At 38.8% G+C, this 115,343-nt stretch carries 83 protein-coding genes (1 of these 83 cut by a window edge); 37 read left to right on the top strand and 46 right to left on the bottom strand.

The window, feature by feature from the left end:
• Positions 1-21 precede the first annotated feature (21 nt).
• Positions 22-1,911 carry an acyltransferase family protein gene (locus BTN98_RS12440; protein WP_060996897.1) on the bottom strand — a complete coding sequence of 630 codons (1,890 nt, stop codon included), beginning with the start codon at positions 1,909-1,911 and terminating at the stop codon, positions 22-24.
• 310 nt (positions 1,912-2,221) lie between these two features.
• Between BTN98_RS12440 and BTN98_RS12435 the strand changes: the two genes are divergently transcribed.
• From BTN98_RS12435 to BTN98_RS12390, 10 genes are all read left to right on the top strand, one after another.
• The gene (locus tag BTN98_RS12435) at positions 2,222-3,001 is read left to right on the top strand and encodes an AraC family transcriptional regulator (protein ID WP_060996896.1); all 780 of its coding nucleotides are present in this window, start codon (positions 2,222-2,224) and stop codon (positions 2,999-3,001) included.
• A 324-nt stretch (positions 3,002-3,325) separates the two neighbouring features.
• Complete coding sequence (locus BTN98_RS12430) at positions 3,326-4,384, top strand: PTS fructose transporter subunit EIIC (protein WP_060996895.1); 1,059 nt, start codon at positions 3,326-3,328, stop codon at positions 4,382-4,384.
• A 61-nt stretch (positions 4,385-4,445) separates the two neighbouring features.
• Positions 4,446-4,760: a PTS fructose-like transporter subunit IIB gene (locus BTN98_RS12425; protein ID WP_060996894.1), complete on the top strand. Its 315-nt coding sequence runs from the start codon at positions 4,446-4,448 to the stop codon at positions 4,758-4,760.
• Between the two features lie 281 nt (positions 4,761-5,041).
• Complete coding sequence (locus BTN98_RS12420; protein WP_060996893.1) at positions 5,042-5,884, top strand: helix-turn-helix transcriptional regulator; 843 nt, start codon at positions 5,042-5,044, stop codon at positions 5,882-5,884.
• A 255-nt stretch (positions 5,885-6,139) separates the two neighbouring features.
• On the top strand, positions 6,140-8,602 hold the full coding sequence (locus BTN98_RS12415) for a beta-mannosidase (RefSeq protein WP_060996892.1): 2,463 nt from the start codon (positions 6,140-6,142) through the stop codon (positions 8,600-8,602).
• A gap of 282 nt (positions 8,603-8,884) precedes the next feature.
• Complete coding sequence (locus tag BTN98_RS12410) at positions 8,885-10,549, top strand: ABC transporter substrate-binding protein (protein ID WP_060996891.1); 1,665 nt, start codon at positions 8,885-8,887, stop codon at positions 10,547-10,549.
• A gap of 140 nt (positions 10,550-10,689) precedes the next feature.
• Entirely contained in the window at positions 10,690-11,676 is a 987-nt protein-coding gene (locus tag BTN98_RS12405) for an ABC transporter permease (RefSeq protein WP_060996890.1), read from the top strand.
• A 1-nt stretch (position 11,677) separates the two neighbouring features.
• Entirely contained in the window at positions 11,678-12,700 is a 1,023-nt protein-coding gene (locus BTN98_RS12400) for an ABC transporter permease (RefSeq protein ID WP_060996889.1), read from the top strand.
• A complete protein-coding gene (locus tag BTN98_RS12395) occupies positions 12,700-14,094 on the top strand; it encodes a M17 family metallopeptidase (RefSeq protein WP_060996888.1) in 1,395 nt (464 codons plus the stop codon). Before BTN98_RS12400 ends, BTN98_RS12395 begins: the two co-directional genes overlap by 1 nt.
• A gap of 14 nt (positions 14,095-14,108) precedes the next feature.
• Positions 14,109-15,035, top strand: coding sequence for a glycosylasparaginase (locus tag BTN98_RS12390; RefSeq protein WP_060996887.1), 927 nt, complete (start codon positions 14,109-14,111; stop codon positions 15,033-15,035).
• Positions 15,036-15,118: 83 nt separating this feature from the next.
• On the opposite strand, the gene BTN98_RS12385 is transcribed toward BTN98_RS12390, so the two are convergent.
• Positions 15,119-15,391: a hypothetical protein gene (locus BTN98_RS12385; RefSeq protein ID WP_060996886.1), complete on the bottom strand. Its 273-nt coding sequence runs from the start codon at positions 15,389-15,391 to the stop codon at positions 15,119-15,121.
• 257 nt (positions 15,392-15,648) lie between these two features.
• Between BTN98_RS12385 and BTN98_RS12380 the strand changes: the two genes are divergently transcribed.
• The gene (locus tag BTN98_RS12380; protein ID WP_060996885.1) at positions 15,649-16,521 is read left to right on the top strand and encodes a hypothetical protein; all 873 of its coding nucleotides are present in this window, start codon (positions 15,649-15,651) and stop codon (positions 16,519-16,521) included.
• A gap of 58 nt (positions 16,522-16,579) precedes the next feature.
• Here BTN98_RS12380 and BTN98_RS12375 read toward each other — a convergent pair whose 3' ends face one another.
• The 4 genes from BTN98_RS12375 to BTN98_RS12360 form a co-directional block, all read right to left on the bottom strand.
• Positions 16,580-19,045, bottom strand: a complete 2,466-nt coding sequence (locus tag BTN98_RS12375) for a GH92 family glycosyl hydrolase (protein ID WP_060996884.1) — start codon at positions 19,043-19,045, stop codon at positions 16,580-16,582.
• Between the two features lie 248 nt (positions 19,046-19,293).
• The gene (locus tag BTN98_RS12370) at positions 19,294-21,786 is read right to left on the bottom strand and encodes a GH92 family glycosyl hydrolase (protein ID WP_231730618.1); all 2,493 of its coding nucleotides are present in this window, start codon (positions 21,784-21,786) and stop codon (positions 19,294-19,296) included.
• 282 nt (positions 21,787-22,068) lie between these two features.
• Positions 22,069-23,436, bottom strand: coding sequence for an amidohydrolase family protein (locus tag BTN98_RS12365; RefSeq protein WP_060996883.1), 1,368 nt, complete (start codon positions 23,434-23,436; stop codon positions 22,069-22,071).
• A complete protein-coding gene (locus BTN98_RS12360; protein WP_060996882.1) occupies positions 23,433-24,767 on the bottom strand; it encodes a solute carrier family 23 protein in 1,335 nt (444 codons plus the stop codon). Before BTN98_RS12360 ends, BTN98_RS12365 begins: the two co-directional genes overlap by 4 nt.
• A 681-nt stretch (positions 24,768-25,448) precedes the next feature.
• On the opposite strand from BTN98_RS12360, the gene BTN98_RS12355 reads away from it, so the two are divergent.
• The 4 genes from BTN98_RS12355 (at position 25,449) to adhP (ending at position 30,040) form a co-directional block, all read left to right on the top strand.
• On the top strand, positions 25,449-26,471 hold the full coding sequence (locus tag BTN98_RS12355; protein ID WP_060996881.1) for a HoxN/HupN/NixA family nickel/cobalt transporter: 1,023 nt from the start codon (positions 25,449-25,451) through the stop codon (positions 26,469-26,471).
• 273 nt (positions 26,472-26,744) lie between these two features.
• Positions 26,745-26,987, top strand: coding sequence for a hypothetical protein (locus BTN98_RS12350; protein ID WP_060996880.1), 243 nt, complete (start codon positions 26,745-26,747; stop codon positions 26,985-26,987).
• Positions 26,988-27,240: 253 nt separating this feature from the next.
• Positions 27,241-28,392, top strand: coding sequence for an iron-containing alcohol dehydrogenase (locus BTN98_RS12345; RefSeq protein ID WP_060996879.1), 1,152 nt, complete (start codon positions 27,241-27,243; stop codon positions 28,390-28,392).
• 631 nt (positions 28,393-29,023) lie between these two features.
• A complete protein-coding gene (gene adhP / locus BTN98_RS12340) occupies positions 29,024-30,040 on the top strand; it encodes an alcohol dehydrogenase AdhP (protein ID WP_060996878.1) in 1,017 nt (338 codons plus the stop codon).
• Positions 30,041-30,392: 352 nt separating this feature from the next.
• Here adhP and BTN98_RS12335 read toward each other — a convergent pair whose 3' ends face one another.
• The 10 genes from BTN98_RS12335 to BTN98_RS12295 all read right to left on the bottom strand — a co-directional run bounded on the left by BTN98_RS12335 (position 30,393) and on the right by BTN98_RS12295 (position 41,493).
• The gene (locus BTN98_RS12335) at positions 30,393-31,772 is read right to left on the bottom strand and encodes a D-alanyl-D-alanine carboxypeptidase family protein (protein ID WP_060996877.1); all 1,380 of its coding nucleotides are present in this window, start codon (positions 31,770-31,772) and stop codon (positions 30,393-30,395) included.
• 632 nt (positions 31,773-32,404) lie between these two features.
• Positions 32,405-33,877: a group II intron reverse transcriptase/maturase gene (gene ltrA, locus BTN98_RS12330; protein ID WP_060996876.1), complete on the bottom strand. Its 1,473-nt coding sequence runs from the start codon at positions 33,875-33,877 to the stop codon at positions 32,405-32,407.
• 675 nt (positions 33,878-34,552) lie between these two features.
• Positions 34,553-35,464 carry a hypothetical protein gene (locus BTN98_RS12325; protein WP_146107017.1) on the bottom strand — a complete coding sequence of 304 codons (912 nt, stop codon included), beginning with the start codon at positions 35,462-35,464 and terminating at the stop codon, positions 34,553-34,555.
• A gap of 106 nt (positions 35,465-35,570) precedes the next feature.
• Positions 35,571-36,692, bottom strand: coding sequence for a Shedu immune nuclease family protein (locus BTN98_RS12320; protein WP_060996874.1), 1,122 nt, complete (start codon positions 36,690-36,692; stop codon positions 35,571-35,573).
• Between the two features lie 159 nt (positions 36,693-36,851).
• Positions 36,852-37,439 carry a hypothetical protein gene (locus BTN98_RS20635; protein ID WP_240616120.1) on the bottom strand — a complete coding sequence of 196 codons (588 nt, stop codon included), beginning with the start codon at positions 37,437-37,439 and terminating at the stop codon, positions 36,852-36,854.
• Between the two features lie 119 nt (positions 37,440-37,558).
• Entirely contained in the window at positions 37,559-38,011 is a 453-nt protein-coding gene (locus tag BTN98_RS20630; RefSeq protein ID WP_240616119.1) for a hypothetical protein, read from the bottom strand.
• A gap of 255 nt (positions 38,012-38,266) precedes the next feature.
• The gene (locus tag BTN98_RS12310; RefSeq protein WP_060996872.1) at positions 38,267-39,547 is read right to left on the bottom strand and encodes a Y-family DNA polymerase; all 1,281 of its coding nucleotides are present in this window, start codon (positions 39,545-39,547) and stop codon (positions 38,267-38,269) included.
• On the bottom strand, positions 39,544-40,251 hold the full coding sequence (locus BTN98_RS12305; protein ID WP_060996871.1) for a S24 family peptidase: 708 nt from the start codon (positions 40,249-40,251) through the stop codon (positions 39,544-39,546). Before BTN98_RS12305 ends, BTN98_RS12310 begins: the two co-directional genes overlap by 4 nt.
• Positions 40,252-40,405: 154 nt before the next feature.
• Positions 40,406-40,936, bottom strand: coding sequence for a redoxin domain-containing protein (locus BTN98_RS12300; protein ID WP_060996870.1), 531 nt, complete (start codon positions 40,934-40,936; stop codon positions 40,406-40,408).
• A 14-nt stretch (positions 40,937-40,950) separates the two neighbouring features.
• On the bottom strand, positions 40,951-41,493 hold the full coding sequence (locus BTN98_RS12295; RefSeq protein WP_231730617.1) for a nuclear transport factor 2 family protein: 543 nt from the start codon (positions 41,491-41,493) through the stop codon (positions 40,951-40,953).
• Positions 41,494-41,595: 102 nt separating this feature from the next.
• Here BTN98_RS12295 and BTN98_RS12290 point away from each other — a divergent pair, with 102 nt between their 5' ends.
• A complete protein-coding gene (locus BTN98_RS12290; RefSeq protein WP_060996869.1) occupies positions 41,596-42,480 on the top strand; it encodes a LysR family transcriptional regulator in 885 nt (294 codons plus the stop codon).
• Positions 42,481-42,571: 91 nt separating this feature from the next.
• Here the strand turns inward: BTN98_RS12290 and BTN98_RS12285 are convergent, their stop codons facing one another.
• The 3 genes from BTN98_RS12285 to BTN98_RS12275 are packed head-to-tail and all read right to left on the bottom strand — an operon-like array spanning position 42,572 to position 46,665.
• A complete protein-coding gene (locus BTN98_RS12285; RefSeq protein ID WP_060996868.1) occupies positions 42,572-44,059 on the bottom strand; it encodes a DHA2 family efflux MFS transporter permease subunit in 1,488 nt (495 codons plus the stop codon).
• Between the two features lie 8 nt (positions 44,060-44,067).
• Positions 44,068-45,216, bottom strand: coding sequence for an HlyD/EmrA/EmrK family protein (locus tag BTN98_RS12280; protein WP_060996867.1), 1,149 nt, complete (start codon positions 45,214-45,216; stop codon positions 44,068-44,070).
• A 45-nt stretch (positions 45,217-45,261) separates the two neighbouring features.
• Positions 45,262-46,665 carry an efflux transporter outer membrane subunit gene (locus BTN98_RS12275; protein ID WP_060996866.1) on the bottom strand — a complete coding sequence of 468 codons (1,404 nt, stop codon included), beginning with the start codon at positions 46,663-46,665 and terminating at the stop codon, positions 45,262-45,264.
• Positions 46,666-46,715: 50 nt separating this feature from the next.
• Between BTN98_RS12275 and BTN98_RS12270 the strand changes: the two genes are divergently transcribed.
• The 3 genes from BTN98_RS12270 (at position 46,716) to BTN98_RS12260 (ending at position 48,736) form a co-directional block, all read left to right on the top strand.
• A complete protein-coding gene (locus BTN98_RS12270) occupies positions 46,716-47,666 on the top strand; it encodes a LysR family transcriptional regulator (protein WP_328585765.1) in 951 nt (316 codons plus the stop codon).
• 423 nt (positions 47,667-48,089) lie between these two features.
• The gene (locus BTN98_RS12265; RefSeq protein WP_060996864.1) at positions 48,090-48,332 is read left to right on the top strand and encodes a hypothetical protein; all 243 of its coding nucleotides are present in this window, start codon (positions 48,090-48,092) and stop codon (positions 48,330-48,332) included.
• A 143-nt stretch (positions 48,333-48,475) separates the two neighbouring features.
• Positions 48,476-48,736: a hypothetical protein gene (locus tag BTN98_RS12260; protein WP_060996863.1), complete on the top strand. Its 261-nt coding sequence runs from the start codon at positions 48,476-48,478 to the stop codon at positions 48,734-48,736.
• 104 nt (positions 48,737-48,840) lie between these two features.
• Here BTN98_RS12260 and BTN98_RS12255 read toward each other — a convergent pair whose 3' ends face one another.
• Positions 48,841-49,752, bottom strand: a complete 912-nt coding sequence (locus BTN98_RS12255) for a LysR family transcriptional regulator (protein ID WP_060996862.1) — start codon at positions 49,750-49,752, stop codon at positions 48,841-48,843.
• Between the two features lie 128 nt (positions 49,753-49,880).
• Between BTN98_RS12255 and BTN98_RS12250 the strand changes: the two genes are divergently transcribed.
• Positions 49,881-51,593, top strand: coding sequence for an amidohydrolase (locus BTN98_RS12250; protein ID WP_412779393.1), 1,713 nt, complete (start codon positions 49,881-49,883; stop codon positions 51,591-51,593).
• Positions 51,594-52,032: 439 nt separating this feature from the next.
• Here the strand turns inward: BTN98_RS12250 and BTN98_RS12245 are convergent, their stop codons facing one another.
• The 3 genes from BTN98_RS12245 to BTN98_RS12235 all read right to left on the bottom strand — a co-directional run bounded on the left by BTN98_RS12245 (position 52,033) and on the right by BTN98_RS12235 (position 60,936).
• A complete protein-coding gene (locus BTN98_RS12245; protein ID WP_060996860.1) occupies positions 52,033-54,558 on the bottom strand; it encodes a GH92 family glycosyl hydrolase in 2,526 nt (841 codons plus the stop codon).
• A 426-nt stretch (positions 54,559-54,984) separates the two neighbouring features.
• Positions 54,985-57,660, bottom strand: coding sequence for a molybdopterin-dependent oxidoreductase (locus BTN98_RS12240; RefSeq protein ID WP_060996942.1), 2,676 nt, complete (start codon positions 57,658-57,660; stop codon positions 54,985-54,987).
• A gap of 375 nt (positions 57,661-58,035) precedes the next feature.
• Complete coding sequence (locus tag BTN98_RS12235) at positions 58,036-60,936, bottom strand: GH92 family glycosyl hydrolase (RefSeq protein ID WP_060996859.1); 2,901 nt, start codon at positions 60,934-60,936, stop codon at positions 58,036-58,038.
• An 835-nt stretch (positions 60,937-61,771) separates the two neighbouring features.
• Between BTN98_RS12235 and BTN98_RS12230 the strand changes: the two genes are divergently transcribed.
• Together BTN98_RS12230 and ptsP are read left to right on the top strand one after the other, a co-directional pair.
• Positions 61,772-62,089 (top strand): PTS fructose transporter subunit IIB, encoded by a 318-nt coding sequence (locus tag BTN98_RS12230; protein WP_060996858.1) that lies wholly within the window; start codon positions 61,772-61,774, stop codon positions 62,087-62,089.
• Between the two features lie 28 nt (positions 62,090-62,117).
• Positions 62,118-64,613 carry a phosphoenolpyruvate--protein phosphotransferase gene (gene ptsP, locus BTN98_RS12225; protein WP_060996857.1) on the top strand — a complete coding sequence of 832 codons (2,496 nt, stop codon included), beginning with the start codon at positions 62,118-62,120 and terminating at the stop codon, positions 64,611-64,613.
• An 81-nt stretch (positions 64,614-64,694) separates the two neighbouring features.
• Here ptsP and BTN98_RS12220 read toward each other — a convergent pair whose 3' ends face one another.
• The 3 genes from BTN98_RS12220 to BTN98_RS12210 form a co-directional block, all read right to left on the bottom strand.
• Positions 64,695-69,071 carry a M36 family metallopeptidase gene (locus BTN98_RS12220; RefSeq protein WP_060996856.1) on the bottom strand — a complete coding sequence of 1,459 codons (4,377 nt, stop codon included), beginning with the start codon at positions 69,069-69,071 and terminating at the stop codon, positions 64,695-64,697.
• 832 nt (positions 69,072-69,903) lie between these two features.
• A complete protein-coding gene (locus BTN98_RS12215; protein ID WP_060996855.1) occupies positions 69,904-72,174 on the bottom strand; it encodes a patatin-like phospholipase family protein in 2,271 nt (756 codons plus the stop codon).
• Positions 72,175-72,311: 137 nt separating this feature from the next.
• The gene (locus BTN98_RS12210; protein ID WP_060996854.1) at positions 72,312-74,312 is read right to left on the bottom strand and encodes a replication initiator protein RctB domain-containing protein; all 2,001 of its coding nucleotides are present in this window, start codon (positions 74,310-74,312) and stop codon (positions 72,312-72,314) included.
• A gap of 1,342 nt (positions 74,313-75,654) precedes the next feature.
• Between BTN98_RS12210 and BTN98_RS12205 the strand changes: the two genes are divergently transcribed.
• From BTN98_RS12205 to BTN98_RS12190, 4 genes are all read left to right on the top strand, one after another.
• Positions 75,655-76,869: an AAA family ATPase gene (locus BTN98_RS12205; RefSeq protein WP_060996853.1), complete on the top strand. Its 1,215-nt coding sequence runs from the start codon at positions 75,655-75,657 to the stop codon at positions 76,867-76,869.
• Positions 76,870-76,876: 7 nt separating this feature from the next.
• Positions 76,877-77,851 (top strand): ParB/RepB/Spo0J family partition protein, encoded by a 975-nt coding sequence (locus BTN98_RS12200; protein WP_060996852.1) that lies wholly within the window; start codon positions 76,877-76,879, stop codon positions 77,849-77,851.
• Between the two features lie 102 nt (positions 77,852-77,953).
• A complete protein-coding gene (locus tag BTN98_RS12195; RefSeq protein WP_060996851.1) occupies positions 77,954-80,083 on the top strand; it encodes a tRNA(Met) cytidine acetyltransferase TmcA in 2,130 nt (709 codons plus the stop codon).
• Positions 80,084-80,094: 11 nt separating this feature from the next.
• Positions 80,095-80,841, top strand: a complete 747-nt coding sequence (locus tag BTN98_RS12190) for a phosphatase (RefSeq protein WP_060996850.1) — start codon at positions 80,095-80,097, stop codon at positions 80,839-80,841.
• A 401-nt stretch (positions 80,842-81,242) separates the two neighbouring features.
• On the opposite strand, the gene BTN98_RS12185 is transcribed toward BTN98_RS12190, so the two are convergent.
• Complete coding sequence (locus tag BTN98_RS12185) at positions 81,243-83,186, bottom strand: bifunctional diguanylate cyclase/phosphodiesterase (protein ID WP_060996849.1); 1,944 nt, start codon at positions 83,184-83,186, stop codon at positions 81,243-81,245.
• A 266-nt stretch (positions 83,187-83,452) separates the two neighbouring features.
• On the opposite strand from BTN98_RS12185, the gene pdxH reads away from it, so the two are divergent.
• Entirely contained in the window at positions 83,453-84,091 is a 639-nt protein-coding gene (gene pdxH / locus BTN98_RS12180) for a pyridoxamine 5'-phosphate oxidase (protein WP_060996848.1), read from the top strand.
• Between the two features lie 39 nt (positions 84,092-84,130).
• Here the strand turns inward: pdxH and BTN98_RS12175 are convergent, their stop codons facing one another.
• Together BTN98_RS12175 and BTN98_RS12170 are read right to left on the bottom strand one after the other, a co-directional pair.
• The gene (locus BTN98_RS12175; protein WP_060996847.1) at positions 84,131-84,829 is read right to left on the bottom strand and encodes a helix-turn-helix transcriptional regulator; all 699 of its coding nucleotides are present in this window, start codon (positions 84,827-84,829) and stop codon (positions 84,131-84,133) included.
• 390 nt (positions 84,830-85,219) lie between these two features.
• On the bottom strand, positions 85,220-85,642 hold the full coding sequence (locus BTN98_RS12170) for a YhbP family protein (protein WP_060996846.1): 423 nt from the start codon (positions 85,640-85,642) through the stop codon (positions 85,220-85,222).
• Positions 85,643-86,186: 544 nt separating this feature from the next.
• Between BTN98_RS12170 and BTN98_RS12165 the strand changes: the two genes are divergently transcribed.
• A complete protein-coding gene (locus BTN98_RS12165; RefSeq protein WP_146107016.1) occupies positions 86,187-86,549 on the top strand; it encodes a DUF11 domain-containing protein in 363 nt (120 codons plus the stop codon).
• A gap of 298 nt (positions 86,550-86,847) precedes the next feature.
• On the opposite strand, the gene BTN98_RS12160 is transcribed toward BTN98_RS12165, so the two are convergent.
• A complete protein-coding gene (locus tag BTN98_RS12160; RefSeq protein ID WP_060996844.1) occupies positions 86,848-87,309 on the bottom strand; it encodes a hypothetical protein in 462 nt (153 codons plus the stop codon).
• A gap of 71 nt (positions 87,310-87,380) precedes the next feature.
• On the opposite strand from BTN98_RS12160, the gene BTN98_RS12155 reads away from it, so the two are divergent.
• The 5 genes from BTN98_RS12155 (at position 87,381) to BTN98_RS12145 (ending at position 90,911) form a co-directional block, all read left to right on the top strand.
• Positions 87,381-88,058, top strand: a complete 678-nt coding sequence (locus tag BTN98_RS12155; RefSeq protein WP_060996843.1) for a CatB-related O-acetyltransferase — start codon at positions 87,381-87,383, stop codon at positions 88,056-88,058.
• A gap of 489 nt (positions 88,059-88,547) precedes the next feature.
• Complete coding sequence (locus tag BTN98_RS12150) at positions 88,548-89,747, top strand: acetate/propionate family kinase (protein WP_060996842.1); 1,200 nt, start codon at positions 88,548-88,550, stop codon at positions 89,745-89,747.
• 410 nt (positions 89,748-90,157) lie between these two features.
• On the top strand, positions 90,158-90,286 hold the full coding sequence (locus tag BTN98_RS20625) for a C69 family dipeptidase (protein ID WP_231730621.1): 129 nt from the start codon (positions 90,158-90,160) through the stop codon (positions 90,284-90,286).
• A gap of 95 nt (positions 90,287-90,381) precedes the next feature.
• Complete coding sequence (locus tag BTN98_RS20620; protein ID WP_231730616.1) at positions 90,382-90,546, top strand: hypothetical protein; 165 nt, start codon at positions 90,382-90,384, stop codon at positions 90,544-90,546.
• Between the two features lie 176 nt (positions 90,547-90,722).
• Positions 90,723-90,911, top strand: coding sequence for a hypothetical protein (locus BTN98_RS12145; RefSeq protein ID WP_060996841.1), 189 nt, complete (start codon positions 90,723-90,725; stop codon positions 90,909-90,911).
• A 104-nt stretch (positions 90,912-91,015) separates the two neighbouring features.
• Here BTN98_RS12145 and BTN98_RS12140 read toward each other — a convergent pair whose 3' ends face one another.
• Both BTN98_RS12140 and feoB read right to left on the bottom strand, forming a co-directional pair.
• On the bottom strand, positions 91,016-91,267 hold the full coding sequence (locus tag BTN98_RS12140; protein WP_060996840.1) for a FeoC-like transcriptional regulator: 252 nt from the start codon (positions 91,265-91,267) through the stop codon (positions 91,016-91,018).
• The gene (feoB, locus tag BTN98_RS12135; RefSeq protein ID WP_060996839.1) at positions 91,268-93,598 is read right to left on the bottom strand and encodes a Fe(2+) transporter permease subunit FeoB; all 2,331 of its coding nucleotides are present in this window, start codon (positions 93,596-93,598) and stop codon (positions 91,268-91,270) included. It abuts the gene before it with no gap.
• 583 nt (positions 93,599-94,181) lie between these two features.
• On the opposite strand from feoB, the gene BTN98_RS12130 reads away from it, so the two are divergent.
• Positions 94,182-94,385: a hypothetical protein gene (locus tag BTN98_RS12130; protein ID WP_060996838.1), complete on the top strand. Its 204-nt coding sequence runs from the start codon at positions 94,182-94,184 to the stop codon at positions 94,383-94,385.
• Positions 94,386-94,521: 136 nt separating this feature from the next.
• Here the strand turns inward: BTN98_RS12130 and BTN98_RS12125 are convergent, their stop codons facing one another.
• From BTN98_RS12125 to BTN98_RS20335, 4 genes are all read right to left on the bottom strand, one after another.
• Positions 94,522-95,856: a DUF1501 domain-containing protein gene (locus tag BTN98_RS12125; protein WP_060996837.1), complete on the bottom strand. Its 1,335-nt coding sequence runs from the start codon at positions 95,854-95,856 to the stop codon at positions 94,522-94,524.
• Positions 95,857-95,862: 6 nt separating this feature from the next.
• Entirely contained in the window at positions 95,863-97,413 is a 1,551-nt protein-coding gene (locus BTN98_RS12120) for a DUF1800 domain-containing protein (protein WP_060996836.1), read from the bottom strand.
• Between the two features lie 357 nt (positions 97,414-97,770).
• On the bottom strand, positions 97,771-99,159 hold the full coding sequence (gene uhpT / locus BTN98_RS12115) for a hexose-6-phosphate:phosphate antiporter (protein ID WP_060996835.1): 1,389 nt from the start codon (positions 99,157-99,159) through the stop codon (positions 97,771-97,773).
• A gap of 706 nt (positions 99,160-99,865) precedes the next feature.
• Positions 99,866-100,009, bottom strand: coding sequence for a hypothetical protein (locus tag BTN98_RS20335; protein ID WP_155521666.1), 144 nt, complete (start codon positions 100,007-100,009; stop codon positions 99,866-99,868).
• A gap of 569 nt (positions 100,010-100,578) precedes the next feature.
• Here BTN98_RS20335 and putA point away from each other — a divergent pair.
• The 3 genes from putA to BTN98_RS12100 all read left to right on the top strand — a co-directional run bounded on the left by putA (position 100,579) and on the right by BTN98_RS12100 (position 104,963).
• Entirely contained in the window at positions 100,579-103,719 is a 3,141-nt protein-coding gene (putA, locus tag BTN98_RS12110; protein ID WP_060996834.1) for a bifunctional proline dehydrogenase/L-glutamate gamma-semialdehyde dehydrogenase PutA, read from the top strand.
• Positions 103,720-103,728: 9 nt separating this feature from the next.
• Positions 103,729-104,421, top strand: coding sequence for an aldehyde dehydrogenase family protein (locus BTN98_RS12105; RefSeq protein ID WP_060996833.1), 693 nt, complete (start codon positions 103,729-103,731; stop codon positions 104,419-104,421).
• Between the two features lie 176 nt (positions 104,422-104,597).
• Positions 104,598-104,963: a SpoIIAA family protein gene (locus BTN98_RS12100; protein WP_060996832.1), complete on the top strand. Its 366-nt coding sequence runs from the start codon at positions 104,598-104,600 to the stop codon at positions 104,961-104,963.
• Positions 104,964-105,022: 59 nt separating this feature from the next.
• On the opposite strand, the gene BTN98_RS12095 is transcribed toward BTN98_RS12100, so the two are convergent.
• The 10 genes from BTN98_RS12095 to BTN98_RS12050 form a co-directional block, all read right to left on the bottom strand.
• Positions 105,023-106,249, bottom strand: coding sequence for a beta-ketoacyl-ACP synthase (locus BTN98_RS12095; protein ID WP_060996831.1), 1,227 nt, complete (start codon positions 106,247-106,249; stop codon positions 105,023-105,025).
• Positions 106,246-106,971 carry a 3-ketoacyl-ACP reductase FabG2 gene (locus BTN98_RS12090; protein WP_060996830.1) on the bottom strand — a complete coding sequence of 242 codons (726 nt, stop codon included), beginning with the start codon at positions 106,969-106,971 and terminating at the stop codon, positions 106,246-106,248. Before BTN98_RS12090 ends, BTN98_RS12095 begins: the two co-directional genes overlap by 4 nt.
• A gap of 9 nt (positions 106,972-106,980) precedes the next feature.
• On the bottom strand, positions 106,981-107,442 hold the full coding sequence (locus BTN98_RS12085; protein WP_060996829.1) for a hotdog family protein: 462 nt from the start codon (positions 107,440-107,442) through the stop codon (positions 106,981-106,983).
• Positions 107,435-108,685 carry a beta-ketoacyl-[acyl-carrier-protein] synthase family protein gene (locus BTN98_RS12080; RefSeq protein WP_060996828.1) on the bottom strand — a complete coding sequence of 417 codons (1,251 nt, stop codon included), beginning with the start codon at positions 108,683-108,685 and terminating at the stop codon, positions 107,435-107,437. The genes BTN98_RS12085 and BTN98_RS12080 overlap by 8 nt, the downstream gene beginning before the upstream one ends.
• A 17-nt stretch (positions 108,686-108,702) precedes the next feature.
• Positions 108,703-109,314: a DUF3261 domain-containing protein gene (locus tag BTN98_RS12075; RefSeq protein ID WP_060996827.1), complete on the bottom strand. Its 612-nt coding sequence runs from the start codon at positions 109,312-109,314 to the stop codon at positions 108,703-108,705.
• A 1-nt stretch (position 109,315) separates the two neighbouring features.
• Entirely contained in the window at positions 109,316-111,688 is a 2,373-nt protein-coding gene (locus BTN98_RS12070) for an MMPL family transporter (protein WP_060996826.1), read from the bottom strand.
• Positions 111,672-112,349: a LolA family protein gene (locus BTN98_RS12065; RefSeq protein ID WP_060996825.1), complete on the bottom strand. Its 678-nt coding sequence runs from the start codon at positions 112,347-112,349 to the stop codon at positions 111,672-111,674. The genes BTN98_RS12070 and BTN98_RS12065 overlap by 17 nt, the downstream gene beginning before the upstream one ends.
• Positions 112,336-112,776 (bottom strand): acyl-CoA thioesterase, encoded by a 441-nt coding sequence (locus BTN98_RS12060; RefSeq protein WP_060996824.1) that lies wholly within the window; start codon positions 112,774-112,776, stop codon positions 112,336-112,338. Before BTN98_RS12060 ends, BTN98_RS12065 begins: the two co-directional genes overlap by 14 nt.
• A gap of 105 nt (positions 112,777-112,881) precedes the next feature.
• A complete protein-coding gene (locus BTN98_RS12055; RefSeq protein WP_060996823.1) occupies positions 112,882-114,438 on the bottom strand; it encodes an HAL/PAL/TAL family ammonia-lyase in 1,557 nt (518 codons plus the stop codon).
• On the bottom strand, positions 114,428-115,343 hold the 3' portion of the coding sequence (locus BTN98_RS12050; RefSeq protein ID WP_060996822.1) for a glycosyltransferase family 2 protein. Its footprint extends 773 nt past the window's final position; the window shows 916 of its 1,689 coding nt (coding positions 774-1,689); its start codon lies off the right edge, out of view; its stop codon occupies positions 114,428-114,430. The genes BTN98_RS12055 and BTN98_RS12050 overlap by 11 nt, the downstream gene beginning before the upstream one ends.

Raw genomic sequence — 115,343 nt, 5'->3', positions numbered from 1 at the left:
GCTCTTTTATAAACAACAAAACTAAATGACAATCTGCGACACAACTTTCTCAGCTCCTTGTTGCGAGGCGTGATGCGCATCATGATACAAAGGCTGTGAGTCTCGCACCGCATAGCAATAACGGTTATCGCAAAACGCTTGCTGGGTATTGATCAAATGAACATTCGCTGGATATTTAGCTTGCTTAAAATGACGTAAAATATCGTGATTGCGCTGGTTATAATAAGACTTAGACATTGAGACGATATTTTTAACAGGCTTACCTACCCAATAATGTTCATAAAATAACTTACTAATACTACGTCCCATTTCAGGTAAAGGCTCTATCACATAAACATTTTTTTTGGTTTTTGCTAATTGTAAAACCAACTTATCAAATGACGTTAGAATATCAGCATATTGCGCTGTCTTTTGATGTGATAACCGTGGATAAACACCTTCATTTTCACCATATAGCCCTGACGAATATCGATTAATCAACACCACATTTTGAATCTGTTTATCTTGCAGAATATAATTAGCCGCTTCGTTATACCATCGAGAGCAATGACTGAAATTATTCTTTTGACCATAAGATGGAATACAACCAGCAAAACTAAAATGTTTTAACCCTTGATCTGTTGCTTTTAAGCGATTAGCTAAAGCATAACTAATGCTGATCGCATGGCTATCGCCCAATACAGCCCAATCGATATTTTTACCATAATATTCACACGCTTTAGCAGGATCTTGATAATCATAAACATGGCAATTAATACGATTTGGTGTTGGCTTAATATCTTTGACGATATTATTAACACTCGCAGGAAATCTATCAACGGCAAAGCCATTATTTTTAAATACCACCGCAGCAAGCCCACCAACAACAATAATTAACCAAACAGGAAGTGAGGTTATTAATTGGCGAGGTATTGATGCCGATTGAGCAGCAATTTTACGATTTTCAATATAACGGTAACTTAAAGCCCCTAATAATACCGATAGCGGAATACCAATAAATTCAAAATATGGAATAGACAAGTAATAACCTATCACCACCAGCGGCCAATGCCATAAATAAATTGAATATGACCATAAGCCTATGCGCTGTAGAATAACGTTATTAAAAAAGCCTTGCTGTCGATTTGCTAAAATGATCAAAAATGCACCTTCAACAGGCATTAATGCTAAATACCCCGGCCACATGTCTTTTTCGCTCATGGTACTATAAGCGGCGATAATTAATAGAACACCAAGCCACTGACAATATTTTTTATTTTTTTCATTAAGTTGGACTGGATATAGATACACCAATCCACCTAACATCATTTCCCATCCACGAACAGGAAGCAGAAAATAAGCATAAGTTGGGTTTTGATGACTAACATAAATATTAAACAGAAAGCCACAGCCAGTAATCACTAACAGTATTTTTTTAATCGTTGTTAATTTGAAGATTTTATTAAGAATCACTAATACTATAGGGTAGATAATATAGAACTGCCATTCAACAGACAGCGACCATGTATGTAATAGCCATTTTTCATGTGATCCAGCATCAAAATAACCAGATTCTTTAAAATAAAAAATATTAGAGATAAAGCCACTACTACCCGCTATATGCTTACCTAAAATTCGATAATCGACAGGAGTTAAGTAAAACCAACCTAGAATTAATAATACACTGCACATTGCCATCAATGGCGGAATAATACGATTAGCACGAGCGATATAAAATTTAAGAATAGAGAATTTATTATTTGCTAATCCTCTAAATATAATACTGGTCATTAAAAAACCAGAGATAACAAAAAAAACATCCACCCCAGAAAAACCACCAGGAATACGAATCCAAACTGGATTAAAATGGAACAATACCACGGCAATAACAGCTACAGCACGTAAGCCATTAATATCAGTTCTAAATTTCATAACATTCCTATATAGATCACATCTTTAGGGGCAAATAAAAAACATTCGAAAATAAACGATAATCTCAGTACTTATGTCATAAAAAAACAATAATAGCATTTATTGACATTTAATTATTCGTGATAAGAATTATCTATAAATAGTTAATTTAATATTATTATTTATGATATTTATCATTTATTAAAATTAGATTGGTGTATTTAATTTATACTGGCGACAAAGGAAGAAATGCTTTAGCGAAATTGCTACTTTTATCCGGTTCTGAATGGCTGATATACTTATAAATTGGCTATAGTGTTTGGATCGAATAATGGCGACAATTTACAACCCAATTATTGATAATAATAATCCACCAAATGATATCTTTTTTGTTCATGAAGTGTTTGAGCCAGATACGAGTACTCTTAGCCATAACCATTACTGGGGACAATTACACCTAGTAAGCAATGGTATTATTGAATTGAGTACGCCAAATAAACGTTTTTTAGCTCCTCCACGTTACGCATTGTGGATGCCGCCAATGATGGAACATAAAAGCTATATTCGACGTAGTCTTAATTACTGTTCAATGAATATTTGCCCACCGCTATCCGATAAACTGCCTGTTTATCCTTGTTTATTAGAAGTAAGCGCAATTATGACCGCAATTATTGAAGATCTTCGTCAACGTCAAATCATGGTCGCGACGACCGAACAAGATAAGCATTTGGTGACGGTGTTATTTGATCAACTATTATTGTGCGAACAACATGACCAGTTTTTACCCACCAGCGAAGATAAATTACTACAGCCGATTTTAATTGAATTAGAACATAATCCAATTAACAACCTCTCATTAGCACAATGGGCCCAGCAGCTACATACCACAGAGCGTACCTTAGCTCGTCATTATAAAAATAAATTAGGCATCAGTTTTACTGAGTGGCGACAGCGGCGTAAGTTTATTTATTCATTACATCTATTACGCCAAGGCATGTCAGTTAACGAAACCGCATTAACATTAGGCTATCATCAGGCCTCACCGTTTATTACCTTATTTAAAAAATACGCAGGTGCTACTCCTGACCAATACCGTTTGCGGTTAGATTAGTCCACCTTCTCGACTAACGGTGATAGAAATCACACCGATATCTAACCGTATAATTCACTATTTTTATTGCTGCAATTAAAAATAAACACCATTAGCGCATGTTCTGTGCGCTAGATCTCTTTCTCACCACCTCAAACCTGAGAGTTAAATCACAACTCATTTGGCTGGTTACAAATGTCCAGCAAATGCACCCTTTATCCCATACCGATAATTGCTTTAGCCGCCCATAATGACTCCAACAAAACGGCTTTCCGCCATCTTAAACCTGTTATGTTGTTGTCCTTATCCGTGGCCAATGTTTCATAACGAAATGGAGTGATTCTTATGAAAAACCAATTGTCGCAATTAAAACGGCACCTTTTAACAGGTACCAGTCACATGTTACCGTTCGTTGTTGCTGGTGGTGTATTACTTGCCCTGTCAGTAATGCTAGGTGGTAAAGGTGCGGTCCCTCAAGGTGTTTTCCTTGAAGGTTTATGGGACATGGGCATTGCAGGTTTCACTCTATTCGTACCAGTGCTAGGTGGCTATATTGCTTACTCTATCGCTGACCGTCCAGCGCTTGCTCCGGGCATGATTGGCGCTTACCTTGCAAACCAAGTTAACGCCGGCTTCATTGGCGCTATCATAGTTGGTTTCATTGCAGGTTACGTGGTTCTACAACTAAAACGTATTCCGCTATCAAACAAACTCAAAGCCATCTCAACTTATTTCATTCTTCCTATTGGTGGTACGTTCATTGTTTCAGGTCTAGTTATCTGGGTTATCGGTGCACCGATTGCAATGGCAATGGAAGGCATGAACGCTTGGCTACAAGGCATGGCGGGTACATCTAAAGCATTCCTTGGTGTGATTCTTGGTGGTATGACAGCCTTTGATATGGGTGGTCCAATCAACAAAGTTGCTACTCTATTTGCTCAAACACAAGTCGGTACTCAACCATGGTTAATGGGTGGTGTCGGTGTTGCTATCTGTGTGCCACCTCTAGGTATGTTCCTTGCTACGCTTCTATCACCTAAGCGTTACTCTGATGAAGAGCGTGAAGCAGGTAAAGCGGCAGGTATCATGGGCTGTATTGGTATCACGGAAGGCGCAATCCCATTCGCAGCCGCAGATCCAGTACGTGTAATCCCTTCAATCGTAGTTGGTGGTATCGTTGGTAACGTAACAGCCTTCTTATTTGGTGTTCTAAACCATGCACCATGGGGCGGTCTGATTGTACTACCCGTTGTTGATGGCCGTATCTTCTATGTAGTGGCTATCATTGCAGGCTCAGTAACAACAGCCTTAATGGTTAACTTCCTTAAAAAGCCGATTGCAGATCGCCAAGAAGAACAAGCACCAACAGCAGCTTCTGACGACCTTGACCTAAGTTTTGATTAATAACATCGCATTCATTTATCAACCGCGTTAAACGCATTAAATAACAAATTTGGAGATTCACATGAAAGTATTAGCTATCACATCTTGCCCATCTGGTGTTGCACATACGTACATGGCAGCAGAAGCATTAGAAGTTGCTGCAAAAGCAAAAGGTTGGGATGTTAAAGTTGAGACCCAAGGTTCTATCGGTATTGAAAACGAAATCACCATGAGTGAAGTTGCTGACGCTGATATCGTGATTCTAACTAAAGATATCGCTATCAAAAATGAAGAGCGTTTTGCTGGTAAGAAGATTGTTCGAGTTGGTGTAGCTGACGCAGTAAAGAAAGCACCGCAAATCATGGATAAAATTGAAGCGCATCTAGCACAAGCTTAATCGCCCTAAAAGACACTGTTTAATCGCAGTGTCTTGATTTCCGCAACATAAAGCCACCTTAGATCACGTTATTTAAGGTGGCTTTTTCTATAACAGCTTAAAAATGCGCATAACCGCGTTCTCAACCAAATAAACTGGCATCAAGATAACAAATTCAAGAGCATTATATCGCGTTAACTGGCGTGATACGTGATAATACGCATATTCACACATAAGGTACGTTAGCTAGATTGATTGATTAGTCCACGTCCATGAAAAATAACAATAAGTAGACGCAAGAGATGCATAATATTTTTATCGATTTACTCGATAGTGCCATTACTGATTTTGAGTCTTTAAATGACATTTGGTTTGCAGGTGACTCATTACCACCACTAGAATCAAGCTATCAAGTTAACTTTCCTCGCTTAGAATTAGTCTTTAAAGGTCATTACACCAATACCTTTGATAGTCAGCAGCCTGATGCCACCAATGTTACTCTTGGGGTGGGTGAAGCATTATTTATTCCAGCCAATGCTTGGAACAAACCTGATTGGCAGCATGAATGCTCGGTACTCAGTTTATTATTTGGTAAAAGCCAACTTGGTTTTAGTCTTGTTAGTAAGCGAGCCAATGAAGATGGTTTTTATGATGTTCAAAAATACAGTGTGCCGCAGCGTAGCAGCCATGCGATTGATCATATTCTCAATGCGCTATCAAGCTTGACTCACGAAAAGAAAAAACAACCAGCCGATAAATTCTTGTTAATGGCGTTATTATGCTACTGCAAAGATATGCTTGAAATGCCAACCACAGATTGTACGCGCCGTAGTCAAGATTTATTTAAAGGCATTTGTATTTACGTTCAAGAAAATTTCCATCGCAACATCAACCGTAATACTGTTGCAGAACGATTTAATATTTCGCCAAATCACTTATCACGTTTATTTCGTCAAGAAGGTCATATGCGTTTTGCCGATTATATCGCTTGGGTACGATTAGAGCGGGCAAAGTTTATGTTAAAGCGCTACAACTTCCGTTTAGAAGAAGTGGCTAATCGCTGTGGTTATCATGATTCTAATTATTTTTGTCGTGTATTTAAACGCAAAACGGGTAAAACGCCCACCGAATACCGCGTTCATTAGGCCCCAAAAAAGCAGTCGTTTCGCTACTGCTTTTTTTATTTGCATTACCTCAATATCAAACCGTAATTATTGTTAATTGTAACACTAGCAACAGACGGCAAAAGTGATCTACGGCGGTCACAATTCATTCAAATTGATACAAAAGTCCAGTGATTGCATGCTTAATCCACTGCTAATTCAATTTATATCGTAATACACTCCTATTTCATTGTGTTTCGTCTCGTTTCATTTTCACACAATAATAAGGATTGTTACGTGTCTCATATTTCATTAGATGGTCAGTGGACGCTCACTTCACCTCAGCATTCTCATATTCATACTACGTGCACCTTACCTGGTGATATTCACTCCGCTCTTATTAACGCAGAGTTATTACCTCAGCCTTATTATGGCTGCAATGAAACCTTAATTCAGTGGGTAGGTGAAAGTGAATGGTTACTTACTCGCGAGTTTACGGCTGATAGCAATCTACTTGATGCCACTGCTGTAGATTTGAATTTATCGTTTGTCGATACCATGGCGAGTATCTACGTTAACGGTACCCAAGTATTAAGCTGCAGTAATATGTTTCGCTGCTATCAGGTCGATATTCTGCCCTACCTACAACAGGGCACTAATCACATCAGTATTGCATTGGCCCGTAATGATATTGAAGCCCAACGCCGCGCAGATAGATTACCTTTTGCTGTGCCATGGGCGGTCGGTAATAATCAGATCCCACACATGAATACTCTTCGTAAAACCCAATGTCATGCAGGTTGGGACTGGGGTATTTGTTTATTATCTACGGGGGTCTATAACTCACTAACACTTACTCCTGTTTATAGCACTCGTTTGCAACATGTACGCACCCAACAAACATGGTTAGCGAATGGTGATTGTGACGTCACATTAACGATTGATTGTGACATCTTAGCTGAACAAACCACGCAAATACTTGAAATTAACTTTGATAAGCAAATACACACTATTGCTATTGATGCCGCAGTTAAAGGACCTCAAACCATCACTATTACAGTTACGGTTACTGAACCACAGCGTTGGTGGCCAGCAGGTTATGGTGACCAACCGCTATACCCATTAACAGTCACCCTTAATAACCACACTATCACTAAGAAGCTCGGTCTACGTGAATTAACCTTAGATACCCAAGTCGATGCCATTGGTAGTGCAATGACATTTGTGGTTAACGGCAATCCAATTACTGCGAAAGGTGCCAATTGGATCCCTCTTGATGCCCTGCCTAGCCGCCAAACACCTGAACGTTACCGACAACTATTAGAAGATGCGGTCGCAGCCAACATGAATATGATCCGTGTTTGGGGCGGTGGCATGTATGAGCACGATATCTTTTATGAGTTGTGCGATGAGCTCGGGTTATTAGTGTGGCAAGATCTGATGTTTGCCTGCGCGTTATACCCATCGACACCGGAGTTTCTCGCAGATGTTGAATTAGAAATTGTTGACCAAGTTAAACGCTTAGCCGATCATCCCGCTCTCGCTTTGTGGTGTGGTGATAACGAGGTTATTGGCGCAATTGGCTGGTATGACGAATCTAAACACAACCGTGAAAAGTACGTGGTCAACTACGATCGGTTAAATCGTATGCTACAACAAGTGGTTGAACAGTACGATCCTAGCCGCCGTTTTTGGGCCAGCTCGCCGTGCAATGGTGAATTAGATTTTGGTGATGCATGGCACGATGACAACCGTGGCGATATGCATTTTTGGGATGTGTGGCACTCGGGTAAATCATTTGACGCTTATCACAGTGTAAAACCACGTTTTTGTTCAGAGTTTGGTTATCAATCATGGCCTTCTTTGCCAACGGTAAAAACCTTTGCTGACGATGAAGATTGGAACGTTACTTCACCAACGTTTGAACAACATCAAAAGAACGGTCGCGGTAATAGCATTATCACTGAAATGTTTACCCGCTATTTCCGCTTTCCGGTTGGTTTTGCCAATATGCTCTATTTAAGCCAAGTACAACAAGCAATAGCGATTAAAACCGCGTCTGAATTTTGGCGAGCACATAAACAACATTGTCGTGGCATTCTCTACTGGCAACTTAATGATTGTTGGCCGGTGAGTTCATGGTCAAGTATTGAATATACTGGGCGTTGGAAACAACTGCACCACCATGCAAAACGTTTCTTTGCGCCTGTGATGGCAACGTTTATTCAGCAACCCCAACAGCCATTATGCTTACATGTAGTTAATGACCATCATCAATCAATGCCAATTACCGGAAAGGTGATCAAGGTAGATTGGCAAGGCAATGTACTTGAAACTTGGGCTCTGGATACTCAGTTAGCCCCTGATAGTAGTGAAATTTTGTGGCAATCTGATCAACAATTAACAGCGATAGCAGCTAAACAGGTCTTTTACCACGTACGCTTAACCTGTGCCGATGGTAGCGTGACTGAAAATGACCATTACCCATGTTTATTTAAACACGCACAATTGCAACAGCCAGCAATCACTATTGAATGGCACCAAAATAACGATGCCATTTGGTTAGAGTTAGACTGCGACTATCCAGCATTATTTGTTGAACCACAACTTGAATGCCAAGGTCGCTTTAGTGATAGTAGCTTTACCTTATTACCAAGCCATATTAGTGGTTATAAACAGCGAATTTATTATAAAGGTGAATGTAACCTTGAGACATTAAAACAAAGTTTAACCTTATATCATCTTCGTGGCAGTTATTAATTTATAAATTAAGCTAACCACTATTTAAAATAATACTTATACGCATATTATTATATGCGTATCTTGTTACAGCTGTTATTTATTATTTTTATTCCCATTGGATCATTAAATATAAAAATGAGACCCATCTTTGATTAAATAAATAATAAAATTAAAAAATAACATTTGCGACAATGTTCAAGTTAATTATCGTAAAAAGAAATAATAGTACTTAATACAAACACTCCACTTTCATCATGCTTATACGGAATTGATACCCTACATTTATAATAAGGAATCTTCATGATCATAAATAAAGTGCATACGCTCGCGTTAGCAGTATTGGCGGCATTATGTGCCCCAACAACTTTTGCAGCTGAAAAAAATCAACTAACAATTGTGGCTGATTTTTATCCCACCATGATACGTAACTTTAACCCTTACCTCGCAACCAATTTACGTACCACAACTGACTTTATTTATGAGCCATTGGTTGTATTTAACCAAATGCATGGTAATAAACCAGTGATGCGATTAGCTAAGAATTACTACATGTCAGACGATCTAATGCAAGTTACGTTTGAGATTCGTGACGGTGTAAAATGGTCTGATGGCACTCCATTTACTGCTGATGATGTGGTGTATTCATTCCAATTAATTCATGACAAACCAGAGCTTGATCCGAAAAGTATGGATCGCTGGATCAAAAGCGTTCGCCAACAAGATAACAAGGTTATTTTCGAATTAACTGAAGCGAACTCAAACCTTCCTTTTGAAATATCTACCATTCCTATCGTGCCAAAACACATTTGGAAAGATATTGAAAAACCAGAACTATTTACCAATGAAAATCCTGTTGGCTCAGGCCCTTTCACTGAAATCGACACTTTTACTCCACAATTATACGTTCAGTGTCGTAACCCTAATTACTGGGATAACGATAATCTTGAAGTCGATTGTTTACGAGTGCCACAAATAGCCAATAACGATCAACTGTTAAACAAAATCATCAAGTCAGAGCTCGACTGGACTAGTGCTTTTATTCCTGACGTTGATGCACTGTATGCTGCACGTAATCCTAATCATAAATATTGGTACCCGGCTGCAAGTACACAAGCATTTATGATGAACTTTAAAACCCCGCATCCGGGTAATAACGAAGCGATTAATACCCTTGATTTCCGTCGTGCGCTATCGATGGCGATTGATCGTCAAAAAATCATTGATATCGCTTTTTACGGTAATGGCATCGTTAATGATTATGCATCAGGCTTAGGTAAAGGCTTAGAGTTCTGGGCAGATCAAGATATTTATAACCAATACAAAGGCTTTAATACTTTCAATATTGATAATGCCAAAGCATTACTTGCTAAAGCAGGCTTTAAAGATATCGATGGTGATGGTTATGTTGAAACACCAACCGGTAAAAAAATAGAAATTTCAATCCAATCGCCAACAGGTTGGACTGATTTTAATAATACCGTTCAGCTTGGAGTTGAACAGTTACAAATGGCCGGTATCGATGTTAAAGCCAAAACCTCTGACTTTGCGGTTTATAACCAAGCGATGACGAATGGTACTTATGATATGGCCTATACCAACTACTTTAACGGTGCTGATCCATACCGTTATTGGAACAGTGCTTATCATTCACGTTATCAAGAAGGTGCAAGCATGCCGCGCTTTGCAATGCACTTTTTTAAAAACGCAGAATTAGATCAATTACTGGATAATTTCTATAAAACAGCCAATCAAGATCAACAAAAAGTGATTGCGCATAAAATTCAAAAAATCATTGCTGAAAATCAAATCACTATTCCTGTGATGTCAGGGGTTGATGTCTACCAATTTAATGAAAGCCGTTTTACCGGTTGGTGGAGCACAGAAAACCCTAAAGGCCGTCCATTAGCATGGGCTGGTGTACCTGAGCGTTTATTACACGTCTTAGATTTAAAACCAAAAGCCTAATACCAAATAATGCCGTCATCTTTGTGATGACGGTATTTATTTAGTGGCGAGGAATACATGACTTTATTAATTCTGTTGTTATTTAACAGCAGTATTTTAATTGTTATGTCTCTAACAAATCTTAATTAGGAATAAATACGATGGGCTTTTTCTTTCGGCGATTATCATTTTATTTTATCGCACTAATATTTGCAGCAACATTAAACTTTATATTACCCAGAGCAATGCCGGGTGATCCTGTGACAATGATGTTTGCCAATGCAACCTCACATGTTAGCCCTGAACGTATTGAAGCAATGAAAAAATTGCTTGGTTTTGTTGACGGCCCATTATACGAGCAATATTTTTCTTATCTTGCCAATATATTTACCGGCCAATGGGGAACATCAATTAAATTCTATCCATTATCGGTAAATGATCTCCTCGGGAGCGCGATTGGCTGGTCATTATTTTTAACCGGAACAGCGGTCGTTTTATCATTTTGTATAGGTTCTGTGATGGGCATTTTTGCCGCTTGGCGTCGTGGCAGTTATTACGACACCTTTATTTCGCCAAGTACACTGGTGGTGCAATCTATTCCTTCGGTGGTGATTGCGATGCTAGTGATGTTCACCTTTGCGATTGGCTTAGAGTGGTTTCCGATTGGCAATGCGTATACCTCAGGCACCACCCCTGACTGGTCTAGTTGGGCATTTTATAAAGATGTGATGTATCACGCCGCATTGCCTTTGCTATGTGCCACTGTCAGCCAAATTGGCGGCTTTTTAATTAGCATGCGTAACAACATGATCAACCTGCTTAACGAAGACTTTATCACCATGGCGAAAGCCAAAGGATTAAGTGAGCATCGGGTTATTTTTAACTATGCCGCGCGTAATGCGATGCTACCAAGTGTCACGGCATTATCAATGGCTTTAGGTACTGCTATCAGTGGTCAGTTAATTGTTGAAATGATCTTTAATTATCCAGGTCTTGGAACGGTGTTGCTAAACGCGATTCATGCCCGTGACTACCAGGTACTGCAAGGACAATTATTACTGATGACCTTATTTATGTTGTTCTTTAACTTTATGGCCGATCTATTAATTGTGCTATTAGACCCCCGTCTACGTAAGGGAGATCGATAACATGAAAGGCATTATTCAATTATTAATTCGAAACCCTAAGTCATTAACAGGACTATGTATTTTAGTAGTGTTTGTATTAGCAGCTCTGTTTGCGCCAATGATCACTAACCATGCACCCGACAGAGGTACTGGCAACCCGCATGAATACCCAGCATTTGTGGTAAAAGCGGCTCAAAATAACCCTGATGGTTGGATTGCGAAAAACTTAGCCACCAATAAACGTACCCTACTGATGTCAAAAAAAGCCGACCATATTCTTGGCACAACCCGTATGGGACGTGATGTATGGTCACAATTAATCTACGGCGCACGCACATCGCTTGCGGTTGGTTTAGGTGCCGGGGTTTTAGTGTGTTTTCTGGCAACCTTAATTGGTGTTTCTGCTGGCTATTTTGGCGGCAAGGTCGATGAAATCCTGACCGCGGCAATGAACATCATGCTGGTGATCCCTCAATTACCGTTGCTGTTTATTATTGCAGCGTTTATTGGTCAAGCCGGACCATTTACGATAGCGATTGTTATCGCCATCACCTCATGGGCATGGGGGGCGCGAGTGGTACGATCTCAAACCTTATCCTTGCGTGAAAAAGAGTTTATTCGTGCGGCAGAAGTGTTAGGCGAGTCACCTTGGCGAATTATTGCGGTAGAGATCTTGCCTAACCTAATGTCGATTGTTGGTGCCAGCTTTATTGGCTGTGTACTGTTGGCAATCATGACCGAAGCCAGTTTATCGTTTCTTGGTCTAGGTGATCCGAACGCTATTAGTTGGGGGGTAATGCTATATAACGTTCAGACCTCTTCATCGATGCTAATTGGTGCATGGTGGGAAATTCTCGCTCCATGTTTGGCATTAATTTTTATTGCTATCGGTTTATCGTTATTAAACTTTGCCGTTGATGAAATCGCCAACCCACAATTACGTTCACACAAAGGCATGCGCCGCTGGCAGCAACGTAGTGATGAAACCCTGATAGCCACTCAAACTGAAATGCCTCACCCTGTTACTGATGGCGGAACAAGATAATGAATAGCAGCTTATTAACCCTTACTTTTGCTCGCACTCAACAATGCGATCAATTAACCCGTACCATTTACCTTACATCGAGGAATAATAAACAATTAACCCTCAACCAAGATGTAAGTAATTTTAATGCTGAGATCAGCAAAGCGGCATTTACCGTGGCGGATATTCAAGATATTGGCTATTTAATCGCAACCACATTTACTCAAGCAACAACGTTACAACTGTGCATTGATGACACTGTTGCAAACCAATATAGCCACCAGCAGTGGCTCAAATGGTTATCTTTTGGACTGGCATTATCTACCTATCGTTATCACCATAGCAATAGCCCAATTTTAGCTCCAACAATGGCAAATTTCACGTTACTTAACGCCACTATCGACGATAATAGTGCATTTGAAAACGGTAGAATTCTGGCGCAGAGCCAGCTTATCGCCCGTGAGTTAATCAACAAACCAGGCAATGTTATTTATCCACAATCCTTTGTCGAGGCTGTAGAAGCATTAGCGATCAACAATATTGAATTATCTTACCTTGATGATGCAATGATGCTTGAACAAGGCTTTGGTGGCTTAATGAGTATTGCTCAAGGTAGTGATCGCGAAGCACGGTTATTATGCCTTGATTATCATCCACAAAACCCTCAATTAACAGTGGCATTAGTCGGCAAAGGGGTCACGTTTGATTCTGGTGGTATTAGCATTAAACAACCGCGCTATATGAGTACCATGAAAGTGGATATGGGCGGCGCGGCAGCCGTTGTTGGCGCATTAAACGCTATCGCCCAACTTCAATTACCGATTCGTGTAATTGGATTGTGTGGCTTAGTGGAAAACATGCCATCAGGCACAGCGATTAAACCCGGTGATGTGGTCACCATGCTCAATAAAACCAGTGTAGAAATCATTAGCACTGATGCCGAAGGACGAATGGTATTAGCCGATGTGCTTCATTATGCTCAGCAACACTATCAACCTGACTATTTAATTGATATTGCAACCTTAACCGGTGGTACAGGGATTGCGCTTGGCAAAGCTTTTGCGTCATTAATGGGGAATAACGATGATTTGATTGCCCATGCAAAAGCAGCAGGTCAAGCGTGCTCAGAGCCATTATGGCCAATGCCTAGTGGTGACATGTTTAGCACAGCGTTAGACAGCGACTTTGCTGATCTTCGCCATGGTAGTGAAGAGCCTGATGGCAGTCCATGTGTGGCAGCGACCTTTTTATCGCACTTTATCGAGCCCAATCAAAAGTGGATCCATATTGATTCAGCAGCAATGTCATTTATGACTCACCGTAAAATTTACGCCAAAGCTACTACAGGCTACGGTACGCTGTTATTAACCGAACTCTGCCAACAGCTGATCTTGCAAGATCAGTTGCATAAATAACAAGGAAGTTAACCATGATCTTATTAGCAAATTCAGAAGCCTACCCTGGCATTGAAGCATCAGCACGTCGTCTACAAGCAGGTGAAGAAGGCTTACGCGCATTAGTTGAAGGTATTAAGTTGGTTGAGTTAGATCCACGCGTACGGACGGTTGGTTACGGTGGCTGGCCAAATGTACTCGGTGAAATGGAGCTCGACGCCTCAGTAATGGATGGTGATAGTTTACGTACAGGTGCCGTTGGCGCATTAAAAGGCTACATCCATCCGATTGAAGTCGCCTATAAAGTCATGACAGATCTCAATCATGAGATATTAGTCGGTGAAGGCGCGGCTATTTTTGCCAATGAAGTTAATGCGGTTGCAGGCAATAACCTTATCGAAGATTCAAAGCAAGTGTGGTGGGAAAAACTTGAGCAAGCGATGACACCAGAGCAACAAGCGGCATTTCCTAATGTGCCACTCGCCCCACTGTCTAACAATGCGACCGATCCCGAGCGTGTGCGTGATACGACGGTATTTTTAAGCAGTGATATTAACCGCAAAATTACCGCAGCAACCTCTACTTCTGGTTGGGCATGGAAATACCCTGGTCGGTTAGGTGACAGTCCAATTATTGGTGCCGGATCGTATGCTGATAGCCGTTATGGTGCGTGTGCTTGTACTCACACCGGAGAAATGAGTATCCGCTGTTCAACAGCCCATGCGGTCGTACTATACATGAAGATGGGAATGACGTTAGATGAAGCCGTCTATGAAGCGATTCGTGATCTCGATTATCTCAAAGATGGCTATACCGAAGGTGTTACTATTCATGCGATAGATTGCCACGGTAATCACAAAGTCGTGAGCTTAAATTGCCCAGGAAATATTACTTACTGGCTGTGGCAGACTGGAATGGATAAACCTGAAGAACGCCAAGCTGAAGTTATCATGACCAAATAATAATAGCGCTCTTCAAAATCAATAACACCCTGCGGGAACTCACTTGCAGGGTGTTGTTATATGGGTGATTAGTGTTATTATTTTCATTTATTAAGTAAAAATCCCCGCACTCTCTGCCACCAAAGAGCAAACAGATTATCCGCCATATAATCAGCGCGAAATGCTTGGCTATCATCCTCTGCAACACTCTTTACATATTGCTTATTATTAACGGTGATAATTTTCGTAAAACTATGCGTATACGGTGACACTTCGCGATCTAAAAAACGTAACGCCTGACGAGGATTTGTTGTCATCCGTTCTATATCCGGATGATGAGACAAGCCATGAGTAATAGTTAACGTAAACGTTGTCATTGTTGCTGTCCTTGAAACGATTGAAAACATCAACAACCGTGAAAATGGGAATCAAAAAAAAAGTGTTTAAATAAAATATACTCGCTCTGGTTTCTTTTAAATATCAGCAATATGTTTCAATTTGTATGAAAGATAAGAAGTTGTAACAAAGTGAGCCTTAAAACAATAATCGACAATAGATTCTTAAAAATAAGTCATAGATAACTGCCTAAATTGACTAATTTTTTATGTATTGTCACCATAATGTAGATTAGCTCATGCCTATATCCAATTACCTAATACCGACCTTATTATGCGTTAGTGCCTCCATCCTGATTGGCTGTAATAACGATAACACCAACAGCACAACCACCAATACTGATCCTGCTGTCGTTGACACACCAACCGCTGATACCGATACAGAACAAGATCCCCCCATATTAGCAGTCGCAGACGATGAATGTGATCTCGATAACGTACAATTACTGGATTTTACCCCGTGGCAACGAGAGAACGGTTACTGGGTCGGTGACTATACCTTACTTGGGGCGGATGGTACGCCTCAAGTTTCTAGTCGTTGGCCATATCAATATGATAATTACCAAGGATTTATTCATTTAGAAGTAATTGGAAACACTATCAAACAGCGCAATGTATTTTTATACCCACCTAAAAAGGCAGAGTTATGTGATGAGACAACCATGGCATTAGGCAATGGTATTTGTGGTATTAATGGTAATGAGAAAATCTTTAGTGCTGATCAAAAAGCCACCGATTGTGATGGTAATCTTTCTGGCCCATTTGAGTCTTTTGGCATGACGTTAGATACTAATACCACCTTGATTGGCGATGATACCGTACTTTACCAAGTACGAATGCCTGATGGCGGTATTATGCAAAATCAATTAACAACCCTACCACCCAACGATACTCGCGTCCGTACCGCCCAAGGTTTTTTCAATGGTAATCCAACTTATGCTAGTTATTATCGAGAACGAAAAGTCACTGAAGCCGAGTTTTTTCAATTACTCGCCGCAGCACGTGCTGAATACAACATTCTTGAAACCGACTACTGCGGTTACGATAATACTAACCAACCAAGCCAAACCACCTGTGATGATCACTTTGGATTAGATCTTTCAGCAGAATAATAAAAAAGCGTGCTCTTAGTAAGAGCACGCTTTAATTAATACATATTGTAGTGGCTAATTAAAATGTGGCCTGCAACGCTTGCTTTTTATCGCCTGTCATTACAAACCGTAGTTCACCACCTGCTTTAATATCGCTGTGTTTAAAGGTTAAGTTAGCACCTAATGGTTGACCATTAATAGTGACTGACTGGACGTATTTATTCACTGGGCTATTATTATCTGCAACAATGGTAAATTCTCCATCTTTGACATCAATTGACACCTTATCAAACAATGGACGACCAATTGAATAAGTAGGATCCGCTGGCGTTACTTGATAAAAGCCCAATGCACTCATGATGTACCATGCTGACATTTGTCCTACATCTTCATTACCAATTAAACCTGTTGGCTCAGTGGTATAAAACTGGTTCATGATCTGATCTAAATACTCTTGTGCTTTCCATGGCTCATCGGTCAAGTTGTATAGATATGGAATATGGTGCGAAGGCTCATTACCATGCATATATTGACCAATATAACCTGTTAAATCCGGCAACTCTTCACCTGTATTTGAAGAACGAGCCGTAAACAACTCATCTAAATCTTCACGGAATGATTTCTCTGGTGTCATATCAGGTTTATTTTTAGCCATATCTGCGGCGTAAATTTCTTGCTTTAAGCGCTCAAAATCATGCATAGGTTGGAACTTCCATTGCCATGCATTACCTTCAGTAAAGGCAAATTCATCAACAAAATATGGGTCAAATGGTAATAATGGGCATTGTTCCATCTCTTTACTACTACCATCATTTTGTACCACATCAACCATTACGCATTCACCTTTACGCGACTCATCAATAGGCTGATTAAATTGTGATGCGGGTTTATTCGGGCTAACACTTAATGGATGGTTCTTTGGACGTAAGAAGCTAGTTTCTTTATCCCAGTGGTGCAACCAATTATCAGCACGCACTAAAAATTCATTCTGCAGTTTGGTATCACCCGCCATACGAGCAATTTCCGATACCGCCCAATCGCCATAAGCAAACTCTAAAGTATAAGACGCTGAGTTCCAGTAACCATGATGAACAAAGCCATTTTCTTCATAGACTTTTACTTGAACCACGTTTGCGGCACCAATATTTTGATCTTTCGTCCAATCAGGAAATTCACTTTCTTCATGATAACGCGCGGTAAATTCAGCGGCTTCTAACGCATCTTGAGCATCAACATTTAAATCTTTTGCCATTGCATCGGCAATAATAGAAATAGCCGGGAAGCCAATCATCGTCCCCGTATAATGCCCTTGCAGTTCCCACTTAGGTAAAATACCACCGTCTTTATATTTACGAATTAAATCATTGGCATATTCTGTTGCGCGTTGCGGATTAATAATGGTTTGTAATGGATGGAATGCACGGAAAGTGTCCCACATTGAATACACTGAATAATTAGGCGTATTACCCGCGTCTTTTATTTCTTGAGTACGCATGGCGCGATATTTACCATCAACATCTTGGAAGATCATCGGAGCAATTGAAGCGTGGTACATCGCAGTATAGAAAATCTGCTTTTGATCTTCGGTGCCGCCTTCAACTTCAACCTTGGCTAACTCGTTATGCCATGCCTGTTGAGATTTCGCTAACACCTTATCAAAGCCCCAAGCAGGCACTTCTGTATTAAGGTTATTTTCTGCGCCATCAATACCCGTAGGAGAAAGACCTACTTTTAATTCTAGAGGCTGATCTGTTGGCGCAAATTCTAAATAAGCGATAGTTTTAACCGCTTCAATATTATCATTATTTAATTTAATGCTCGTTTCAACACCATCAATTAATGCCGTTGCTTTTACTATCGGCTGATTAAATTTCGCATAAAAATAAATATGTTGGTTATTTGCCCAACCATCAGAACTACGCTGGCCGCGAACAGTATATTCATCAATAATTTCAAGATTGCCAACCGTGGTACGGTTACCCCAACTCTTATTTAATGTATGGTCTAAATCAAATTTAATAAACGGTGTACTACCTTTAGCAAAAGTATATTTATGGTAGCCAACTCGCGCTGTGGTGGTCAGTTCAGCTTTAATCTCACCACGATTTAATTCAACTGCATAATAACCAGCTTCTGCAGTTTCATTGACTTTATCAAAGGTATTGTAAGTCGCATTGTTTTTTTCAGTAAACGGCAATACTAAAATATCACCTAGATCAGTAATACCTGTTCCACTTAAATGGGTATGAGAAAAACCATAGACTGGAATATCTTGTTGTTTTCCATGATCAAAATAACCCGCCGCAGATCCCCAACCATCCATTTCAGTATCAGGACTTAATTGCACCATTCCCGATGGGAACACCGCCCCAGGGAAAGTATGGCCATCAGCACCAGTACCGATAAAAGGATTTACATATTGTAAATATACGTCTGAAACTTGAGTTGCCTTATCTGTAGATACTGTTGAATTATCAGAATTACAGCCACTTAACCCCATTGCTAATGCAATAGAAAGTGCCACTGGGCTCAGTTTATTTATCATTATTATCGACCTATATTATTTATTATGGGGAAGCGACGAAAATAAATATTCCGTCAACTTGCTATTTATCGATAATAAAAATAAACCTCACATTTAAGTAGTAGCAAAATAATACATTCGCTGGACTTTTATCGCTAAATACTTTTTTAGTGACATTGCTTCAATCTCAATATTATTCTTTCTTTGTCTATCAAAAATAATCAAAACAATAAGGGAGCTATCAGCCCCCTTGTTATTTAACGCGTTAGCTAATTAATCAACGGTACTTGCATGGCTTGTGATTTATCACCTGTCATCACAAATTTTAGTTCACCACCGACTTTAAATTCAGCGTGATTAAAGAACAACCCGTTATCTAACGGTTTACCATTAATAGACACCGATTTAATGTACATATTATCATCAGCATTATTTAATGCTTTCACGGTAAAGAAACCATCTTTTACGGGTAAACGTACTTCATCAAATAACGGACGGCCAACAGTATAAATTGGCTCAGCGGCATTGACTTGATAGAAACCCATCGCCGACATTACATACCATGCTGACATTGAACCAACATCTTCATTACCAATAATGCCAGCAGGCTCTGCAAAGTACATTTCATCTAAAATATGATCGACCACTTCTTGGGTTTTCCAAGGTTCGGCAGTCCAATTATAAAGATATGGAATATGGTGCGAAGGCTCATTACCAAACGCAACCTGACCAATCATGCCTGACATATCTGCGGTTTCTGTACCTTTACTACCCGCGGTGAAGGTGGCATCCAAGTTTTTAGCAAACGCTGCTTGCCCACCCATTTGTTCTTGTAGTCCTTTGATATCGTGTGGCACAAACCATGTCCACTGCCATGCATTACCTTCAGCATAAGGGCCTGATTCATGCGCAGTATTATACGGATCAAACGGAGTAATAAAATCACCGTCAATGGTTAATGGCCGCATAAATCCAGTTACACCATGATCTGTATACTCGATTGAATTTTTATCAAAATAACGCTTAAATGCTTGTGAACGTGCTAAATATTGTTGCTCAAGCTCTGTATTACCTGCCGCTTTCGCTATTTGTGCAATCGCCCAATCATAAAACGCATTTTCTAAACCGTAAGACACCGATTCTTTAATATTTTCAGCATTTTCATTCGTAACAGGCACAAACCCATGTTGTTGAGAAAACTTTACCGCATCAGGTAACACACGTTTTAAAACATCGAGATCCCACTCTTGAGCTAATGTTGCATGCTGATCATAAGTAGACGATTCAACCGCAGCTTGTAGCGCTTGTTGTTTTTCTTGTAACGTAAATTCATTGGGGAATTTGGTGATCGCATCAGCAATCACCGCCACCGCAGGATAACCAATCATGGTGCCAGTCTCATCCCCTAAGTGTTCCCACTTCGGTAATAAGCCGCTCTCCTTCCATTTTTGAACCATATTCTTAGCATACTGTACCGCACGCTCTGGCTCGGTAATGGTTTTTAATGGATGTAACGCGCGGAAGGTATCCCACAGTGAATACACTGAAAAATTTGGCTGTTCAGGTGTTGCTTGCCCATAAGCAATCGAGTAATTACCTTCACCATTACGAATAGAGCCTTTACCCATACCTCTAAATTCACCAGTGACATCTTGGTGTACTTGCGGCGCTATTTTTGTATGGTAAAGCGCAGTATAAAAGATTTCTTTTTGCTCAGATGTGCCGCCTTTAACATCAAAATTTAGCGCTCGTTGCCATTTCTTCACCGCCGCCATTCGTGCTTCATCAAAAGATTGATGTCCTTCAGCGTCATGGTTAGCTTTTGCACCATCAGCACTTACAGCAGAGATTGCAACTGCAGCATTAACAATCTGAGTATCACCGCCTTCAAACTCAACATAGGCAGTAACGTCAGCTTTAGTGCGTTTAATTGGCTTACCCGCATCATCGCGAAGCAATTCTGAAACATGTTCGGCAGTTAAGCCTTCTACTGGTTTACCGTTGGCTAGGATAACCACATTTTTGATTTTTTTATCAAAGGTCGCATGGAAGAATATTTTCTGATTTTTCGCCCAACCAGAAAAATGCGCCGCGTCTCTTTCACCGGTGATGGTATAACCATCTTCACTGATAGTTAATTGATTACGTAATGAAGTCGAACCCCAATCACTGTTTAAAATCGAATTTAAATCAATTTTTAATTTCTGATCAGCGCCTTGAGGATAAGTATAACGGTGAAAACCTACTCGCTCAGATGCGGTTAATTCAGCTTTAATATTATTATCGGCAATCTCAACGCTGTAATAGCCCACTTCTGCCTGCTCAGAGGTTTTATCCATTTTAACCGCAATCGCTTTACGGTAATCATCGCTATCTTCAATGTAGTTTTGATTATCTTCAGTAAACGGTAAAAACAGAATATCACCTAAGCCGCCCATACCGGTGCCACTTAAATGAGTATGCGAAAAACCAAATAAAGTATCTTTATCGTAATGATAACCTGATGAAGAATGCCAACCCATTAGCTCAGTGTCCGGTGACAACTGAATCATGCCTTCAGGCACCACTGCACCAGGAAAGGTATGACCATTAAAGCCAGTACCAATAAATGGATCGACAAATTTAGTATTGCCCGTTAACACTATCTCAGGTGCCGTTTTATCGGGCACAACAGTGGTATTGTTATAGATGGTTTCGTCATTACACCCTGTCAGTGCTGCTGCGACCATTAGTGCCAAAGGCAATATTTTCATTGTCGACATATCCATTCCCTAGCTCATCACGTTGACTGTAGATTGTTATATTTGGAACTACAGTGAAAAGTTTGTGGCAGGATTATCAATAAAGTTAATAGCAGGAGATATAGGATTAATTACGCATTCACAGGCTTTTTGTAACAGCAATTATACGCTGTGATATACCGCATATTCTTAAATACGTTATTTTGGACTCAATATCACAGTTTTAATTATATTATCCATAAAAAAACCGTTACGTATGTTGCCGTAACGGTTTCTAAATATCACAGGTATAGACAATAATGATTAAATAACAGCTTTACCTTGTACCCATACTTTTGCCACATTTTCAGGCTGAGCAAGCGTAATGATTTTTTCTAAAATGTCTTTCGCACTGTCAAATTCAGGCCAAATACGTAAATTCCCGATAGCAGAATTAGCTTTAATCACTATCGCATCAAAATGATACCCTTGCTCAAATAAGCCAACTTTCGCATCAAGCACCTGTCCACCGCCGACTGTTGCCATCCAAAATGCTTCTACAAAACTAATGCGCGCATTAACAGTACCACGCTTCGACGCGGGTAAGTAAATATCCACCCCTTCTTCACGAACACGAGAATGACTGACGGCATCAAAACTGGCGCGGAAAATAGACGGTGATGGCGCACCCGCAATATCACTACCTAAACCGATTTGTACGCCGTGATCCAATAATTCACGTGCTGGCATAGCCGCATTAGCAAAATACATATTTGATAATGGGCAGTGACCAATACCCGCTTTAAACTGGTTAATTTTTTCAATATCTGCTTGATTAAGAAAAATAGAGTGAGCAAGAATCGATTTATTATTCAGTAGCCCCATATCAGCATAAATCGTCACGTCACTAACACCGTAATGCTGAATGCTATAATCACGCGCCCAATCACTTTCAGAGCAATGGGTTTGCATATGGAGATCATAGCGTTGTACTAAACCACCTAACTGTTGCAATAGTTCACTGGTGCAACTTGGTACAAAACGCGGCGTGATCACCGGATGTACTAAGCGTGACTGATTTCCGGCTAGCTCAAATACGTTATTAACAAACAATTCAGTGTCATCAATTGCCGCTGTCACACTTGGTTCACAGTAATAAGCTGGACATTGGTCACTATTGTCCATGTTCACTTTACCAACAAAAGCACGTTGACCAACATTCAAACATGTTTGTGCAAGTAACTCCGTCGATTGACGGTGAATAGAAGCGAAATACACCGCACTAGTAGTACCATTAGCTAATAATGTTTTAGTGACATCTTGATAGACATTTGCTGCGAAATCATTATCTGAATAACGGTTTTCAAGTGGGAAAGTGTAATTTTGAAGCCAATCATACAAAGGTAAATCAAGCCCTTTACCTGCTTGTGGCCATTGTGGTGCATGGCAATGTAAATCCACCAAACCTGGTAATAAATATTCACCTTTAGGGATCACTTGCAGGCTATCATTGCCCTTAAAAATTGCCAATAAGTCAGCATATTCAGGGTGCTGAGGCTGGTATGTCGCGGCAATATTCCCTTGATGATCAATTAATAATAACCAATTAATATTAAACGCAAACTCACCTTTTACTGGGCAGTGAAAGCAATCAGCAAGGACAGCAAATTTAATCATTGTTATATCAATCATGCGTTATTCTCTGTGTGTGTTTGACTCTCTATTTGGGTAACGGTTTCAGTTGCAACAGGGTGATCTTCATTAGGCAAAATGAAATTCAAGATCACCGCAGCTAAAGCACCAATCGCAATGCCTGAGTTAACTAAATAACCAATTAATTCCGGTAAGGCGTAAACTAATTCACGTGGCATTAACACCGCGCCAAGTGACAACATAATCGGTAAACCGACCACTAACATATTACGTTCATTAAGGTTGATGTGCTGAATTACACGAAAGCCATTCATCGCAATAACAACACAAATAACGGCGAAAATACCCGAAATAACAGCATGTGGAATCGAAGCAATAATACTAGTTAATTTAGGCATTAACCCCAGCAATAACAAAATAAAGCCACCTGCAATAATCGCATGGCGTGAAGCAACACCTGTTACCGCAATAATACCAGCATTGGTTGAATAACCCGTAACAGGGCTACCGCCTAATGCAGCACAAAAGAAATGCCCTACCGCTTCACCCGTTGCACCACGATTTAAGCGTTCATCTTTAAGCTCAACCCCAGTTACCGCACTCACTGCACACCATGTGCCAGTGGTTTCAACTAACACAATCATTGAGATAAACAACATCGTCAAAATTGCAATGGGATCAAATGTTAACTCACCAAAAGGCAATAAACTCGGCAATTTAAACCACGCCGCTGTTGTTACCGATGAGAAATCTGTCATGCCATAAAAAGAAGCAGTCAACGTACCTAATACAATCGCACTTAACACTGAGGTTAATCGCAACCAATGCAATGACTTAAACAAACAACCTAATAAAATAAAGCTTGATAGTGACACCATGCTTACCAACGCAATCACAATATTTTCAGTTGGACGATCACCACTGTAAATACCATTAAACGCAACAGGTAGTAATGAAATCCCCACTACAATGATCACCGTACCGCCCACAATCGGTGGCACTAATTTTCGAACTGCTTTACTAAATAAATTTAATGGCTTACCTAATAGTGCCACCAACAGAGCTACCGGAATTAACGCGCCATACACCGCCCCCATTCCCATGGTTTGACCAATAGCAGCAATAGCACCAATCGGAATATAAGACGGCCCTTGCATCACAGGTAGTTTTAATAAACACCTCGACTGAATAATGGTCGCCAATCCTGCAACGACAAATGTCATTTGAATAAGTGCCGATGTATCAGACACCGTCAGTGATAATAAACCCGCTAAAATAATTGGAACAATATATAAATCCATCGCTAAAACATGTTGCGCCCCCAAAGAAAGCGAGCGAGGAAGTGATATTTTTTCATCGATATTAATCATGTGTTGGTATACCAATTAATAAACTAACGAAGGCAGTTATTGTGTAAGACTGCGGCTGATTTCAATTGATACTGAATAAAAAAATTCATATCAATAAATAACATATCAGAACAATAAACACTTATTGTTCAATAGATTGCGTATATGTTAAGCGTTATTATTAACCAAGCAGAATATAAGATGGCGGGATTTTACCTGAAAAAAAATCTAAGGCAATCGTTTGCGTATTAATTTAAATTAACATTTCCAAGAGCGATAATCATGGTCTTTTTAGGTATAAAATACACCTTTATCAACACCACAAAGTGTAAACGCTGGCGCTTGTTATCCTGATAGTGGAAATACACCAGAAATTTAGACTTTCTTTCCTTCTACAGTTACTGACATAACATTCACCTTTTTTATTATTTTAAAATTAATTATTCCATAAAAGAGCTTAAATCTAGTGGTCTACTTTTATATAGATAACAATACTCAAAAATTAAATACATACGCTCAAGGGATGTTTATAATAATACTGAAATAATAAACCACAGATAAAAAGTGGAATTAAAGTCAAATTTTAAAAATATAACCAATTGAAAATAAACTATTTATTAAAATAGCGTTAAGACTTAGTTAAATCTCACAGTCAAATAAAGAGAATGATAACTATTATTAAAAACAGAGATATTATATTTAATGAAAATCAGCGATAACACCAAAAAAAATGCAACATGGCTGGTATCTAGCCTTATCTTGATCAATATAGCTGTTTGGATAACAGCGGTAATAGCCTTTCATCACCACCCAGAAATGCTGGGTATGTCACTCTTAGCCTGGTCACTTGGTTTACGCCATGCTGTCGATGCCGATCATATTGCTGCGATTGATACCACGACTCGAAAAATGATGGAACAAGGTAAAAAACCTATTACAATCGGCACATTTTTCTCATTAGGTCATTCCACCATAGTAATGCTAGCCGCAGCAGCAATTGCATTAACTGTTGGCACCTTTAAATCAAAAATTCCTTTTATTAGCGATATTGGCGGCATTATTGGTACCAGCGTATCAATTTTATTTTTATTGATTATGGCCTATATCAACCTACGCATTTTCTTATCAGTTTATAAAAAATTTAATGCCTACAAACAAGGTATTCGCCCATCAGATGCTGATTTAGACATTCAATTAAGCGGGCCATTAAATAAACTTTTCCACTTTTCATTTAAGTTTATAAATAAAAGCTGGCACATGTATTTTATTGGCTTTTTATTTGGACTTGGTTTTGATACCGCGAGTGAAATTACCTTATTAGCACTGTCAGCAACCAATGCTTCTCAAGGGATGAATATCTGGTTAATCATGATATTTCCGATTTTATTTACCGTCGGTATGTCGTTAATCGATACCCTTGATAATCTGGTTATGGTTGGAGCTTATGGATGGGCATTCTCAAAACCATCACGCAAGCTCTATTATAATATGACCATTACTGGCATTTCAGTGATTGTGGCATTGATCATCGGCGGCTTAGAAGCACTGAGTGCTATTGCATCGAGTTTAAAGTTAAGAGGCTGGTTTTGGGATAATATTAATACTATGACCGATCACTTTGGAATGGTCGGTATTGGTGTGATTGCGATATTTATTGGCTGCTGGGTACTGTCTATCCTTAATTATAAGATCCGCAGTTACGATAAATTGGATCAGCCGATTTAGTCCATTAACCTCTCGTCATATCCCCTTACCTCATCGATAACGGTCGCACGCATTGCGGCCGTTGTATTATCTAACTTCCTAATAATGTATTTACCCGTAATCACAACAGCGACCTCTCTGCTCCTCTCTCTCCCCAAAATATCAATTATTCCCACAAGGTAATAATCTTTTGCATTTATCGCATATTGTTTTGTTTTTGGTAATTGTTAATATGGCTCCATCGAAACGCAGACGGCGTTGACAAACAATGATAAAGATAAGGTTATACAACTCATGAAAACAGTTATTAAAGCAATTATCGCTACCGCTATTATCGCCACTTCTTACACTGCATCAGCACGTGATGGCGCATTCACAGGTAACGTTAGTTTCAATAACCAAGCAAATAATGCAGTTGTTGCTAGCCACTACGCTGTCAACGGCACTGCTGATAAATCACATTCAGGGATTGTGGTAACCAACAAAAACAGCCACATGAGCTTTAATGACAAACTATTATCAGCGGCTGATAAATAATAATAGAGCACTAGCGTGATCCTACTTTAGTTAAAAAACAATTATTACCTATAAGTAAAAGTGTTTTGGTTTTACCTCTATTGTTACCAAATTCACGAGATGTAGAATGGCTGCATCGACACAAACAATAACCACTAAGTTCGATATAACAGCAGCCGTTATTCGTTTTTGAAACGCGCAATCAAACAGATTCAGACTTATGGCTAACGCGGTAAGTCACTATAAATTAATAAATAATTATCGGAGTTTTACTATGAGCAATGTATTTTACATGCCACCTGTAACCTTAATGGGTCCTAACGCTATTCAATCTCTAGGTGCTGAACTAGCATCAAAAGAATTGAAAAAAGCACTTATCGTGACTGATAGTGTATTGGTTGAAGTGGGTCTGGTTAGCAAGCTAACAGATGAACTAAAAACCCATAACTTAGATTTTGTTATTTACGATGGTGTTCAACCAAACCCAACAGAGAAAAACATCGAAGATGGTCTAGCTCTTCTTGCACAAAGCAAAGCAGATTTTGTGATTTCATTTGGTGGTGGTTCATCTCACGATACAGCTAAAGGTATCGCATTGGTTGCTGCTAACGGTGGTCATATTCGTGATTACTCAAAAGGTGTACACCTATCGAAAAAACCACAACTTCCATTGGTAACCGTGAATACAACTGCAGGTACGGCATCAGAAATGACCGTATTTGCTATCATCACTAACCAAGAAGATGAAACTAAATACCCAGTAGTTGATAAGCACTTCACGCCTATTATTGCGGTTAACGATTCAGAGCTAATGGTAGCAATGCCTAAGTTCCTAACGGCAACAACAGGTATGGACGCATTAACTCACGCCGTTGAAGCCTATGTTTCAACAGCAGCAACGCCAATCACTGATGCATCTGCAATCAAAGCGATTGAGTTAATTGTTAACAACTTAGAAGCAGTAGTGAATAACGGTGAAGACCGCGCCGCACGCGATGCAATGCAGTACGGTGAGTACTTAGCAGGGATGGCATTCTCTAATGCTTCTCTCGGTTACGTTCACTCAATGGCACACCAATTAGGTGGTGTTTACAACCTATCTCATGGTTTATGTAACGCAATCCTATTGGCAGAAGTATCACGCTTCAATGCTAAGCAAGTACCAGAGCGTTTTGTTGATATCGCAAAAGCAATGGGTGTTGATGTATCAGGCATGACTCAAGAGCAAGCAGTTAACGCAGCCCTTGAAGCGATTGATGCACTATCTGAGAAGGTAGGAACTAAGCAACGTCTAGCTGACCTGGGTGTTACTGAAGATAAATTAGCATTCATGGCACAAAATGCCCTAAATGATGCGTGTTCTTTAACTAACCCTCGTCAAGCAAACCTTGCTGAGATTGTTAATATCTTTAAAGCTCGCATGTAATTACCCTGACTATCGGTAATTAATCTGTCGAAAAGGCCGCTGATTTATCAGCGGCTTTTTTTTTACCTTGAACTCAATGCTGGCTGTTTTTTCCACTTTTTTGATAAAACAAATCCCATTCGTAACGTTACCAGCTATCACATTTGTTTTTTTAGCCTCTGCTTCCCTCTTTATTATCAATATATCTTAACTATCTCCCCTCTTGATAAACAGATCATGAGTATTACTGAAAGAGAGTAAAATATGCATTAGATAGCGTATTTATTTTGTAATAGTTAATTGCATTTGAAGTGATTGTTTTTATCTAAAATAGGGTAGATTATGATTATATCAAGTCAATCATATCGTTAATACTTTAAGGAATAAGCTTCTTAAATAAGATATAGCTTTATTTTTAACAATCCCGTTATTATTTCTTTAACTAAAAATGCAATCGTATCGATAATATGTATAGCGTCCAATAATAAACTTAATTTAGTGCATTATGATTATTTACACATTTTAAAAGAAAATCATTCACCTTAATAAACACATTAAATATCTTTTAGCATCTGATTTTTAAAGAATAGTTTTATTTAACAGACAATAATTTATTCATTTTCCATTTTGTATAAAATAAAGGACATTATATATGAAAGCGGCTATTGCACATGATTTTAAAAAGAAACTCGTAATTGAAGATATTAATATTCCATCAATTGGTGTCAATGATGTATTAGTAAATATTAAAGCATGTGGTGTTTGTCATACTGATATTCACGCTTGCCAAGGTGACTGGCCTGTTAAGCCTAAAATGCCTCTGATTCCTGGCCATGAAGGGGTTGGTATTGTTACCGAAGTAGGTGCAAATGTTGATCACGTAAAAGTAGGTGATCGTGTCGGTGTTCCTTTCTTATACACAGCTTGTGGCTATTGTGATTACTGTTTAGAAGGAAAAGAAACACTTTGCCCTGATTGTCTTTATACAGGGTATCATGTAGATGGTGGTTATGCTGATTACTGTAAAGCAGATGCCCGTTATATTGTAAAAATACCTGATGAACTTGGTTTTATTGAAGCTGCACCATTATTTTGTGCTGGTGTAACATCTTATAAAGCGTTAAAAGTAAGTAATACAAAACCAGGTGATTGGGTTGCTATTGTTGGTGTTGGTGGTCTTGGTCACTTAGCTATACAGTATGCGATAGCGATGGGATTAAATGTCATTGCTGTCGATACAGGCGAAAATAAAAAAGAATTGTCATTACGATTAGGCGCTAAACATTTCATTGATTTTAAAATTGATACTCCTGAAATTAAAATCAAAGAATTGTTAGGTACTGGTGTTCATGCTGCTATTTGTTTAGCTGTATCTAAAGCGGGTTTTGAAAGTGCTTATGCATCAATTCGTAGAGGCGGAACACTCGTATTAGTCGGCTTACCACCAGAAGATATGCCAGTTCCTATTTTTGATACGGTCATTAATGGGATTACATTAGTTGGTTCAATTGTTGGTACTCGTCGAGATTTAGCGGAATGCCTTGATTTTGCAGCACAAGGTAAAATTAAAACAAACATTGAAGTTAGAAAACTAGAAGATATCAATACTATTTTTGATGAGCTTGAAAAAGGCGAAGTAACCGGTCGTATTGTAATGGATTTCGAATAATCATTAGATATTCGCGTTAATAACGGCGCGTTCATTAACGTTAATATATTAAAGAAAGGATGTAATTACCCTGACTATCGGTAATTAATCTGTCAAAAAGGGCGTTGAAGCTAACTTCAGCGCCCTTTTACTATTTCATAAAGTCGAACTTTCATTTTCTGCTTCAGTCACTTTCTGGTGAGCTTGCCACTAGCGGACATTGCTAAATGGAACTTACTCGCTAAATTCATATAACAGATGTTATACGAAGTTGGCGGTTAATTTCGTCGATATGGTATGAAAGCCAATACCTTATTCACTTTCAACTAAGGGTATTGGCTTTATTCGATGGCTGTTACGATTGTTTTAACGCTTATAGACCGTAAGATGCTAGCAAGTTATGAAAATATAGTGAGATACTTGCCCAAGTTCGAGTGAACCAGCCGCCTTGTTGAACACTGTTGAGCGCGACAAGTGGCTTCGATTGAATAACTTTATCTTTATAGGTTACGGTCATTTCACCTAATTTCTCACCCTTATCAACCGGGGCTTTGATATCACGCTCAATTTGAAGCGTAGTTACCAGACCTTTCTCATCAACACTAGAAGGAAGAACCATGGTTAATGACTTATCAAGGCCTATAGAGACCGTATTTTGCTGTCCTCCCCAAACCTTTTGTTCAGAAAGCTTGCTGTTTGCTGAATATAATGTGTCTTGCTTAAAGAAGTGAAAGCCGTAATTGAATAGTGCTTTACTTTGAGCGGCAACATCATTCAGCGATTTTGTACCTAGAACAACACCAACCAACTTCATTGGGTTATTTGGTATCTCAGCAGAGCTTACCAATGAGTATCCCGCAGCTTCTGTGCTACCTGTTTTCATGCCTGTCGCATATTGGTAAGTGAACAATAAGCGATTGAAATTGGGTTGGCGAATATGATTATATTCAAAATACTTTTGACTGAAAAAATGAAAGTATTGAGGGTAGTCATTCATGATGTGCTGTCCGAGCAGCCCAAGATCATAAGCCGTTGAGAAATGTGCTGGCGCAGGCAAGCCCATGACAGTTGTGAAGTGGGTATTGTGCATACCGAGCTTAACAGCCGTCGCGTTCATCATCGAAACGAATGAAGATTGAGAACCCGCGATGTAATTTGCCAAAGTGACAGCAGCATCATTGCCCGATTCAACAAGCATACCTGAGATAAGATCTTTCACTGAAACAAAAGAGCCAGGCTTTAAGAACATTCTTGAACCACCTGTGCGCCATGCGACTTCTGGCACTTGTACTTTTGAGTCTAATGAAATTACACCGGCGGCCAGTTTTTGCTCAACAATGTACATTAGCATTAACTTGGTGGTGCTGGCTGGTGCCATACGCATATTGGCATCGTTAGCGGCAATAATCTGTCCGGTTTTAGCATCCATTAAAATGAAAGCGCGTGCTTCAACTTGAGGCGAGAATACTCCTGCCTGAGTCCATTTTTGCACCAGCGTTTCAGGGATCCCATTATTACCACCAGCTTCTACAGGTGCAGAAGGCACTTGTATATTTTCTGGAATACTGGTTTTTACATCGATAGCACCGAAGCTATTGAGTGGCGCTTGAGCTTCTTTGTATTGCGTTGCCGCGAAGTAATCACTATTAGGCATAGTGTTCGTTGCATCATTGCTAGGTGTAGCAAATACTGTACTGGAGGTAAATAATGCAGCGATGGTTGCTGCTAAAGAAAGCTGTTTGATTATTGTCATAAGAATATTTAATTTACAGTTATTTACTAAAAGTGCGATATAAAAAAGCGACTAGATAAGATACTAACTTCGCTGAGTAATTAATGCCCTGCAGAGTCTATCTATCACTACCACAAAAATGGTGAGTGCTTTTCCGTTCTTGATCAGCGTTACAATGACTTTGGTTACAAGTCGCATTTCTATAATGATGTTCCGATCATTACGCGCATGAAACCTGAATCCCGTTGATAGCTATCACTAAATGATGGTGCTTAAGTCCTACTTTCTCAGCGGGTCATTAGAACCTCATGTTGGTTATAGCCTCTCGTATATTATCTGTCTCCATCTTACCAGCAGATCCATTATGGAAACCTGAACGGTAATGATGTTTTCCGCAACGAACGCAACATAGGACTTACAGGCTAATTTCATATAACAGATGTTATGTGAAATGGATGGGGAAGTTCACCGATATAGAATGATATTGGTGAAGTTGGTTTCAGTGGGATCGCTTGGTGATCACAAACGAGTTAGCTCATTATTGTCGAGTAGACGACACTTGTTACCAAGTGCCGCCCCTCTAAGAACCGTACGTGCAACTTTCACTGCATACGGCTCAAGCCTCCACTAAAGCATCATTGATACCCAGCAACTTAAAACGAAGTCAGGACAGGCTCTTTCCAAGAGTTACGAGCTAGCCTTTTGGGTTTTCTCATCGCCAAGTATTCTTGGTATTGAGGGTCAAAAGGGGTCGCTGCACTCCTAATTTTCACGTGTCGTTCGATGGGCACTTTCGCTATTTGGAATAGATTGTAGTGACAGTCCATGTTCATGACTTTCTGCCAACCGTGAAATTGCCACTGGCCTTTACGATTGAGGAAGTACTTATGAACAACCCAGTCTTTCGACTTGGTTGGATGACGTCTAACTGCCCAGTGCCATAGCGCTTGGAATAGTTTGTGGCCGACATATCCGAATATCTGCTTAGCAACACAGTGGCGATAGTAATTCGCCCATCCCCTGAGTTTCGGATTTATCAACTTGATAAGATCGTTAACAGGGATGGTTGCGTGCTTTTTGATGAGTTCTCGTAGATTTCTCAAAAATAACAACGTGTTGGATTTGCTCGGCTTGATGAGCAATTTCCCTTTGTACTTCCTGTGATTGAAGCCTAGAAAGTCAAAGCCGTCATCAATATGAGTGATCTTCGTTTTCTCTTCGGAGAGGGTTAACCCTCTTTCTGCCAGAAAATCAGAAATCAACGGTTTGATGTCGTTCACGAGCACTTCCTTTGAAGAGCAGGTGACCACGAAATCATCTGCGTAACCAATAAAGTTAGCTCTAGCACTCTTTTTGAGCGCAGTGGATCTTATGTACTGCTCTAGCCCTGCGAGAGTCATTAACATCAAGGTCGGAGATATGATTCCGCCTTGTGGTGTACCTTCATCAGTATCATAGAACAAACCTTTGTCCATAAAGCCAGACTTTAGCCATTGTTCCAACATTCGCTTATCTACAGCGATGTTATCAAGAAGCCATTGATGGCCGATCTTGTCGAAACAGGCTTTGATATCCCCTTCAAGTACCCATTTGGCTGATTTCTTTAGTGCCAAGCATTTGAAGCATTGACTGACCGCGTCAGCAGTGCTGCGATTTGGCCTAAATCCATAACTATTGGGGTCAGCAAGTGTTTCAGATACAGGTTCTAGTGCTAGTAGATGGAGTGCTTGTTGCGCTCTATCAATCATGCACGGAATGCCTAATGGCCTGAGCTTGCCGTTCTTTTTGGGAATGTAGATGCGTTTGAGTGGTTTCGCTTTATAAGTCTTGCGACTAAGCTGATTGACTGCTTTCATACGGCGTGCATCTGTGTTCCAGATGACACCATCTATTCCAGGCGTTTTACTGCCTTTGTTTTGAGATACTCGCTTAACCGCAAGAAGCTTAGCTGAGCGAGAATGAGTTAAGAGCCACTGTAAGGAGTTCACCTTACCGTATTTCTTTTCTCTAGTTGCTTTTGCGATGCGCATTTGAAGCTTTAATACCTGCGCTTCAACGGATTTCCAGTCTATTGACTGCCATTGAGCACCGTCAGAAGATGCATTAATCTCTTTCGAGATCATCATTTGCTTTTCTCCTTAAATAAAGTTCTTCAAACTATCTCGCAAAGGGAGACCAGTCGGAAGTGGGCTCACTTTCGTGATCAAACATGAGTCTGTATCTACATCATTACAATGTAGCTTTCGCTTTTTCCGACCTCCTATACCTGCATCACTATCGGCCACTAAGGCTTTCCCAAAGGGAATGATACAGGCTTACCCTGTTCCGTATGTCACGTAAAATGTCAGCTTAGATGCCCACTATAGTGCGGAGAGTACTGCGATCACGAAAGAATACTGTCCAACTTCTTTCCGACTCTCATTGCCATTTTGGCCACAGCGTATTAACCACTTCCGCTGCTTCATCACATAACGCACCTTGGATGGATTCACATACGTTCATCATACTGACTACCTAGCACTCACCCGACTTGTGGTTTTCAGGAGGAACGTCCTCTCACGATTCTTTTCCCACTCAGCCCAACGGCCAAGTTTCGTTACATTGTCCGAGCCGCTGCTTTATTCAGGCTCGTAGGTTCATCTGGTGATACAGACGGTTCACTCATAAAGCGGTGAACAACGCTTCATACGACTTCAGGTCGCACGGACAGAAGTTAGTTAGACCGTTTACTTATATAAGGTGGCTTGGGCTTATCCAGCACTTCGGATAGGTGTCGGTTGCGCGACACATATCCTTATTTGTTATACGTGACTTGTTACTTTCTCTAGATAACGCTCTAACTTTCTTGATACAACGGCATAAGATCCCCAATCATCTAACATGATATATGGTTTTTTTTGTTCGTCCCATTTAACTGAGCCGAAAAACATAACGTAACGCCCTATGCTATCCGCACCAAAACTTCGTCGCTCATCAAGTTCATTTTTTGTATATATATACATGAACTTGTTACCATTACATTGTATTTTTGTGCGATTACTAAAGACTTGGTAGTGAAAACCTTTCATTCTACCGTAAAAAAGTTGCGGTTCTTCACAAATATCTCTGCGCAACATTTGTGTGTTGTACAGCAAGTCCTTTAACGGCAGGGTAACTTGTTTTCCGGGCAGTGAAAAACCGACATTAAGCAAAGCATCCAAGTTCCAGCAAATATATTGCACTGTTTCTATGTTTGAACCTACCTTTACTTTACTTCCATTGTGCCGAGGGATCGCTTCTTCGGTTATTTCACCTTCGGGGTCGTGGTTAATTCCATTGTAAGTGACTTTTTTACCACCTTTCATATACTCTTCAGGAGGTAATTTTATCCACTCTTTAACACGTTTGAACTGACCATCTTCCTCTGTCTCACTTGTCAATTCGTCATTGACATAGTTAAAGCCTTCTTTCTGGATAGTATGATACGAGCATGGAATGTGCTTAAAGCTTGGTAGGTGTCGGAAATGTGCTGTTTTAGCATTTTTTGACACGTTCTTTTTCGAAGGGTTTCTAGATAAAGGCGTAAAACACTTGGGGCAAAAAATCGAACCATGCATGTATTGTTCGTATTCTTCAGGAGTAACTTCAGAAGCGCCGATTTTTAAGAGCCTTTCATCTATCCCGTAGATCCATTTAGGGTTATAAATTGCATAAGTAATACTATACTTACCCATCACAACATCACTCATAAACTAAAGTTATTAAAATTTACCATTTATATGCAATTTATTGAATTAAAAATAACTATTATTGAGACTTACGGTTACGTATAACTGCTTATTAGTTGCCGTTTTCAAGTAGTTTAATAAAGCTATTTACTTTGCCATATAGCTCATCAAAAGTGACGATTTGAACGTCTTTCAAGTTATTTCGATATAACTCGAAAGCTTTATGCTTTTCAGGAGAATCTAATTCACTAGTATTCCCGATAATGACCACACAGCTTGGTTTATACGCTCCAAATATACTAGTTTCATGCCCTACAACTGAGTAGTAGTCCTGAATAATAGAGTTAGCATAATTTAGAACCTGACTAGTAGAACCCGTTAGCTCTTTTGACATATTGTATGTTTGACGATATCGGCTCGATATCAGTTGAGTTGAAGGTGTCTTGATTTCAATCAATGCTGGATTGCTCGTCATTTGATTTTTATAAAGAAAATCAACGATGTTACCGCCCTGATTCGTAAAAGTTTTGCCACCTATATATGCTTTCTCTTTAACCACTACGACTGGGAATGAAAAGATTTGAGACAATACAAAAGAGTTACTAGTTAATTCCCTTTGCCAAAACTCTTCATCAGTTGAATACTGATTATCGATCCAAACTTCTAACGCTTTTTTTAAAACTGTAAGCCCAGCTACAACATTTAGTTGCTTTATATTGTCGACTGACAACGATTCTAAACTTTCGACGACTTTATCTGAATTCTCTACTGAGGATAACCACTTTGCAATACGTTTGAATGTACCAATTGCATTATCAGAGCTTAGCTCGACAAACTGCCAAAACTCTTCATCAGTAGCATTGCAAAGCCCTTCCAGTGCGCTACTAAGTTTCACATATTGAGTCGAACCCCGTTGAATACCATCTTGACGATGAATTCGATATAGATCAGCTAGTTTCTTTAGAAGGAATAATAACTCTGCAGACTTAAGTTCAAGTTTCACACCTTCAGCAGGTTTTAATTGAGAAAGGTTAATTGCTCGAACATCTTCCCAACCATCTAATTTCTTTTTTTTCTGATATACAAAGTGCCCCTTAACACAAGCATCTTTGTCTTTTTGATTATCAACAACGGTTGGAACGAACACTAGTCTAACAGTATCTTTTAGTCGAATAGCTATCGGCTCGGCAACTGCTGTTTTCCAAGACGTTGATGTTAAACTAATTCGTTCCATTTACTACCTCATAACTAATGGATATTGGTAAGATAACTAACAGCTTACTAATAAGTATTCTTACTTTTACTCTGAGTTATGAAGTACCAACTGTAACGGATCTGGACATATTAACTCGAGAACCACAATACCGACTTAAAAGAGGGGATGGCAATTCACTTATGATATGTTAGTCAGAATTAGTTTCAATTTAAGCAATAGTTGTCCATCACTATCTGACACTTTAAGTTGATACTTGTCGCTCGATACTTCATTGATACGTTTAAGATAGAATTCAAACAATGGGTCTTCATAGCGGCGATGTCCGAGCACGCATGAGTAGAATTTAGGTAGTTCATACTGAAGAGTGCTTTCGATGTTAGATGTTGGATTTAGCAAATCATCATGCTGTAAGTCCACAATATTGACTTCTTGTAAGTTTTGCCGCAGTTCTTCTATGAGAGGTTCCAGGTTATTCTTAAACTTTAACACTTCTTCCGCTAACTCTGTTTCACTAAGATGAGTGCTTAGCAGTAAAGCCAGCTCTTCGAGAGTACTCAGATAATAGTCATTATTAAACCTTGATTCATTTTCCTTCAGCAAAATATCTACGGATTCACGCATATCTCTACAGTGAGCAATAGGGGTCAAAGCAAGCTCCTGTTTGCAAAGTTCATATTGTCTTTCAATTTCCAATGAAATGTTGTCAAGGTATTGATAACGCGATTGAAGAAAGGCAACGAGTTCCTTGATATTTAACCCAAGCACGATGTCGTCTTTATTGGGATCGTTACTATAAAGCCTAACCTCTAGGTCACAGCTGCTTTTTGTAAACTCTTCATAAGGCCAACTTGCAAATCGTTTCTCTTTTCCTTCTCCATTGAGGTTTACAGGATGCGCCCCAAAACATGCTCTGATTTCTTTGAAATAGTCATTGTCGTCTTTATCGAAGATCCGCTCGCTGAAGATGAATTTTTCTCCTTTAAAGGGCTGCAGTCTAGAAGAATGACCAAAAAAACACGATGCAGTTGCATCACCGCCTCATTAACAATATCAATAGAGCTTATTAAAGAATAAATTTGCATGACCCTAACATCAATATTGGAATCTAAGGCTGGAAAGCTATGCAAATTTCGAATAGCTACAGAAATCCAGTCTATACTAGAGCAAATAAGGTTCCATTGATTCTTTCCTTGCTTGTTTGCGTACGCTTTCAAGACGAATCGATTATTATCATTAATCAAATCTCTGAAAGCAGTAATTCTTTTATCGCCAATAGCAGCCAACATATTCGTTTCCATTACAAGTACAGCGGGGTGAATTTCATTTTTGCTGTTCATTACTTTCTATGTGTCAAAACTACCAGATTTTTCGAAAACTTATCTAGTTGGATAACTCATTTTTGCTTTGTTGTTCTGTTATTACTGTTGTCGTTTTAAGTATACCCCAACGAAACCAGTTCACTAATCACCTCAACCCGCATTGCGACATTTAACAAACCATCCATAATAAACCAATCAACAAAACCAACTTAAATTGAACTGATCACTAGTAAAAACGCTGATCTCGTGAGGCCACATTGACGTGGCTTGTTTCTAGATACACTTCACCACCACAAGCTCGTTAATATCGGTGTAGTAGTTCTCAAGTTCTAACATATCTATCGCCCCTTGCCGTTCTTGATAGCTACGTTGCTGACAAGCAAATCCAATCACGCCTTTGCCAAAGCGGTCGCTGAGTTGATCAAGGGTACTGTTTAGGTTGTCTTTATTATCAAAACAGTTAAATAACTCAAATTGCTTTATTTCAGCATCAATTAAACTGGTGGCACCCACGCCCACTTTATAGATCGGCTGTTGAGTAAGATTATCAGGCAGGAGATCATTAAATTGCGCTCGCAGTTGTTGTAAGGCAAAGCTGGTATCAGTCAGTCCGCTAGCAAATATCACTTCACCGCGACGGTAAAATGGTCGGCAGTGGTCGTGTTTTGAGGTGCTAATAAAAAACGATAACGTCTTCACTTCAGTTTTTTGATCGCGTACTTTGCGCATTACTTCAGTGCAATGGTGTGCCAACTCGGCAAATAAATCATCTTGGTGGCGTAAGCGATCGCGGTAAGAAGTGGTCGACCAAATCTGTTTTTTCTTGGCGCGTTGAGCAGAGAAATTTAAGCAAGTAATACCATTAAGCTCTGAAATCACGTTAGCGACGTTAATTGAATAACGTTTGTGGTAAGTCTTAATGTCACATTGTTTCAATTGATAGGCGGTTACTATGCCCTCTTGTAATAGCTGTTTATTTAGTTGCCGACCAATGTTCCACAGTTTACCGACCGGCATTTGTTTTAAAATCGCATCAGTTTGTTGCTCGCTCATCAATACACACTGCCCCTGATAAGGTTGGCAATTTTTTGCAGCCCACGAGGCAACTTTAGCTAAGGTGAGGGTTTTACCTACGCCCGCCCCTGTTGGCACACCGGTTTCTTTATAAATGGCTTTACGCAGCGTTTTTACATGTTGATTGAGATCGACGTTGATGCTTTGTAAGTGGCTAATATCAAAAAACACTTCATCGACGCTATAGCGCATCGAACGCGCGCCATCAATGTGTTTTTCAAGCGCAGTCATAAAGCGATCTGAATGGTGTGAAAAAGTGTTGAAGTTAGCTTTATATACAATACCGTTGTGGGCCCGTAGGTGATCAATCTCTTCCCATATCGGGGTGAATTTGCCGATACCGAGATCAGTACAAGCACGATTAGCGGCAATAGAGATCCCTTGGCCTGCGGTTACCAACAACGGAATATTACGCAAAGCAGGTTTATAGGTAATGCAAGACTCAGCATAAAAGCGAGTACCATCAAGTAAGCAAATCATAACGGCATCGGTCGATGTAAACGTAAACTATAACGAACAACACCATGCAAGCGAGTGTAATCATCTTGAGTGATTGGATAAGGCTTAAAGCTAGAATTGTCTGAATAAAGAGTTTTAGTGTGCAAATTGATCCGCTTTACAACTAAATCATTATTTAACGACAGTACAATAACATCGTCGTTTTCTGGCGTGAGATGGCGTTCTAGGATCAAAATATCACGATCCCAAATGTACGGTAGCATTGAAACACCTGCTGCGCGACACAGTAATGTCGAATGCTCTTGAGTAACGATCAGTTGGTGCAAGTCGATGTCGGTTAAATCACTGTGCCAAGGTAAAAGCGACGGTTGGCGAAAGTGGTGAATAGAAACGGTGATCACCCCTATCAGATGCAGTTCGTCCCACTCTTTACCTGATGCGACGACGTGTTGGCACAATACGTTCCAGCGCGCAATGTGGCTCTCGCCATAATATTCAAACAATACCAGATCAGTGGCTAGCGCCTGCAAAGCACTGTCGATCAGTAGCCAGTCACCTTTAGCAATACCAAATTTTGGATAACTGTTGTCAGCGCTGATAATGCGCATTGATGTGTGACTATGTACAAATAAAGTTTGTAGGTTTAAAGGCTGCTTACGAAAGCGAATAGTGGGATTTTCAAATCCGGTGATCCCCGCTTGTACATTGGTGGTGAGTGTTATCATGGCTAACTATACTGTGTTTTTGTACAGTTATTTTAGAGCTGTTTATGATAAGTGGCAAGCATTAGCCAAATAAAATGCCGTTCATATTAAGTAAACGGCATTATTAATTGGTGTTGGGATAACATTGTTAACGAATCTGGTTTGATACTGTTGATTAGTATGTTCCACGGATTGGATAATTGTTATCTGGATTTCGAATAAAAGCTAAACCTTGCAATAATACTTTAAGATCTGGACGAGCAAATGGACCATTAGACATATCTAAAACTTGTACCTTGCCTTCTGCATTAATCACAAAAATAGCAGGCTCTGCAAAAACATGATCGGTCTCTGTTTCAGAGCGTGGCGTTGAGAGATATAGCCCTAATTGTTGCATCTGCTCGATCGTTAAACCATAAGCAAGCGGATAATTCACCGTCAATTTAGTTTTATGGTGTGCTAACTGTGTTTTGCTATCAGCAGATACGGCAATCACATCAACACCAATGTCATGATAGCCACTGAGCAGTGTTTCTAACTCATTTAAGTAACGAGTACACAATGGACAGTGTTGTCCTCGATAAACGACAACCATTTTCCAATCTAATGGAGCTTTAATTTCACCTAAAGAAATTGTTTCTTGAGTCAGTGTTGAAACAGTAATTTCTGGAAATACATCGCCAGCTAGAAATTTCGTTGATGTCATTTTTTTATCCTTCGTTATTGGTTTTTTAGATAAAGATAGCTTTCATCACTTTTGTCACGCTTACCTTTGTATTTATCATCATATTTTTCAGACCAGATTGCCGTTGCATTTTGGTTTTGGTTCCAATCAAAAATAGTAGAACGATGCTTTATTTTCCAAGTATCATTACGACGCTCAAACAGAAATTGGTGACGCCCACCTAAAATGCCTTCTTTGTCTACCCCATTTTCTTCATGAAGATGATATGCCCATACATAACATTCAGCCGTTGCACTATCACCATTGACTTCAATCAAAGGATTACTGATTCGATGCTGGGTTGCTTTTAGTTGTTTAAAGCCTTCCATTGCAGGTTCAACAAACTTATGTGCATTGTCGTTATAAAAAAATAACTCAGGGAAAATTGGATCTTGGTGCTCTTCAATAGCATCTTCCCAATACGTATTTTTCATTAAAGCACCATCAACCCGATCAAGTGCACGCGCAAAGCGATACATTACCTCTGTGATGTCTTGTTTATCGAGTAGCACTTGCAGTTTCTGTTGTATATCCATCATTAATATTCTCATCTCTAATTTGGTTGAGATCAGTATATCCATTCTATAAAGGATTAGAACCATGGTAAAATGAATACCATCTAGTCATATTTGGAATAATTGATGGATCGATTTGAAGCAATGAAAGCATTTGTACGAGTAGTGCAAACGGGAAGCTTTTCAGCCACAGGACGAGAACTGAATACAACTCAAACAACGATTAGTAAGCGTATTGCAGCCCTAGAGAAAATTTTAGGCGTACAATTATTAAAACGTAGCAGTAGAGAACATTCATTGACCCCTGCCGGCCATCGCTATTTTGAAAGCTGTCTGCAAATTTTAGCGCAAGTAGAAGAAACAGAAGCAAATTTGCATGACAATATCACCCAGCTATCAGGGCATATTCGTATTGCAGTGCCTGTCGCATTTGGACGGATTTTACTCACCCCTTTATTACCAACATTTTTCGCTCAGTATCCAAATATATCAATTGAGCTTTTCGTCAGTGATCGTCATGTCGACTTGATTTCTGAAGGTGTTGATCTAGCGATACGAGCTCGAAAACTAGAAGACTCTAACTTAGTGGCGCGTCATTTAATGGATAATCCACTAAAACTCTATGCCTCTCCACACTATTTAGATCGTGTTAGCCCGATCTTAATGCCTGATGATTTAAGTCAGCATGCGTGCTTGCTTTATTCTCGTTTAGCCTCACAACAAACATGGACATTAAAAAATAATCAGCAATCTTATGTGGTACCTGTTAGTGGTGCTTTTAAATGTGATGATGGTGACGTGTTATTAGAAGCAACACTTCATGGATTAGGTATTGGAATTTTTCCACCGTGGATGGCTTCTCAAGCATTAGCAGAAGGTAAATTAATCGAGGTATTGCCTACATATCAAGAGCAAACATTACCTATGTATGCCGTATACCCTAAAGATGTCTATATTCCATATCGTATTCAATGTTTTATCGACTTTCTTAAACAGCACTTAATGCATTAATTTAGAACCACTGATTATTTGGTAACGACTAAATAAAACTAAGGCCGCTAAATTAGCGGCCTTTATTCGATCAATAGCATTGCTTAGATAATTAGTGATGTACAGGTTTTGCTAACCATACTAATGGAATCAGCAGCAAACATAATATCCCTGACAACCAAAATAAATCGACTGTTGACATCATATAAGATTGCCGAGTAATAACACTATTCACCGCATCAAGATTATTACCCATTGAATGAATAAACTGACTTACTTGATGATTAGCAACCGTAAATCCTTCTGCAATACGTGAATGATGAAATTCCATACGTTGATCCCACATCGTTGTAACAATCGATGATGAAAAACTACCAAATAAAGTACGAAAGAACGTCGATAACGCCACCGCATTGGCTATTTGATTGGGCTGGACACTATTCACAATTAAATTTTGCAATGGTACAAAAAAGGCTAATGTTGCTGCCCCCTGAATCAATTGCGGCAGCATAATATAATCAAAAGAAGCTGCTAAATTATAACTACTCCGCCAAAAACCAACGACAGAAAAAATCAAAAAGGCATAAGTTAAAATATAACGAATATCTATTTTTTGAACTAATTTACCTATAATAGGTGCGCTTACAACTGCTAGAATCCCCACGGGTGCCGTCGCATAACCTGACCATGATGCGGTATACCCCATTACGCCTTGCAGCCACAACGGCAATAATACTGTAGAGCCAAAGTAAACCATATACCCTAAGCTCATCACTATTACCGCAATCGTGAAATTTCGTTTGGTAAAGAAGCGAAAGTTAACCACAGGATTGTCATGATACCATTCCCAAATGATCATACAGCCCCAAGAAAGAACAGCGACGAACGTTAATCCTAAAATTAAATGTGATTGAAACCAGTCATGATCTTTACCTAAATCAAGCATCATTTGTAAACTACCCGCAGCAACAACTAATAGCCCAATTCCAATATAATCAATACTTTCTCGTTGGGTTTTGGTCTCATTTCCTTTGAGTAGAAAAAAGACTAACGCACTCGCAGTAATACCGATCGGAACATTAATGAAAAAGATCCATGACCATGAGTAATTATCCGTCAGTACTCCACCTAAAATCGGCCCCATAATCGGTGCAATAACCACCGTCATTGACCATAAGGACATTGCTAAACCGTGTTTTTCTCTTGGAAAATTTCGTAATAACAAACTTTGTGATAGCGGTGCTATCGATCCCGAAATAGCCCCCTGAATCACGCGGAAAAAAATCAACATTTCAATACTGCTCGACATACCACATAACATCGATGCAATAACAAACCCCATGGTGGCAAAGAGAAACAGTTTTACTTCGCCAAACCGACGACTTAAAAAACCCGTCATCGGCATTGATATCGCATTGGCAGCACCAAACGCGGTGATCACCCAAATACCTTGATCGGTTGATACACCAAGATTACCTGCAATAGTAGGGATCGCGACATTAGCAATCGATGTATCTAAAATCATCATGAAAGTTGCCATTGATGTCGCTAAGGTAATCAATAGCAGTTTAACGCCCTTTAGTGGCACAGATTCATTCATTACATCACCTAAGCTTTAATAAGATGATTAACAAATATCTCAACCTTTTTATCTACAACAGCTAGGCGTTTGTTAGTCGTCTTCTGCGCACTTTCATTGGCGGTAAACACGGCATAATCAAACGGCTTATTCGCAGTCGCTTTTGTATCAACCGTTACTGTCATTGACATACCAATGCGCAGTGGATGTTGTTCAATTTGCTGCGAATCAATGTAAATACGAACAGGAACACGTTGAACAATTTTAATCCAATTACCCGTCGCATTTTGAGCTGGAATCGCTGCAAACGCACTACCCGTACCAGCACCAATACCCGCCACAACACCATGATATGTATATTTATCACCATAAAGATCAGACTTAATGGTAACGGGTTGTCCGGTATGAATATTATGTAACTGTGTTTCTTTAAAGTTAGCTTCAACCCAAACATTATCTAATGGCACAATCGTCATTAATGTTTGCCCTGCTTGAATTTGTTGACCAATTTGCACACTACGATTAACAACCATACCGGCTTTAGGTGCAAAGATAGTGGCATTTTGTTGATCAAGATAAACATGACGTAATTGCGCAATTGCCATTTGAACTTGAGGATTATCTAAAATATTTTCTTGCGGTAATAATGTTTGCAGCGCTTGTAATTGTTTATTTAACGCAATCAGATTTTGCTCTTTAATCAAGACGGCATTTTTTGAATGTGAGACAACTTCAGCAAGTACTGAACCGTCTTTGTCCCCTCCAATTCGACGCTTATAATCTTGTTTCGCTTGAGCCAACATAACTTTTTCTGCTGCAATTTTCGCTTTTAACTGCGCTATTTGTAAATACTTACTTTGTATATCACGAACCGTATTTTTAAGATTCGCTTCTGCTTGTTGTTGCTTTAATAGCAATGGGTTATGGTTTAAAGAAACAAGCTGTTCGCCTTGCTTAACTTGTTGAGTATCATCAACATTGATCGCATTAACCATGCCTGACTCTTGTGCTGTGATCATTATTCTCTGACCTGCAACATAAGCATCATCAGTGGTTTGTGAGGTGGTCGGCATAAATAAATAATAAGTCACGGCCACAGCGATAACGATAATGATAAAAACACTGAGAATAGTGTTACGTTTTTTTTGAGAAGTAGAATTAAGAGGTTGATTTGTCATATTGAGTCTCATGTGGTTTATTGTGCTAGATGACGGCTGTTTATTTTATTGTTGGCTGTTATAGCCGCCTCCAAGAGCAACAATAAGTTGTAATTGATTCTGTAGCGTTGCGTTATCAGCATTCGTGGTTTGTATAACCTGTTGATGCCACTTTATTTGGGCATTATTCATTTCTGAAAAGCTGGCTAATCCACGTTGATAACGGTGTTTAAATATCATATAGGCTTGCTGATATTGTGTTGTTGATGCCACGGACAGAGCTTGTTGTTGTAACGCCTCTTGTAAATTAACAATCGCATCAGAGGCTTGTTTAACGGCAGTAAGCACTGATTGGTTATAAACCGTCACCGCTTGGTCATAATCAATATTTGCTGAAGCATAATTAGCATCACGTACGCCACCATCGTAGAATGGTAAAGTCGTAGCAACCGTCGCCCCACTTAAAAATAAATCGGCAGGATTCATCGAAGATAATTTTTGAAAAACGCCCATAACCATCAAATTCATATCAGGATAATAAGCGGCTTTAGCGTGCTGAATACCTTGCCGATTAGCTTCAACAAGCCATTTATTGGCAATAATATCCGCGCGACGGCCTAATAAATTAATTGGAATCGTCGTGATATTATTCAATTGCTTTATAGGCTCTGCATTGGGTGCTAACAATGTTCCCAATTGTTGTGGTGTTTTAGCGACATATAACGCTAATTGGTTTTTTGCTAATTGTTGCTGCGTTTTGGTCATTGAAAGCTGTGCTGATAACTTATCAATATCACCTTGCTGTTGAAATAATTCAGCTTTGGTTGCGAGACCACGTTTAATTTGATCGTTAATAACGGCTTTTTGCCTATTCGTTTCACGTAATAACAGCTCAATATCCCGCTCTAAACGATAATTATTTTGTAATGTAAAATAGCTACTTGTCATCGCCGCAGACAACAATAACTTCGCTTGTACCGCTTGCGCCTCTAATGATAATTTTTGATTGGTTGCAGCAGCAATAATTGCCTTATTTTTACCCCAAAAATCAAATTGGTAAGAAAAAGAAGGCAGCAACATTCCTAGCGCTGAATATTCTGCATTATGGGGAGAGAAAGAATCTAAATTTGCACCCATTGCGCCACCACTAACATTAAGATTAACGCTTGGCTTATCACCCGCTTGTGCTAAAGCAACCTGTTGAGTCGCTAACTCAATACGCTGCTGAGCTTGCTGCAAGGTTAAGTTATTCGTAAGACCTAATGTGATTAATTGATTTAATTGCGGATCATTAAATTGGGTCCACCAATCCGTTTTTATATTAATAAGATCATGCTGATATAATTGAACTTGCTTAGCTGTAAGTAGCGAATGATGCGGTGGTTCAGAAGGTGGTGTCATACTACATGCCGATAATAACAATGCAGCGGCTAAAGAGACTGCAATGCGAGAGGTATAAAATGCTTTCATTTTCTGTCCTAAATTACTTTATGGTATAAAGTATAAATTGGATTCAATTGTTGTTATATAGATCACAAAGGAAAAGACTGTTGCAGACAAAGAACAATAAAATTGGCTTTGATCTTAATACGATCAAGATTTTTGCACGTGTTGTTGAGATACAAAGTTTTACGCAAGCAGCTGCTGAACTAGAATTAACAAAATCAACAGTAAGCAGAAAAATTGCAGAATTGGAACGATATCTAGGTGTTAAATTATTAACACGCTCAACACGCCAATTAGTTTTAACAACAGAAGGCGATACTTTTTATCGTTCTTGTTCGCATATTTTGGAGGTATTACAACAATCTGAACTTGAAGTGACTGCTAGCCATGATTTAATTTGCGGCACATTAAATATGGTAATGCCAGTTGAGGTAGGAAAAGGAATTATTGGCGATTGTATAAAAGCATTTATGAACCTTCACCCTAATTTAAAAATCCACCTTGAGCTATCAAACCGTAAAGTTGATCTTATCAAGGAAGGCTTTGATATTATGATACAGGTTGGGGAGATTGAAGATTCGTCTTTGATTGTCAGAACATTCCATCATACAACACGGGTGTTAGTAGCTAGCCCAAAATACATAGAACAATATAGTTTACCACAAAACTTATCTGACTTAAAAATACCACATCAACAAATTTGTATGATAAGTAATGTACGTACAAATAATAAAGATGTACTAGAAGGGCTACCTTACCGTTTTAAAGTTAATACATTAAGTGCAGCGTTAGATATGTGCTTAGAAGGTTTTGGTATTACCTACATTCCTGAATTTTTGTGCCGAAATCTAATTAATGAAGGCAAATTAATTCATATTTTACCTAGCCTTTATAAGTCGCAAATCCCTATTCCTGTAAGCTTCATTTACCCAGAGCGCGATTTAATGCCGCGCCGATTACGTGCTTTTATTGATTTTACAATCGCGCAATTTCAAGATGAGATCCAACGCCGTAAAAAAGGCTAAATGGTATTCAAACAAACGATAACAATGCAGAGTCTGCATGTACTCAAGATTATATGCCAGTAATGATGTGTGAAATACAACAGCAAAATATGAATAAAAATAATGAGACTTTATAATCTCTAAAGATCATAGATTACACATTTTATTTATTATATTTTGATATGATCCAAAACAAAGGCTGCATTATTGCAGCCTTTGTTATATCTGAACCTTCGTCTTTCCTAAATGCATTTCACCACTTGAAAACTCGCTCCGTGCATCTAAAAACCTCGCCCCTAAACCCTGCCCTTTAGATTATTTCCATACTGTAACAATCTTTTGTTAATTTGGGCTATTGTTGTTTTTGGTGTAATTATCAATAATACATCCATCGAGACGCAGACAGCGTTGGTAAACAACTATAAAGATAAGGTTACACAACTCATGAAAACAGTTATTAAAGTAATTATCGCAACCGCTATTATCGCCACTTCTTACACAGCATCTGCACGTGATGGCGCATTCACAGGTAACGTTAGTTTCGATAACCAAGCAAATAATGCTGTTGTTGCTTATCACTATGCTGTAAACGGTACCGCCGATAAATCACACTCAGGCATTGTGGTGACTAACCCAAACAACCATATGAGCTTTAATGAAAAACTATTATCTGCAGCTGACAAGTAATCGTAAATATCTTCAAAAAACGGATGTAATAAGTAACACCCTGAAAATAATTTCATTACCCAATGATCCCTTAAAGCCTTGAACTTTGTTTAAGGGTTTTTGTTACCTAAATGACGTCTACTAGACTATTTAAAGAATAAAAAATGACAGAAAATATTACCGTTGAAGTTAGTAATTACAGAAATACGCCCAAAAAAGTTTCAATAAAAGCATGTTGCGATAAAGATAAAAACCTTTCTGGTACAGTGATCATTCCATTAGAGAAATATGAATCAGTTGGGTTAATTCAATCTTTGACTCAAGGTATGAATAATAATAATCAAATTATTAATGATAGGTGTAAAGCATTGCTTAACTACATTGCCTCTGGAGCAACAATTCGCATGAATTGCTATGCCAAGTAAAACTAAAAACAAATAACCAAGCTGATAATGCTATCTGCCTCATTACTGCAACGGTTTTATTCACGCTATTCAACGCTGGGTGCATTACCGATCTTTAACCAATATTATTGAAGTGAAGATTTAGCGGTTTCAACTATGTCGTTTATTGTATCTTTAAATAGATCTTGAGTATCTTTACCAACCATGAAATAAATATTTAATGAGATCAATCGACTATTACTCATTTCTTTAATATTTACTTCAACTAAATCACCTGATTTTAGGTGGTTTCTCATATACTCTTCAGGCATGGCTGCCCAGCCATTATATTTTAATAGTTCACACAACAGATCATTATTACTCACTATTTGCATTTTTGGCGACACTTTAGCAAAACCTATATTCATACTAAAAAAATTCTCAGTAATATATTGCGTTTCGTTTTGTAAATGATGGATTGTCACTTCAGTATCGTGGTGATGTGATTTTTTTGACATCAATAATGGCGAGTTTTTTCCAGCATAACATTTTAAGTGTAGCGAACCTAAAGTTACCCAGGTCATCTCAGCTTCCGGAAACAACATACCTCTGTCTGGCATTATGGCTAAATCTGCTTCGCCATCTTGTAACATGATCAATGCTTCTTGACGCGTTCTATGTAACCAATTAATCGTTAAATGCGAGTACGTCGATTTGATTTTTTGCTCAATGTTACACATTAAAATTAAAGGCACAATCACATCATGTACAATATTGATGGTATGTACCTCTTGTTCAAATAACGCCTGACTATAACAATGTAAATCTCTATTTTGTTTCTCAACTACCTTGGCATGAAAATAGAGTTGATGAGCTTTATCGCTCGGAACTGCTTTACGCCCATCAATAACAAACAATGAATAACCTACCGTGTCTTCATATGTAATAACGAGTTCTCTCACTGTAGTGCGAGATTTACCTAATAGCTTTGCTGCTGCGCTATATGAACCTTGCTCATAAACCATAATAAAAGCATTTAGCTGTTCTAATGTATGCATACTAAATAAGTCCCCTCGTTATTGAACGTATTACCCTATCAAACCTGTCTTTATTGTAAAGGCGGTAAAAGTAAAAATAAGCGACGCATTTAATAATGTGAATCACTATTTTATCTTGAGAGGAAAATATGAAAATAAACGTAATGAACAAAACAAAGTATTTCCCGCTTATTGTTGCGCTCACTTCCAGCTTTGCTTTTGCAAGTTCTGATTTAATTTTGATTAACAGTGATATTGTCCCTGTAACGGGCGAACAGCATCGTGCTCAAGCAATGGCAATTAAAGATGGTCAAATTATTGCGGTTGGTTCTAATAAAGACGTACTTCAGTATCAAGGAAAAACGACACAAGTACGCGATCTTTATGGTAAAACAGTCACGCCTGGGTTTATTGATGCACATGGCCATTTTGCTCAATATATTCCATTGATTGAAAGTGAGTTCTTATATCCAGCCCCTATAGGAGACGTCAATTCATTTGATGATCTGAAGCATAAAATGCAGCGTTATTTTTCCCAACCAAATATAGATAACAATATTTTACATGTGGCGTTTGGCTATGATGATGCGGAATTGGCCGAAAAGCGTCATCCGACTAAGCAAGAATTAGATAAATTTACTCAAGGTTATCGTTTCTGTGCTGTACATATTTCTGGGCATTTGGCGAGCTGTAATAGTGATGGTTTAGCTTTTATCGGCTTTAACAACGACACACCTAATCCTAGTGGTGGCGTTATTCGTCGTGATGCTAATGGCGAAATGAATGGTGTACTTGAAGAGGCTGCGATTTATCCGATTCTTAGTAGCCTTCCTGCTATCTCTGAAGTCGACGCTATTCGTAAATTTACCAAGGTACAAGATATGTTTGCCAGCTATGGCATAACCACAGCGCAAGAAGGCTTAGCAACACTTTCAACCATCACTACTTTAAAAAAAATGGCTGAAAATGATCTCTTAAAGATTGATATGCTCGCTTATGCCAAGTGGGTTAATTTAGCAGAAGCGATTGAAGTACTACCGATGAAAAGTAGTGTTAACGGCTTCACTCTTGCTGGTGTAAAAATGGTTGGAGATGGTTCTCCGCAAGGTAAAACAGCTTATCTTTCTTCACCGTATTATGAAGCACCACATAATCATGCTTATGATTATCATGGTTATCCAGTATTAACCCAGCAAGAGATGAATCAGTGGGTTGATACAGCTTATCAAGCTGGAGCACAAATCCTCAGCCACAGTAATGGCGATGCGTCAGCTGATATTTTACTAAATGCAATCGAGAAAGCTGATGCCAAATACGGTAAACAAGATCGTCGTACTGTTGTGATTCATGCTCAAACCACACGTTTAGATCAAATCAAACGAATGAAAAAGAATGAAATGATCCCATCATTTTTCCCTGCCCATACTTATTTTTGGGGAGATTACCATCGAGATTCCGTTTTGGGACCATGGCGAGCATCAAATATTTCACCAATGGGATGGGCTAATTCTCAAGAACTCCCCTTTACCATTCATATGGATGCACCAGTATTGTTTCCTGACATGATGACAAATATGTGGTCTGCAGTGAATCGTATAACACGCAGTGGAGAGGTTCTGGGACAGCATCATCGAATTACAGCCTATCAAGCGCTAGAATCTATCACCAAAAATGCAGCCTACCAGAATTTTGAAGAACAACAAAAAGGCACGATAGAAGTTGGTAAACGTGCCGATTTAGTGATTCTTGATAACAACCCGCTTAATGTTGATGTCATGGCAATTAAGGATATTAATGTATTGGAAACAATAAAGGATGGCAAAACGATTTATCGTAAAAGTGCTATTTTAGCAACAAACTAAATAGCCACTCTAAAACATTAATCTATGGGCCAAAAGACTCTGTTTTTTTCGCTGCTTAATTAAGCTGAAAGTTTACAACATAAAATGTTTGCAGTTGTCATAACGAAAGAAAACACCAACTGTGGAGACAGAACGATGAAGTGTAAGCGAAGGAATAAATGGAATAAAGGAGGACTGCCTCGTAAGCCAATTGTTCAGGATTGACTTAACGAGGCATAAGATTTTCGTAGCCAAATGAATTTATTCTCAATCATTGGCTTAAACAATAGTTGTTGTTTTGTTTTGTGGGTTTGACCTCATTATTACTATTTTTCGTAAAAAAAAAGCTAATCCTACTTGCATAGAATTAGCTTTTAATCATTGTTAATCAATAACTAACAAGATTGTAATTGCGCTTTATTTGACCATTGAAGACAAATATTTATCACAGTGTAAGAACTTATTTCATCGTTGGCTTTTTATTAGTCATCACGAAATGTAGTTCACCGCCAGCACGAATTTCATCATGCGCAAAAGTTAAGTGAGTATTAAGTGGTTTACCGTTAATAGTTACCGATTCAACATAAAGATTATCAGGGCTATTATTTTCAGCCGTGATAGTAAATTGACCACCATCAATATCAAATTTCACTTCATCAAATAATGGTCGTCCAATGGTATAGATTGGCTCACCTGGGTTGACTTGATAAAAACCTAACGCGCCCATAATGTACCAAGCTGACATTTGACCAACGTCTTCATTGCCAATTAAACCCGCTTTGGTTGGATGGAAAAACTCCTTCATTGCTTGATCAACGTACTCTTGGGTTTTCCATGGCTCGGCAGTCCAGTTATACAGGTATGGCACATGATGATCAGGCTCATTACCCATAATAAACTGACCAATATAACCAGTCATATCCCCTTGTGAGGTATCAGCTTTATCGTTGGCGGTAAATAATGCATCTAAGTTCTGCAAGAAGCTCGCTTCACCACCCATGGTCTGTTTTAAGCCCGCAATATCATGTGGGGCAAACCAGCTCCATTGCCAGGTATTACCTTCAGTGAAATCTTGACCACGATGCTCGGCACGATAAGGCCAGAAAATATCAAACGATGTGGCATCATTAATATTACAGCCATCAGGCAGTGGCGAAATCGGATCGCCTTGACCATTAATGGCACATGATGGATAGTTATTTACCCATGAACCATCATGATTTTTAGGGCGCATAAATCCAGTCGCACCATATTTGCCATACTCAGCTTTATTAAGATCAAAGTAAGGCTTATAAGCTTGTGAACGCGCCATATAACGGTCATATTGCGCTTCATTACCGGCTAACTTAGCGATTTGAGCAATACACCAATCGTAATACGCATTTTCTAAACCATATGACACCGATTCATTGACTAACTCATCATATTTATCTTGGGCAACGCCACCATCTTGCGGCTGTTTTTTAGCATCGGCAGGTACATAACCGTGTTGCTCGGCATATTCACCATGACGGGTCATGACCGTAAAGCGTTTATCACCATTCCATGCGTCTTTATAAGGTACCCAATCTTGGGTAATAGTAAGATCAAAGTTCGCTGACACATCAGCGGCTTTAAGCGCTAATTCAAAGTCTTGCTGACTAAAGGCATCTGGGTATTTAACCATTACATCGGCAATGACCGATACTGCCGGATAGCCCACCATTTCACCGGTGTAGTCAGAATGTAATTCCCACTTCGGTAATACTCCACCTGTTTTAAATTTATTCATTAAATCATGGGCATATTCAATAGCGCGATCTTTATCAATAATGGTTTTAAGGGGGTGCGCAGCGCGGAAAGTATCCCACATTGAATAGACTGAATAGTTAGTAAAATCCGCATTGGCTTGATGAACTTTACCATCCATACCTCGGTATTTACCATCGACATCTTGGTACAAAAATGGTGCGACATAGGTACGATATAATGAGGTATAGAACATAGTTTTATCGGCTTGAGTTCCACCTTTAATGGTAAATTTATTAAGAATATTCGCCCATTGTTGTTGGTTATCTGCTACAACATCATCAAAATCATAGCCATTAGTGTCAGCATGTAAGTTTGCCATCGCACCATCAATACCAGTGCCTGAAATTGCAATTTTTACCGTGATCGGTTGCTCACCTTCACCAAAGTTTAAATGGGTCACTACATCACGAACACGATCACGCTTATCGCCATAACCTTGATAATCAGCTAAGCCGACTTCTGTTGCCGTGGTTGGCTTTTCATCAACATAGGCCATGTGGCCACTGAATGGTTCTGAAAATTCAGCATAAAAATAAACAGTTTGCCACTGACCCCATTCATTACTGGTACGGGCTCCCGCTATCGCATTATCAGCGACTTTTTTATAGTAGATACTGCGTGAATGGTTACCATATTGTTCTAGTAGTTCATGCTGTAAGTCGATCTTCACTTTACGATCTTTTCCTTCAGGAAAACTATAGCGATGAAAGGCAACCCTATCGGTGGCGGTTAACTCTGCTTTTACTTTAGTTTCAATCAAATCAACTGCGTAATAGCCCACTTTTGAGACTTCAGTCTGCTTGTCCATGGTAACGGCTGTTGAATGAAAATCGGTATAAGGCAGAAAAGCAAAGTCATTGAGATCGCCTTTACCCGCACCGGAGATATGGGTAGTACTAAAACCAGATAATTGATTTAAATAATGATGATAATCAGAAGGTGAACCTTTGCCGCCCCAATTATTAGGATTCCAGTTATCAGGACTTGGCTGGATCATACCTTCAGGCGTTACTGGACTTGGATTAACGTTGCCTAAACCATCAGTGCCGATCAAAGGATCAACATATTTTAATACTGCCAATGTTGGCTGCAGATCATCTTTACTGGTTGACGATCCTGATCCATTGTCATTATTACATCCACTCAGACCTATTGAGAGTGCGATGGCTGCTGCAACTATTGACGGTTTAAACATCGTATATCCATCCTTTTATGTATTACATCACTTAATTATCAAAGCGATAGTAATAGTATTAAAACAATCTCATTTATTAGGTAGATATTATTTATTCGCGCTTGAATAATAATAATCACCGTATTGTGGCTATATTATTAAGAATAAAAAAACACTGAGATATAGGATAAATTACGCATTCACTGCATATTTGTAGCGGTTATAAATCGTTGGAACTAAGCTCCCATTGTTATATTTAGATATTTTGACTCAATATCACTATTTATTATTTATTATTTATTATTTATTATTTATTATTTATTAGACTGTTTAATTAATTCGACTATTTTTAAATAAAAAATCCCACAACAAAAGTCATGGGATTTATATTAACTATATGAGCTAGTTAAGTTACTTCACACCAAAATATAATAACAAATAACGTTACTATGCTTTTGCTGCGTGTTTATCTAAATATTCTAAAACAAGTTTACGATCAGCGGCACTTAACCCTGCTCGAGGGAACATACTTTGGGTGATCCCAGCCCATTGAGCACGCGTATGTGCTGCTGGGTTCGGTGCTGCGTGACACATAGTACAACTAGCATAGAAAATTTCTTGACCACGGCTAATCTTTGGCGCTGCTTTACCCGCATTAGCTTTATGCAATAAGGCAATACGACCATCAATGTTCAAATCAACCATTGGCAAAATAGAACCATCATTAGGCCCTGTAGGTTGTTCTATCATTGGCGGCTCATAAGCTTTATTAGGTGAGCATGGATTAGTACATTTTTTATAATACGCTAAACAGGTATTCGCACTGGTACCTTGGCTTAGTCCACCACATGATTGATCTGATGTCAGAATATTAATCTGGCCACTATTACAACGGCCTAATTTATCTAACTGTAACCATGCGCCTTCATGGAGACAAGCAACACCGCGACGAACTTCTTTTGATAATTTAGCACCACAAAGTAGTGCGCCACGTTCATTATGTAATTCAACAAGATCGCCATCAACAATACCTTGATCATGCGCATCTTGTTCGTTAATCAACAAATACTGACGACCGTCAACACACTCATAACTATTGGTATCGGCATTTGCCATTTGTGAGTGTAAGCGCATCCATGGATGTGGGCTCAGAATATGTAATTGACCTTTTTTAGCATTACCTAAAAATTCAAACGGCTGCATATATGTCGGTACAGGTGGGCAATCGTCAAGCTTCATTTTAGCGATAGATTCGCTGTACAGCTCAATTTTACCGGATGGCGTATGTAATGGGTATTTCTCTGGATCATCATAAAATGCACCATGACGTTGCCAGTAATCGGCTTTCTCTGGGGTTGGCATTACGGTGACACCATCTTTCCAGAACTCATCAAATGGTTTGATTTTCGCGGCAGTAGATGATTCATATGCTGTTTTCAGCAACGTCATCATATCTTTACCGGTGGTGAACTTATCTTCTACATGGAAGATTTTGGCTAAACGACGGAAAATTTCAAAGTCATCTAAGCTTTCACCATAAGGTTCAATCACTTGCTGCATAGCATAAACTTTATTATTGCTATACGTACCGCCAGAAGTAATATCAATCCGCTCTAATGCACTGGTTGCGGGTAAAACAATATCGGCAAATCGAGCTGACGCACACCACCATGTATCCTGACAAACATAAGTCTCAACTTTGTCATTCATTGCTTTAATCAAAGCATTGAGGTTTTGTTGGTGTGAGAACAAGTTATTACCTGAGTTATATACCATAGATATATCAGGGAACTTCAATGTTTGACCATTATAAGTAAATGACTTACCAGGGTTACGTAGCATTTCAGCTTGCAGAACAACCGGACAACCCGCAGAAACAGGGTTAAAACCTTGACCTAATGTTACAGGTAGTGATGCACCTGATTGTGGCATACCGCCGTTACCATAGTGCCAACTAAAACCAAAGCCTTCACCAGCCTTACCAATTTTACCCGCCATAGCGGCAAAGTTAATAATGGACCAGTGGATCATCTCGCCGTGATCGGCACGTTGAACCGCCCAACCAGCAGCAATTTGAGTTTTTTTCGTTTTAAATAATACTGCTAGCTTTTTAATTTCATCAGCTGAAATACCAGTGATTTTAGCCGCCCACTCAGGAGTTTTCGCTACGCCATCTTGTTTACCTAATAAGTAATCAAGATATTTTTCATAACCAACAGTATATTTTTTCAAATATTCAAGATCAGCTAATTTTTGATCTTGTAAATGGAAAGCCATTGCATTAAATAACGCAGTGTCAGTACCTGGAATAATTGATACCCACTCACTGTCTAAATTACGATCTGTCGTGGTTCGTTTAGGGTTAATTGAAATAAACTTAATCCCTTTTTGTTTCCACTTCAGCCAATGGCTTTGCATTTGATGATCAGCTACACGAAACTCAACTCGGTTGGTTTTCCAAGGATCGCTGCCAACTAAAACAAATACTTCGGTGTTTTCTTCAATAACAGGCCACGCTGTTTGAGGTGAATATACTTCCATATCACCGACAATATGCGGCAGAATAACGGTTGAAGCACCTGCTGAATAGTCACCAATAGTGGTACTACAACCACCGATTAAATTAAAGAAACGTCCTTGAACAACAGGTGGGCGTAATAAACCCGTATTTGACCAACCATCATAAGATGAGTCAAAAATACCTTGGTTACCTTTATTTTCAATGGTATGCAGAATAGCACTGGCTGTTAATTGTAATGCCGTATCCCAACTTACTCTAACAAACGGCTCTTTACCGCGTAATTCAGGTTTAGTATCACCACCTAAATTTTCTAAATATGATTTACGTACCATTGGATATTGAATGCGTGTTTTATTATAAGTTCGGCTTAATAAGCCTTCTAATAACATTTCAGTTGGCTGTGGATCAAGTTCTTTACGAGGTTGAATACCGACTAATTTACCGTCTTTTACTACACCATAGAAAGGTCCCCAGTGGCTTGCACTAGGAATTAAAATTGTATCATCAGCAAATGCAAAGTTTGCGGGGAATAATGTTAAACCATTTGCAGCAATAGCGGTGCCGATAGCAGATTTTAAAAAGTTACGACGAGAAATAGGCATAATATCTCCAATTGCCATTTATATTCTAAGCGCCTTGAAAATAATGATATTCAACGTATTTAACGTAACACTTACTGGTGACAATAAATTACTTACAGCCAGTGGTATTTATTAACAATACATAATCTATCAAATATTCTTAATAGCTTTATTTTTCTATTTATACATATAGATATTTTATTAATATTACGCCTTATTTCACTTTAAAATAAATCTTAATATAACAAACACTGATTCTATAAATGACTTCATAAACAATACAATGTTTGATATCGATTATGATTTGAATATAAAAAACACAAAAAAAATCCTACGATGTTTACCGTAGGATTTTTAGAATAGTAATTTCAATTAATGCTTATGTTTTATTATTAATTATCGCGCACCAGCAGGTAACGAATCAGCATGCAGGAACTCACCAATGCCAGTATCTGGTGGCACTGAGTCTGCAGCCGATCCCCACAGTTTATTTGGCGTATCACCCATTGTGAATACCAAATCACCACCGTACATTATCTCATCATGGGTTAAGTAAGTGCGGTTAAACGCTTTACCATTAAAGGTCGCATTTTGAATGAATATATTGTCGCGACTGACGTTCTTTGCAGTAACGTTAAACGATTGCCCATTACCGACATCAATCGACGCAGTTTCAAACATTGGCGTACCAATCTCATAGATACTGCCCGCATTCACAGGGTAGAAACCAAGAGCACGGAATACAAACCATGAAGAAAGGGTACCAAAGTCATCATTACCACAAATACCATCGGCGGTGTTGTCGTAACAAACGTTAGTCGATGCCGCAATCGCTGCTTGAGTCTTCCATGGTTGACCAACATAGTTATATAAATACGGTACATGAAGATCGGGTTCGTTACCTTGAACATGTTGACCAACGTTACCGGTGTTAAACACTGGGAATTGGTTATCACCTGCATTACGATCAGGGTAAGTTGACCAGTATTCATCTAAACGCGCAGCAAATAATGCACCATCTTTAGCGTCTGGGTTAGATTTAAGATCAACTTGGGTCATCAGATCTTTTAGACCATGCATATCATGTTGCACGCTAAAGAAGTATTGCCAACCATTTGACTCTGAGAACGCCCAATTAAACATATCAGGACGCCAGTCTTTACCCGTATTTCCACCAGTGACAGGATCAGTCCAGTTCTTATCAATAAATTGACCTTTATAATCTCGAGCTTTAAACCAACCTTTCCACGGTGTATTCGGCTCACCACCAAAATCGAACTGTGCTTGCCAGTTATTAGAACGGTCAGCAAATTCAGTGTAACGTGGATCATCTTCACCAAACACCAAGGCAATGGATTTAGCGATCATCCAATCATTCATTGAATATTCAAGTGAGTATGAGGCTGTCCATGAGTCTTTAAACGGTGAGTGCTTACCGTAAGAGTCCGTTTCTGCATCATGTAGTTGTGCTGGCACCCAGCCATTTTTTTCATATTCTTTTATCCACGAAACAGCTGAGCCACTACGTGCATCTGTCACCATCGCATTGATCAAACGCGCTTTAATGTCATCTTGCTCTAATTGACTAAAGCCAAGCTCAGTCATACGCGCATCAAGAATGCCTTTTTCCAGTACATCATAAATAACCGGAGTTGAATGCATCCCCATCATCATGCCGGTTTCGTTACCTTTAAATGTCCATTCAGGTAGACGACCTTTACGTGGTTGACCTGCATTACCTTCTGCATCCAACGGCGTAAATTCTTCTTCTGCGTACGACAACATCGACAACACCACATCAGCTAATGAATTTGGGGTCAAAATAGAAGCGAGTGGTTGCACGTTACGGTATGTATCCCACAGTGAGAAAGTGTCATAACGAGTAAAGTCGGCCTTGCCATCGTTGTTAGCATCAGCTAAACGAATATCATCGACTAAAGGTGCTTCTTGACCCCACGATGGACGGCCATTTGGATAAGCATTACGACCTTGGAAAGCACGGTAATATTTACCGTCAAGATCTGAGTGAGTGGTTTGACCTAAGAATGCATGGTACATCGCAGTATAGAAAGTTTGCTTATAGGCTTCATCGCCTTCAACTTTTACTTTACCTAATAACGCTTCCCACTCCTTGGTAGCATCTAAACGTACTTGATCAAAGTTTTTATTTGCCACTTCAGTCAAATTCAAGAATGCACCACTTAATGGTGCTTTATTAGTGCCATCGTTACCAATCGCGGTACTTGATAGTGCTAACTTTGCTTCAACGGTTAAGCCTTGTTTTTCGGTATCAAATTCAACATAAGCGCGCGCATATTGATATTTACCAAACACATCACGATCATTAACAGCATCATAGGTTTGAGAGCCATTAATTGAGCCTATTTCAGTAAAATCAGCCGGCGCATTAACGTATTTTTTAGTCTCTTTGTCGTAATAAGCAAAACGGACATTTTTAATCGGTTGATCAAATTCCATCACAAAATATTCTTTCTGAGATGCAGCCCAACCATCAGATAATCGATGACCAATCAAACGGTTATTTTCTTTATCCCAACGAATAAACGAGTCTGAAGTATAATCCCAGTTAAGTTTAAAACCGGTGTTAACAATAATTTCTGATTGTTGGTCACGCGGGAACGTATAACGATGGACACCAACACGATCGGAAGCGGTTAACTCAGCAGTAATATCATAATCAAGTAAATCAACTTTATAATAACCCGCCGTTGCTTGCTCATCTTTATGTTTAAAATGCGAGGCTTCTAAGTTAAGCGTGGCGGAGCCTTCGTTGATCATAAAATCAGAGCGCGAGTTAATCGGCATCACTAAAATGTCATTTAAATCACCCGCACCCGCCCCGGAAAGATGAGTATGAGAGAAACCACTGGTACGGGCATCGTGATAATAATAACCAGAGATATATTCCCAACCATTAGAGCCGTTATTAGGCGATAATTGCACCATACCATTGGGTGTAGTTGCACCAGGGTAAGTATTACCTAAATTACCAGTACCAATAAAAGGGTTAACATAACGGGTAACATCCATGCCCGATAAATCAACAGGAATATGTACACCCATGTCAATGACAGGCTTTTCGGTACTAGGTTTATCATCGCAATCTTCATCACCAGTTGGAGGACAGACAGGCTTATCCCCTTCATCAACCGGCGGCAACGTATCACCACTATTAGGGTGAGTAACCGTAATATTATTGGTTTCTTCATCACAGCCCGTTAAGCCAAATGTGGCGGTAATAACGGCCATTGCAAGTAGGGTACGTTTGAATTTCATTTCAAATCCTTTTGTTATCGATTTAATTGATGTTCACAGTCAGAGTTATCATTCATGACCACGAACATAATTTGAACGTTATTCTTAAATGATATTCTGTATCGTTATTGACGAGCATTATTAAAAATAAATATCGATGGAGATATAGGATTAATTACGCATTCACTGCATATTTGTAGCTGTTATAAATAGCTGGAACGAAGCTCCCACTGCTATATGGGAATATTTTGGCTCAATATCACAGTTTATAATTATTAAATTATCGAACACTATAAAAGTTGAGTATTTAATTAAATAACAACAATAACGATAGTTTAATTATTAATATTAGGCTGCGTGATATCACATAAAAAACAATTAGATAGCATAGTGCTATTAAAGTGATATTTATCCAGTTTCTATTTTAAAAAAATGGGTAATAATAAAATCACAGCTTAAATAGATATAATTATTATATTATTGAAACATCTTTAGCAGCATGCAGTCCCCCGCTCATGCTGCCTTTTTATTTATCGCTTATTAGCGTTGATATACTCCTTTATATTCCCCACTCTTGTTTGCCATCTAATTAACTACCGTTTTAAATACAAACCACTCAATAACAACTCGCAATATAGCCTTTCAGAAACTAAATCATCTTCACTTACTACGCACAAAAATGCTAGTAGGTTATGTCGCTACCAGCTTAAAAAGCAATGAGATCCTTATCACGGTTGGTTATTACGGTTACAAATGTCCTATAAAAGCGTCGTTTCTCTTCTATCTTGCTCACGATGAAGTGCTTATATTGAGCGCATTGCCCAAGCACTAAATTATTTAACAGCAGGAGAAACCTATGAGAATTGTCGCGATCACCGCATGTCCAACAGGAATTGCACACACCTATATGGCTGCCGACAAGCTCACAGAGACAGCAAAAAAACTTGGAATCACAATAAAAGTCGAAACCCAAGGAGCAATGGGAATTGAAAATCGCCTCACTGAACAGGATGTTGAGCGCGCTGATATTGTTATTCTCGCCGCCGACATCAATGTTGAGCAAAGCGATCGTTTTAATAAACACCGCTGTCTAGAAGTTTCTATTCAAGATGCATTACAGCATCCACGACGCATTTTTTCTCAATGTCAGCAACTGTTGTTAACTCACCAATAATATTAAATAAATTTAAGGCGTTTTATTTATGACTCATCAATTTCAGTTTCAATGTGTATTACCCAACGGCATTCACGCTCGTCCAGCTAACCATTTAGAACAACAGTGCCGCCAATTTGAGTGTCAAATTACACTAACCAATCACCGCACTAATAATTCCGGTGATGCAAAAAGTGTTTTAGCCTTAGTAGGCACCGATACGCTATTAAATGATAACTGCACAATAAGCTTTGAAGGCGCAGACAGTGAACAAGCATGTCAGACACTTCAGACTTACATTGAACAACAATTTCCCCATTGCGATGAGGTATTAGAGACGTTTTCTGATGATAGCGACATCGTAATACCGCAATCATTGTTACGCCACCAGCCACATTTGATCACTGGTAAACGTCTTGCCCCTGGTATTGGTTGTGGTGTTTTAGTTGCGATGAGTCAAGTCGATCCACAGCAGTTTGCAACAGCAGTACACGATGACAATGAAGCACAGCGTTTTGAGCAAGCACTCGCGCAAGTTAGTACCCACTTAAATCACATCATTGCTACGGGATCACACCACGAGCAGGAAATCACCAGCGCGCATTTAGCGATTATTAATGACTCAAGCTTCATTGACGGCGTAACAGCACTGCTAGCAACCCACTCGACGGCTAATGCTATTTTGGCAGTGATGGAAAAACTGTGTCATCAACTTGAACAGTCAGCAAGCAGTTACTTACGAGAACGCGTACTGGATATCAAAGATGTATCGATCCAATTATTAACCGCAGCTTACCCAACAGTACTTGATAACCAAGCAGAGTTTTCACTCCAGCAACCAAGTATTGTGATCGCCAACGATTTAACCCCAAGTCAATTTTTAGGGCTTGATAAAGCGTTATTACAAGGCTTGGTATTAACTCATGCAGGCAGCACTTCACACACTGTGATTTTGGCGCGTGCGTTTAATGTTCCAACCCTATCAGGGATTGAAATTAAAGACTGTGCAGCAGCATTAAACCATCATGTTTATGTTGATGCTCAGTTAGGTGTACTGGCTATTGAGCCTAGCAATGAAGTTTGTGGTTACTTCGATCGTGCCATCACATTGGCGAATACGCTTAAACAACAGCAAAGCCAGTACGCCCACCAGCAAGCGACCACTGCTGATGGTCACACTATCGAAGTTGCCGCTAATATTGCCTGTTCAGTCGAAGCAGATAATGCTTTTGCACAAGGCGCTGAAGGTATTGGTTTATTCCGTACTGAAATGCTGTTTATGGATCGCCAGCAAGCACCCGATGAAGAAGAGCAATTTAATCATTACCGTGAAGTATTAGCCGCTGCCAATGGTAAACCGGTCATCATTCGTACCATGGATATTGGTGGTGATAAGCCGATTGATTACCTTGCCCTACCTCATGAAAATAACCCGTTCTTAGGTTACCGTGCGGTACGTATTTACCCACAGTTCTTGGCATTGTTCCATACTCAATTAACGGCTATTTTACGTGCCTCTGTGCATGGCAAAGCAAAAATCATGATTCCAATGATTCAGAGTATTGAAGAGATCCGTTGGGTTAAGCAGCAACTAGCATTTATTAAACAACAACTGACAGCCAAAAACATCGCTTTTGATGCTGATATTCAACTCGGTATCATGGTTGAAATTCCATCGGTAGCATTTATTGTCGATTTATTCTGTAAGGAAGTAGATTTCTTTAGTATCGGCTCAAACGATATGACCCAATATTTATTAGCGGTTGATCGTGATAACGCCAGTGTATCAAAACTGTATAACAGCTTAGCACCTGCTTTCTTACGCTTATTAAAGCAAGTGGTTACGACTGCGCATGCCCATAGTAAATGGGTTGGTTTATGTGGTGAACTTGGTGCAGACAGTAAAGTATTACCATTACTTATTGGCGCAGGTCTCGATGAAATCAGTATGAGCGCACCAAAGATTGCCGCCACTAAAGCACAGTTAACTGAAATCAACTTCGCTGATAGCCAAACACTATTTGCACAGGCGTGTGAGTGCGCCACCATTGAAGAGGTCGAGGCATTACTTGAACAACGTCATGCTCAAGCTCAAGTTAAGCCAATATTAGTTACACAGTGTGTATTTAAAGGCGCTGACTTTGCAAACAAAGAACAAGTGATCCAAGCGCTAGTGGGTAACTTAGGTATTCAAGGCCGTACTGACGACGCCTATAAGTTAGAAGAAGATATATGGGCGCGTGAAGCAGTATTCTCAACCGGTTTAGGGCATGGATTTGCGATTCCGCATACTAAATCTGACCATATTCGTCATTCTAGTATCAGTATTGCTCACCTTGATAAACCTATTGATTGGATGTCTGATTCAGGTGAAGTTGATTTCGTTATCATGCTAACCCTAAATAAAGACCAAGGTGATCAACACATGCGCATCTTTGCAGGTCTTGCCCGCAAACTTATTCATGAAAGTTTCCGTGATAGCTTACGCCAAGCGGAATCACCAGAGGCAATTATTGCCATTATTACCGAACAAATTGGTTTATAAGCCTCAAGCCAGATAAAAACAGCCCCGCCATTGCCATTAAACAGCAATTGCGGGGCTTGCTTATTTTACGCTACCAGCAAATTACTGGCGTGACATATCAAGTGGGAAATTATCAACAATATCAGGTTGCTGATCATTATCATCATCAAGATCTTGGATATCAGGTATGGTGTCGTTATCACTATCTGTCAGATGGGTACGAGTAATTATCTCATATGCAATACCGCCATTGGATTGGTCAGAATTATCATCAAGTTGCATCACATCCAATTGATAAATACCACGAGTATTATCAGTGATCGCCATAGGATCAGCTTTGAAAAGTAATTTAATTTCCCCTTCGTTTAAACCTTGGTTATTAGGGGTCACAATAGCATTTAGATTACGAATAATATGCGGCAATTGGGTGATCGTTTGCCATTCATCTTGACCCGTAAAATTAACTAAATTGATCTGTAATTGCCCACCTTGTTGTAAAAACCGTTGCTGCTCTGCTGTCCCAATCTGAAGAATAATCGGGTTACTATCTTTAGTAATACTACGGGCAATAAAGTTAATTTGTTGAGTTAGATTCGCTAATAAATCCACCACATTCATATTACGCCACGCAATATTATTGTTATAACGGGTATTATAATTAATATTACTGGTTTCAGGATTAGTCATTGGATCTTGTGGGTTTACCAATCGAGCAATTAAGCAGTAATGACCAGTACTTGGTGGTGTCCAGCCTACTGTCGCATTAATATCTGCACCGACAGCTAAACTACCGATAGTATCTGTCCCTAATAGAGTCCAATCTGCAGGCCATGATAATCCCGTCGCAGCATGTGCCCAATAGACTTCAACCGTGGTATTAAAGGCTGTGGCTGCACCGCGATTTTTAACATTTACATTAATCTCGTTTGGCTGACCATATTCAGGATTTTGATGACCACCAGTACTGCCAACAGTGGTACGATTCCAGATAGCTTTACTGCGCCACATATTCTGCCCAACCATATTTGCGTCAGGCTCATTTCCGGTATCTGGCGCGGTACCGGTGTAATCATAATGGGTATCTTCAACCCAAACATCTGCAGTATCATCACAAGCGGTTGGAATCGCGAAGCCATTGGTAACACTGAGACTATTATTACTGACCGAAACCGCATCAACACCTAAACCAAAATCAGCAAAGGCTTGCCACACTAGGCACACATCTTCACCAGCGTAATTATCAATTGCAGCTTGAATGACACCATCGCGTGTATCAATAAAACTCGGTGAACAAATAGTATTTTTTAGCCCTTCAGTGAAATATAACAACGCACGTTGGTTACCACTGCCTCCCATCGCATTATACAAATCACTATCAAAGCCATGTTCATTAACTAATGCCCAATAGACTTCCCAACCCGCCTGCGCCCACACCGAGCCAATACCATGAGGCACTGACATGCCAGATATAATGCTTTCATAAGTATAATTATTAATCGCTGGATCAGTACTGTATTGTTGAGGACGAATACCGGCACCGGTTATTGGCTGTCCAAGTACATAGGTTCCCATTCCGCGAGGATCTGCCCCAGTCATACCAGCAGGATGGGTTAACATAATGGCGTATAAATCACTGATCCCTTCAGATGGGCGTTGGTAGTTACTCAAGCAGTTAACATTGGTCGGACCGCCGACTAAACGATTAGAAATACCATGGGCATATTCATGAACGATGATCGCGCCATCATAATCACCATCACGTTCAGGCGTGGTTAAATTCCATAAGTACATTTGCATTCGAGGGCGAATACCATCCGCTGGCGTATAGAAATTGGCATTGTTATAACCGCCGCCATCTTGTGCTTCAGCACGAACATCATCACCACCAATACCTGCACCGCCGTATTGATTCACCTGAAAATTACCAGATGCTTGATCAAAGCCATACAGGTAAGTAATGTCATGGATAATATTATTCCAGTAAAACAAGTTAGCTGTTGCAGCATAGCTACTGTCTGCTGGTGACAATGTTAAATCCAATGGAAATAAGCAGTTAAGACCGGCACCACAATCAGGCTCTGTACCTGTCGGTGACCCACTGTTATTTGAGTCATTATAAGCATGGACGTTATTACCGCGCATAATGGTATATTCAGCACCAATGCTGGCATCAAGATCATGCCATTTCCACGGTGAACCTGGGCTAGCCGCTGGGTTGCTGATCACTTGACGAGTATTTAATGGCGTAGCATGATTTGGCGATTCAACCGGAATAGGAAACGCCTCATAGCTATCACTATCTACTTGATCAAAGAATGCCAGTACATCACCATTTTGAGCATCCACCAGCATTTGGTAGACATGGCGTTGGTCGTGGGTAAATAAAATAAAACTCCATGCTAGGCGTAGTTGATCACCTTTGACTGGAAAATATACCAGTGTGGCATCAATTGGCTCTTTAGAAGCAGTTGTTGCTATTAACGTGGTTTTTTGATCGTCACGACTAAGATCTTCGCTGTCGATCTTTGGTTGATGAATCAGGTTGATCCCGACTTTTCTCGCACCATTAATGATCGCTTGTTGCACCGACACCGCAGGAGCGGCTTTATTAACGATGACTTGATCAACGGCGGGTGAAAAACCATTGTTAACACTTAAAATACGCCCATCACGATTAACATTTACCTGTAATAAGGCATTAAAAATATCGCGTCCATGACGTTGCTGTTGAAAGTAATAGCGTTGTGAACCCGTCGCTTGTGTTTGACGAACTTGCTGACTAACATTAGCCAAATCGGTGTCAGATAACCGTAATAAGCCACGTTGTTGATTAAGAAACTCCATTACTACTGTTGCAGTTGATTTTGTCGGATCAGCTTCGGTTAAATAACCGGTTTGATTATAGATAACCCGCGCGACACCGGTTTTTTTATCAAAATCGACATTCAACGTCGGTAATCGCTGCGTCAATGTTGTTTGTGCATTTACCTGTGTGGTGGTGGGAGTAATATTGATATTGGCCGTTGCAGCGACTCGCATATCATAATTAGCTGTTTCAAGATGATCGGTTGTATCTTGGCGTTGTGATAAATATAAATCGACATTATTAATGCTTAATGGTGCCGCTGTCACAGCTTTTTGAACCATAAATCCAATTGCTTGCGCTTTAATATCGTGCGCCCCGACACTGGCTGTAAACACCAACGCTCCATCGGTGGTAAAGGCATCTTCGCCTGTAACACCAATCGGCGTTGATGCATCATCAATATAAACTTCTGCACCTTTGATCGGGTTGCCATTAGCGTCATAGACATTCACTACAAATTGCGCATTTAATGCCGTAACTACTTCAACCTCAGAATCATTAAACGTCACTTGGCAACCAAGAGTTTTATCTTGTTTGGCTAAAACAAAATTATCTGAGGTACAACTTGCAAAAGCACTGACCGACTGATTACTTTCATCAAAAAATTTAAGGGTTAAATAAAGCGCTTCACTATTTGCGTCTGCAAAACTGATATTCAGTGGTATCGTCGCTTGATAGGCCGTATTTGGGCTAGTGGCTGGCGTCAACGTAATCGCATTATCAAAGACAATCATGCTATCAGGGTTGATCACTTTAAGTTGAGTACGTAAATGATTAAGACCATTGACATGATCGACAATATTATTTGGAATCTCGATGGTTAAGTTGGTGCTATCTCCCTGCGCGTCAAAGTTAAACACCGCAATAGCCATTAAAGGAATAATATCGTACTGAATATCTGTCGTTGTTGCGTCAATCACTAATGCTGAATTAGGTAAAGCCAGTTTACCTATATGCTGATTATCATCGTAAAAATTAACCCCAAGATCGTAATTACCAAAAGCAATATTAAAATAAAGATTTGAACGTGAGGTTGCAGGATTAATCGCAAATTTCATCTCTGCGGCATTATCAATCGCAATCCCAACAATAGGGTTATTCAATGCCAATAGATTTAATTGCGTTGCATCGACATTAAAAAATAATTTCGCCATTTCAGGATTAATCGATATTTGAGTATCAATATTACCTAACACTGGCGTTATAACCATATCGATTAACGCATTACCGCTTGAAACTTCTGTTGTCAGTTCCCCATAATAAGCTTGTTGATTATGCTGTATATGAAGCACGAAATGATAATTAGCGGGGGCTAAACCTAACGTAGTTGCAGATGATATTGCAAAACTGTCGACGTCTAAATAGGCTTTCCAATCAAAATCTTCAGTGGTATTTTGATCGAGGTTAGTTACCGTTAATTTTCCCGCAACTAAAATAGGTGCTTGAACGTTTTTGGCTATGGTTTGATTGTTATTATTGAATACTTGAAAAGCACTAAATTTAGGAGAGAAATCAACCGTTACAGCATCAACCTTGGCGCTATTATCATTACAACCAATGAGCGAGAGTAACACACCCAGTAATATTCCATACCAATAGTGCAATCCTTTCATAATACAACCTTCTATAATTTTATATTTATACCGTCAGCATTACTGACACAATATAAAATTATAGTAATAACCAATGACCGATTTCGTCTTATAACAAAGACTGCCTTTGCGGCTAATCACAATGAATACTTTTTCACCCTTTTAAAAATGATGCAAATAGATCTAGCGTTTATTGATTGTTTTACGGCAGCTTTTAGCTAGTTCATCACCTTAAAATCACCGAATATAACCACCTATGCATCGCGTGTTGCTATCGATTACTCCAGCCTCTTAAAAAAAGGAAAGAGTAATGTAAACAGGTTATTGGGCAGTTGATGCTTTTATTCTTGCCAATATCATATTGTGGATCACTGTCTGCGGTATTTTTATTTATCAGCAGTAATAACCAGTGGCGTTTGTTTAGGATTATGCATTTGGTGGCCTACACTGTGCAACAGCCAATGTATGGCGTGAGGGGACATGTGAAGATTATTTCCCAAATCAATTTAGTAGTTCACATAATATTGAACATTGGGAATATTAATCAATAAACTGTTTTTTGCCCTTTTAATAATAGTTATTAAAGGGCTTTTTTATTGCCTTGATTATAAAATTCAGCATAAAAAAAAGAGCCAACAAGGGCTCAAAAAAATCATATCATACTTTTAAACGTAAAATTATTGTTCTTTTTGTATCCTTACAAAGGAAAAATAAACATATAAAAGCAAAAGGTTATATCGCTAATAATTATCAACTAAAATAAATTTTTTTTTGTCAGTATTAAGTAAACTATTAATTTAATTTATACATATACATAGACGAAAAGCATAAGTAAAGACCAAAATATTTATATTTATAATGTTCCACCTAGTGAAAGATAAAATGAGCTTTCACCTGTAGATGTTTGACCATAACTTAAATAAACAGGTCCTAAAATAGAATCAACAGCAACATAAACACTACCCGCAGTAATTGCAGTATCCCAACTTATAGCTGATGAACGATCCCATACGCCGCCTCTTTCTAGCGAACCACCCACATAAACCGGCAATTTTATCGCCCCAAAATTATTATCAATGACACGATAACGGTACACTAAGCTCGTCAACGCACTATAACGCCCATTTAACTCATAGCGATGATAGCCTGATAAGTTAAACAAACCGCCAAGATCTTGCGCGTAAATAGGCAACAAATCATCAGCATCTGAACCTGCAGTTTTTATCGATGCTACTAATGTATGTCTATTATATGTAAACGGTTTTATCATCGATAAACTATAATATACCGTATCGCCATTCTTTCTGTTACCAGAGTCAGGTAAACGCAGGGTATGACTATAGCCAACTTCACTGTTTAAATAAGATCCATGGGTTGGAAAAAAGAAGCTATCTAAATCATCATAAGTAAGATTGAGGTAAGGCCCATACAAATCATAATCTTCTTTACGATCAATAGAAGCAACACTAATGCTACCAGTTTGCCCTTGATAACCTAATGTAAGGGCAGCCCAAGGCTTAATATTCCATCCCATTTCAACATAAGCATGTGTTTGATTATATTTTGCATCAATATTTTTTAATTCATTATGATTAAAATTAAAATGATCAAATCGGCGAATTTCATTACTGACTTCAGCACCAAATGCGGTGAAATAATGTTGCTGATAATCTATTGGAAAATAAAATTCAGTGGTAATTTTTTTCCAGCTACCTAATTGCCACTCAAGTAACCATTCACCGCCTTTCTCGGTAAGATCTGTATAAATATATTGAGCACCAAAAGAAAAATCAGAGCGACTTTCAAAATCATCTTCAAATGCTAAAGTAAAATTTAAATATCCTGGGCCCCAGGACTTTTCATTAATATCCATCACAAGAATATTTTTATTATTTTTTTGTTTTATCGAATAATTAATACGCCCATAAATATCTTCACTTTGAAGTCGTTTAACGGCTTGCTCTAATTCATCATTAGATATTACTTTCCCTGTTTTTAAATCTAATTGTGCTAATAATGTTTTATTCGGTAAATTAGTATTATTTACAATTTCAATATCATCAATAAAATAAGAGTCATGTGCAGAGAGATGTACTCGCCGAATATTTTTTTGTTTATTATATTCAGCATAGTCTGTTGGTGATAATTGATAACGTAATAAACGAGGTAATGATGCTATCGCTATTTTTCGTCCCGCTTGATAGGCTTGCTCAAGTTTATCAAAATCAGCAGCCGTCATAAAAGCAACATTTGGCTGTAGATAAATATCAGTTTGCTTCATTAAGCTTTTTTGATAATCAGCACTGGCATTAGTCATAAAAGTTGTTAGCTGCGAAACAATATTCAAAGCACTGTCTAAATCTTTTTTAGGCATTAAGCTATCACGAAGATCTACCGCAATAATAACATCAGCACCAAGCTGTTTAGCGACATCAACTGGCATATTATTAACCACACCGCCATCAACCAATAATTTATTATCTAAATGTACAGGTTTTAATGCGCCCGGCACTGTCATTGACGCTTGCATTGCAGTCGCTAAATGACCCGAACTGATTACGACAGGCGTCACCTTCGTAATATCAGTCGCAACGCTACGGTAAGGAATAGCCAAACGATCAAAGGTTTTTAATGCGGGTAAATTATTAGTAAGTTGACGTAAAAGTACCGCCAAACCTTGGCCTTGAAAAGCACCAGGACGAGATTTAAACTCACCATCAATATCTAAGCCTAAATCCGTATGTAACTGATAAGTATCATTTTGTTTTTTTCTACGTAGCGATAAGTCATTACGACTAGCACGATCTATATAACCGATATTCCAATTGGTATCAAAAGTACGCTGCTTAACTTCTTGTGCCGAGAAGCCCATCGCATACATACCACCGACATAAGCCCCCATACTGGTACCGGTCACAATATCAACGGGAATACGATTCTCTTCTAGAACCTCAAGCACCCCGATATGGGCAGCACCTTTCGCTCCCCCTCCACTGAGCACTAACCCGATTTTAGGACGTTCAATGACGGGACGATCTGCCGCTGCAGCATAGACATTAGCAGCTGGTGTACTAATAATAATACAAAATAAAACCCTGCTAAAATCCTTTTTACTGAACAACATCGTCTAACTCCGCTAACAATAATACCTAATATCACATAATACATTGCTAGTATCATGCGTTAATTGTTTGAAGTTTATTAAAACAAAAAGAGCACTTATAAGCACTCTCTTTATTAATACTCTTTTGTGATTATAAATCAAATGCCTTTAGCGACATCGTCTAATGCACTTAAAACTTGCTCAGTAATATGACCTTCATGGACGAGCTTACATACTTTGCGTCGAACAGCTAATCCTGAAATTAAACGTTCGATGGATAAATGGCGTTCATCTTGACGACTATTATACAATTCAACCGTTTTACTTAGGGTTTCATAACTCACACGCTCTCCCGCCACATGCAGCCAATCAAGCTTCTCTAGATAACCCTGACACTCTTCGGTTATTGTCGCAGCAGGATGACCAGTCATTGCTGATAAAGCAGTTATACTGCGTTGTAGCGCTTCTGAAGAAGTATATTTAGATAAAACGATTGTTAACTCATCAGCATTGATTTCAACTAAGTGCTTACGGAGCTTAATACGGCGACCTAAACGGCCACGAGGACGTGATTCTTTACGCTGAATAGGTTCAAATTCACCGTCAATAATCGCTGAGAGTTGATCCAATGCTTGCTTAGGCATAATTTCATTACGTAATGGATTCGGCATTGTTGGAGCCATATTACGTTTACCTTCATTGGTTGTTTTCGCGCGAGAATAACGAATGACTTCTTCAGCATCAGATTTAATGTCAATACGATAATCAGTGTAGCGCTTATCAATTTCTTCAGCAGAAATCGTTAAGTGATAACCCCATAAATTTACCGCAAACATGGTTTCTGTCACTTTTCCTTCAGCTAACTTTTTTAATTCACGAATAATATCTGAAGAAAAGCGACGCCATTCGATATTCCTAGCAAGCTTTTGATTTAATTCACTTAAAAGCATTGAATCAACCACACGACGAGACATGCGACTTCTGAAAAAGGTGTATAACTGAAACACTAAAGTATGTTGACGTAAAATTTCTGGCGGGAACAAGAAGAAATAATCACGAGTTAACAGTTCATCAAAAAAGGAAGGTTCCCAAACTAAAATATATAGATTTGGTTTGATGCGAATTTCACCATCTTCACCTTCTTGAGGTGCTTCTTCTGATGCTGTAATTGTACGAGCTATAAATCTAAATCGATCACTTTTAAAACCTTCAGGCATGTTTTCACTCAGCCAACGGCCGGTTAATTCATGCAATTGAAAGTCAGTAAATTCAATGCGATCAATACTTTCACGAATAGAATCTCGCGCAGGACCGCTATCTTTCTTGCCTCGAAGCGCCAAAATATCTGTAATATATACTGGTGTTTTATTCGCCATTGAACGTAGTTGGATCTCATAATCCGCAAGATGATGATCATGGTATTGTACGGTCAATGTAAATAACGCAAATAATGTCATAAGATCATCAACAGTCATGATCGACTTTGATGATCGTGTTTCAATGATCGCTTTAGTGCCGCTAATCGCAACCATGGCTTTTTGATAACTTTTTTTAGTACGAGGTGGTGCTAAAGCCTGATCAATAATCCCCGCCCAACTTGTCGGTGATACCACAATCTGATCAGCTTCATCTGGCATTGAAGGCGGAGTGCCTAAACCATATTCAGTCAGTAAACGGCGATTAACATGATTTTGAGCAAGGGCTTTAGAACGTTTTTGTTTTTCATGCTGTTTAAATTGTTCAGAGAGTAAACTCCCAGTACCAAGCTGCGAAATAAGCAAAGCAGGATTGATAAAGTGATGAAGCATCGTTTTACCAGCAAGACCTTCTTCAAAACGTACTGGTTGTTGATTAAATAAACCAACTGCAACCGCGGCTCGTAAACGTTGTTGAATTGCTGCTCGTGTTAACTGCCCTTCTGTTGCTTCAATGAGCTCCGTCGTAGAAACCATACCATCTTGGCTTGATAATCCACGTAATGAAATAATGTTCAATAGCTCAATAATACTTTTGGTTACGCCTTTAAAATGTTGATACTGAGGTAACCAATCAACTAAATTTGCAGGGATCACAAATAAATGACCATCTTTGTGTGATCTTGGCGCTTCGATTAATATTTTATCAATCGGATTTTTTTTTGGTTTTTGAGCGGAGTTCATCTGTCATTAGCCGTAGAAGCATCATCTTTCCGTAAAGATTAATAGAAAAAGATCAAGAAAGAAAGTTTTTTATTTAAAGTATTTAAAACTGATCTTTATGATTAAATCTGATCTTATTGATTATATGATCTAATGATCAGGTTATTTTTTTGATTATAAGTTTATGTTTATTAAACTTATTTTTATTGCGTATTGGAACGATGATCAATGTAAATACAGAAGCATGATCATATAGAGCTTGAAAGCATGATCATCATCATGCTGGAACGATGATCATAATTAACTTGAAAACATGATCATAATAAATCTGAAAGCATGATCATCGGTCGTTATCATCTTATCCACAACCTTATTCACAAGCTGAGTAAATATAGAATTATTTGAGGTCATGAAGGTGGCTATTTGGGTTCTGATTGCGCTTTTAAGACTGGAAAGATGATCACCATTGCGTAGTTTCAAGTTTTAAGCCGTCATATCATGCTCAAATATTCAATCGACAATGAATTTTAAGTTGAATTGACACTAAATTGAAATGACATTTGACGTAAAAAGGCGACCAAACATCATCAATCCGTTGTGGGATCAATGATCATCAGCGATTAAGTGTATTTCAATCTAACTATGATGCTTCAATCTCATGTTAATTTTATCATTTTATGCTGACCTTTATTGCTTCTAACCCCTTATTGAATCTGCATTCTCCGTAGTTCTACGGAGATTTTACATGCTTCCGTAGCGTTTAGTTTCAATGGCTGATTTTTATTGTTGCTCTTGATCATTTTTCCGCTATCAATCTAACTAAAATACACTGTAAACAATGGTTTTTTAATGATTATCAGTGCTTGATCATCGTTTCATATTTAGCTGATTTTCAATGGAACAATGATCAAGTACAGAGACTATTTTTTTAAATGTTAGGCCTAATTTCAGATTGTTTTTTAGATAGTTAATCGTTATTTGCTATTTTAGGCTGATTTGCTAATGAAATTGAGCTATTTCATTAGCATTACGCTATTGTTGGTGTTGGAAATGCTTTTAATGTTGAAATAACATATCCCGTAAATTATTCATTATTTTCATTGTTCCGATAAAAAGAGCCCCTATTCTAATTTACATTGTAAACCTGTGACACTGTAACACTTTTATAAAAGTGTTTTCCTTGGGTAATTATGAAGATAATAAAGACAGATTTAAGTCTAAAAAATATGAAATTTTATGCTTTTTGCATTAAATCATGTTTTTATGTGCGAATAATATCACATGCTTTTGTTCAGCTTTTTATTGTTTATGTCGTTATTTATTGTACAATATATTCAGTCAATCATCATGGCATAGAGTAATAATGAATAGGGAACAGACGATACAAAATTTGCTCAATATTGCAGAGCAAACTAAACAAGTACAAGCTGATCGTATTGAAATTGTATTAGAAGAGCGTCGTGACGAGGTTTTTCCACCAATGTCAAAAGCTTTAATGGAAACACGTTCAGGCTTAACGCGTCGAAAGTTGGATGATGCTATTTCACGGATGGAGGCAACAGGTCATCAATTTACTAAAAATAAAGCGAACCATTACTCAATAACGCTTGAAGAAGCTCACCAATTAATGGTTTCAGCGAAAAAACCTGCTTTTTATGAGCGTGAAGGTGCTGGTCGTAAACCTTGGGTAGTGAATGTTCAGAACCAAAAAGGTGGTACTGGAAAATCAATGACAGCAGTACATATTGCTGCATGTTTGGCGTTAGATTTAGATAAACGCTACCGAATTTGCCTTATTGATCTTGATCCTCAAGGATCATTACGTTTATTTCTTAACCCTTTGATTAGTATTGGCAAGCAAGAAACAATCTATTCAGCTGTTGATGTAATGTTAGATAATGTGCCTGAAGGCGTATTAACGGATAAACATTTTGTAATGGATAATGTGGTGATGCCAACCCAATATCCTAACCTTAAAACAATTGCTGCTTTTCCAGAAGATGCAATGTTCAACGCTGATGCATGGCAAGATCTTGCAGTAAATCAAGACCTTGATATTGTTCGGTTGCTTAAAGAGAAAGTGATAGATCCTATTGCTGATGAGTTCGATATCATCATGATTGATACCGGTCCTCACATCGATCCTTTAGTGTGGAATGCAATGTATGCGTCTAATGCGTTAATTATTCCATGTGCTGCAAAACGTCTAGACTGGGCATCAACAGTTAACTTTTTCCAACATTTACCGACTGTTTATGAGATGTTCCCAGAAGATTGGCATGGTTTAGAGTTTATTCGTTTAATGCCAACCATGTTTGAAGATGATAATAAAAAACAAGTTTCTGTATTAACTGAAATGAATTACTTGCTACGTGAGCAAGTAATGATGGCGACAGTGCCGCGCAGCCGTGCTTTTGAAACCTGTGCTGATACTTATAGTACTGTTTTTGATCTTACTGCGGCTGAATTTGAAGGGGGCAAAAAGACCCTTTCAACAGCTCAGGAAGCGATTCAGCGTGTTGGTTTAGAGTTAGAACGTGTTATGCACAGCCACTGGGCAAACTTGAACGAGGAGTAATTGACAGATGGCGATTAAAACTACAGATCTTAATGCGCGTTTATTTGGTAAAGCAGATAAACGTCGTGCTACTAACGTTACAGAAGCACAAACAGCAGCACGTGATAAAGCTGCGGTTATTGAATTAGCTGTTGCGGGCGAAGATACTGTTGCGTTTGAATTAGTAAAAGTAAATGCAGATGATGTTAGTACTCAAACAATCGTTTTTGCTGAAAATGCCCGTGAGCAGGCTTTCCTAAATGAGCATGCTTTAGCTGATATTTTAGTAACATTAAAAGATCGCGGTCAGCAATATCCAGCTGTAGGTCGTTGGCTTGAAGATGGTCGTATTGAAGTATTAGACGGTAGTCGCCGTCGTATGTCTTGTATTATTGCCCATAAAGATTTTCTAATTTATGTAGCAAAGGGCATTAATACTGAACACGCTAAGTTTCTATCTGATGTTGCGAATGCGCATAAACCTTTATCACTGTTTGAACGTGGTAAAGAGATGCAGTCGCTATTAGATTCAGGAAAAGTCGCGGATCAAAAAGAGCTTGCGAAGTATTTACAATGCAGTGAAGCATTGGTGAGTGGTGCATTAAAAGCGGCAAGTTTACCGATGGAATTACTGATGGCTTACCCTAGTGTCGGTGAGCTTGGTCGCCCAACGATTGTCAAACTTCATCGTATTTTCTTTGGTTTAAATCATGAGCAGCAACAGCATATGATTGCTGATTTAAGTGGTGAGAATGCGGCATTATGGAAAACAATTAATGCGCAAGGTATTAGCCGTATAACGCGTGAAGTGACTGGAAAATTAGAGCAATTAGGGGAGCAATTACACCCGAAAGCTGTGGTTGAAAAGCCAACGTCACAAGATCTCATTAAGGGTAAAGTTTCTTATACTCGCGATGGTGATAAATTACAGCTTAAACTGAAAAAGATGAGTGACCGTCAGATCAGTGATGTACTTGCTTATTTAAATGATTATCTAAAGTAATGGTCGATTGTACTTAATAAAAACCACGCTATTATGCGTGGTTTTTTTATGCCAGTTGGAGCTGTGTTATGATCTGTTTGTCATTTATTTTTGGATCTATTTATGTCGATGCAGTTAGAGACATTTTTTGCTCAACTTCAGCAGCAGCTATCACAATATTTTTGTCGTCAATTAGTCGTATTAGAAGGCGATATTGAATGGGCGACAGCTAGTGCAACGACGATTGGGAATTACTTTCCACAACGTTTATGGGCCGGTGATAATGCACCAATGTCTTTTATTCCATCATCGTTTAAACAGTCTAAGCAGTGGCTTGGGCAAGAGTTTGATTTAGTGGTTATCAATGCCTTTGATGGTATTAATGCTGATGCCTTAGGTGCACTTTCTGGTACGATTAAAGGGGGAGGCTTATGCATTATTATTGCGCCACCAACATGGCGGTTACACCATACTACAACACCATTTTATAAACGCTTAGGACGATTGTTTTTAGAGCCTGAAGTGATCTTGATTCAGCAATCTCAACCGCTGCCACGCTGTTGTTTAACGGCAGTTTTTGATGATATAACCCCACCAACAATATTTACTGATACCAATACTCAGCGTCGTTGTTTAACCAGTGGCCAATCAGAAGCTGTCGATACTATCATTAAAGTGATGATAGGGCATCGAAAGCGACCGTTAGTCTTATCAGCTGATCGTGGTCGTGGAAAGTCGGCAGCGTTAGGTATCGCTGCCGCGGAACTATTGCTTACTCGCACAATGAAGATTGCGGTAACTGCACCTTCATTTGCTTGTGCTGAAACTGTGTTTAAACATGCTAAGTTGCGATTGCAGACAACGAATCAAACCCATCCCCATCAATTAAATATTGGATCGAGCCGACTCGAGTTTGTAGCTGCAGATAAGATTGTTAATGATGCTTCTAATTACGATTTTATTATTGTCGATGAAGCCGCTGCTATTCCTGCATCCATATTAACGGAACTACTTGGTCGTCATAATCGTTTAGTCTTTGCGACTACCATCCATGGTTATGAAGGAACAGGTCGCGGTTTTGAAATTAAATTTAAGCAACGATTAACTGAAAAAATGCCGCAATGGCGAAGCTATCATTTGGAGCAACCAATAAGGTGGGCTGTTGGTGATCCACTAGAGGCTTGGATTTTTAAAACCTTATTACTGACAGCACAAGCCCCTGATTGCACTCTACGTGATATTAAATCAGCTACTGTCGCGATTGATTATTCGGTGTTAGATACAGCACAACTTGCGCATGATGAAGTGTTGCTAAATCAACTTTTTGGCTTATTAGTGAATGCGCATTACCAAACATCCCCTAATGATATTCAACAATTGTTGGATGATCCCAATTTATCTCTTATTGTCGCAAGGCAAGCTGGCGTCATTATTGGTTGTTGTGTGGTATCTCAAGAAGGGGGCTTTGATACTGAATTAGCGCAGTTAGTAATGCAAGGAAAACGACGTCCGCAGGGACATTTGTTAGCACAATCTTTAGCTGCACATCTTGGCTATTCTGTGGCGGCACAACAACATTGCTATCGTATATTGCGCATTGCTGTTGTTGATGGTTTTCAGCAGCAAGGTATTGGTACTCAACTTGTGAATGCGGTATTACAACAGGCGCGAAATAATAACATTGATTATGTTGGCACAAGTTTTGGCGCTGTTAGTGAGCTCGTTGATTTTTGGTCTCAGTGTTCCTTTCGCCCACTGCGGTTAGGAATGACAAAAGATGTTGCCAGTGGACACCATTCTTTATTGTGTGTTAAACCATTATCAAATGCTGCGCAATCATGGTTTGATGATGCTCTATCTTTGTTTAGCGCTTCTTTTTGTTGTCAGCGAGTTGAACAATTTAGCCAATTAGATAGCCAATTATTTTTTAAATTATATTCTGCAAATGTTCAGCAGCCGCTAAATTATGGGTTATCGCAACAGCAAATTAATCACCAATTGGATACTTTTATCGATGGTGGCCTTGGTTATGACATCGTAGTTGCAAGTCTTGAAAGTTGGTTGTCACAGTTTTTATTATGTGATGATTGTTGTTGGGATGATGATTTAGGATTTGTGATTGCAAAAATTTTACAGAAACAATCTTGGTCAGTGATAATTGAACGTTATCATTTATCGAGTCGAAAGTTAGCCCAGCAACATTTACGTGATGTTGTTGCTCGCTATTATTTTTTATTTTCTTCAGTTCATTAGAGGTTTACGTTATGCAGATTCAAGTTGATACTCATACCCATACATTATCAAGTGGTCACGCTTACAGTACAATAATTGAAAACTCTCAAGCTGCTGCAGCGAAGGGATTAAAAATGTTTTGTAATACTGATCACGCTTCTTTAATGCCTGGAGCGCCCCATTTTTGGTATTTTGCTAATCAACGGGTATTGCCTCGATTTCTTAATGGCGTTGCAGTGTTACGTGGCGTTGAAGCAAATATTGTTAATACTGATGGTGAGGTTGATTTAGATAACACGGTATTAGCTAAATTAGACTGGGTGATTGCGAGTTTACATGAGCCAGTATTTAAGCCAATGACAGCAAAAGAGCATACAGAGGCGTTGATCAATACGATTAAATCAGGGGTTGTTGATGCGATTGGTCACCCTGGTAATCCTAATTATGATTTCGATTTTGAAAAAGTGATCCGTACTGCTGCTGAGCATAATGTGTTAGTTGAAATTAATAATTCATCATTGGGTCGCTCTCGTGTTGGTAGTGCACCAAGATGTGAAGATATTGCGATGATAGCAAAAGAAGTCGGGGCTAGAATTACAACCGGTTCAGATGCGCACTTTGCTGCTGATGTTGGTAACTTTTCTAGTATTCAGACTTTATTAGCGCATGTTAATTTTCCTCAAGAATTGATTACGACTCAACATCCTCAAAGCTTGTTAGATTTTTTAACTGAACGTGGAAAAGCAGTTGCTGAACAATACCAAGGCCATCAATGGTAGTGCGTTAGTATTCCAGTTTACACTGTAAACTGGCCATAATTTATATTTACAGTGTAAATTGGAGATCATGATTTACACTGTAAATAAGCGAAACATCTAAGCGAAACACCTCAGCTAAACACCTCAGCTAAACACCTCAGCTAAACACCTCAGCTAAACACCTCAGCTAAACACCTCAGCTAAACACCTCAGTTAAAAAATGAATATTAAGTTATAAAATAACAGGGGATTAATGTGTGCAACTGTGTGCTTATGCGGGTTCAATTTACAGTGTAAATAAAAGCAGCCAATAAAAGGTGATAATTTATTTTTGATATTTACAGTGTAAATCTGGAATGAAAAAAAACTCTATTTACACTGTAAATAGAGTTTAAGATTTTTTAATTTACACTGTAAATAAATTAAGCCGGTTGCGGTTGTTTCTCGGTAATGAATCCTTGATAGCCACCGACAAATAATTCAGACAGTCTTTCTAATTGAGTAGCTGTTTCGACACGTGTTGCTATTACTTTTATATTAAGGCTATGTGCCGTTCTACAGATTGATGATAGTACTGTTGACTTGGTCTGATCATTGAGTTGGTGAGTATAGGCATAGTCAATTTTCACATAATTAGGTTGAAGTTCTTTTAGATAGGTTAAAGATTGAAAGTTACGGCCATAATTATCAATACCAAATCCAAATTCATATTTTCGAATGATTGAGCATAAAATACCTGTCGCATCAGTATGTCGAATACAGCTGATTTCTTGGATTTCAAAAAACAGTCTAGAGCTTAAAAGTGTATTTTTTTGAAGAAGATTATCTAACCAACGAATAAAACTTGGATCATTGATACAACTATTAGTGATATTAATGGCAAAAGGACCACTAGTTCTATCAGCATTTAATTTATTAATAATCGTGACAATAACATGACGATCAAACCAACTACCTATTTTTAGATCTTCTATTGCCCCTAAAAACATACCAGCAGAATAGTAGTTGTTGTTTTTCTTAATTGCAGTGAATACTTCATAATGATAGATAGCGCCATTTAAAAGTGTTGCTGGTTGAAATTTATAGATAAATAAATCTTCACTGATTGCTTCTTCAAGCAAAGATTTCCATTGTTGCTTTCCAAGTGTTGTTTGGTTATTTATGTCCTTAATAATGAAAACAGCCTCATGAGGCATTATTTTCGCTTGAGTCAATGCATTATCTAACTGGGTTAATATTTGGCTTGGCGTACTTTTGTTTTCATTAAAAACCAACCCAATAGCAACATTGTTATTAAGTGTTGTTGTACCAGTATTTAAATCATTAAAAACGTTTACTAATGATTTACTGCAAAGTTGCAGTTTTTCAATCGAAATATTTGGAATGAGTATTGCGAACTCATCTTTTGAAAGACGTGCAAGTGTTACATCATTAAAAATGAGCACTTCATTTAGCCGTGTTGCAATTGTTTTTACTAATTCATCGCCTTCCTTAAATCCTTCATTTTGATAACACTCATTAATTAAATCAGTCTGAATTAATCCTAAGCCACCTTTATGTGATTCGTTTAACCATGAGCTAAGCTGATGAATAAAGAAGCTGCGATTACCTAAACCGGAAGTGGTATCAAGATAGGCTTGCTGTCTTAGTTTCATTGCTTCATCAGCTTGGTTTTTAAAGTTAACATCTAGCTGAGCACAAATTTTATTAAATGCTCTTACAATAACGGTTAAATCTGATTCATTGGGAATCGATAGTGGAGCCTGATTTAAATTATCTATAGTACGAGCACGTGCAGTGAGACGAGATAATGATGCAAAGTTTTTACGACAAATTAAATAAACCAATAAACTTGATATGATTGCAATTAATAGATTTGTTAATGCTGTTTGTGTGCTAATTTTCCATAGTTGTTGATAATTAAGCACTGGCTGAACAGTTATCGTTAATAAACCTAGTGATTTATTATTGTGTTCGATGATACGTTGCTCTGTATGGGAAGGGATTTTAAATAGTTTCTGAAACCAAGATGGAGAATGGGCCATTGGTATTACATTATCTTGACGAAGAAGCTGACTATAATCAGCTGCTGTTATATTTATTTGGCTATAAGTTATATTCGGGAACAGATGATTGGTGATTGTGAATAATTCTTTCTCCTGCGTATTAGACAGCATCGAGGCATTTAGCTTTGTAAGAGCTTGAGGTAGTATAACTAAAGCGCGATTAATATCTGTTTGTGACATTACGATATGTTGATGTTTTAATGTTGAATAGCTGGAATAAATTTGTTGTGCAGATGCTGCGCTAACAATAGCGCAAACTAATGCAGTTATACTTATAACTTGGCGTTTGAAAAGTGTCATAATTTGAGCACCAAAAAAAAGTTAAGTGCAGCATTCAATGAATAGCTTTTGATAAAGAGATGCTGAAAGTAGAGCTGTTTGATTGCTATAATTTATCAAACCTCGACGATATACAGTTGATTGTTTCTTAATAAAAGTTGTTTTTCGCTAAATGTGTCTATTTCTTTATGCAACAATTAACGGTTTGCAATCAGAAAGTGTTTTTATTCAGTTATTCATCATGAATAGATATTAATTATTAAATATTTGGGAGTAGGAGATAGAAGATGGACTTGACTGATATTCGCCGAGAATATACTAAAGGGGGGTTACGTCGTGATGATTTACCTAAAGAGCCTTTAGTATTGTTTAATAAATGGTTACAACAAGCTGTTGATGCCAATTTACCTGATCCAACGGCAATGACTATTGCAACAGTAAATGCTGATGGTCAACCTTTTCAGCGAATCGTTTTATTAAAAGACTTGGATGATGACGGTTTTATTTTTTATACTAATTTAGGCAGCCGTAAAGCTGAACAATTGAATATAAATAATAAAATTAGTTTACATTTTCCATGGCATATACTTGAACGACAAGTACATGTGACTGGGCATGTTGAGCAATTATCAACACTTGAAGTTATGAAGTATTTTTCAAGTCGGCCAAAAGAAAGCCAAATAGCAGCTTGGGCAAGTAAACAAAGCTCACGACTTTCAGCTCGCCAGGCATTGGAAGGGAAGTTTTTTGAATTAAAGCAAAAGTTTTCTGCAGGAGAAGTGCCTCTTCCTAGTTTTTGGGGCGGCTATAGAGTGAAATTTGATACTATTGAATTTTGGCAAGGTGGTAAGCATCGTTTACATGATCGTTTTATTTACTTACGAAATGATGACAATCAGTGGGATATTGAGCGTTTAGCACCATAAATACTAATTAGCAGAGTAGCTATACTCTGCTAAATTCAATTAGCATTCTTTCAATACGATAGATTGTTGAGTTTTTAACATACTTTCAGGAATATGAGAACCAAAACCCGCATCAAGCGCTAATTCAATCAATTCACCTTTTGAATTAGCATTAAATTTTTCTCTTAATCGAACGACATAATTTTCAACAGTTTTGACTGCCAACTGTAATATTTTCGATATGTATTGTGGTTTTTTACCATAGAGTAGTAGAAATAAAACTTCAGACTCTCGAGTGTTAAGGGCAATATTTAGTGATTGATTGTCTTTATCTTGTTGTTTTGCTGTGTTACTGCGGCAAATCCAATGTCCGATCTCAAGCAAAGAAGTATGTTTTAATTCGATACCTGAAAAGAGAGTGCCAATAATTTTATTTTTATCATTTTTTAATGCTATTTTTGTAAATAAATGTGCTCGCCAGTGGCCATCAGCGTATGGATGAATATCAAGTATACGTAATTTTTTATCTGATTCTATTACTTGTAAATCTTGTTGCTGAAATATTTTTGCATATTTTTTGTTTAAATAAGGCATATCAAAATCAGTTAATCCAATACACTCTTGAGGGTTATTTAAACCAATGATTTTTGAATATTCCTCATTAACATAAATAAAAGCTGAGTTTATATCTTTACAACCCCAACAACCTGGTAATTGATTTAATATATCGAATGAGGGATAACTGCCATTATTTTTCATTTTCTATGAGATTTGTATCTTTTATTAATTATTATTTGTGTTAATTCTAATGACTTTATTACTACGGGTAAATATATATAGCATACAATGCTCATTTTATAAGCTAAAAATAATTGAATAAAAAAAGCCGACCTTAAAGATCGGCAAAACAAGACGTTGACTCCTAAGAGTATAATCCTGTACGACGTGTAGAAGAGGTAATCGTTAAGTATTGAAATAGATATATTACAACAATCCTTAGCGATAATTATTAATATCATACCTTTATTAGGCAGCATATTAATGCTGCAACTATATCTAAGCAACAGGTAACAAAATAGGGGGGAAATCACCTATTGACATTGTGGTTTTTGTATTGCTTAGCTGTCATTAGTGCCTATTTTTTAAGGTTTATTGATACCAAAACAGTTTTTTACCAAAACCTAGGCTATTGTCTGTCATTTTTATCATGCTCAGTTTTATTTCCCAAATCGGGGCTGAAATAAATTTGGCGCTAGGAAATTTATAATAATAATCAGCATTTGCTACTTCAGCATCTTTATTTATTAGTTTTTTAATTTTACCTTTAAATTGAACACCTTTTATATCAATTATATTTGTAGGCTGAGGAGCTATGGTGCCTACGATATTCTTATTAAGTATCATTAACTGGCTGTGATGACTACTTTCACTCGTCATAATAAATAAAGACATTTTTTTGGGGTTAAAAGAATAATAACAGCTTGCACACCATAAATCGGTATCGGAATTAGCGCATAATGTTAATAAATGATTTTGTTTTAAAAAATCACTTATGTGTTTTATTTCATTCAAGAGATACCTCTAACTAATAACTCAAATATTCTTTAAGCATAAAGCAACATTTTAGAATTTAAAGTCATTATAGAAAATGAATAGTTATGAGGTGTCGTTATGACTTTAAGTAGACAGCAACAATATCGTTAGTAGCAATGACGAATAAATTATGGGAACAATGATCAAGGTCATGAGCTATTTTTTATTTATGGTCGAGATAATTTTATCTAACATGTTGTTTATTTAGATCTTTTATTTTGTAAATTGGATAGCAAGGTGGTTAATTTTAGTTTTATAGCCGTTTTTTATTAATTAATACGTGGTTTTAGCGCGACTATAGCAGTTGATATGACACTAGCCGTAAATAATCATAACTTGATCATCGTTCCGCTATTTATAGTGTTTATACATTTCTTAAAAATGAGACAATGAATAATAAATGAAACAATAAAATCATAAGTAATAAAATTATTATTAATTAAACTGTAGAGATATAGGCTAGGTTATGTTAGTTATTATACGTGATTTTTTGTATTATATATGTTTAATATCAATTAGTTACATGGCTTTTGGTTCTGAAGTGACATTTACTAATACTGTTACTAATATTACGCAAGGTAGTGAGGCATCAACAGCCCTAGAGGGGCGGCCAGGTGATGTAATTGAATATAATATTGATTTATTTAATGGTACTGATGATGCTATTTCAAATATTCAATTAGTTAGTGCTGTACCTCCCTTTACGGCTTTAGCTGCTGTTATCAGTTGTAATAATAGCGACTTACCGTCAACGCTCAGTTGTGATGTTATAACACCTGATAGTGTGAATCAGGTAGGGTATCAAGGTGTGATTAGGTGGCAATTAGTCGGTAAGTTAGGTGTTGGACATCGAGCAAGAGTTAGTTACCAAGTTATTATAAAATAATGCTTCTTAGATAAAATAGGAATGTAAAAAAAGGCATACAAAGAACGGGGTAAGATCTTCGTATACCCGTTATGTCTTTGAGTTGATATTATTTATATCAGTAAACGATAGGTGCGTTATTTTCTCGACTACAACTACTACGTTTAAATGCCCAAGCATCACACTGGCTGCCAGTATCAAATTGATATATTGGCTGTACCTGATGCCGGTAGTGTTTTACATCCAGTCATGATTGTGGGCGATCAGTAAGATTTTTCATTTATCTTCCTTTGCGATTACCGTCAGTGATGATGCTTTGCTATTTACAATGCTTATCAAGAAAACACTGCAATATTTGAAGACTTTCCGTTGAACCTGCTTGTTCTGCCAATAGAAAATCATAAATTGTATTTTCATGATCTGCGACGAGTGTATATAAAGCTTGATGTTGCTGTGTATTATCGGCTTGCTGCTGATAGCGTTGTTGGTAAGGAGCAACCCAGGTCACCATAGTATCAATCAATGTCGGCCATGGTAGGTGCAACCATTTATTTGCATCAGTTATGCCTTTTTGCGCCATTTCTGCATCATAATCAGGACATTCCATTCCTAATGGCTGTAAGGCTAATTTTAGTTTTTGGGCTGTTATTAATTCAATATCTAATAAAGCTTGCCATTTGTTGTTATGGCTACGGTCACTATACTGTTCAACAAAGGTTGTAAAAAAACTAATGCCATAGAGTTCACCTAGATAGGCGTTATATAAATTACCGAGTGTCATTGAGGGATCCAAAGTCATTAATATTATAATTGGCTGTTTTATTGTGAATATGAGTATAAAGGAGAATTGTAATGGGGTTGAGTATTTTTCCATCTTGGATTGGTGGTTATGAGATTAAGCAGCATATTACCAATTCTAATATAGAAGTAGGGGATTATAGTTATTACTCTGGCTATTACCACCAACATCATTTTGAAGATCAGTGTGTGCATTATCTGTTGGGGGATAAATCGACCAATGAGGTGTGGCAATCTGGTATTTTCGGTGAGGTTGATAAACTGATTATTGGTCGGTTTTGTTCTATCGCTAGCGGTGTAGTGATTATGATGGCAGGTAATCAAGGCCATCGACATGATTGGATTTCATCATTTCCTTTTGATTTTTCAGAGTTTGGTGATGGTGTAAAAAGTGGTTTTGAACGTGCGGGAAATACTGTCATTGGTAATGATGTTTGGCTTGGGGCCGAGTGCGTGATTATGCCAGGGGTTACCATTGGTGATGGTGCTGTTATTGGGACACGAGCAGTGATCACTAAAGATGTTGAACCGTATTCTATTGTGGTGGGAAACCCTGGGCGATGCGTAAAGAAACGTTTTGCAGCACACCATATTGAGCAATTATTGGAGATGGCATGGTGGAATTGGTCGACATCACAACTAAAAGGGGCTATGGCTATTATGTGTAGTGCTGATATTGATAGTCTGTATGACTATTATCAAGCAATGGATAGTAGTAATACAGATGAATAATTTATTTATGAGTTAAATTAAAGAGAATTTGTTTGTGATCGGTAATGTTTTCTTACTATTTAGTATTCGCTGCAAGAATGCATAGCTGATAAGATTATTTTCAGTGTGTCTATTTTATTTTTTAATTGAAATTTAACTATCAAAAACGTTGTTTTTTTAATCGTTTTGGTGGATAAATCATACGATATTGTTTGCGAAAGCTTAAAATCTAAAAAAATTTATACCTCAGATTCAACTTAATTTGATTAAATGGTGCGGATTTATGCGAATTAAATCGATTTTTAGTCTTAAAATTGATCTAAACCAGTAAATTTTAAATTTTTAAGTGGTTTTTGAAACAAAAGTTGAGACTTTAAAAAAAAAATTGAGTAATATGATTGGCACGTACTTACTGAGTTGAATGAATATCACGCATTGAACTGAGTAAATCCGAAACTGGATGTTGTTATAAATCCGAAATTCGCCCTTAAAAATTCTGATGAGATAACCATGAGCAATTCTTTAGTTCTCGTAATCAATTCTGGTAGTTCTTCACTTAAATTTGCATTGATTGATACTGTAACCGGTGAAGCTACGTTAAGTGGTCTTGGTGAGTGTTTTAATCTCCCTGAAGCTGTCGTTAGCTGGAAAGTTAACGGTGAAAAACAAGAATTTAAACTTACAGGCCTTGAAGGTCATCATCAACAAGCAATTGATCGTATCGTTACATTGGTTGATGAGCTTGGAATGAAAGATAGTATCGTGACTATTGGACATCGTGTTGTACATGGTGGCACTAGGTTTAATTCAACTGTGCGCGTTGATGAGCAAGTTATGGCTGACATTGAAGCGTTGAGTGATTTAGCTCCGCTACATAATCCTGCTCATGTGTTAGGTATGCGTGCTGCAGCTAAAGCGTTTCCAACCTTACAACAATTTGCTGTATTTGATACTGCCTTCCATCAAACAATGCCTGAAAAAGCATACACTTATGCTATTTCTAAAGAAGTTAGCCAGCAATATAATATTCGTCGTTACGGCGCACACGGCACTAGCCACTATTATGTTACTCGTGAAGCAGCAAAAAGAATTAATAAACCTGTTGAAGCATCAAGCTTTATTTCAGTTCACCTTGGTAATGGCGCATCTGTTTGTGTGGTTAAAAATGGTGAGAGTATTGATACTTCAATGGGTTTCACCCCACTAGCTGGTCTAATGATGGGCACTCGTTGTGGTGATATTGATCCAAGTATTCTTGAATATTTATTAAAGAAAGGTTGGACGCCTGAGCGTTTACATAAAGAACTTGTTAGTAACTCTGGTTTCTTAGGTATTTCAGGTTTAACCAGCGATTGTCGTGGCATCATTGAAGCTATGGAAGCTGGTAATCACGATGCTAAACTGGCTTTTGAAGTCTTTAGTTACCGTGCTGCTAAATATATCGCTTCTTATATGGTCGCATTAGATGAATTGGACGGTATCATCTTTACTGGCGGTATTGGTGAAAATTCATTACCAGTGCGTAGCGAAATTATGCATCTACTGAAGATCTTTGGTTACCGTGAAGATGTTGCAGGTAATGAAGCCGCTCGTTTTGGTGCTGAAGGCGTTATCAGCCAAGCTGACACACCATTAGCGATGGTTATTCCAACTAATGAAGAATTTGTTATTGCTCAACAATCAATGGCGCTACTTAACGCTGAGGCGTAATAGTCATGACCTTAGGTGGAATGCTAAGGTAAAATTGTAAGCTGGAACATCGTTGAACAATTAACGGCTTTGGGCACATGACCAAAGCCGTTTTTTATTATTTTAATTTAATGCCGATATGATCGTTTTTGTGATATTTGATCAATATAGATTGTGAGTGTTGTTTTATTGGTCGCTTAATTATGCGACTTGCATCTCAAAATAAGTTTAGTTTTCACCGTATACCTTTAAAGATACTGTTATTTAAAGGGTGGTTTATGATGATAAGGATATTATTCTGATACTAATGCTGAGCAACCTGAAATAGCAGCAAGCGCTTGTACGACGATTCTGGTAGGTAATCAAGTGGCTGTTGATGGCTTCAATATACCTCAAATTCTGACTTTGATACTGATGGCCTTACGACCAAAATCGATCAAGATGAATCATTTCCGGTTTACTTAACCCCTAAACATAAACTTAGTGTCCATGATGTGATGCAAGGCTTACACAATCACTATCAAGCTACAGCTCATGATCCTTGCTGTTTTTCGTATTGAACATTTGCATGTATTGCTATTGGTGAAGTTCAATATATCGCTTATGGCATGACAGCTTTGAGTGTGTATCTAACGTTTTATCAAAGAATGACTCAGTGCCTGAAGCACTAACGCTTGGTGATAATAAGGCTGATAACCACTCGGCATATTGGAAATTTCATAAATTACAAACCTTCGCTTTGACAGAAGATTTAACCAATGAATTGTTTACTTGGTTAATGATTGATACTGACAAGTTATACAATTTTTCTGGCGCTTAAATGCCGTTTCTAAATGTGACAACTTAGATGTTACACGTGCTTAACATTTAAGTGTATTTTAGGTGTCTTGCTTGTTAATGTATTGTTGATCCGTGTATCGTTTTTGATAGTTAGCATTATAAGAAATAGATAAAGTAAGACATGATGAAGACTATACAAATTTGCAAGGATTGCTTATGTATATTCAAGCGGCAGTTTTAAATACGGGATATGGTCATCATCAATCAGTCAATAAAACGGATGAATTGGATATGATGATGAACATTCCAAATGAAGAATTATCACTATTTTTGTTAGAGCATTATGATGATGGTAATTTTGCTCAAGTTCATAAGCATTATAAAAAGCAACATAGTGGTATTTAATCACAAGTTAAAACAGTTATTATTTATAAAAAAAGGCCACTATTACTCTGAAATAGTGGCCTTTTTTATTTTCATCATAATAACGTTAGGGTTTAAAATCGCCGTTAGATATTCGTAATGCTAATCCGTTCATCACGCCAGTGAAAAATAATATCTTGTGAGTTAGTCTGACAGCCATGGCACGCTTGATTACAGTTTTTTGTGGCTTCACAACGCTCAATGCTCCCTCTTTTTATTAGATCATCGAGTAAGACTAATAACCATTGTGGCTCACTGTTTAATGTGTGGCTAAGCTGAGCCAAAGAAATCACTCTAGCTGTGCGTACTGCATTTCTAATGGTAATTAAGCTAACCATTTAGTGACACCCCTCACTTTTATGTTGAGCTGGTATTGTTGGCATTGATAATTGCCAATCCACTCGTTGGCTTAAATAACGGATTCCAATAATAAAGCTTATCAATAGTGAGGATGCGAATATTAACCAACCGACAGTGGTGAGTGGGTGTGCTGCAAATGTGGCGATTTGATAAAAACTAATAGCCAAAGCATAGGCGACAGCTATCCCCCAAAACGTTGAGAACCATGCCCAATTGCGGCCTATTTCTTTGGCAATAACACCGATAGTTGATACACATGGAACATACAATAAAACAAAGATTAAATAAGCATAAGCACCCACCATTGAGCCAAATTGATTATGCATTTTCCCCATCGCTGTGGTGTTCATGCTGCCATCTGCTTCACTGGCTTTAATTGGATTTTTAAAGGTTGTTAATGAGAAACTATTTTCAACCCCGTCAACCGTATCTTGCCATGCCGTTTTTAATTCACTTAGCAGGTTGAATGGCTGTGAACTATTAGTAACATTCTGATTTGCTAATTCAGCACTATAGAGAGTATTGAGTGTACCAACAACAACCTCTTTTGCTAAAAATCCGGTCAGCAAACCAACACTTGCAGGCCAATTTTGTTGGTTGACGCCCAATGGCGATAATACAGGTGTTACCCAGCGACCAATATCAGATAATGCCGAATCTTGTTGTTGGCCAGGCTCAATAACTCGCCCAGAAAACGTGACACTATTAAGAGCCATAACGATCATACAAATGGGAATAATGAGTCGACATGCTTTAACTAAAAAGCCTCGAAGACGGCTCCAACTGTGGATCAGCGTTGTTTTAAGACTTGGCACATGATAAGTCGGTAGCTCCATAATAAAAGGAGATGCTTCGCCGGTTAATAATGTTTTCTTTAATACAAAGCCGGTCAATACTGCGACTAAAATACCGAGTAGATAGAGTGAGAATACAATCAAGCTGCCCATTCCCTGAAAAAAAGCAGCAGAAAAAACGCCAAAGATTGCTAATCGTGCTCCACAAGACATAAAGGGCGCCATCATTGAGGTTAGGATGCGATCTCTTGGGGTTTCAAGTGTACGCGAGGCCATAATTGATGGAATATTACAGCCAAACCCAACAATTAAGGGTACAAACGATTTACCCGGTAATCCTATCGCTTGCATTAAACGGTCAATAACAAACGCCGCACGCGCCATATAACCACTGTCTTCTAATACTGACAGATATAAGAACATTAGCCCTATTTGCGGAATAAAAGGCATAACGGTGTTTATACCGCCACCAAGACCTTGAGATAAAATAGCGCCTAACCACATTGGCAGGCCAAGATATTGACATAACCAGGCGGTGCCATGAATAAATATTGCAGCAGAGCCTTCATCAAAAATGGGTTGTAGTCCGCCGCCAATATTAATTGCAAACCAAAACATTAAATACATTACCAATAAGAAAATAGGTAATCCGAGATAGCGATTAAGTACTATCGCATCAATCCATTGGGTTAATTTATGTTGAGTGGCTTGGTGATGGGATGTTGATTGAGCAATGAGTTCAGATACGGTTTGATAGCGAGCATCGGCAATGAGTAAATCTGCATGTTCATTATATGTTTGGTAAAGATCATTTTGATAATGACTAACACGATCTGGAATATTGGTATTTACTACATGATGTTGTGCTGAAATATCGGACTCTAGTAATCTCAATGCAAGCCATTTTTTCTTGCTGTCTGCAATTAATGTATCAGGAATATCAGCACTTAATTGATTGATCACCTGACGCAATTGGGTTGGAAAATGGGTTTGAAATGAAGATCGTTGTGGTGTGACGAGTTGTTTTTCGATCGCCGCTTTTAATGACTCTATGCCTTTATTTTTGTTAGCAATTAGGCATACAACAGGGCAACCTAATTGGTGTGATAATTTTTCAGCATCAATCACGATATTTTTTTGACGAGCAATGTCGAGCATATTAAGTACAACTAGACAAGGTACATTCATTTCAAGTAGTTGTAATGTTAAGTACAAATTACGTTCAATATTGGCAGCATCAACAATATTGACCACAAGATCCGCTTCCCCACTTAAAATATAGTCGCAGCCAATTTGCTCATCGACAGATCCTTGCTCGTCAAATGAGCTCATAGAATAAATACCAGGTAGATCAACAACCGTTATTGTTTGGTTATGGTATTGATATAGCCCTTCTTTTTTATCAACTGTTACGCCGGCCCAATTACCTGTTCGCTGTTTAGCTCCAGTTAAGGTATTAAATAATGTGGTTTTTCCGCTGTTAGGGTTACCCAATAAGGCAATACTATTTGCCATTATTATTCTCCGAACATAATGTTGTCATTAAAAGAGTACTAATAGTGAGAAGACGATAAGTATATTAGTGTGATTATTAATATATTTTATTTTAAACGGTAATAGATATCAATTACATTTGTGTCGCGTTTTATCGTAATAGTTAAATAATTTTTAAAATCAGTAGCTTTTATTTGATATTAAATTTTAAATGTATGGAAGTAATTATTACCACGTATTAATAATGGTTTATTATATATTAAGTATGGTTTTATATTGGAAGGGTTTTATTGTGATTAAAAAAGTTAATAGCAGAACTACTCATATCAATACAGCGTTTATTTGACACATATAATATTGGGTAACAGTGAATGAATCGTTACTGTGATGCTAATTATCCCAAAGGCAGAAAACAGTCACCTCAAGTCAGTGTTACTAAGTGGGAATATGAATATTTAATTTAAATGATGCTAATTTGACTCAATTGTTGTTTTTTGTGGTTATCTTTGTGATGTGATTAATATTTACTAACAGTTATTTGCTTCTGAAAATCATTGTTCTGGTTTATTATTACTGTGTTTATAATCAGTATGTGAAATGTTTTATGTGGTTTGAAAGCAAAAAAACAACAACAGTAGTGGATAAAGATAAATTGATTTCTGAAATTCATGATCTTGTTTTAAAACAATATAGTCAACATGATATAAAGCTAATAAAAAACATAACATCAAAAGGTAGTATTGAGTTACATTTTGCTGTCGCTGGTGAAGATGTGCTTCAGATGAGTATTGAATCTTCTGATGCTTAATTGCTTTTTTATTACAAGAATCAGCCATAAACATTATGGCTGATTATATTAAATTAATAATAATCTTGTTATTTTCATTATTATTTCATCATAAGATGGCAAAATAATGAATGTAATCAGTTTTCATTTATCGTAATTAAATAAATTCAATATACGGTGAATCAAAATTATTTAAGTTAGGAAATATAGACAATATTTGAGGTTCTGAGAGACCTAACCAACGACACAGTGAGGCATTAACCTGATCTGCTGCGATGGTTGGAATAATACGACCATTATTATAATTATGTTGGCTATTTACGGTTAATTGTGGCCATTCGCCATAAACATTATTACCTCGAACTGCGCCTCCAGTAACAATTTGGTGGCCAGCCCAGCCATGATCGGTTCCACTGGCATTGGCTTGTAAGCGACGTCCAAAATCAGACATTGTGATACAGGTTACTTGATCATTGAGACCACTATCTACCATATCAGCATTAAAAGCACTTAATGCATCACTGACTTGCTGGAGCAGCTGTGGATGGGTTTTTTTCTGATTCTTATGGGTATCGAAGCCCTCAAGACCAACAAAAAACACTTGACGTTGCTGATGCATATCATCGCGTGCTTTAATTAAACGACTGACCATTTCTAGCTGCTCTGCTAAATCTGATTCGGGGTAGCTATAATGACTTGGGTGGTCAGCAAGAATCTTTGTTATGGCTTCATTTTCAGAGACGTTATGCGACATTGCACTGGCATAATTACGCATATAAATATTGCTATATTTGCGTTGAGTAAAGTGCGCAAAGTAACCATCAAGACGCTCTTCGCTTTTCCAACCAGCATAGATACCTGAGCCGTCGCGGTTTACTACTGTCTGCTGAGCTGTCTTATAACGGAGTAATTTTTGACCTTGGTTTACTGAAATCAACGGTGATAGACTGCCGCTAGCACCAAGCATTTCCATCATTCTTCCTGCCCAACCATAGGCATTACCCAGATTTTCAGTACCTAATTGCCATAGGTCTTGCTGTTGGTTATGTGCCATTAGAAATTGTGGTAATGTAACCTTGGCATTACTGATATCATCTCGAGTGGTAGGCTGGACCAATTGACCTGAATTGATAATTGCCGTTGCATCACCAGACTCAAACAACGGTAATAATGATGACATATTATTATCGATACTGAGTGGTACACCATTAGAGGTGGTTAAGTTTAATGGACTTAATTGGGTTTCTGGTAAGCCCATTATAGGCCTTGCAGCTTTATAATCTTGGTAGGCATCACAACCCGGTGTGGGTACGATCATATTGTAGGCATCGTTACCACCAAACAGAAATACACACACTAAGGCTTTATTAGCATTGTCTGATGGTTGTATATCATCAGTGGGCGTGAGTGATGAGGCAAAAGTAGATGCAGACAGTGTTGTCGCACTAACAATGGCACTGGTTTTTAAAAAACGTCGACGTGATAATTTCATTGTTAATTATCCTTCACAGAAAAATTCAGGTGCAGTTGTTGCAATATAAATAGCGTTAATAAAACGAAGATTAAGCTGACTAGGTGAAGTATGTGTCGATAACGATCTATACATATAATCCTGTAAACTTTGTGACATCAAACCGCCAAAGAAACGTTCATTAATAAGTGCGACATATTCTGTTGTTCCCATAGAAAGGTCATTGAAATCACTACGATCCCAATGCCAATCTTTATCGTCTGTGTTCTTCCATTTTAAAATGTTGTACCACATTCTATTGTGGGTTCTACGCATGATATCGGTAGTAATAATGGTAAATTCAGGTGCTGCAAGGCCTAAATTAGCTATTTCACCTTGGGGGGCATCGTCAGGTTTATAGAAGTTAAATACGGTTTCAGCACAGAGTGCAGCTTGACCATAAGTGACTTCTGCCCATTGAGTATCCCACCAATAATCACCCACAGCTTGCATATCCAATGCACGTAACTGATTAGCAACAACAATAAGGGGCTCTTTTAGTAAACCAAAATGTTGATGTTCACCGTTAACTCCTTGTCCTGCACCATGGCCAAAGCCAGCCCAAACATCAGGGTCTGTTAGAACAGCTTTAATGGTGGCCTGTAAGTCACCACGTACACCATCGCCATTATCTTCAAATACATTAGCAACACGTTGAATATGATTACGGCCAGGGTTACTGGTTACAAAACGTTTAATAAGATGGATTGCTATAAAAACAGGGGTATTATCATGGTTAAATAACATATCAACCATACCATCAAGATCTTGGTTTGCATCTTGGCCTGCTGGGAAATGGTTCCCCATCACATTTTTTTCATCCATATCATGCTGACTGTTATCAGGTTGCATCGGATTGATCCAATCATGGCGCCAATTTTCATACTTGATATTCCAGCCACAGAGTAAACGTGACATATTCTCAACATCATCTTGATTATAAGTAGGTATTTTATTGCCATATTGATCTAGTACTGGCTCACCATATTTATCAAGTTGCCATAATCCGATGGTGAATAACTGCATGCATTCGCGAGGATAATTCTCGTCTGGAAAGGTATTTGTTTGTGGATTATGCTTTTTGCTACCTGATAATGTTAGGTATTGTCCCATCATGGCGCTAATGGTAATTTCTCTAAATAAGGTTCTGAAATTACCAAAAGCATTATCAACTAAGAGGTCATAATAATTGGCTAAGCCTTCATTTAATGATCCAACGCCATGTGAAGAGACCACAAATAATTGACTTAATGCATAAGCCATACGTTGGCGTAATTGATCTTCACCAGTAATAACACATTGCCACCATATTCCTTGGCGCATATCATCTTGGGCATTTATAAAATTGGAACTGCCGAGAATAGCTCTTAATTTTGGTAAGTGGTAAGTAGGAGGGGTCGAAAATTGTTCATCAAACCAAGCATCAAAGCCATTTTTTTGCAGATGTTCAATTTGCCCTTTTTTAGGACCAAATGAACCACGATAAAGAAATTTAGCGCATTGACGGCGGTCATCGCTGTATATTTTGGTGTCAGTCATAATTATTCCAGTCAGCACTTATATTGTGCCAATCTTATAGTGATATATATGGATCTTATTAAATAGCGATAATACGCTAAATTATTTCTTTAGGCATGACCGTATTGAAATGCTGACATTTAACTGACTTTTTGTACTATTATGTAGTCAAATATTAATAATAACTATCAATAGATATTTAAATTATCGTGAACGGAAGTTTTGTATTTTTATATTAATGCTGAGATAGCTATTATATTTTAATTGCTAATTAAGCTTATTATTAATTAGAATAAAAACTCTATCTTTACGGGTGGGAGATAATAAAAAACCCTTATAATTGTTTTAATTATAAGGGTTTTTATAAAATTTAGGTTCTTAATTTGTGAGTGACTGTCGTGCTAACTTTTTAATTTTAATTTCTTCAAAAAGTGCCACTATTGCCATTAATACACAACAAGCAATCGCTGCTGCTTTGATCGCTGCAAATGTACCAGTCCAGCCATCAAGACCAAAGAAAGGGTTGCCTTCAGCAATATAACCAAGACCAATTTTTGCAAATGAGTCACCGATTAAGTAAGCAAAAGTACCTTTAACACCATCCGCTGCAGCCAAACCTTGTTTAGGTACAAAGCCAATTGCAGCTACACCAATCAGGAGTTGAGGCGCAAATACCAAGAAGCCTAACGCAAATAACGATGCTTTATAGGCAAAAATAGAATCTGCATGTTGGTAGTAACCTAAGGTAAAGACGATACCAATCAATGCAATACAAGATACAGCACCACGGCGACCATTAAATAAGTCTGATAATAAGCCCCATAAACAGGTACCGACTAATGCACCTATTTCAAACATAGTAAAACCTGAGTTTGCTACGTCTTTAGAGAATCCTAATATTTGGTGCGCATATACTGTCGACCATTGATCGATACCACTACGTACGATGTAAAGGAAAACGTTAGCAAAACAAAGTATCCAGATAACTTTGTTAAACAAAACATACTTCTTGAAAATTTCCATCTTCGTTAGTTTGTTTTCTTTAACTGCATTATCTTCTTCTGAAATTTGTTCTTCAAAAATGTCTTCGACTGTACCAAGGCCATAGGCTTCTGGGCTATCGTTACCCATAAAGAAGCCAATAATCGCAATAATAATCGCAATTACAGCGGGGAAGATAAACATACCTTGTACGTCACCGCCAAAGAAGTAATCAGCACCAAACATTGCGACAGCTGCCGCTAATGCTCCACCTGCATTATGAGAGATGTTCCAGAAGCCAACCCCAAGACCGCGACGGTTGCGTGGTGTCCAGTTGGTAATAGTAACAACAGAGTTAGAACCACCGCCTGATTGGAAGAAACCTGAGGCCGCATAAAGGATAGTCATCATAATGAATTGGCTAGAACTTGGCCCCATGACTAAGCCCATACCAAGAATACAAAAACCTGATAGTAATAGCCCTAATGGCAAAATGTTTTTGGCATTTTTACCGCCAGACCAATAGTTTAAAATCGTTTTACCAACACCATAAGTAATTGAAAAACCTAAACCAATGGTACCTAGCTGAGTCAAACTCATGCCATAGTCAGAAATCATATCATTCTGGGCAATATTAAAGTTTTTACGTACCAAGTACATGGCCATATAACTAACGAAAACAACTAAATAGGACTTTAAAAAAGGAGAGAACCATAGTTTTCGACGTTCTTTTGGCGACAAGTCAAGCGTAGGCTTGCGGACGCGTTGAAGTATTGATAATTCCATCGGTAGAATCTCGTTAGGGCTTAAATCAGATTTGTATTTAATGAGACAAATCGCGGCAGACGAGACAATACCGATACAACAGGAAAAGGGATTAAGACTTTTTCCTAGTTTTTTTATGGAATTTTAAATCTCATTGTTAGATCACGTTTTGAGGTTTTTTTTAGTAAAACAGAGATTTCATTTTTGATGGTTTGTGTGGTTTTTTATAAATCTGAAAAACAATAGCATAATAATCTAAAGGCTATTTATTATATAATTGTCTTTTTTAGAGTCATTATTTTCTATTAATGTAATGCTTATTAGAAAATAAAAACATCATTCATATTTAAATGATAATATTAATTTCAAGTTTTATATTTCAATAGGCATTGTTATGAATATAACTCTAGATTATATATTCTAAGTGACCTATTTGAATTAGTACGTTGAAAAATAATAGGATTAATATTTAAACTATTATTATTGTTTATTTTTGGCTTAGATCACAGCTTAAAATTTGCCTATTTGTGATTTATCTACCATAGTTTAATTAACCTGAACTGAGATATATTATCGAGCTTACGGAGGAAACAAGCTGTTTTCCATCTAACTCAGGGATTCAGGTCCCGGTTGTTATTAGTAGACCTATTCAACCCGTTATTAATAACAATCAAGTTGCAACGCGTAACAGTAAGTTAAATACGTAAAAGCTTCTAAGGTAACACTCTTAGTTGTTAACAATTTGGATAGCAATACCGTAAAACTCTTGCTTCTTCGTCAAAATATGCGTCCATACATAGTTATCGGACACGCCAAGCTCAACGTAATGAGTGACGAAGCGTAACAAACTTGATGTGCCATGTAAGTACATTCAAGCGCAACATCCTAGCCGCACTGATATAGTGCGGCTTTTTTTATTGGTAGAGACAGGGGGCAGTTTTTAAATATCAATATATTAACTATTATTGTTGAAATTATTAATATATTGATATTTGGATGTTTTTTTGTTTTATCCACAAAAAAGTGGGTAACTATTTAGTTGAAATGTACGTAGGTGATTATTTTAGAGGCAATGAAACGTCGTTATAAACCGTCATATGTAAGGAAGCAATGATGCTACAGAAGTTACAACTGTAATCAGTCTAGCTTAAACTGTGAGTTACCACTGTCATAGTCACCATCAAATTGTGATCATACCTTTGTTGGTGTGGGTGATAATGAATTGTTGACCATTGTTGATGAGGTTACGTATTAAACGTTATAACTAAGGCTGTGTTTGCATCTGATTTTGTTAATCAGCAAAGTTTGACTAAAAATATTCAGAGAAAATAGCAAGACGATTATCGCTTATCAGCATCATGTCGATATAAAACAACAACACTGTAATATTTCCTGTGTGGATAATGTGTTAATGGTGCCGATTATATTGAGGTATTTGCTATGTTCAATGCAGCTGATGTTCTTCAGCCTTCTTTTATTGATCAACCACTCGATCGGTTATGGTCGTTGATTTCTCCCCATTATGATGTTGATGAATCATGGTGGTTGACTCAGTTATTGCCATTAGCTGCGCCCTCTGTTCAAGAGCGTTACGATATTGAGCAACAAGCCGCAGAACTCATTGCACGTGTACGAGCAGATAAACATGCAGTGCAAATGATAGACGCACTGTTATTGGAATATAGCTTAGATACCAAAGAGGGTATTTTACTGATGTGCTTGGCTGAAGCACTGATGCGTATTCCTGATGCAGCAACAGCGGATGCATTGATTCGCGATAAATTAACGGTTGCTGATTGGAAATCCCACCTTAAAAATTCTGATTCGTTATTTGTCAACGCCTCTACTTGGGGACTAATGCTGACGGGCAAAGTGGTTGGCTTAGGTCGGTCAGATAATGACTCTTCGTCTGATGTGATTAATCGGTTAGTGAATAAAATGTCTGAACCGGTGATCCGCCAAGCAATGCATCAAGCTATGAAAATCATGGGCCATCAATTTGTGTTGGGACGTGACATTAATGAAGCGATGAAAAATGGTAAATTAAAACGTGATCAAGGTTTTAGTTACTCGTTTGATATGTTGGGTGAAGCGGCGTTAACAACCACTGATGCCAGTAAATATTACCAAGATTACCTTACCGCTATAGTTGCTGTTGGCCGTGATAACCATGCTGCTTACAAAGGAGCAAATGCGAGCTCTCCTAATCCAACCATGTCGATAAAACTATCAGCGTTACATCCTCGTTATGATGTTGCGAGCGAAGCGCGAGTCTTAAATGAAATGTACGACTCTGTGTTGTCGTTGTTAGTCTGTGCCCGTGAATATAATGTTGGTATCACCATTGATGCCGAAGAAGCCGATAGATTAGAGCTGTCATTAAAATTATTTAAACAATTATATCAAGCACCGCAACTACGAGGTTGGGGGCGATTTGGGATAGTGGTTCAAGCCTATTCAAAACGTGCTTTACCGGTATTAGCTTGGGTGGCAGGGCTAGCTAAACAGCAAGGTGATGTGATTCCATTACGCTTAGTTAAAGGTGCTTATTGGGATAGTGAACTTAAACTAAGTCAACAAGGAGGATACAGCGCTTATCCAGTATTTACTCGCAAAGAGGCGACCGATACATCATATTTAGCCTGTGCTCGAATGCTGTTATCGCCAGCCTTAAATGGGGTTATTTACCCACAGTTTGCGACCCATAATGCTCATACAGTGAGTGCGATAGTAGCAATGGCATCGCATAAACATTACGAGTTTCAGCGCTTACATGGCATGGGGGACGCACTGTATAACCATGTGATGGCGATTCATCATCCACAAATTCGTATTTATGCGCCAGTAGGAAGTCATAAAGATCTGTTGCCTTATTTAGTGCGACGATTATTAGAAAATGGCGCTAATAGTTCCTTTGTGCATCGGTTAGTTGATGCTGATTGCCCGATTGCGGAACTGATAGAACACCCAGTTGATCGTTTAGAAAAATGTCAAACATTGCATAATAATTTGATCCCTTTACCTGCGGATATTTTTGGTGATGAGCGCCTAAACTCGACGGCAATTAATATCGATATTGACGCTCAATGGCAACCTTTTAGTACTGCCGTCGCCGCTTTTGTTGAGCATCAGTGGCAGGCTGTGCCGTTACCAATAACCACTCCAGATGTTACTGCAGAAATTATCACTGTGACCGCGCCTTATGATCGACGTGAAGTTGTTGGTGAAGTAACGTTTGCGACTGAAGTTCAGGTCGATGAGGCAATATCACAGGCTGCAAATGCCTTTAATGATTGGTCAACAAGTGCAGCTTCGGTCCGTTGTTATTATCTATGCTTACTCGCTGAACAGTTACAGCAGCATCAACATGAATTAGTCGCGTTATGTCACCGTGAAGCAGGTAAAACTATTCAAGATTCTATTGATGAAATACGAGAAGCGGTAGATTTTTGTCGTTACTATGCTCAGCAAGCGACACTGCGATTTGAATCTTCGCAACAGATCACCAATTACCATGGTAATGAGCAGCAATTACGCTATCAAGGTCGTGGCGTCTTTGTGTGTATCAGCCCATGGAATTTTCCGTTAGCCATTTTTATTGGTCAAATTAGTGCAGCATTAGCGGCGGGGAATACTGTTGTTGCCAAACCTGCAGAGCAAACATCATTAATTGCTTATCGTGCGATTGAGCTACTGCTAGAAACCGGGATCCCTGCTGGTGTGATTCAGCTTTTGCCAGGGCGTGGCGCGAATATTGGCCAGCAATTATTGTCTGATGAGCGTATTGCTGGGGTGGTATTTACCGGCTCAACACCAACGGCACAAGCTATTAATCGAACACTAGCGGCAAGGGCGTGTCCACCAGTCCCTTTTATTGCAGAAACCGGGGGGCAAAATGCCATGATTGTTGATAGTACTGCGTTGCCAGAGCAAGTGGTGCGTGATGTGGTGCGATCGGCTTTTGCTTCGGCAGGTCAACGTTGTTCTGCGTTGCGAGTACTTTTTGTTCAAGCTGATATTGCTGATCGAGTCATTGATTTAATTAAAGGGGCAATGGCTGAGATCAAGGTTGGACGTCCTGAACTTCATTGCACCGATGTTGGGCCAGTTATTGATAGGACCGCACGTAACAAATTGCTGACGCATATCGAAACCTTAAAAAACCAAGCAAAATTGATAACACAAACGCCGCTAAGTGCTGAGTGTCAGTTCGGTGATTTTGTGCCACCTACGGCGTTTGAAATCAGTGATATTACGTTATTAGAACAAGAACACTTTGGCCCTATTTTGCATGTAATTCGGTTTAAGGCTAATGCGCTATATCAGATTATTGATCAAATAAACCACACTGGATTTGGATTAACGCTGGCGATCCATAGTCGCAATGAGCGCACTTATCTCGATATAGAGCAACGTGTACATGTGGGTAATTGTTATATAAATAGAGATCAAGTTGGTGCTACTGTCGGCGTGCAACCTTTTGGTGGTCAGGGACAATCAGGTACGGGACCAAAAGCAGGTGGGCCACATTACCTGTACCGTTTTACTCAAGATTGCATTCTGCCAATAAATAACCAATAAGGAGTTATCATGCAGCAAACAGCAAATAATCTACAAATACTTATTGATAACAGTGAAGTGGCGATGCGTCGCTGGAATAGTGTTGGCTTTGATGATCGAGCCGCGATTTTACAACGTTGGGCAAAGCAGGTGCCGATGAATATTGGCGCTATGGTGAACTTCCAATGTACCAATGCGCTGCAATATGTCGCTGATACTGAATTGATGCCTGGGCCTACCGGTGAAACCAATGCGCTGTATTGCAGTGGCCGAGGTGTGTTTATTATTTCAGTGCAGCAAGGCATTACCAAAGAGGCAATTGTAGGCCAATTAACCGCAGCCTTAGTGTGCGGTAATTCGGTATTACTGTGTATTGATGATCAGCACTATGCTCTGCAGGTAAAACAGGAGCTTGAACAGTTAGGATGTAGTACTGATGTGATAACAGTGGTGAAGATTACTCAACTTGATGGGTTAGTTAATCATCCTCAAACCGCGGGTGTTGCTTATTGTGGCGATCTGCAAACAACGCAGCATTTGGCACGTCAATTGGCGCAACGGCAAGGATTATTAGCGCAGTTAGTGAGTGAACTTGATAGTGAAACGTTAGCCGTCATTGGCGCTCAACGATATTGCTTACGGTTTATCACTGAGCGTACGCGCACGATTAATATTACTGCTGTAGGAGGCAATGCGACTTTACTAGCATTAGGCAGTGGTTAATAAAAGCTTTGAACGATGACAATCGTTACTAGGGGCATTGTTATTGTTGCAATGTGATATTGAGTAAAAATGTGTATTTAGTGACTGAAGCAAGATAAATAAAAGCGCATTATAATTAACAGCTATATATTCATAATGTCTTTTTAGCTCATGTAATATTGAAGAAGGAATTTTATATGTTAACCATGATTGATATTGGTATTGATAACGCCGTTGCTTTTACGTTGTCAGGTAAAGTGACAGAAGATGATATGAAGCGTGTGTTAATGGATGCTAAAGCTAAAACTGTTGATCATGGTGGTATCGTGATCTACGAAGAAATTGACAGTTTTTCAGGCATTGAATTAGCAGCAATTGTTGAAGAGTTAAAATACCTTGTTCATGCTGGCTTAAAACATATTACTCAAGTCGCAGTTGTTGCTGATGCGAGTTGGATTGAAAAAGTGGTTAAAGTAGAAGATGCATTGTTTAGTCATATTGATATTCAATACTTTTCTTTTGCTGAAAAACAACAAGCGATTACATTTTTACAGCAGCAATAAATACTATAAGTTGTGAAACCCCCCTTGGTATCAAGCTAATATGATACCAAGGGATAAGTTTATATTCGCTTAAAAATCAATGAAGTATTAATGCCACCAAAAGCAAAGTTATTACTCATGATATAATCACAACCAATATTTCTACCTTGGCCTTGAAGATAATCGAGCTCACCGCAGCGTGGATCTGGGGTAGCTAAATTCAAGGTTGGGTTAAACCAACCACTGTTCATCATTTCAATACTTAGCCATGCTTCAATCGCTCCACAAGCACCTAAAGTATGCCCAAAGTAGCTTTTGAGACTGCTTATTGGAGTTGTATTGCCAAAAATATTGGCAGTTGCCTGACTTTCAGCAATATCACCTTTTTCAGTGGCGGTACCATGGGCTGAAATATAGCCGATATCTTGTGGCTGTAATTGTGCTTGTTGTAATGCCATTGTCATACATTGCTGCATGGTTTGTTGTTGAGGCTGGGTAATATGTGCAGCGTCGCAATTGGTCGCAAAGCCTACTACTTCCGCTAAAATCGTAGCACCTCTATCAAGCGCATGTTGATATTCTTCTAAAACTAATGAGCCAGCGCCTTCGCCAATCACTAATCCATCACGATCAACATCATAAGGACGTGGAGTTAAGTTGGGAGTGTCATTTTTAAGGCTGGTGGCAAAAAGGGTATCAAATACCGCAGACTCTGTTGGGCATAATTCTTCTGCGCCACCTGCAACCATCACAGTTTGATAACCATGCTTGATAGCTTCATAAGCATAACCGATGGCTTGACTACCAGATGTACAGGCACTACTTGTTGGGATCACGCGCCCGCGTAAGCCAAAAAATAACCCGACATTGACCGCTGTGGTATGCGGCATCATTTGGACATAAGTGGTTGCTGTGATTTCTTTGGTGGTTTTATCATTTAGCATAGTACCAAAAGCACCAATGGCAGGGGTGCTACCGATTGATGAACCATACGCAATGCCAGTGCTGCCGTTAGTGAGTATATTCTGATCTAATAAACCAGCTTGGGTTAGTGCTTGCTCGGTGGCAACAGTGGCGAGTTTAGATACTCTCCCCATTGCGCGCAGTTGCTTACGGGTATAGTGTTTCGGAACAGTAAAGTCGCTAATGGGGGCAGCAAGTTTGGTATTTAAACCATCATAAAGGGCGTAATCGTCCATATAGATCACGGCATTTTTACCCTCGCGCAATTTTTGTTCTATGGTTAGCCAATCTTGACCCAGCGCGGTTACCCCTCCCATGCCAGTGATCACTACGCGATGGTTCATACTAAACCTCCATTAATAGAAATCACTTGGCGGGTAACATAAGCAGCGATATCTGACATTAAATAACTGACTAAACCTGCTACTTCTTGAGGATCACCCATGCGGCGTAATGGTACTTGCGGTAGCGCATGTTGTTTAACATGCTCATCAACCATACCGGTATCAATCAGCCCCGGAGCAACACAGTTAACGGTAATTTTACGTTTTGCCAGCTCAAGTGCGAGTGATTTTGACGCGCCAATCACGCCTGCTTTAGCGGCACTGTAGTTAGTTTGACCGCGGTTGCCAGTAATACCCGATACCGATGCTAGCGTGACAATACGACCACCTTTACGTAATTGCACCATTGGCATCACACACGGATGAAGAACGTTATAAAAGCTATCAAGATTGGTATGGATAACACCATCCCATTCTTGTTCTGTCATCGCTGGAAAGGCTGTATCGCGAGTAATTCCTGCATTGCTAACGACACCATAATAGGCACCATGCTTGGCAATATCTTGTTCAAGATGCTGGCGACATTGGTCACGATCACTGATATCAAATTGAATAATGCGCCCTTGACCGCCCGCATTAATAATAGTGGCAAGAGTTGACTCTGCGCCTGCTTGATCACTCATATAATGGACAGCAATAGTAAATCCATCTTGTGCTAATTGGATAGCGATTGCGCGTCCAATGCCTTTACTAGCACCCGTAACAAGTACCTGTCGAGTCATGAAATCTTCCTATTGTTTGGTGGTAAGCAAGGTTGCAATTTTTTCTTCTGAAGGAAGATACGCATTGAGTTGGCAACTAGCAATAGTTTGTTGTTGATGAGTGATCTTGCAACTAAATACCACCATGTTGTTGTCTTGCATTAAGCGTTCGGCATGAATATCAAGCACGACCCCTTGCTTAAATTGCGCCCATTCGCTGTGGTAACGACGACAGCCAAGTAAAAATCCCATCGGCGTTGGTTTGCCTTGTTGCCATGCATGATAACCGGCCCAACTTGCAATGGTTTGTGCCATTAATTCAATCCCAACATAAGCTGCAACTGCGTGAGTGTGTTTATCAAAAAAAAGATTGTCTGAGCGGATTGTTACTTGGCAATGGACATTTTCCACATCAACACTGATCAGCTCATCGATTAATATCATTGGAGCTTCATGAGGCAATAATTGTGCTAACGGTGGTATTTTAGTCATTAACGTATCCAAAAATTAAGCTGATGTTATTACCACCAAAAGCAAACGAGTTACTTAATACTGCTGATGTAGTTAATGGTAATGGTTGTTTTACAAGTGTGATTGGCAGCTGTGGTTCTTGATGACCATCGTTTATTTGTAATGGTAACGGTAGCTGATAAGCCAAAATATACCAGCAAATTGCAGCCTCGACGGCACTTGCTGCGCCAAGAGTATGCCCCGTGAGTGGTTTGGTTGAGCTAACAGCAACTTGGGAGCCAAATACACGTGCAATCGCTTTAGCTTCCATCGCATCATTAAGGGGAGTCGCTGTGCCATGAGCATTAATATAGCCAATATCATCAGGTTTTAAGTTTGCATCAGCTAATGCATTTCGCATCGCAACTTCTGCGCCATTACCTTCAGGATGGGGGGCTGAAATATGATAAGCATCAGAGCTATCACCGCCGCCTAAAAAAGCAATGTTTTGGGGTGATAAACCTTTATGGTTATTGCTAATGTCTCGATTTTCAGCTCTTAAATCAGGAGTAAGTGCTAACAACATAAACGCTGCCGCTTCACCGATATTAATTCCATTACGGTTAACACTAAACGGATTACAACGGCTAGCAGAAAGTGAATCTAGGCCATGAAAACCATTGAGTGTCAGTCGACATAATGTATCTGCACCACCGACGATAACCGCATCTGCTAAGCCTGCCTTAAGTAACCGTTTAGCCGATAAAAAGCTACGTCCACTTGAAGAACAAGCGGTTGATAGGGTGTAAACCAAGCCTGTTAAACCAAAATAATCAGCAATAAATTGGCCGGTATTAGCTGGTTCTTGCTGGTGGTAATGAAAATTTTCTGGTAGCTGATCTTGTTCGGCAAGGTGTTCTAATGCAACTTCACCGTCACTGATGCCAGAGGTTGTCGTACCGATTATTACTGCAATACGATCACGACCAAACTGCTTAATAGCCTGTTCTATTTGGGGGGAGATTTGCTCTAATGCCGATGCTGCAAGACGGTTATTTGCGGTATTTTGATACGGGTATTGTTGTTCATCAATAGCGGCTAATGGCGCGCTTACTTGGCCAATAACTGTTTCACTGCCGTCATTGAGCCAGCCACGTACCGTATGCATATCAGGACTACACCCTGCCAGTAGACGTTGCTGAATTTGTTCAGTTGTGGCACCTAAAGCAGAATGAAAACCACAGCCACGAATATAGATTGGGGTTGCAGGTTGATTATGTTTCATAAAATTCCGTGCTGACATTATTGACGCTGATAGTGTAATGTTTTTATGGTGATTGTGTAATTAGGCTGGTGATTTACAAACGTAATTGTCCCTTTTAATTTATTCGCATTTTGGTAGTTAATATCGGCGATAACCATGCCTTTATCATCGATAAGTTGACGCTGGTTCGCGGTTTGCTTTAATTGCCAACCAATATGCTGCAACGGCTGCTGCCATGCTGAAAGTGGCCATAAGGTGATCATCATATTGAACAGAACTTGTTTTGGCTCTGGTAGGCTTGAACCTAAGCCCGGCATCACATAGGTAGTTAACTGCTGGTGAGTATAATCTAAGCTTAGAATACGCGAACCCCATGACGAAAATCCCGCTAGTGCTAATGCTTGTGGTGTGACTTGTAATTGTACCGGTAATTGATGATTGGTGTGCTGCCAGGTGGCAGTGATCAATTGACTGGCGGTTAATGAATAACCCAATTGTGCTGGTGTTGGTAAGGTAACTAAGGTGTGAGGCGCAATTTCAACTTGATTTGATTGAGGTTGAGAGATAGTCGCACAGCCTGAAATAAACAAGGTTGTCAGTAATGCAATCAAGAAGTGACGTTTACTATTGTTGTTTATAAAACGAGACATATTATTTAACTCCTGCTTTGGTCGGCGCTGGTGAAGAGGGCGTCATGGCCAAAGGCGCGAGTAACCATGCAATAATAATTCCTGTTAGTACCGTAATCCCAAAACTATGAATAGCTTGAGTCGCACTTAAGGCTAATAATCCAAATGATAATACTGTCGTTAATGCAGATAAAGTAATCGCTAATAATGTCGAACGGCGATGATGATCGTTATCGGTTGATTTTAATTCCGCAAAAAAGAGGCTGTAATCAATCCCAATCCCAAGGATTAATATTAACGCTAATAAATTAAACAGGTTTAATGGCGTACCACTGATACTGGTGATCGCAATCCCCGCACAGCCACCAATCACTGATGGCATGATCATTTGAAGGCCTTTCTTTAGCTTATAGCGCCACACTAACAAGGCTAAAATTACTATGGTTGCCGCAATTAATAACTCAGTCACGCGCTGGCGGTATTGTCCAAAAAGTTGTGATACTTCATCGGCTTTATTAAGGTAGCTTAACTGGCTATCTTGTGCCGCGAGTTGTTTAATTGCGCTTAGCTGGTTGACACCAGAGAGCAAAATAACCGCGCCATAGTTTTGCTCAGAAGGTGATTTATTTATTTTACCAAGCCAAGTAAAACGCAGTGGTTTTGATACTGGCGAAGCTAAATAATCAGCAATGGTTAACGGATGGAATGTTGCTGTAAATTGTGGTGGTTGGCTTAATTTTATTTTTTTATCTAGCTCAGAGCCTTGTTGTTGATATAAATGTTTAACTAATTCAAAGTTATGCTTTTGAGTTGCAATCGACGGCAAGTAATGACCGATACTTTGGTAGCTATCAAGTTTGTGATTAATTACTAACTTGTCGAGCTGTTGATCGACAGCAGCTAACTTTGTTAATAGCTCTTGTGCCGTTTGGGCTTTAACGAGCAACATTTGCTGACCACTACTCACTCCTGTAATTGCTTTAATGGTCGCTTCCTGCTGTTTGAGCTGCTGTGGTAATGCTTGTAGTTGGCGAATGTCGTCATCATAGTGAGTATGGTATAAACCGATCAGTGAAGCTGTTGCCAGTATCAATGGCACACTCCAACGAACGCTCGCTAGATGCCACAATTGTAGCCACGCATTAAGTAACTGACGACAAGGTAATGGTCGAGGTGAACATGGCTTAGATGCCAAGCTGGGATACCAACACACAACCGTGGCATAAGCGGCAATTAATCCTATTGCTGAAAATAACGATAATTGCTGTAGTCCAGGAAAAGGCGCGACTAGCATGCCTAAATAGCCAATCAGGCTGGTAATCAGGCCTAAGCTAATTGCGACCAAAATATGCTTGAGCCCTTGGTGTGGATTCCAATCTTTTCCTGCGGCTAATCTATCGGTGAGATAGTGAAATGCATAATCAATTGAGACTCCAATTAAGCTGGCACCAAACACGAGACTAAACAGATGTACTTTGCCAAAAATGGCGACGGTACCGACAAATGCAGCAATCAGACCACAGCTAATGGACAATAACGCCAATGCTAACGGTAATGGACTGCGATAGACCACCACCAATAAAATAAGGATCCCTAATAGTGATCCTAAACCGATGGTACTGATTTCTTGTTCTGCACTTTGAGTGCCGTGAGCCGCATAAAAAATCACCCCTGTATGTAAAATATCGACTTTTTCTGTTGCAGTAGAATACTGGTTAATAATCTGCTGTTGTAACGCACTAAGAGCCGGTAACTGGTGTTGTAATTTAACGCTATAGGGGGAACCTGCGAGCTCTGCAGTAATTAAAGCGTAATGACGTTGATGATATTGAGTGGTTAAAAAACCATGATTAAGACTGAAATGACCGCTTTGAGCGCTTAACTGGGTTAAAAAGTCACGAAATAATAAAAACGGATCGTGTTTAAGTTCAGCACCTGTCACTCCAGAAAACGGATTATACAACGCTTGTAATACTTGCTCAGTTTGTTGGTGTGGGTTGTGTGCTAACCGTTGCTGTTGTGCTGGGGTTAATAGCTGAAACCGTTTAGGGTAGTACAATTGTGCCCAAGCTTGTTGTTGGCTATTACTCATCTTTGCATCAATATTGGCAAATAATCCCAGTTTTGCCAGTTGCTGACTAAATTGTTCAGCAGCAGCGATCATGGTGGTGCTATTTGGGCTGCCAACTAAAAAGATCACCTTATTACTCATGCTGGTGGCGATATGATCAAACGCTTGTTGAGCGGCTGGATCTTGATCATTTTTGGGTAATAACGCCAGAATATTAGTTTCAATGGGTAATTGTTTATTTGCGGTGAGTTGGTAGCCCAAAGCGGCAACCAACAGCAACATAATGACGAGCCATAAGCGGCTAAGGTTAGAATTTGAAAACACGGTGTTCTTCTGTGGTTAGCGAGGCGGGTGTTGTGCGCTGATGGCTAAAAGTAATCACTGTTTTATCACCACGAATTTCAGCCAATGTAAGTTTATTGATGAACTTATTTCCTGCAAGAGTAATACGCGTAAAGACTTTATTTAATGGCGCTTGCTTAGGGATTAATACGAGTTGCCACTTATTGAAACTGCTGTTAGCGTCTGCATTATTGTTATCAGTCGCTAAGGTGGTCAGTTTCAAATTAAATTGTTGATCTAATGCTGAAGTATCACCATTAAAGAGGGCTAAGAAGATATGGCTAAAGTAAAACACCATCGGATTTTGAGTCGCTGACATAATTTGTGGCGGTTGATTATCAAATTGTTGGCTAAGTTTATTTTGGGTTAATACTAATGAGACTGCCATTGGTGCCGTTTGATGCCACCATAGCCCTTGATTAGCGGCAATGACAAATTTGCCATTTGACACCAAGGGTTGATTAAACATTGCCATGGTTCGGCTTTGACTAAAATCGCCACGCACGACCTTAGGAGCAGAAAGGGTCTGTTGGAGTTCGGTTAATGTCATCGCTTGAGCTGATAAACTAATGCTTGCTAACACAGCCCACAATAGCTTATTTCGCCACCATTTAAGCGTTGTAATTGAATTATTGATTTTCATGCCAAGCCTTTATTTTATCAGTAAAAACAGTGGGTGAGACAAAACACATTTCGTGATTTTCAATCCCGACAGCTACCTGCATTGTGTAGCCTTTTGTCATTCTGGCGTTAGTCGCGGCATCGTAGATAATATAATCAACCCGCAGTCGATTTTCCCATTCAGTCAGGGTTGCTGTTATGCGAATTTGATGATCAAACGGAATGGGTTTTATATATTTTACGCGTGTATCAATGATAGGCCATAAGTAACCTGAAGCTTGCATATCACGATAGCTATAATTGATTTTTTCCATCAATAGTCGGCGTACTTCCTCAAAAAAACGAAAGTAATTACCGTGATAAATCACGCCCATCGGGTCGGCATCTTGAAAATGGGTCGTTAACGTCAGCTCGGCAGTCAGTAAAGGGACAGAAGAATGTGAAGTCATGGATTACTCAATCATTGTTAAAGTTAAAAAGATACATCATCGAATGGCCTTGCACTAGGGTCAAGGCCACGTAAGATCAAATAGTTGTTAACCGATCATTCGCGATCAATATAATGACCAATGTTGATGTTGGATCTTATTAATGAAATGACGTAAATCTTGTTCTAATGGACGATCTTCAATCACAAACTCAAAATCATTCAGGACGGCTTGTTGCATCGCTTGTAACGCAGGGCTGATATTGGTATCTGTCAGCTGATGCTCACGTTTACGCAGTTCAATGGCTTGAGTTGCCGCTAATAGCGAGGCTGCAGTGACTTGTTCTGTCAATTGTAATACGCGTAAACAGTCGCGAGATGCAATGGTGCCCATGCTGACTTTATCTTGATTATGGCATTCAGTGGAACGTGAAAATACGCTCGCTGGCATGGTGTGTTTTAACGCCTCTGCAGTCCATGCAGAAATGCCAATTTGGACCGCTTTAAAACCATGATTAATTGGTTTACGCTCACCTGTCGCACCAGTTAAGTTAAAAGGTAATCCGTTATTGAACTTATAATCCATTAATTGTGCCATTTGACGATCAAGCAAATCAGCAATATTAGCTACTGCTGTTTTAAGCATATCCATCGCCATCGCAATATGACCACCATAAAAATGACCACCATGAAGTACGCGTTCGTTATCACCATCAATGATGGGATTGTCATTGGCACTATTGAGTTCATTTTCGATCATTTGGCGCAGCCATGGCAGGCTATCTTGCAGTACTCCAATCACATGCGGCGCGCAACGCAATGAGTAACGATCTTGTAAACGATCACTGTTACGGGGGGGACGTTCAGCTTGCAGATCTGAGCGTAACCAGCTGGCGATTTGCTGTTGGCCAGGGTGGGGCTTTACTGCAAATAAGGCTTCATCAAAGTGGAAAGCGTTACCTTGAATTCCCACTGACACCATGGCGGTGATTTTGGTCGCTAGTTGAGCCAGATACTCTGCGCGTTTATAAGCAATACAAGCTAATGCGGTCATCACTGAAGTACCGTTCATCAATGCTAAGCCTTCTTTGGGCTTAAGTTTGATAGCTTCGATACCCAACTCTTTAAACACGTCTGCGGTTGGGCGAATTTGACCTTGGTAAATCACTTCGCGCTCACCAATAAGTGTCGCTGCGAGATAAGATAATGGGGTTAAATCGCCACTGGCACCGACCGAGCCTTCTTGTGGAATTCGAGGGCTAATATCATGATTGATCAAAGTAACAATTTGATTGAGTAATGGGTGGCTAACACCAGATACGCCTTGAGCCAATGAACATAGACGAGTCGCGAGTACAGCACGTGCTTGTTGGCGATCAAGATCATCGCCTAAACCACAGCCATGAAAGCGGGTAAGGTTAAGAGGAAGATCATCGACAAGGTGAGTCGGGATCGCCACGGTGCATGAATCACCGTAACCGGTGGTCACACCATATATGACCCCTTCTTCTTTTAATAATCGCTCAAGAAAAGCGACACCACGATCGATTTTACTGGTGAATGCGGCATCAGTATTCATTTCAGCAGCAGCGCCATTACTGATTGCAACCACATCTTCAATAGTGAGTCGTTCAGCACCAAAGCGAATAGTTTGTTGAGGTATTGTGTGAGAGTTATTTGTCATCTTTTTTTCCACTAAGCTGCCAAAAATTAAAAAAGTTGTACCATTGTAATGGTGCTTGTAGCGTGTAGTGCTCTAGGCGAGTTGCATAGTGCTCAACAACTGTTTGTAGAGCGGCATTTCGAGTGGTGCGGGGTAATATTATTTGCTCACTAAATGATTCAAAATAGACATCGAAGTGTGGGGTTGTTTGGCTATCATCACGTAAGCCAAATAACAAATAAACCGGGGTTTTTAGGATCGCAGCAAGAATAAATGGTCCTTGTGGAAACGGCGCTTGTTGGCCGAGAAAATTAGCCCAACTGACGCGAGTCTCATTGGCAATCGAGGTACGATCGCCGACGATAACCACCCATTCTCCTCGTTCTATTTTTTGTTGAAGAATAATGGCAGTATCAGCGCCGAGTTGATTAACATGAATAAGATTGAGGTTAGAATCTGGATTGATTGCGTTTAAAACATGATTAAAACGCGCCGCATGCTCAGTAAAAACTAATGCATTAATTTTAATATTTTCATGGCGTTGGCTAAGGGCTCGACATAATTCAAGATTACCTAAGTGCGAGCCAAGAATGACCACACCTTGCTTACTGGCAACAATATTATCAAAGTGATGCTGACCATGAATAGTGAGATTATTGGCGTCATAGTCACCTTTCCAGGCGGCAAGTTTATCAAGCGTTGTGTGACCAAATGACAATAAATGCTGGTAGCTAGAAAGATTTGTTGGTAATTGCAGTTGTTGCTGCTCGGCATAGTGGTGCAATTGTTGTAAATAGTGCTCTGAAGCCTGACGAGCGCTTTTAGTGGTTAAATAATAATAACCAATCACTAATTTTAATAAACCATTGACGGCTTTACGTCCTAGCAGGCTATAGGTAGCCAATAGGATTTTAATACCTAAAATA

Origin of the sequence: Photobacterium aquimaris (assembly GCF_002954455.1) — a bacterium.
Taxonomy (GTDB): Bacteria; Pseudomonadota; Gammaproteobacteria; order Enterobacterales; family Vibrionaceae; genus Photobacterium; species Photobacterium aquimaris.
The sequence above is the reverse complement of the archived record's forward strand: the minus strand, read 5'-3'. Positions and strand labels throughout refer to the sequence as shown.

Bases quoted from the DNA above. Each gene is read 5' to 3' on its own strand.
- BTN98_RS12280 (WP_060996867.1), bottom strand. From the start codon at position 45,216: ATGACAAATCAACCTCTTAATTCTACTTCTCAAAAAAAACGTAACACT.
- BTN98_RS12140 (WP_060996840.1), bottom strand. From the start codon at position 91,267: ATGGTTAGCTTAATTACCATTAGAAATGCAGTACGCACAGCTAGAGTG.
- BTN98_RS12420 (WP_060996893.1), top strand. From the start codon at position 5,042: ATGCATAATATTTTTATCGATTTACTCGATAGTGCCATTACTGATTTT.
- BTN98_RS12220 (WP_060996856.1), bottom strand. From the start codon at position 69,071: ATGAAAGGATTGCACTATTGGTATGGAATATTACTGGGTGTGTTACTC.
- BTN98_RS12440 (WP_060996897.1), bottom strand. From the start codon at position 1,911: ATGAAATTTAGAACTGATATTAATGGCTTACGTGCTGTAGCTGTTATT.
- BTN98_RS12230 (WP_060996858.1), top strand. From the start codon at position 61,772: ATGAGAATTGTCGCGATCACCGCATGTCCAACAGGAATTGCACACACC.
- BTN98_RS12095 (WP_060996831.1), bottom strand. From the start codon at position 106,249: ATGAACCATCGCGTAGTGATCACTGGCATGGGAGGGGTAACCGCGCTG.
- BTN98_RS12350 (WP_060996880.1), top strand. From the start codon at position 26,745: ATGAAAACAGTTATTAAAGCAATTATCGCTACCGCTATTATCGCCACT.
- BTN98_RS12060 (WP_060996824.1), bottom strand. From the start codon at position 112,776: ATGACTTCACATTCTTCTGTCCCTTTACTGACTGCCGAGCTGACGTTA.
- BTN98_RS12130 (WP_060996838.1), top strand. From the start codon at position 94,182: ATGTGGTTTGAAAGCAAAAAAACAACAACAGTAGTGGATAAAGATAAA.
- BTN98_RS12430 (WP_060996895.1), top strand. From the start codon at position 3,326: ATGAAAAACCAATTGTCGCAATTAAAACGGCACCTTTTAACAGGTACC.
- BTN98_RS12265 (WP_060996864.1), top strand. From the start codon at position 48,090: ATGAAAACAGTTATTAAAGTAATTATCGCAACCGCTATTATCGCCACT.
- BTN98_RS20630 (WP_240616119.1), bottom strand. From the start codon at position 38,011: ATGAACAGCAAAAATGAAATTCACCCCGCTGTACTTGTAATGGAAACG.
- adhP (WP_060996878.1), top strand. From the start codon at position 29,024: ATGAAAGCGGCTATTGCACATGATTTTAAAAAGAAACTCGTAATTGAA.
- BTN98_RS12090 (WP_060996830.1), bottom strand. From the start codon at position 106,971: ATGACTCGACAGGTACTTGTTACGGGTGCTAGTAAAGGCATTGGACGC.
- BTN98_RS12100 (WP_060996832.1), top strand. From the start codon at position 104,598: ATGTTAACCATGATTGATATTGGTATTGATAACGCCGTTGCTTTTACG.
- BTN98_RS12360 (WP_060996882.1), bottom strand. From the start codon at position 24,767: ATGATTAATATCGATGAAAAAATATCACTTCCTCGCTCGCTTTCTTTG.
- BTN98_RS12400 (WP_060996889.1), top strand. From the start codon at position 11,678: ATGAAAGGCATTATTCAATTATTAATTCGAAACCCTAAGTCATTAACA.
- putA (WP_060996834.1), top strand. From the start codon at position 100,579: ATGTTCAATGCAGCTGATGTTCTTCAGCCTTCTTTTATTGATCAACCA.
- BTN98_RS12260 (WP_060996863.1), top strand. From the start codon at position 48,476: ATGACAGAAAATATTACCGTTGAAGTTAGTAATTACAGAAATACGCCC.
- BTN98_RS12405 (WP_060996890.1), top strand. From the start codon at position 10,690: ATGGGCTTTTTCTTTCGGCGATTATCATTTTATTTTATCGCACTAATA.
- BTN98_RS12240 (WP_060996942.1), bottom strand. From the start codon at position 57,660: ATGCCTATTTCTCGTCGTAACTTTTTAAAATCTGCTATCGGCACCGCT.
- BTN98_RS12320 (WP_060996874.1), bottom strand. From the start codon at position 36,692: ATGGAACGAATTAGTTTAACATCAACGTCTTGGAAAACAGCAGTTGCC.
- BTN98_RS12065 (WP_060996825.1), bottom strand. From the start codon at position 112,349: ATGAAAATCAATAATTCAATTACAACGCTTAAATGGTGGCGAAATAAG.
- BTN98_RS12425 (WP_060996894.1), top strand. From the start codon at position 4,446: ATGAAAGTATTAGCTATCACATCTTGCCCATCTGGTGTTGCACATACG.
- BTN98_RS12125 (WP_060996837.1), bottom strand. From the start codon at position 95,856: ATGAAATTATCACGTCGACGTTTTTTAAAAACCAGTGCCATTGTTAGT.
- BTN98_RS12275 (WP_060996866.1), bottom strand. From the start codon at position 46,665: ATGAAAGCATTTTATACCTCTCGCATTGCAGTCTCTTTAGCCGCTGCA.
- BTN98_RS12335 (WP_060996877.1), bottom strand. From the start codon at position 31,772: ATGACAATAATCAAACAGCTTTCTTTAGCAGCAACCATCGCTGCATTA.
- BTN98_RS12345 (WP_060996879.1), top strand. From the start codon at position 27,241: ATGAGCAATGTATTTTACATGCCACCTGTAACCTTAATGGGTCCTAAC.
- BTN98_RS12380 (WP_060996885.1), top strand. From the start codon at position 15,649: ATGCCTATATCCAATTACCTAATACCGACCTTATTATGCGTTAGTGCC.
- BTN98_RS12205 (WP_060996853.1), top strand. From the start codon at position 75,655: ATGAATAGGGAACAGACGATACAAAATTTGCTCAATATTGCAGAGCAA.
- BTN98_RS12105 (WP_060996833.1), top strand. From the start codon at position 103,729: ATGCAGCAAACAGCAAATAATCTACAAATACTTATTGATAACAGTGAA.
- BTN98_RS12365 (WP_060996883.1), bottom strand. From the start codon at position 23,436: ATGATTGATATAACAATGATTAAATTTGCTGTCCTTGCTGATTGCTTT.
- BTN98_RS12370 (WP_231730618.1), bottom strand. From the start codon at position 21,786: ATGTCGACAATGAAAATATTGCCTTTGGCACTAATGGTCGCAGCAGCA.
- BTN98_RS12055 (WP_060996823.1), bottom strand. From the start codon at position 114,438: ATGACAAATAACTCTCACACAATACCTCAACAAACTATTCGCTTTGGT.
- BTN98_RS12190 (WP_060996850.1), top strand. From the start codon at position 80,095: ATGCAGATTCAAGTTGATACTCATACCCATACATTATCAAGTGGTCAC.
- feoB (WP_060996839.1), bottom strand. From the start codon at position 93,598: ATGGCAAATAGTATTGCCTTATTGGGTAACCCTAACAGCGGAAAAACC.
- BTN98_RS12080 (WP_060996828.1), bottom strand. From the start codon at position 108,685: ATGAAACATAATCAACCTGCAACCCCAATCTATATTCGTGGCTGTGGT.
- BTN98_RS12160 (WP_060996844.1), bottom strand. From the start codon at position 87,309: ATGACACTCGGTAATTTATATAACGCCTATCTAGGTGAACTCTATGGC.
- BTN98_RS12155 (WP_060996843.1), top strand. From the start codon at position 87,381: ATGGGGTTGAGTATTTTTCCATCTTGGATTGGTGGTTATGAGATTAAG.
- BTN98_RS12175 (WP_060996847.1), bottom strand. From the start codon at position 84,829: ATGAAAAATAATGGCAGTTATCCCTCATTCGATATATTAAATCAATTA.
- BTN98_RS12285 (WP_060996868.1), bottom strand. From the start codon at position 44,059: ATGAATGAATCTGTGCCACTAAAGGGCGTTAAACTGCTATTGATTACC.
- pdxH (WP_060996848.1), top strand. From the start codon at position 83,453: ATGGACTTGACTGATATTCGCCGAGAATATACTAAAGGGGGGTTACGT.
- BTN98_RS12290 (WP_060996869.1), top strand. From the start codon at position 41,596: ATGGATCGATTTGAAGCAATGAAAGCATTTGTACGAGTAGTGCAAACG.
- BTN98_RS12295 (WP_231730617.1), bottom strand. From the start codon at position 41,493: ATGATGGATATACAACAGAAACTGCAAGTGCTACTCGATAAACAAGAC.
- BTN98_RS12355 (WP_060996881.1), top strand. From the start codon at position 25,449: ATGAAAATCAGCGATAACACCAAAAAAAATGCAACATGGCTGGTATCT.
- BTN98_RS12245 (WP_060996860.1), bottom strand. From the start codon at position 54,558: ATGTTTAAACCGTCAATAGTTGCAGCAGCCATCGCACTCTCAATAGGT.
- BTN98_RS12255 (WP_060996862.1), bottom strand. From the start codon at position 49,752: ATGCATACATTAGAACAGCTAAATGCTTTTATTATGGTTTATGAGCAA.
- BTN98_RS12210 (WP_060996854.1), bottom strand. From the start codon at position 74,312: ATGAACTCCGCTCAAAAACCAAAAAAAAATCCGATTGATAAAATATTA.
- BTN98_RS12235 (WP_060996859.1), bottom strand. From the start codon at position 60,936: ATGAAATTCAAACGTACCCTACTTGCAATGGCCGTTATTACCGCCACA.
- BTN98_RS12215 (WP_060996855.1), bottom strand. From the start codon at position 72,174: ATGTTGTTCAGTAAAAAGGATTTTAGCAGGGTTTTATTTTGTATTATT.
- ltrA (WP_060996876.1), bottom strand. From the start codon at position 33,877: ATGATGATCTCGAAAGAGATTAATGCATCTTCTGACGGTGCTCAATGG.
- BTN98_RS12410 (WP_060996891.1), top strand. From the start codon at position 8,885: ATGATCATAAATAAAGTGCATACGCTCGCGTTAGCAGTATTGGCGGCA.
- BTN98_RS12075 (WP_060996827.1), bottom strand. From the start codon at position 109,314: ATGTCTCGTTTTATAAACAACAATAGTAAACGTCACTTCTTGATTGCA.
- BTN98_RS12375 (WP_060996884.1), bottom strand. From the start codon at position 19,045: ATGATAAATAAACTGAGCCCAGTGGCACTTTCTATTGCATTAGCAATG.
- BTN98_RS12145 (WP_060996841.1), top strand. From the start codon at position 90,723: ATGTATATTCAAGCGGCAGTTTTAAATACGGGATATGGTCATCATCAA.
- BTN98_RS20335 (WP_155521666.1), bottom strand. From the start codon at position 100,009: ATGTACTTACATGGCACATCAAGTTTGTTACGCTTCGTCACTCATTAC.
- BTN98_RS12385 (WP_060996886.1), bottom strand. From the start codon at position 15,391: ATGACAACGTTTACGTTAACTATTACTCATGGCTTGTCTCATCATCCG.
- ptsP (WP_060996857.1), top strand. From the start codon at position 62,118: ATGACTCATCAATTTCAGTTTCAATGTGTATTACCCAACGGCATTCAC.
- BTN98_RS12120 (WP_060996836.1), bottom strand. From the start codon at position 97,413: ATGACTGACACCAAAATATACAGCGATGACCGCCGTCAATGCGCTAAA.
- BTN98_RS12435 (WP_060996896.1), top strand. From the start codon at position 2,222: ATGGCGACAATTTACAACCCAATTATTGATAATAATAATCCACCAAAT.
- uhpT (WP_060996835.1), bottom strand. From the start codon at position 99,159: ATGGAATTATCAATACTTCAACGCGTCCGCAAGCCTACGCTTGACTTG.
- BTN98_RS12305 (WP_060996871.1), bottom strand. From the start codon at position 40,251: ATGATAACACTCACCACCAATGTACAAGCGGGGATCACCGGATTTGAA.
- BTN98_RS12150 (WP_060996842.1), top strand. From the start codon at position 88,548: ATGAGCAATTCTTTAGTTCTCGTAATCAATTCTGGTAGTTCTTCACTT.
- BTN98_RS12195 (WP_060996851.1), top strand. From the start codon at position 77,954: ATGTCGATGCAGTTAGAGACATTTTTTGCTCAACTTCAGCAGCAGCTA.
- BTN98_RS12395 (WP_060996888.1), top strand. From the start codon at position 12,700: ATGAATAGCAGCTTATTAACCCTTACTTTTGCTCGCACTCAACAATGC.
- BTN98_RS12325 (WP_146107017.1), bottom strand. From the start codon at position 35,464: ATGGGTAAGTATAGTATTACTTATGCAATTTATAACCCTAAATGGATC.
- BTN98_RS12085 (WP_060996829.1), bottom strand. From the start codon at position 107,442: ATGACTAAAATACCACCGTTAGCACAATTATTGCCTCATGAAGCTCCA.
- BTN98_RS12390 (WP_060996887.1), top strand. From the start codon at position 14,109: ATGATCTTATTAGCAAATTCAGAAGCCTACCCTGGCATTGAAGCATCA.
- BTN98_RS12185 (WP_060996849.1), bottom strand. From the start codon at position 83,186: ATGACACTTTTCAAACGCCAAGTTATAAGTATAACTGCATTAGTTTGC.
- BTN98_RS12165 (WP_146107016.1), top strand. From the start codon at position 86,187: ATGGCTTTTGGTTCTGAAGTGACATTTACTAATACTGTTACTAATATT.
- BTN98_RS12300 (WP_060996870.1), bottom strand. From the start codon at position 40,936: ATGACATCAACGAAATTTCTAGCTGGCGATGTATTTCCAGAAATTACT.
- BTN98_RS12250 (WP_412779393.1), top strand. From the start codon at position 49,881: ATGAAAATAAACGTAATGAACAAAACAAAGTATTTCCCGCTTATTGTT.
- BTN98_RS12200 (WP_060996852.1), top strand. From the start codon at position 76,877: ATGGCGATTAAAACTACAGATCTTAATGCGCGTTTATTTGGTAAAGCA.
- BTN98_RS12310 (WP_060996872.1), bottom strand. From the start codon at position 39,547: ATGATTTGCTTACTTGATGGTACTCGCTTTTATGCTGAGTCTTGCATT.